This window comes from Imhoffiella purpurea, assembly GCF_000585215.1.
Taxonomy (GTDB): domain Bacteria; phylum Pseudomonadota; class Gammaproteobacteria; order Chromatiales; family Chromatiaceae; genus Imhoffiella; species Imhoffiella purpurea.
Window position 1 is genome coordinate 57,672 of record NZ_AONC01000040.1, and the last position, 115,343, is coordinate 173,014.

91 protein-coding genes, 2 tRNA genes, 3 pseudogenes, 1 CRISPR repeat array and 1 riboswitch (2 of these 98 cut by a window edge) are annotated in these 115,343 nt (G+C 65.1%); of the genes and pseudogenes, 54 read left to right on the forward strand and 42 right to left on the reverse strand.

The genetic code is table 11. The features are described 5' to 3' along the window. Positions 1 to 298, reverse strand: the 5' portion of a protein-coding gene (locus D779_RS13340) for a CopZ family metallochaperone (RefSeq protein WP_081763506.1). 2,525 nt of this gene lie to the left of the window's left edge; 298 of the gene's 2,823 nt are visible here — the first part of the coding sequence; the start codon lies at positions 296 to 298; its stop codon lies beyond the left edge, outside the window. After that, positions 295 to 705 carry a heavy metal-responsive transcriptional regulator gene (locus D779_RS13345; RefSeq protein ID WP_043754810.1) on the reverse strand — a complete coding sequence of 137 codons (411 nt, stop codon included), beginning with the start codon at positions 703 to 705 and terminating at the stop codon, positions 295 to 297. Before D779_RS13345 ends, D779_RS13340 begins: the two co-directional genes overlap by 4 nt. Positions 706 to 1,003: 298 nt before the next feature. Between D779_RS13345 and D779_RS13350 the strand changes: the two genes are divergently transcribed. Continuing rightward, entirely contained in the window at positions 1,004 to 3,397 is a 2,394-nt protein-coding gene (locus tag D779_RS13350) for a cache domain-containing protein (RefSeq protein WP_043754811.1), read from the forward strand. On the opposite strand, the gene D779_RS13355 is transcribed toward D779_RS13350, so the two are convergent. The 3 genes from D779_RS13355 to D779_RS13365 form a co-directional block, all read right to left on the reverse strand. Continuing rightward, positions 3,366 to 4,046 carry a S1 family peptidase gene (locus tag D779_RS13355; RefSeq protein WP_043754813.1) on the reverse strand — a complete coding sequence of 227 codons (681 nt, stop codon included), beginning with the start codon at positions 4,044 to 4,046 and terminating at the stop codon, positions 3,366 to 3,368. The two genes, D779_RS13350 and D779_RS13355, sit on opposite strands and share 32 nt — an antisense overlap. A gap of 70 nt (positions 4,047 to 4,116) precedes the next feature. Continuing rightward, positions 4,117 to 5,025, reverse strand: a complete 909-nt coding sequence (locus D779_RS13360; RefSeq protein ID WP_081763508.1) for a glycine betaine ABC transporter substrate-binding protein — start codon at positions 5,023 to 5,025, stop codon at positions 4,117 to 4,119. Further along, positions 5,025 to 6,695 carry a BCCT family transporter gene (locus D779_RS13365; protein WP_052348126.1) on the reverse strand — a complete coding sequence of 557 codons (1,671 nt, stop codon included), beginning with the start codon at positions 6,693 to 6,695 and terminating at the stop codon, positions 5,025 to 5,027. The genes D779_RS13360 and D779_RS13365 overlap by 1 nt, the downstream gene beginning before the upstream one ends. 458 nt (positions 6,696 to 7,153) lie before the next feature. Here D779_RS13365 and dhaK point away from each other — a divergent pair, with 458 nt between their 5' ends. Genes dhaK through ptsP form a run of 3 tightly spaced genes read left to right on the forward strand, consistent with a single transcriptional unit; the run spans position 7,154 to position 11,375 of the window. After that, a complete protein-coding gene (gene dhaK, locus D779_RS13370; protein ID WP_043755043.1) occupies positions 7,154 to 8,227 on the forward strand; it encodes a dihydroxyacetone kinase subunit DhaK in 1,074 nt (357 codons plus the stop codon). Continuing rightward, positions 8,221 to 8,871: a dihydroxyacetone kinase subunit DhaL gene (dhaL, locus tag D779_RS13375; RefSeq protein WP_198295718.1), complete on the forward strand. Its 651-nt coding sequence runs from the start codon at positions 8,221 to 8,223 to the stop codon at positions 8,869 to 8,871. The genes dhaK and dhaL overlap by 7 nt, the downstream gene beginning before the upstream one ends. After that, a complete protein-coding gene (gene ptsP / locus D779_RS13380; RefSeq protein ID WP_043754814.1) occupies positions 8,868 to 11,375 on the forward strand; it encodes a phosphoenolpyruvate--protein phosphotransferase in 2,508 nt (835 codons plus the stop codon). Before dhaL ends, ptsP begins: the two co-directional genes overlap by 4 nt. Before the next feature lie 13 nt (positions 11,376 to 11,388). On the opposite strand, the gene nifN is transcribed toward ptsP, so the two are convergent. After that, on the reverse strand, positions 11,389 to 12,717 hold the full coding sequence (gene nifN / locus D779_RS13385; RefSeq protein WP_043754816.1) for a nitrogenase iron-molybdenum cofactor biosynthesis protein NifN: 1,329 nt from the start codon (positions 12,715 to 12,717) through the stop codon (positions 11,389 to 11,391). Next, positions 12,705 to 14,057: a nitrogenase iron-molybdenum cofactor biosynthesis protein NifE gene (nifE, locus tag D779_RS13390; protein ID WP_081763524.1), complete on the reverse strand. Its 1,353-nt coding sequence runs from the start codon at positions 14,055 to 14,057 to the stop codon at positions 12,705 to 12,707. The genes nifN and nifE overlap by 13 nt, the downstream gene beginning before the upstream one ends. Before the next feature lie 764 nt (positions 14,058 to 14,821). On the opposite strand from nifE, the gene D779_RS13395 reads away from it, so the two are divergent. Together D779_RS13395 and D779_RS13400 are read left to right on the forward strand one after the other, a co-directional pair. Continuing rightward, on the forward strand, positions 14,822 to 16,117 hold the full coding sequence (locus tag D779_RS13395; RefSeq protein ID WP_043754820.1) for an AAA family ATPase: 1,296 nt from the start codon (positions 14,822 to 14,824) through the stop codon (positions 16,115 to 16,117). Between the two features lie 6 nt (positions 16,118 to 16,123). Further along, the gene (locus D779_RS13400; RefSeq protein ID WP_269747389.1) at positions 16,124 to 16,864 is read left to right on the forward strand and encodes a retron system putative HNH endonuclease; all 741 of its coding nucleotides are present in this window, start codon (positions 16,124 to 16,126) and stop codon (positions 16,862 to 16,864) included. Between the two features lie 69 nt (positions 16,865 to 16,933). Here the strand turns inward: D779_RS13400 and D779_RS13405 are convergent, their stop codons facing one another. From D779_RS13405 to D779_RS13415, 3 genes are all read right to left on the reverse strand, one after another. Further along, positions 16,934 to 20,290: an ABC-2 transporter permease gene (locus D779_RS13405; protein WP_043754823.1), complete on the reverse strand. Its 3,357-nt coding sequence runs from the start codon at positions 20,288 to 20,290 to the stop codon at positions 16,934 to 16,936. Beyond that, positions 20,287 to 21,174 (reverse strand): ATP-binding cassette domain-containing protein, encoded by an 888-nt coding sequence (locus D779_RS13410; RefSeq protein WP_043754826.1) that lies wholly within the window; start codon positions 21,172 to 21,174, stop codon positions 20,287 to 20,289. The genes D779_RS13405 and D779_RS13410 overlap by 4 nt, the downstream gene beginning before the upstream one ends. Positions 21,175 to 21,433: 259 nt before the next feature. Beyond that, positions 21,434 to 21,877, reverse strand: a complete 444-nt coding sequence (locus D779_RS13415) for a hypothetical protein (RefSeq protein WP_198295719.1) — start codon at positions 21,875 to 21,877, stop codon at positions 21,434 to 21,436. Between the two features lie 136 nt (positions 21,878 to 22,013). Here D779_RS13415 and D779_RS13420 point away from each other — a divergent pair, with 136 nt between their 5' ends. Both D779_RS13420 and D779_RS23145 read left to right on the forward strand, forming a co-directional pair. Beyond that, positions 22,014 to 22,427, forward strand: coding sequence for a reverse transcriptase family protein (locus D779_RS13420; RefSeq protein WP_043754828.1), 414 nt, complete (start codon positions 22,014 to 22,016; stop codon positions 22,425 to 22,427). Beyond that, a pseudogene (locus tag D779_RS23145) lies at positions 22,390 to 22,821 on the forward strand (tyrosine-type recombinase/integrase); the annotation flags it as partial. The gene D779_RS13420 and the pseudogene D779_RS23145, both read left to right, overlap by 38 nt. Before the next feature lie 247 nt (positions 22,822 to 23,068). On the opposite strand, the gene D779_RS13435 reads toward D779_RS23145, so the two are convergent. Beyond that, positions 23,069 to 25,120 (reverse strand): TonB-dependent receptor plug domain-containing protein, encoded by a 2,052-nt coding sequence (locus D779_RS13435; RefSeq protein ID WP_232424182.1) that lies wholly within the window; start codon positions 25,118 to 25,120, stop codon positions 23,069 to 23,071. Positions 25,121 to 25,360: 240 nt separating this feature from the next. Between D779_RS13435 and D779_RS21740 the strand changes: the two are divergent. Beyond that, positions 25,361 to 25,510: pseudogene (locus tag D779_RS21740) on the forward strand (Txe/YoeB family addiction module toxin); the annotation flags it as partial. A 163-nt stretch (positions 25,511 to 25,673) separates the two neighbouring features. Here the strand turns inward: D779_RS21740 and D779_RS21745 are convergent. Next, positions 25,674 to 27,089, reverse strand: a complete 1,416-nt coding sequence (locus D779_RS21745; protein ID WP_157726402.1) for a flavodoxin — start codon at positions 27,087 to 27,089, stop codon at positions 25,674 to 25,676. A gap of 4 nt (positions 27,090 to 27,093) precedes the next feature. Beyond that, positions 27,094 to 27,453: an ATP-binding protein gene (locus D779_RS13445; protein WP_269747390.1), complete on the reverse strand. Its 360-nt coding sequence runs from the start codon at positions 27,451 to 27,453 to the stop codon at positions 27,094 to 27,096. A gap of 196 nt (positions 27,454 to 27,649) precedes the next feature. Here D779_RS13445 and D779_RS21750 point away from each other — a divergent pair. Next, a pseudogene (locus tag D779_RS21750) lies at positions 27,650 to 27,830 on the forward strand (TraG/VirB4 family ATPase); the annotation flags it as partial. Here the strand turns inward: D779_RS21750 and lpxD are convergent. From lpxD to D779_RS13490, 8 genes are all read right to left on the reverse strand, one after another. After that, positions 27,779 to 28,918, reverse strand: a complete 1,140-nt coding sequence (gene lpxD, locus D779_RS13450) for a UDP-3-O-(3-hydroxymyristoyl)glucosamine N-acyltransferase (RefSeq protein ID WP_043754832.1) — start codon at positions 28,916 to 28,918, stop codon at positions 27,779 to 27,781. The pseudogene D779_RS21750 and the gene lpxD sit on opposite strands and share 52 nt — an antisense overlap. Positions 28,919 to 29,089: 171 nt before the next feature. After that, positions 29,090 to 30,925 carry a precorrin-3B C(17)-methyltransferase gene (cobJ, locus tag D779_RS21755; protein WP_081763512.1) on the reverse strand — a complete coding sequence of 612 codons (1,836 nt, stop codon included), beginning with the start codon at positions 30,923 to 30,925 and terminating at the stop codon, positions 29,090 to 29,092. A gap of 243 nt (positions 30,926 to 31,168) precedes the next feature. Next, the gene (gene cobI, locus D779_RS13460; protein WP_043754834.1) at positions 31,169 to 31,969 is read right to left on the reverse strand and encodes a precorrin-2 C(20)-methyltransferase; all 801 of its coding nucleotides are present in this window, start codon (positions 31,967 to 31,969) and stop codon (positions 31,169 to 31,171) included. Then, positions 31,966 to 32,640: a precorrin-8X methylmutase gene (locus D779_RS13465; RefSeq protein WP_043754836.1), complete on the reverse strand. Its 675-nt coding sequence runs from the start codon at positions 32,638 to 32,640 to the stop codon at positions 31,966 to 31,968. The genes cobI and D779_RS13465 overlap by 4 nt, the downstream gene beginning before the upstream one ends. Before the next feature lie 72 nt (positions 32,641 to 32,712). Next, positions 32,713 to 33,597 carry a sirohydrochlorin chelatase gene (locus D779_RS13470; RefSeq protein WP_043754838.1) on the reverse strand — a complete coding sequence of 295 codons (885 nt, stop codon included), beginning with the start codon at positions 33,595 to 33,597 and terminating at the stop codon, positions 32,713 to 32,715. A 278-nt stretch (positions 33,598 to 33,875) separates the two neighbouring features. Beyond that, positions 33,876 to 34,118, reverse strand: a riboswitch (cobalamin riboswitch). A gap of 62 nt (positions 34,119 to 34,180) precedes the next feature. Then, positions 34,181 to 34,978: a precorrin-4 C(11)-methyltransferase gene (cobM, locus tag D779_RS13475; protein ID WP_081763513.1), complete on the reverse strand. Its 798-nt coding sequence runs from the start codon at positions 34,976 to 34,978 to the stop codon at positions 34,181 to 34,183. A gap of 1,077 nt (positions 34,979 to 36,055) precedes the next feature. Then, positions 36,056 to 36,132 (reverse strand) — tRNA-Met (locus tag D779_RS13485). Between the two features lie 117 nt (positions 36,133 to 36,249). After that, positions 36,250 to 36,326 (reverse strand) — tRNA-Pro (locus D779_RS13490). Between the two features lie 139 nt (positions 36,327 to 36,465). Between D779_RS13490 and D779_RS13495 the strand changes: the two genes are divergently transcribed. Together D779_RS13495 and nikB are read left to right on the forward strand one after the other, a co-directional pair. Next, positions 36,466 to 36,987, forward strand: a complete 522-nt coding sequence (locus D779_RS13495; protein ID WP_052348129.1) for a L,D-transpeptidase — start codon at positions 36,466 to 36,468, stop codon at positions 36,985 to 36,987. Continuing rightward, positions 36,984 to 37,952: a nickel ABC transporter permease gene (gene nikB / locus D779_RS13500; RefSeq protein WP_408606014.1), complete on the forward strand. Its 969-nt coding sequence runs from the start codon at positions 36,984 to 36,986 to the stop codon at positions 37,950 to 37,952. The genes D779_RS13495 and nikB overlap by 4 nt, the downstream gene beginning before the upstream one ends. A 6-nt stretch (positions 37,953 to 37,958) precedes the next feature. Here nikB and D779_RS13505 read toward each other — a convergent pair whose 3' ends face one another. Then, a complete protein-coding gene (locus tag D779_RS13505) occupies positions 37,959 to 39,218 on the reverse strand; it encodes a glucose-1-phosphate adenylyltransferase (RefSeq protein WP_043754847.1) in 1,260 nt (419 codons plus the stop codon). A gap of 295 nt (positions 39,219 to 39,513) precedes the next feature. Here D779_RS13505 and gpmI point away from each other — a divergent pair, with 295 nt between their 5' ends. The 6 genes from gpmI to D779_RS13535 all read left to right on the forward strand — a co-directional run bounded on the left by gpmI (position 39,514) and on the right by D779_RS13535 (position 50,106). Continuing rightward, positions 39,514 to 41,061: a 2,3-bisphosphoglycerate-independent phosphoglycerate mutase gene (gene gpmI / locus D779_RS13510; RefSeq protein ID WP_043754850.1), complete on the forward strand. Its 1,548-nt coding sequence runs from the start codon at positions 39,514 to 39,516 to the stop codon at positions 41,059 to 41,061. A gap of 3 nt (positions 41,062 to 41,064) precedes the next feature. Then, entirely contained in the window at positions 41,065 to 41,904 is an 840-nt protein-coding gene (locus tag D779_RS13515) for a thymidylate synthase (RefSeq protein ID WP_043754853.1), read from the forward strand. A gap of 15 nt (positions 41,905 to 41,919) precedes the next feature. Next, the gene (gene sohB / locus D779_RS13520) at positions 41,920 to 42,927 is read left to right on the forward strand and encodes a protease SohB (RefSeq protein WP_043754856.1); all 1,008 of its coding nucleotides are present in this window, start codon (positions 41,920 to 41,922) and stop codon (positions 42,925 to 42,927) included. A gap of 133 nt (positions 42,928 to 43,060) precedes the next feature. Continuing rightward, positions 43,061 to 45,238, forward strand: coding sequence for an alpha-amylase family glycosyl hydrolase (locus tag D779_RS13525; RefSeq protein WP_043754859.1), 2,178 nt, complete (start codon positions 43,061 to 43,063; stop codon positions 45,236 to 45,238). Between the two features lie 27 nt (positions 45,239 to 45,265). Then, positions 45,266 to 49,126: a DUF1631 family protein gene (locus tag D779_RS13530; RefSeq protein WP_043754862.1), complete on the forward strand. Its 3,861-nt coding sequence runs from the start codon at positions 45,266 to 45,268 to the stop codon at positions 49,124 to 49,126. A 107-nt stretch (positions 49,127 to 49,233) separates the two neighbouring features. Then, complete coding sequence (locus D779_RS13535; protein WP_043754865.1) at positions 49,234 to 50,106, forward strand: alpha/beta fold hydrolase; 873 nt, start codon at positions 49,234 to 49,236, stop codon at positions 50,104 to 50,106. A 13-nt stretch (positions 50,107 to 50,119) separates the two neighbouring features. Here D779_RS13535 and D779_RS13540 read toward each other — a convergent pair whose 3' ends face one another. Continuing rightward, a complete protein-coding gene (locus D779_RS13540) occupies positions 50,120 to 50,779 on the reverse strand; it encodes a thiopurine S-methyltransferase (protein ID WP_043755059.1) in 660 nt (219 codons plus the stop codon). 213 nt (positions 50,780 to 50,992) lie between these two features. Here D779_RS13540 and D779_RS13545 point away from each other — a divergent pair, with 213 nt between their 5' ends. The 3 genes from D779_RS13545 (at position 50,993) to lysS (ending at position 54,711) form a co-directional block, all read left to right on the forward strand. Further along, entirely contained in the window at positions 50,993 to 51,886 is an 894-nt protein-coding gene (locus D779_RS13545; RefSeq protein ID WP_043755062.1) for an HDOD domain-containing protein, read from the forward strand. A gap of 162 nt (positions 51,887 to 52,048) precedes the next feature. Beyond that, positions 52,049 to 53,147, forward strand: a protein-coding gene (gene prfB, locus D779_RS13550) for a peptide chain release factor 2 (RefSeq protein WP_157726403.1) whose coding sequence is annotated in 2 segments (ribosomal slippage) — positions 52,049 to 52,123 and positions 52,125 to 53,147 — 1,098 coding nt in all. Because the reading frame shifts where the segments join, the coding sequence is not laid out codon by codon here. A 22-nt stretch (positions 53,148 to 53,169) separates the two neighbouring features. After that, the gene (gene lysS / locus D779_RS13555) at positions 53,170 to 54,711 is read left to right on the forward strand and encodes a lysine--tRNA ligase (RefSeq protein WP_043754871.1); all 1,542 of its coding nucleotides are present in this window, start codon (positions 53,170 to 53,172) and stop codon (positions 54,709 to 54,711) included. Between the two features lie 51 nt (positions 54,712 to 54,762). Here lysS and ygfZ read toward each other — a convergent pair whose 3' ends face one another. Beyond that, on the reverse strand, positions 54,763 to 55,761 hold the full coding sequence (gene ygfZ / locus D779_RS13560; RefSeq protein WP_043754875.1) for a CAF17-like 4Fe-4S cluster assembly/insertion protein YgfZ: 999 nt from the start codon (positions 55,759 to 55,761) through the stop codon (positions 54,763 to 54,765). A 140-nt stretch (positions 55,762 to 55,901) separates the two neighbouring features. Here ygfZ and D779_RS13565 point away from each other — a divergent pair, with 140 nt between their 5' ends. Then, on the forward strand, positions 55,902 to 57,731 hold the full coding sequence (locus D779_RS13565) for an RNB domain-containing ribonuclease (protein ID WP_043755066.1): 1,830 nt from the start codon (positions 55,902 to 55,904) through the stop codon (positions 57,729 to 57,731). A gap of 200 nt (positions 57,732 to 57,931) precedes the next feature. Here the strand turns inward: D779_RS13565 and D779_RS13570 are convergent, their stop codons facing one another. Beyond that, entirely contained in the window at positions 57,932 to 58,459 is a 528-nt protein-coding gene (locus D779_RS13570; protein ID WP_043754877.1) for a YcbK family protein, read from the reverse strand. A 346-nt stretch (positions 58,460 to 58,805) separates the two neighbouring features. On the opposite strand from D779_RS13570, the gene D779_RS13575 reads away from it, so the two are divergent. Next, positions 58,806 to 59,459: a lytic transglycosylase domain-containing protein gene (locus tag D779_RS13575; protein ID WP_232424183.1), complete on the forward strand. Its 654-nt coding sequence runs from the start codon at positions 58,806 to 58,808 to the stop codon at positions 59,457 to 59,459. Position 59,460: 1 nt separating this feature from the next. On the opposite strand, the gene D779_RS13580 is transcribed toward D779_RS13575, so the two are convergent. Continuing rightward, positions 59,461 to 59,679, reverse strand: coding sequence for a hypothetical protein (locus D779_RS13580; RefSeq protein ID WP_043754883.1), 219 nt, complete (start codon positions 59,677 to 59,679; stop codon positions 59,461 to 59,463). A 332-nt stretch (positions 59,680 to 60,011) separates the two neighbouring features. On the opposite strand from D779_RS13580, the gene sat reads away from it, so the two are divergent. Then, the gene (sat, locus tag D779_RS13585) at positions 60,012 to 61,199 is read left to right on the forward strand and encodes a sulfate adenylyltransferase (protein ID WP_043754886.1); all 1,188 of its coding nucleotides are present in this window, start codon (positions 60,012 to 60,014) and stop codon (positions 61,197 to 61,199) included. 67 nt (positions 61,200 to 61,266) lie between these two features. On the opposite strand, the gene D779_RS13590 is transcribed toward sat, so the two are convergent. Continuing rightward, positions 61,267 to 62,121, reverse strand: coding sequence for a pentapeptide repeat-containing protein (locus D779_RS13590; protein ID WP_043754889.1), 855 nt, complete (start codon positions 62,119 to 62,121; stop codon positions 61,267 to 61,269). A 203-nt stretch (positions 62,122 to 62,324) separates the two neighbouring features. Between D779_RS13590 and D779_RS13595 the strand changes: the two genes are divergently transcribed. Next, the gene (locus D779_RS13595) at positions 62,325 to 63,602 is read left to right on the forward strand and encodes a bifunctional O-acetylhomoserine aminocarboxypropyltransferase/cysteine synthase (protein WP_043755070.1); all 1,278 of its coding nucleotides are present in this window, start codon (positions 62,325 to 62,327) and stop codon (positions 63,600 to 63,602) included. Positions 63,603 to 63,622: 20 nt separating this feature from the next. Continuing rightward, a complete protein-coding gene (locus D779_RS13600; protein WP_043754890.1) occupies positions 63,623 to 64,531 on the forward strand; it encodes a bile acid:sodium symporter family protein in 909 nt (302 codons plus the stop codon). Positions 64,532 to 64,780: 249 nt separating this feature from the next. Here the strand turns inward: D779_RS13600 and D779_RS13605 are convergent, their stop codons facing one another. After that, on the reverse strand, positions 64,781 to 65,083 hold the full coding sequence (locus D779_RS13605) for a YebG family protein (RefSeq protein ID WP_043754893.1): 303 nt from the start codon (positions 65,081 to 65,083) through the stop codon (positions 64,781 to 64,783). Positions 65,084 to 65,422: 339 nt separating this feature from the next. On the opposite strand from D779_RS13605, the gene D779_RS21200 reads away from it, so the two are divergent. The 8 genes from D779_RS21200 (at position 65,423) to D779_RS13645 (ending at position 74,846) form a co-directional block, all read left to right on the forward strand. After that, positions 65,423 to 66,166: a response regulator gene (locus tag D779_RS21200; protein ID WP_232424184.1), complete on the forward strand. Its 744-nt coding sequence runs from the start codon at positions 65,423 to 65,425 to the stop codon at positions 66,164 to 66,166. 85 nt (positions 66,167 to 66,251) lie between these two features. Beyond that, entirely contained in the window at positions 66,252 to 66,614 is a 363-nt protein-coding gene (locus tag D779_RS13615) for a response regulator (protein WP_043754896.1), read from the forward strand. A gap of 7 nt (positions 66,615 to 66,621) precedes the next feature. Beyond that, the gene (locus D779_RS13620) at positions 66,622 to 67,218 is read left to right on the forward strand and encodes a chemotaxis protein CheW (protein WP_043754899.1); all 597 of its coding nucleotides are present in this window, start codon (positions 66,622 to 66,624) and stop codon (positions 67,216 to 67,218) included. 66 nt (positions 67,219 to 67,284) lie between these two features. Continuing rightward, positions 67,285 to 69,525, forward strand: a complete 2,241-nt coding sequence (locus D779_RS21205; RefSeq protein ID WP_052348132.1) for a methyl-accepting chemotaxis protein — start codon at positions 67,285 to 67,287, stop codon at positions 69,523 to 69,525. Positions 69,526 to 69,608: 83 nt separating this feature from the next. Continuing rightward, positions 69,609 to 73,172 carry a hybrid sensor histidine kinase/response regulator gene (locus D779_RS13630; RefSeq protein WP_043754901.1) on the forward strand — a complete coding sequence of 1,188 codons (3,564 nt, stop codon included), beginning with the start codon at positions 69,609 to 69,611 and terminating at the stop codon, positions 73,170 to 73,172. Then, positions 73,169 to 73,675, forward strand: coding sequence for a hypothetical protein (locus D779_RS13635; protein ID WP_043754903.1), 507 nt, complete (start codon positions 73,169 to 73,171; stop codon positions 73,673 to 73,675). Before D779_RS13630 ends, D779_RS13635 begins: the two co-directional genes overlap by 4 nt. Continuing rightward, complete coding sequence (locus tag D779_RS13640; protein ID WP_043754905.1) at positions 73,672 to 74,127, forward strand: hypothetical protein; 456 nt, start codon at positions 73,672 to 73,674, stop codon at positions 74,125 to 74,127. Before D779_RS13635 ends, D779_RS13640 begins: the two co-directional genes overlap by 4 nt. A gap of 293 nt (positions 74,128 to 74,420) precedes the next feature. Next, on the forward strand, positions 74,421 to 74,846 hold the full coding sequence (locus D779_RS13645) for a DUF1523 family protein (RefSeq protein WP_232424185.1): 426 nt from the start codon (positions 74,421 to 74,423) through the stop codon (positions 74,844 to 74,846). 106 nt (positions 74,847 to 74,952) lie between these two features. Here D779_RS13645 and D779_RS13650 read toward each other — a convergent pair whose 3' ends face one another. Next, positions 74,953 to 76,173 carry a glycosyltransferase gene (locus tag D779_RS13650; RefSeq protein WP_043754908.1) on the reverse strand — a complete coding sequence of 407 codons (1,221 nt, stop codon included), beginning with the start codon at positions 76,171 to 76,173 and terminating at the stop codon, positions 74,953 to 74,955. 12 nt (positions 76,174 to 76,185) lie between these two features. Further along, positions 76,186 to 77,799 (reverse strand): amylo-alpha-1,6-glucosidase, encoded by a 1,614-nt coding sequence (locus tag D779_RS13655; RefSeq protein ID WP_157726404.1) that lies wholly within the window; start codon positions 77,797 to 77,799, stop codon positions 76,186 to 76,188. Between the two features lie 42 nt (positions 77,800 to 77,841). Between D779_RS13655 and D779_RS13660 the strand changes: the two genes are divergently transcribed. The 9 genes from D779_RS13660 (at position 77,842) to cas2e (ending at position 87,339) form a co-directional block, all read left to right on the forward strand. Next, on the forward strand, positions 77,842 to 78,558 hold the full coding sequence (locus D779_RS13660; protein WP_157726405.1) for a TVP38/TMEM64 family protein: 717 nt from the start codon (positions 77,842 to 77,844) through the stop codon (positions 78,556 to 78,558). Positions 78,559 to 78,741: 183 nt separating this feature from the next. Next, positions 78,742 to 81,360 (forward strand): CRISPR-associated helicase/endonuclease Cas3, encoded by a 2,619-nt coding sequence (locus D779_RS13665; protein ID WP_043754916.1) that lies wholly within the window; start codon positions 78,742 to 78,744, stop codon positions 81,358 to 81,360. A gap of 19 nt (positions 81,361 to 81,379) precedes the next feature. Continuing rightward, the gene (locus D779_RS13670) at positions 81,380 to 82,969 is read left to right on the forward strand and encodes a CRISPR-associated protein Cse1 (RefSeq protein ID WP_043754920.1); all 1,590 of its coding nucleotides are present in this window, start codon (positions 81,380 to 81,382) and stop codon (positions 82,967 to 82,969) included. After that, a complete protein-coding gene (gene casB, locus D779_RS13675) occupies positions 82,956 to 83,528 on the forward strand; it encodes a type I-E CRISPR-associated protein Cse2/CasB (protein ID WP_043754921.1) in 573 nt (190 codons plus the stop codon). Before D779_RS13670 ends, casB begins: the two co-directional genes overlap by 14 nt. Before the next feature lie 25 nt (positions 83,529 to 83,553). After that, positions 83,554 to 84,753 carry a type I-E CRISPR-associated protein Cas7/Cse4/CasC gene (cas7e, locus tag D779_RS13680; RefSeq protein WP_043754924.1) on the forward strand — a complete coding sequence of 400 codons (1,200 nt, stop codon included), beginning with the start codon at positions 83,554 to 83,556 and terminating at the stop codon, positions 84,751 to 84,753. A 1-nt stretch (position 84,754) separates the two neighbouring features. Then, a complete protein-coding gene (gene cas5e / locus D779_RS13685; protein ID WP_043754926.1) occupies positions 84,755 to 85,471 on the forward strand; it encodes a type I-E CRISPR-associated protein Cas5/CasD in 717 nt (238 codons plus the stop codon). Next, positions 85,468 to 86,187 (forward strand): type I-E CRISPR-associated protein Cas6/Cse3/CasE, encoded by a 720-nt coding sequence (cas6e, locus tag D779_RS13690; protein WP_043754928.1) that lies wholly within the window; start codon positions 85,468 to 85,470, stop codon positions 86,185 to 86,187. The genes cas5e and cas6e overlap by 4 nt, the downstream gene beginning before the upstream one ends. 29 nt (positions 86,188 to 86,216) lie before the next feature. Then, the gene (gene cas1e, locus D779_RS13695) at positions 86,217 to 87,071 is read left to right on the forward strand and encodes a type I-E CRISPR-associated endonuclease Cas1e (protein ID WP_269747391.1); all 855 of its coding nucleotides are present in this window, start codon (positions 86,217 to 86,219) and stop codon (positions 87,069 to 87,071) included. Further along, positions 87,055 to 87,339: a type I-E CRISPR-associated endoribonuclease Cas2e gene (cas2e, locus tag D779_RS13700; RefSeq protein ID WP_232424187.1), complete on the forward strand. Its 285-nt coding sequence runs from the start codon at positions 87,055 to 87,057 to the stop codon at positions 87,337 to 87,339. Before cas1e ends, cas2e begins: the two co-directional genes overlap by 17 nt. 67 nt (positions 87,340 to 87,406) lie before the next feature. Beyond that, positions 87,407 to 90,424: a CRISPR direct-repeat array (repeat unit 29 nt; unit sequence GGTTCCCCCGCGCTCGCGGGGATAGGCCC). 113 nt (positions 90,425 to 90,537) lie between these two features. On the opposite strand, the gene D779_RS13705 is transcribed toward cas2e, so the two are convergent. Continuing rightward, complete coding sequence (locus tag D779_RS13705; RefSeq protein ID WP_043754933.1) at positions 90,538 to 91,329, reverse strand: SDR family NAD(P)-dependent oxidoreductase; 792 nt, start codon at positions 91,327 to 91,329, stop codon at positions 90,538 to 90,540. A gap of 201 nt (positions 91,330 to 91,530) precedes the next feature. Here D779_RS13705 and D779_RS13710 point away from each other — a divergent pair, with 201 nt between their 5' ends. Beyond that, positions 91,531 to 91,803: an antitoxin gene (locus D779_RS13710; RefSeq protein WP_052348133.1), complete on the forward strand. Its 273-nt coding sequence runs from the start codon at positions 91,531 to 91,533 to the stop codon at positions 91,801 to 91,803. A 230-nt stretch (positions 91,804 to 92,033) separates the two neighbouring features. Next, complete coding sequence (locus tag D779_RS13715; protein ID WP_157726406.1) at positions 92,034 to 92,657, forward strand: hypothetical protein; 624 nt, start codon at positions 92,034 to 92,036, stop codon at positions 92,655 to 92,657. Positions 92,658 to 92,713: 56 nt separating this feature from the next. Here the strand turns inward: D779_RS13715 and D779_RS13720 are convergent, their stop codons facing one another. The 3 genes from D779_RS13720 to D779_RS13730 all read right to left on the reverse strand — a co-directional run bounded on the left by D779_RS13720 (position 92,714) and on the right by D779_RS13730 (position 97,145). Then, positions 92,714 to 93,550, reverse strand: a complete 837-nt coding sequence (locus tag D779_RS13720) for an SWIM zinc finger family protein (protein WP_043754938.1) — start codon at positions 93,548 to 93,550, stop codon at positions 92,714 to 92,716. Between the two features lie 3 nt (positions 93,551 to 93,553). Further along, a complete protein-coding gene (locus D779_RS13725; protein WP_043754940.1) occupies positions 93,554 to 96,673 on the reverse strand; it encodes a DEAD/DEAH box helicase in 3,120 nt (1,039 codons plus the stop codon). 64 nt (positions 96,674 to 96,737) lie between these two features. Next, positions 96,738 to 97,145, reverse strand: a complete 408-nt coding sequence (locus D779_RS13730; protein ID WP_043754944.1) for an acyl-CoA thioesterase — start codon at positions 97,143 to 97,145, stop codon at positions 96,738 to 96,740. A gap of 434 nt (positions 97,146 to 97,579) precedes the next feature. Here D779_RS13730 and D779_RS13735 point away from each other — a divergent pair, with 434 nt between their 5' ends. Next, the gene (locus D779_RS13735; protein WP_043754948.1) at positions 97,580 to 98,254 is read left to right on the forward strand and encodes a DUF3334 family protein; all 675 of its coding nucleotides are present in this window, start codon (positions 97,580 to 97,582) and stop codon (positions 98,252 to 98,254) included. A 121-nt stretch (positions 98,255 to 98,375) separates the two neighbouring features. On the opposite strand, the gene D779_RS22905 is transcribed toward D779_RS13735, so the two are convergent. After that, positions 98,376 to 98,825 carry a DUF2934 domain-containing protein gene (locus tag D779_RS22905; protein WP_081763517.1) on the reverse strand — a complete coding sequence of 150 codons (450 nt, stop codon included), beginning with the start codon at positions 98,823 to 98,825 and terminating at the stop codon, positions 98,376 to 98,378. Between the two features lie 435 nt (positions 98,826 to 99,260). Here D779_RS22905 and D779_RS13745 point away from each other — a divergent pair, with 435 nt between their 5' ends. The 3 genes from D779_RS13745 (at position 99,261) to D779_RS13755 (ending at position 103,379) form a co-directional block, all read left to right on the forward strand. Next, complete coding sequence (locus tag D779_RS13745; protein ID WP_043754951.1) at positions 99,261 to 100,604, forward strand: polysaccharide deacetylase family protein; 1,344 nt, start codon at positions 99,261 to 99,263, stop codon at positions 100,602 to 100,604. A gap of 54 nt (positions 100,605 to 100,658) precedes the next feature. Further along, positions 100,659 to 102,125, forward strand: a complete 1,467-nt coding sequence (locus D779_RS13750) for a glycosyl hydrolase family 57 (protein WP_043755087.1) — start codon at positions 100,659 to 100,661, stop codon at positions 102,123 to 102,125. Positions 102,126 to 102,305: 180 nt separating this feature from the next. Further along, positions 102,306 to 103,379, forward strand: a complete 1,074-nt coding sequence (locus D779_RS13755; RefSeq protein WP_043754953.1) for a DUF2333 family protein — start codon at positions 102,306 to 102,308, stop codon at positions 103,377 to 103,379. A gap of 70 nt (positions 103,380 to 103,449) precedes the next feature. Here the strand turns inward: D779_RS13755 and cysC are convergent, their stop codons facing one another. After that, complete coding sequence (gene cysC / locus D779_RS13760) at positions 103,450 to 104,106, reverse strand: adenylyl-sulfate kinase (protein WP_043754956.1); 657 nt, start codon at positions 104,104 to 104,106, stop codon at positions 103,450 to 103,452. A gap of 126 nt (positions 104,107 to 104,232) precedes the next feature. Here cysC and D779_RS13765 point away from each other — a divergent pair, with 126 nt between their 5' ends. From D779_RS13765 to D779_RS13785, 5 genes are all read left to right on the forward strand, one after another. Next, complete coding sequence (locus D779_RS13765; RefSeq protein ID WP_043754958.1) at positions 104,233 to 104,952, forward strand: ABC transporter ATP-binding protein; 720 nt, start codon at positions 104,233 to 104,235, stop codon at positions 104,950 to 104,952. Beyond that, entirely contained in the window at positions 104,949 to 107,312 is a 2,364-nt protein-coding gene (locus tag D779_RS13770) for an ABC transporter permease (RefSeq protein ID WP_043754960.1), read from the forward strand. Before D779_RS13765 ends, D779_RS13770 begins: the two co-directional genes overlap by 4 nt. After that, a complete protein-coding gene (locus D779_RS13775; RefSeq protein WP_232424188.1) occupies positions 107,309 to 108,520 on the forward strand; it encodes an efflux RND transporter periplasmic adaptor subunit in 1,212 nt (403 codons plus the stop codon). The genes D779_RS13770 and D779_RS13775 overlap by 4 nt, the downstream gene beginning before the upstream one ends. A gap of 203 nt (positions 108,521 to 108,723) precedes the next feature. Further along, complete coding sequence (locus D779_RS13780; RefSeq protein WP_043754965.1) at positions 108,724 to 110,181, forward strand: GAF domain-containing sensor histidine kinase; 1,458 nt, start codon at positions 108,724 to 108,726, stop codon at positions 110,179 to 110,181. Next, positions 110,178 to 110,804, forward strand: a complete 627-nt coding sequence (locus tag D779_RS13785; protein WP_043754967.1) for a LuxR C-terminal-related transcriptional regulator — start codon at positions 110,178 to 110,180, stop codon at positions 110,802 to 110,804. Before D779_RS13780 ends, D779_RS13785 begins: the two co-directional genes overlap by 4 nt. Before the next feature lie 50 nt (positions 110,805 to 110,854). Here D779_RS13785 and D779_RS13790 read toward each other — a convergent pair whose 3' ends face one another. The 6 genes from D779_RS13790 to D779_RS13815 form a co-directional block, all read right to left on the reverse strand. Then, positions 110,855 to 111,457, reverse strand: coding sequence for a tail fiber protein (locus D779_RS13790; RefSeq protein WP_081763518.1), 603 nt, complete (start codon positions 111,455 to 111,457; stop codon positions 110,855 to 110,857). A gap of 69 nt (positions 111,458 to 111,526) precedes the next feature. Continuing rightward, positions 111,527 to 112,225 (reverse strand): hypothetical protein, encoded by a 699-nt coding sequence (locus D779_RS13795; RefSeq protein WP_043754969.1) that lies wholly within the window; start codon positions 112,223 to 112,225, stop codon positions 111,527 to 111,529. A gap of 76 nt (positions 112,226 to 112,301) precedes the next feature. Continuing rightward, positions 112,302 to 112,742, reverse strand: coding sequence for a hypothetical protein (locus D779_RS13800; protein WP_052348134.1), 441 nt, complete (start codon positions 112,740 to 112,742; stop codon positions 112,302 to 112,304). Between the two features lie 83 nt (positions 112,743 to 112,825). Continuing rightward, positions 112,826 to 113,524 (reverse strand): hypothetical protein, encoded by a 699-nt coding sequence (locus tag D779_RS13805; RefSeq protein ID WP_052348135.1) that lies wholly within the window; start codon positions 113,522 to 113,524, stop codon positions 112,826 to 112,828. Positions 113,525 to 113,948: 424 nt separating this feature from the next. Then, the gene (locus tag D779_RS13810; RefSeq protein ID WP_043754972.1) at positions 113,949 to 115,181 is read right to left on the reverse strand and encodes an FHA domain-containing protein; all 1,233 of its coding nucleotides are present in this window, start codon (positions 115,179 to 115,181) and stop codon (positions 113,949 to 113,951) included. A gap of 97 nt (positions 115,182 to 115,278) precedes the next feature. Continuing rightward, positions 115,279 to 115,343, reverse strand: the end of a protein-coding gene (locus tag D779_RS13815; protein WP_232424189.1) for a sensor domain-containing diguanylate cyclase. It continues 1,051 nt past the right edge of the window; 65 of the gene's 1,116 nt are visible here — the last part of the coding sequence; its start codon lies beyond the right edge, outside the window; the stop codon is at positions 115,279 to 115,281.

Sequence of the window (115,343 nt, forward strand, 5' to 3'; positions counted from 1 at the left end):
TCATGCCGCCGACACCGACCTCATGCTCCTCGACGACGGGTGTGTAGCCGCTCTCGGCGATGCTGTCGAGGATCGCCTCGGGCTGGAGGGCCGCCGGATCGAAGCGCAGGCTTGCGCGCTCGGTCGCCAGGTTCACGCTGGCTTTGGCCACGCCTGGCAGCGCCGCCAGTTCCCGTTCGACGCGCGCCGAGCAGGAGGCGCAGGTCATGCCCTGCACCCCGAGGTCGAGCTGTTCCAGGCGGACCTGGTCGAAGTCCTGGGTGCCGATCCCGGTCGGCGATTCGGTGTTCCGCGTCATTGATCCTCTCCGTTCAGTGCGCCGAGGATCGGGCAGTCGACCGTCGTCGCCCGGTGGCCCGGACACTGCTCGGCGAGTCCGTCCAGGGCCTGGCGCATGCGTTCCAGGTCGCGGATGCGCCGCTCGATGTCGGCGATCTTGGCCTGCGTCAGCGCCTTGACCTCGCCAGCGCTGGCGGCCGGATTGCCGCTCAGCGCCAACAGTTCTGCGATCTCCTCGAGCGAGAAGCCGAGCGCCTGGGCGCGGCGGATGAAGCGCAGCCGCCGGATGACATCCGGTCGATACAGGCGATAGCCGGCCTCGCTGCGCTGCTGTGGCGCGATGAGCCCGAGCCGCTCGTAATAGCGCAGCGTCTCCACGCTCAGATCGGCCTGCTTGGCGAGCTTACCGATGGTCAGTGGGTTCATCCTCGATGTCTCCGGGTGTCGCTGGCTCGACTCCATGGTGGTCGGGTTCTCGGAGGCAAGCCTAAACCCTGTAGTCGACTACAGAGTCAAGGGTCTGTCGGCGGGGCCTCGATCATGATGCCGATCGACCTCTGTTCCGGGAATGTCGAAGCGGTTCGCTTGAAGCCGATCCCGAGTCGGCTAGACTCCAGGCATCCAGCTGCTTAGGGGCGCCGCATGTCTTTGTCTCTAGAGCATTTCGTCAGCCCGCGGGCACGCCCGTTCGGCGACTGTTCCCTGGCCTGAGTAGGGAGAGACGATGGCCGCCTTCTACACCCGAGTCTTCTGGAAAGCCTTTCTCTCGCTTTTTTGCGCCTTGACGATCGTGGCGGTTCTCTTCTACTGGACGACCGTGCCCATGATCGATCGCCTGGCCTTCGAGAGCGAATCCCAGGCCGTGCTCAACCTGTTGGAGACCCTGGTCGAGATCGTCGAGCAATCCCACGACGATATCGAGACCTGGCGCGCATCCGCCTTGGATGCGCGCAAGTCGCAGCTGCGGGATCTGATCGCACTGGCCGCATCCTGGGCCGACGTCCTGGAGCGCGAGGTCGAGCAGGGGCGTTTGACCCAGGAGGCGGCTCGCGAGCGCTATCTGGACTGGCTGCGTGCGGCGAGATACGGCAAGGACGACTATATCTGGGCGATCGACATGAATGTCTTCATCGTGGCACACCCGGATCCGCGTCTCGACCGGACCGACGGCTCGATTCCCCGCGATCCGGACGGCGCTCAGATCGGTGGCCGGATCGTCGAGCGGGCGCGCGAGTCGGGCCAGGGCTTTATCCGTTATCGGTGGCATCGTCTGGATAGGGGCGATCTGGTCGAGAAACTGACCTATTTCCGCCGCTTGCCCCAGTGGGATTTCGTCATCGCCACCGGCGTGTACGTCGACGACATCGATGCCGAGGCCGAGCGGATGCGAGATTTGCTGCTCGAGTCCTTGCGCGTCCATCTGGGGCGTATCCGTCTGGCCCGATCGGGCTATGCCTTCGTGATGGACGAGGATCGCCGGCTGATCGTACATCCGGACCGGCGGCTCGAAGGCCAGCCGCTCTCCGCGCTGCCCCTGTCGCCCAACGGCCAGTCTCTGGATGTCATCTTCGCGCGGGCCATGCAGCATCCCGGGACGCCCGTTCCCTACCGCTGGCGCGGCCTGGACGAGAGGCTGGGATTCGAGCATCGGAAGATCGCCTGGCTGCGCTATCTGCCCGATGAGGGCTGGTATCTGGGGGCGACGGTCTTCGAGGAGGAATTGAAACGCACGGGTTCCCGCCTGACCCAGCGGCTGATCGGGGTCGCTCTGGTCGGGTTCGTCCTGCTCAGTCTGTTCGCCTTCTTTTTCCTGCGCGATCTGACGCGGCCCATTCAGCGCCTGGCCGTCGTGGCGCATCGGCATGTCGCCGGCGATCTGTCGGCGCTCAGCGACGTGCGCCGCAACGACGAGATCGGGGAACTGGCCGATGCCTTCAACCAGATGGTCCGGCGCCTGCGGGAGCAGATCGCGCGCCTCGAGGAGCGCACCCATGAGTTGCACGCCTCGGAGGCGAAGTTCCGCGGCTTGGTCGAGCAGTCCCTGGCGGGTATCTTCGTCACCCAGGAAGGCCGGTTCCGCTATCTGAATGCGGGATTCGCCAGGCTGCACGGCTACGATGATGCCGAGGACATGCGCGAGCGGCTGTCGATCTCGGATCTGCTGCCGGACGAGGAGACGCGCGACAGGCTGGCGGATCTCGATCGGCGTCTGATCGCGGGAGAGATCCCGGGTGCGGAAGTGGGTTTCGCCAGTCGGCGCCGCGATGGCGAGCGCCTCGACCTGGAGGCCAGTCTGCGCCGTTTCGACTATGAAGGGCGGCCCGCGGTCATCGGCGTGGCCATCGACGTCACCGAAAGCCGTCGCGCGGCTCATGCCCGTGAAGAGGCGCTGGCGGCCGCCGAGCAGCTGGCCCGTCTGAAGAGCGACCTCATCTCCAACATGAGCCATGAACTGCGCACACCCTTGCACGGCATCGTCGCCATGGCCCAGATCGCCCTGGAGGCCGAGACTCAGGAGAAGGCGCGCAAGGCCATGTCGCGCGTGCGCGAATCGGGCGAGCGTCTCTACGCGCTGCTGACGCATCTGCTCGACTTCTCGCGTCTCAAGACGGGCAAGCTCGATCTGGAACCGCGCTCCGTCGATCTGCGCGATTGCATCGACGAATCGGTCGCGGAGATACGCCAGCAGGCGGCGGCCAAGGGGCTGACGTTCGCCTGCACGCTCGACCCGGACCTCCCGATCCGCTACCTCGGGGATTCCGCCCGGCTCGAGCAGATCCTCCAAGTCCTGCTCGACAATGCGCTCAAATTCACCGATCAGGGGCGCATCGATCTCAGGGTGCGGCGGGAGGAGCCGAACCTGATCTTCGAGGTCGCGGATACCGGGATCGGCATGGCCAAGGAGCAGCTGTCCGGGCTGTTCCGCCCCTTCGAGCAGATGGATGCCAGCTCCACCCGACGCTACAGCGGCGTCGGGCTCGGTCTGGCGCTCGCACAGCGATTGGCGGCATTGATGGGCGGGACGCTCGGTGTGGAGAGCGCGCCGGGCCAGGGTTCGGTCTTCCGGCTGTGCATCCCCGAGTCCGCTAGTTCGTCAGCAGCCCCTCCTGGCGCATGAGCGCCAGTCCGTATTCGATGGCCACGGCGAACGAGATGTTGGTGTCGCGCGGTGGGACGCGGTCCCAGTCCTTGCTGCCGCGCACCACCTCGGCGGGCTCGAAGCGTCCGCTGACGATGCCGATGATGTGACCGTCGGCGACATGGATGAGCGGTCCGCCGCGGTTGCCGTCGTGGGCCATGCTGTCGAAGAGGATGAGGCGGCTCTCGTTGGGCGAGCGGATCATGGCGCTGACGACGGCATTCGAGGCGAGGATGACATGCATCCGCTCGTGTCCGAAGGCGTAGCCGAGATTGAGCACGCTGGCACCGGTTCGCACGTTCTCGGTTGAGCCGAGGAAGTCGTCCGGGACCGCGATCTCCACCTCCTGCTCGATCTTCAGCAGGGCCACGTCGTGCTGGGGATCGATCTGCACGACGCTGACCGGCATGGCGGCGACTCGGTCGATGGTCATCTTGGAGAAGCGGTCGTCCGAGGCGGTCGGGACGACGCGCAGCGCCGAAGGGTCCTCGACGATGTGCGAGGCGGTGAGCAGATAGCCGCCGTGGTGCACGATGAAGGCCGATCCGAGAAAGGACACCTGATCCTCCTGGTCGCGAACCAGCATCATGCAGCCGCTGCTGAATTTGTGGGTGACTGCTTGCAACATGCCTTGGATTACCTCCTGGGTGTTTGGGCGGCGGTCGAAGCCGGACGCCGGCTCGGGCGTCCGGCGCGGCTCAGTCGAGCCAGCGTTCCACCAGGGTCGGATGCGTCTTGATCCAGCGGACGGCCTGCGCATAGGGGTCGGAAGCGGGGTCCTGCTCGATCCAGACCATCAGGGTGCTCATGTCCTCCGGTGTCCAGTGGAAGCGGTCGAGCAGGGCATGGACCTGAGGATGATCCGACTCGAGTCCGAGGCGTGCCATGGTGTGGATGTTTCCGCGCCCGCCATAGACGCCCTTGGGATCCTCGAGGAAGCGCAGCGACCAGCGTCCGAACATCCAGTGCGGCGTCCAGCCGGCGACCAGGATCGGCTCCTGGCGTTGGATGGCGCGTTCCAGCGCGCGGGTCATGCTCGACTCGCTGCCGTCGATCAGCCTGAATCCGCGCAGATCGTAGACCTCCAGTGCCCGCTCGGTCGCCTCCATGATGCCGGCCTCGGGGTCGATTCCGACGATGCGTCCGCCGAGCTCTTGCTCGAAGCGCGGGAGGTCCGCGATCGATTCGGCATCCAGATAGGATCTGGTGCGCATCCCCAGTCCACCCGTCTGTCGGCCCGCGCGGACCTCGGGCACCACCAGCCCGGTGCGGGTGCCCTCGAGATTGGGTCCAAGGTCCTCGACCCGTTCGCCGAAGCGTGCCAGATAGCTGGCATGGGTGTCAGGGAGCCAGGCCGAGAGCATGGCGTCGGCCTCGCCCTCGGCGACCTGGCGCCACATGCGCTCGGCATCGACCAGGACCGGCTTGCACGGCGTTCCGAGCCGCTCGCGGATGAGGGCGCACATCAGATGGGTGCTGGCGGTCGACGAGGACCAGTCGGCATACGCCAGGCGTATCCTCTTGCCGTCGCCGGCCATGCCGGGGGCGCAGAAGAGGGCGAGGGCGGAGGCCAGGATCGCGGTCAGGATTCGGATATGGCGTCGCATCAGCTCCTCCGTTCCTTCTTGAGGTCGATGGGTTTGCGGACCCAGATCTGCCGGCGTCCGAAGGTGGGCATCCGGCGTGTCGCGCGGGTGCGGAATTCGGGGCCGTCGTAGTCGTCCATCGAGAGTTTGAACGTCTGGCCGCTACGGTATTCGTGCAGCCCCTTGCGCAGTGAATAGCACATGCCCAGCAGCACGATGGCGAAAGGCAGTCCGGTCGCGATGGCGGCCGTCTGCAGGGCGACCAGCCCGCCGCCGAGCAGCAGGGCGGCGGCGACCACGCCCTCGGTCACGGCCCAGAAGATGCGCTGGATTTTGGGCGGATCGGTGTTGCCGCCCGAGGTGATGATGTCGATGACCAGCGAGCCCGAGTCCGAGGAGGTGACGAAGAAGGTGACCACCACCACGATGGCGATCGCGGCCGACACCTGGCTCAATGGGAATTTCTCCAGGAGCACGAAGAGCGAGACCGGGATGTTCTCCTGGACCGCCTTGGCGATGCCGCCGTCGCCGAACATCTCGATATGCAGCGCGCTGTCCCCGAAGGTGGTGACCCAGACGAAGGTGACCAGGGTCGGCACGAAGAGCACGCCCTTGACGAACTCGCGGATGGTGCGCCCGTAGGAGACGCGGGCGATGAACATGCCGACGAAGGGCGACCAGGCGATCCACCAACCCCAGTAGAAGACCGTCCAGCCGTTCTGCCATTCGGTGTTCTCGTAGGTCTCGTTCCAGGTGCTGAGCTGGGCGAATTTCTGCAGGTAGTAGCCGATGTTCTCGACCAGCGCGTTGAAGATGAAGAGTGTGGGACCGGCCAGCAGCACGAAGAACATGAGGATGGCGGCGATGATGACGTTCAGCTCGCTCAGACGTTTGATGCCCGCGTCGAGCCCCTTGACGACGGACCAGGTGGCGATGGCCGTGATCCCGGCGATCAGGAGCAGCTGGACCGTGGTGGTCTGAGGCGTCCCGAACAGGTGGTCGAGCCCGGCGTTGACCTGCTGCACGCCGAGTCCCAGCGAGGTGGCGACGCCGAACATGGTGGCCACGGTGGCCATGATGTCGATCAGGTTGCCGATGGGGCCATAGATGCCCTCGCCGAGGATGGGATAGAAGACCGAGCGGATGGAGAGCGGCAGTCCCTTGTTGAAGGCGAAGAAGCCGAGCGAGAGTCCGACCAGGGCGTAGATGGACCAGGGATGCAGACCCCAGTGCAGGAAGGTGAAGTCCATCGCCACCCGCGCCGCGTCGGGCGTGCCGGGCTCGGCGAGCGGCGAGGCGACGAAGTGGAACATGGGTTCGGCGACCCCGAAGAAGAGCAGCCCGATGCCCATGCCGGCGCTGAACAGCATGGCGAACCAGGCGGCGGTCGAGAACTCGGGACGCGCGCCCTCGCCGCCGAGCCGCACGTCGCCGAAGCGTCCGATCAGCAGCGAGATGACGAAGATGAGCACGATGTTCATGGTCGCGACGAAGAACCAGCCCGCGTAGTGCGAGATCAGGCCCTGGAGCCGCCCGAAGAGATTGTCGACGTGCTGCTCGAACAGCAGCGTCAGCACCACGAAGAGCAGGATGGTGCCCGCCGAGATGAAGAATACGTAGGGGTGGATATCGAGATGCAGCCAGGCTGGACGCTCTGGCGATTCCGGGGTTGGGCTGGAATCGTTCGACATGATGTCTCCTCAATGACGGATGCGGATCTGGCAGTGTCCGCAGGTGATCTTGGAGCCTTGGAATGACCGGCCTCGGCATCGCTGGGGATGCCGATCGTCGGGTCCGGAGCCGACATCGAGGGCATGCGGTGTCGGACGATCATGGCGCAACGGTCGAAACGCGTGACAGGCTCGCGAAGGAATCTGACCCCAATGATAGAGGTCGGGTGGATCTATCTCCAGCCGAACACCTTGCCAGAAAACGCGCGAGATTCAAAATGCCTGAGGTGTCCGACATTGCGCCGCGACCGGTGCGAACGGGTCGATGATTTTCCACCCAACCCCGGGTCTGCTAGATTTCCCACTACGACGCCGGCCATATGGCCGTACCCTGTCCATCGTCCATTCCACCGTTCGACGCGGCGCCGGGCGCCTGTCCCGATCCCACCCCGATGCCGCCCGTCGAGGGAGAACGCCCCGTGAAGAAACTGATCAACGATCCGGAGGATGTGACCCGCGAGCAGCTCGAGGGTCTGGCGCTCGCGCATCCGGACCTCCTCGAGGTGCATTTCGATCCCACCTTCGTCAAGGCGCGCCAGGCGCCCGAGGCGGGCAAGGTCGCCATCCTCTCCGGCGGCGGCAGCGGACACGAGCCCATGCATGCCGGCTATGTCGGGCGCGGCATGCTGGACGCGGCCTGTCCCGGCCAGGTCTTCACCTCGCCGACCCCCGACCAGATGCTCGAGGCGGGCAAGGCCGTTGCGGGCGGCCGGGGCATCCTGCAGATCGTCAAGAACTACACCGGCGACGTCATGAACTTCCAGATGGCGGCCGACCTGCTGCGCGAGGAGGGGATCGCGGTGCGCAACATCGTCATCGACGACGACGTCGCGGTGAAGGATTCCACCTATACCGCCGGCCGGCGCGGCACCGGGACCACGGTGATCGCCGAGAAGATCTGCGGCGCCGCGGCGGTCGCCGGCTACGATCTGGACCGTCTGGCGCAGCTCTGCAGGCGCGTCAACCTTCGGGGCAAGTCCATGGGCATGGCCCTGACCTCCTGCATCGTCCCGCAGAACGGCAGGCCGACCTTCGAGATCGGCGAGGACGAGATCGAGATCGGCATCGGCATCCACGGCGAGCCGGGCGTCGAGCGCATCGGCATCGAGACCGCCGACGCGATCACCGAGATCCTCGCCGGTCATATCCTCGACGACGGCCCCTACGCCCGGACGCTCACCGAGTGGGATCCGGACCGGGACGACTGGGTCGAGGTCGAGGTGGTCGACGAGACACTCGTCAAGGGCGACCGCCTGATCGCCCTGGTCAACGGCATGGGCGGCACCCCATTGTCCGAGCTCTACACGGTCTACGCCAGGCTGCACGCGCTGGTCGAGGCCAGCGGCATGTCCATCGTCCGCCGTCTGATCGGCCCCTACATGACCTCGCTGGAGATGCAGGGCATCTCCATCACCCTGGTCAAGGCCGACGACGAGTTGCTGCGTCTCTTCGACGCGCCGGTCCACACGGCCGGCTTGAGGTGGGGGTGCTGACCGTGCTCACGCATCGGCAGGTCATCGTCTGGATCGAGCGTACGGCCGAGGTGATGAAGGCGAACCGCGACACCCTGACCGAGCTGGACGCGGCCATCGGCGACGCCGACCATGGCAACAACATGGATCGCGGCTATCAGGCCGCCGTCGCCAAGCTGCCCGGGGACGAGACGGACGTCGGCGCCATCCTGCGGTCGCTCTCCATGGCCCTCATCTCCAAGGTCGGCGGCGCGGCCGGGCCGCTCTACGGCACCTTCTTCCTCCAGGCGTCCAACGCGCTCAAGGGCAGGACCGAGCTCACGGAGGCGGACGTCGAGCGCCTGCTCGAGACCGGGATCGACGGGGTCATGATGCGCGGCAAGGCGCAGGCGGGCGAGAAGACCATGCTGGACGCCTTGATCCCGGCCCGGGATGCCTTCGCCACGGCGCGCGGCCGGGGCGCGAGCCTGACCGACTGCCTGGAGGCGGCCACCGAGGCGGCCGGGCAGGGCATGCGGGCGACCATCCCCATGATCGCGACCAAGGGTCGGGCCAGCTATCTCGGCGAGCGCAGCCGCGGTCATCAGGATCCGGGCGCGACCTCCAGCTACCTCATCCTCAAGACACTGACCGAGATCGCCCAAGAGGGCCGGACGGCGTCGTGATCGCATTGGTGATCGTCTCCCACAGCCGCCAGCTCGCCGAGGGGCTCAAGCGCTTGGCCGGGTCCATGTGCCGGGAGTCTGTCCCCATCCTCGCGGCCGGGGGCATGGACGAGCCGGACGATCCGCTCGGCACCGACGCGCTGCGCATCCAGCAGGCGATCCTCGAGGCACTGGATGCCGAGGACCCGCCGGAGGCCGTCCTACTCTTCGCCGATCTCGGGTCTGCTCGGTTGAACGCCGAGATGGCGATCGATCTGCTCGACGAGGACCAGCGGGGCAGGGTGCATTTCTGCGAGGCGCCGCTGGTCGAAGGTGTGCTCGCCGCGGCCGTCCAGTCCGCCGCCGGCGCCTCGCTCGAGGCGGTGACGACCGAGGCCCGAAACGCCTATCGCCCGCCTGGGGCCGCCAATGGGGAGATGGCGCGCGGCTCGTCCCATGGTTCCCAGGCCGTGGTGCGCGAGTACATGGTCGCCAACCCGCTGGGATTGCACGCGCGCCCTGCGGCCATGCTCGTCACCGCCCTGAACCGGCATCGCTCCGACGTGCGCATCCGCAACGCCAGCCGCGACAGCGGTTTCGTCGATGGCAAGAGCATCAACCAGGTGGTGACGCTGGAGATCCTGCAGGGCGAACGGATGTGCGTCTCGGCGGAGGGGCCGGACGCGGATGCGGTGCAGTCCGCCGTCGCCGAGCTGGTCGCGGAAGGCTTGGGCGAAGGGACGCCCGGTACCGCCGTGCCGGCCGGATCCTCCGGGCCCGAGGTACGACCCGAACCGGTCGAGTCGGGTCCGCGCCTGACCGGCATCCCCGTTGCCCCCGGCCTGGCCGTCGGCGAGGCGCTGCGGTTCCGAACCCAGCTGCCGCCGGCCGAGACGCACCGGGTCGCCGACCCGGAGTCCGAGATCCGCCGGCTCGATTCGGCGCTCGAGCGGGTCGGACGGACGCTGGATCGGCTGGCCTCGGACAGTCGCGCCTCGGCCGGTGAAGGCGCGGCACGCATGTTCGAGGCGCAGCGGCTCCATCTTGAGGATCCGGCGATCCTCGACGCGGTGCGGAGGCTGATCCTCGAGCGCGCGGTCGATGCCGACTCCGCCTGGTCCGAGACCGTCGACGCCATGGCCGAGCGCTACCGGCGGCTGCGGGATCCACTGCTGCGGGCGCGCGGCGAGGACCTGATCGACGTCGGCGAGCGGGTGCGCCTCGCGCTCGCCGGCGCCGAGAGCGGGCCGCCGAGCCCCGAGCGTCCGGCGATCCTCTGTCTCGACCGGCTGCGCCCGTCCGACATCCCGGCCCTGGATCCAAACAAGGTTCTGGGGCTCTGCGTCCAGACCGGCAGCAGGACCTCGCACGCGGGCATCCTGGCCGGCGGGCTCGGTATTCCGGTGGTCTTCGGGCTCGGCGCAGGTTTGGGCAAGGTGGCGGACGGGCGGGAGATTCTGGTCGACGGGGATTCGGGCGCGGTCGATCTGGCGCCGGACGCCGAGACGATCGCGGCCGCGCGCGAGCGTCGCACATTCCGCCTGGAGCGGGCCGCCCAGGCCGCCGCCATCCGGCACCGGCCGGCGGTCACCCGGGACGGTCAGCGCCGCTGCGTCGCCGCCAACATGCAGGGGCTGCAGGATCTGGACGCCATCCTCGACAGCGGCGCCGAGGAGGTGGGTCTGTTCCGGACCGAATTCCTCTTCATGAACCGCGCCGAGCCGCCGGACGAGGCCGAGCAGTTCGCCCTCTACCGCCAGGCCGTCGAGCGGCTTGACGGCCGATCCCTGACCATCCGTACCCTGGACGTCGGGGCCGACAAGCCGGTTCCCTATCTCGGCCGCCCTGCGGAGACCAACCCGAGCCTGGGCTGGCGCGGTCTGCGCTACTGCCTGGACAGCCCGGACCTGTTCCAGACTCAGCTGCGCGCCGTTCTGCGGGCGAGCGCACTGGGTCCGGTACGTCTCATGTTCCCCATGGTCAGCACCCTGGATGAGATGCTCGCGGCCCGGAAGGCGCTCGACGCGGCCCGTCGAGGGCTCGATGAGGCCGGGATCGCCTACGACCCGAAGCTCCCGGTCGGTCTCATGATCGAAGTCCCCTCGGCGGTGGAGATCGCCGAGCATCTGGCACGGCACGCGGACTTCTTCAGCATCGGCACCAACGATCTGACTCAGTACCTGCTGGCCTGCGATCGCGATAACCCCAGGGTGCAGCACCTGCTGGATCCGCTGCACCCCGCCGTCCTGCGCGCCATCGATCGCACGGTCGGGGCGGCGAGAAGGGCCGGGATTCGGGTCGCCGTCTGCGGCGGCATGGCCGGCGATCCCAGGGCGCTCCCCGTCCTGATCGGACTCGGCGTCGAGGAGCTGAGTCTGAGCCCGTCGCGGATCCCCGAGCTCAAGCTCGATCTCGCCCAGTTCGATACCGGACGCTGCGAGAATCTGGCTCAGGGGCTGCTCTCGCTCGCCACATCGGCAGAGGTCCGGAAAGAGATCGAGGCGTTTCTCGCCGCCCGGTCCTGACCTCGGATCCGCGTCAGGCGGCCCCTTGCAGCTTGATCCGCTCGCGCTCGTGGTGGACCAGCTCTTCTCTCATGCGTTCGGCGGCATTGGCGATCTCGAAGAGAAAATAGGCGCCGCCCTCGTAGAGCAGGTCGTTCTTCAGAGCGATCCCGACCTCTTCGTAATTGGGAAAGCCGCGCATGACCGCCTTTTTCGCCACGCGATGGGCCAGGGCCTCGGTGTGGAAGTTGCCGATGATCAGATCGTAGGCGTCGCGCATCTTCTCGGCATCCTCGAGGTCTCCGACGATCACCTGGTCCGCCTCGATGTCGCCGAGGATGGGCGAGTCGACCGTCGAGATCGCCAGGGCGACCTTGCCGCCCACCTCGCGCAGGGAGGCGGCCATGGACGCCAGATGATCCGGCTCGGCGACCAGCAGGAAACGGGTCTGCCCGATGGAGAAATGGCTGTCGAGCATGGCGTCCTGCAGCCGCTTGCGCCAGCGTTCCACCACCGGCGGAGGCGTGTCCCGGCCGCTCGTCTCGAGCAGCCAGGCGACCAGCGCGTCGGTTCCCTGCAGACCGTTCACATGATCGAAGTGTCGGTGCTGGATGGCCGGATTCTTCTTCTGCAAGGTCGCGCCGACGGGCTTGACGGAGGCCCCGAGGGTGACGACGAAGGCCGCATCCGCGAGCTGCTTGAGCTCGGCGACCGTGACACCGCCGCTGCTCAGGGACGCCTGCTTCTCGCCCAGATGATTGTCGAGTGAGGAGGAAAGATCCGGGACGGCGACGACCTTGAAGCCGAATGACTCGATGAAGTCGCGGAGCTTCTCCACCTCGATCGGCTGCAGGCTGACATGGGGGACCAGCACGATCTTCTGGGCATCGACCCGGTCGCAGGGCTCGGTGAGCTGATCGATCAGCGCCTGGGTCGTCAGGGTCCAGCCGCTCTCCAGACCGCCCTGATAGTCCGGGGTGTTGACGTAGACCAGAGGCACGTCGATCTTGCTGGCGACGCCGCGGAGATCGTCCCCCTTGGTCTCGGTCAGTCCGGTGGTATGGACGCCGATCAGCTCGGGGGCGACCTTGTCGTGGATGTTCTTGATCGACTCGAGGATGCTGTAGTCGCCGCCGTCCAGCACGGCGATCACGTCGTTCACCGCGGTCGTCTGCAGGGCGATGGGCTCGCAGAAATGACGGGTGAACATCACCTTGGTGAAGCTGGCGCAGCCCTGGCCGCCGTGCATCAGGGGCATGCAGCGGTCGACGCCCAGGAACGCCAGGGTCGCCCCCATCGGTTGCGAGAGTTTGTGCGGGTTCACCTGCAGCGGCTTGCCCGATTTGCGTCTTACTGTTGCCATGGTGCCTTCCTGTCGACCAGTTCGAAGACCGGATTCTGCAGCGAGTTCTTGAGATCCTCGGCGAGGACCAGCAGCCCGTCGTAGCCGCCGTAGCTCTTCTTCTTCTCCTGATTGACGTCGGTGAAGGCGATCCGCTTCTTGATCGCGGTGTAGAGCGAGCGCCCGCCGGCCAGGAGCAGATGGGCCCCCGTGTCGTCGATCACCTTCGCCTGCTGGGTCGCCGGACTGGTCATGAGGATGGCGTTCTCGCCGAGATATTCGCGCGCCTTGGCCTTGTCCGCCTCGGTCGACTTGCGCACCGATGTCGCTACCACCTCGATCCCCAGATCCTGCAGCGCCGAGGCGATGGACCAGGCCTTGTTGCCGCCGGTGTTGAGCACCGCCTTCTTGCCGGCGAAGATCTCGCGGTACGGGATCAACTTCTCTTCCAGCCGGGCCTCCTCGCGGGCGATCAGGGCGCGGGTGCGTTCGATCAGATCGGCATCGCCCAGGGCCTCGGCGATGGCCAGGATGCTCTTGGAGGTATCGGTCTTGCCGTAGAAGGAACAGGAGATCCAGGGGATGCCGTATTGTTCCTGCATCTTGCGGGTCATGGACACCAGGGACTTGGCGCAGACGATCACATTGAGTTTGGCCCGGTGGGCGGTGCGGATGCTGGCGATGCGGCCGTCGCCGCTGAAGGTCGAGAGCACGCGGATGCCGAGCTCTTCGAGCAGATGGCGATAGCGCCAGAGCTCGCCGGTGTTGTTGTGCTCGCCGATCAGGTTGATGTCGAAGGGGGTCGTCTCCTCCGGCTCCTTGGTCCCGATCAGGTGTTTCAGCACCGCTTCTCCGGCGATGCGGCTGCCGAGGTTCTTGGCGCCGACGAACCCCGGGGCATGCACGGGCACGCAGGGGGTGCCGTGCTGTTCGCTCTTCTGCTTGCAGACGGCGTCGATATCGTCACCGGTCATGGCGGGGACGCAGGTCGAATAGACGAACACGGCTTCGGGCGCATAATTCGCAACGATATGGTCGATGGCTGCTGCCAGCTTCTTCTCGCCGCTGAAGACGACATCGTTGTTATTGATGTCGGTGGCGAAACCGGTCTGGGTCAGATCGCGCCCGGACCAGCTGGTCGGCGTCAGGCGCGTCTCCCAGGCCCCGCCGACGCAGGACATGGGTCCATGGATCAGATGGGCGGCATCGGCAAAGGGAAAGAGGGCGATCTGCGCCCCGTCGAGGGCGCAGCCGCCTGTGGTCGCCCCCGGCGTGGGGGCGTTGCAGGATCCCTTTTTGCTCTTGTTGTGTTCGCAGGCGCTTTCGACCAGCAGTTCTTTGATCTTTGGTTTGGACGACACGAGGCTTTCCGTCAAGTTCTGAAAATGGAGCCGAATACTCGGGATTATTCCAGAGGTTGGGGCATGGCTCCATTCTCCAACCGAGCGAGCCTCGATCTCAAGCGTGCGATTTCGCGGCTGAGCGAACTGGCCAGGTTAGGGGCATCGGATCCGCGTTGTCTGAATCCGGCTTCACCGGCGGCTCGTCCAGGCTGGCCACCGCCGCGTCCCGCGCGACCGCGACCGCCGCCACCACAGGGGCCGCGTCCGCGACCCTGTCCCTGACCTTGACCACGTCCTGCGCCGCTTGGTCCGGTTCCGTCTTTCATCGGCATCTGACATTCCTCTTCGATCGTGGACGTCTGTTGCCTGAGTCGGCTCTTGCGTCCACTGGCCTGAATCATCGTCTTGGCGTTCGACAGAGGTCGGAACCCCAAGACTCCAGTGCAGCGCCTCGGGCGCTGAACACGGCTGCAGTATCGACCCAATCCCGACGTAAATACCCTGATATTTCGCAATCAGAAACGCACATATGTGCATTTTAAAAAATGCCGTTGGCACTCTGAATCTAAACCCATTGGTCAGTCAAAAAGCCCTGCGAGCCTTGCTCATTTCCACCGCCAATCGCTGGGGAGATGCGGAACATTGATTTGCACCACCCGTCGGCTCATGTGGTCAAATAGCGGTCGGAGAAAAAAGCACTGGCAGCAATCTTCGTCGTTTCCGACGCTGATCGCGTTCCGGACGAATTTCGCCATGTCGCGTCAACGAGCGACCCTAGTCTCATGTACATCACCCGTATCTTCCTCAGAAATATCCGCGGATTCGCGGAGCTCGATTTCGATCTGACGCGCCCGGACGGCTCCTATGCCGGCTGGACTGTCTTTACCGGCGACAACGGTTCCGGAAAAAGCACACTGCTCAGGGCCGTCGCGATCGGTCTTACGGGTGCGGAGACGGCGCGAGCGCTACAGCCAAGTTTCAGTGGCTGGATCAAGGATGGCTCGGAAAAGGATTGGGCTTCGATACAGCTGACGATAACCGGCAATCCAGACGATGACGGGATGACGGGAGAAGGGCGCCGGCGTGGCGGTGCCTTCCCAGCGGAGCTCAGACTGGAGCAAGGAAGTCAAGATGTCGCTGTTCGCTCGATCAAGCCCGATGGAACGCCAAAGACCTATTCGACACCGGCTCGCACGATTTGGTCGGAAAAGGCGACCGGCTGGTTCAGTTGCGGCTATGGTCCGTTCAGGCGGGTCTTCGGCGCATCGCCAGAGGCGACGAGGGCGATGGTCTCGCCGGCCTCCGAGCGCTTCGTGACGATGTTTCAGGAAGCCGCGTCGCTCGCCGAGGTGGATGTCTGGCTGCGGACACTGAGCCACAAGAAACTCGAAGGAAACAGAGACGCAGAGGAGCAGCTGGATCTGCTGCTGAGCATCCTGTCGGATGACTTGCTACCCAATCAGATCGTTATCGATGGTGTCGATTCCGATGGATTGTGGTTGCGCGACCGGAACGGAACTCGGCTGTCGTGGGAAGAGATGAGCGACGGCTATCGTGCCGCACTCGCCTTGCTGACCGATATCGTGCGTCATCTGATCAAGATTTACGGCCTCCAAGGCTTGACCGAGACCCGAGACGGCAAGACGGTGATCGCCCGCAGCGGAGTCGTCCTAATCGATGAAATCGATGCCCATCTGCATCCTGAGTGGCAGCGTGAGATCGGCTTCTGGCTCAAGCGTCACTTCCCCAGGATGCAATTTCTCGTATCCACGCACAGCCCGCTGGTTTGCCAAGCGGCAGATCCGAATGGGCTCTTCGTTCTGCCAGAGCCTGGCGCACCGGAACGGCCGCAGGCGCTCGGCGAGGAGGACTACCGGAAGGTCGTTGCCGGGCGACCGGATACCATCCTGCTCACACCGGCTTTTGGCTTGCGCAACACGCGCTCGCCTCGTGCGGTGGAAGCCCGCGCGACGCGCGCGAGGCTACGCGCGAAACAACGCACCGGGGCGGAATGGACCGATGCTGAGGCCGCAACCTTTCGGCAGCTCGATATGTTTGAAATCGAGGAAGACCTGTAGGGCTCGATGCGGAGAATAGGACGCCTACCGCTGCCACCGGGAGCGGCATTTGCGTTACTGCGAAGGCAAGCCAAGGCAAACAGGCTGCGCGCGGAGCCAAATTTCGTACCGAGACGGTTTTGGGACAATGCTCGAAGATCGGGAGCCGTTCGAGCCGCCGAGGAGACGCTCAGGGAAATGGCCGGTGACACAGAGCGCTGCATGTACTGCGAGGATTCTCACGGCAGCGACATCGAGCATTTCTGGCCGAAGAGCCACTACCCCGAGCAGATGTTCGTTTGGCGAAATCTACTGCTCTGCTGTACTGAGTGCGGGCGGCTCAAGGGGACTCGATTCCCTTTGGACGAAACAGATGATCCGTTGCTGCTCGATCCTACGAGCGAGGATCCTTGGCAACACCTGGATTTCGATCCCGAGACCGGGAATATCGTCCCTCGCTTCGATATCGAGCAGAATGCCTTCTCCCGCAAGGGCGACTCAACCGTTGCCATTCTCGAACTCGATCGCCGCGAAGCCCTGGCGCGAGTCTATCTGCGTACCTATCGACGTCTCGTCCAGATCACGGCGGACGCAATCGATGACGCCAACCCGAATCTCGATTACCTGGTCGAGCGACTGCGAGCGGCCGACGATCACGGTTTGATCGCCTGGTGCCTTCATGGCGCAGGGAAGACGATGGATCCATTCTGCGTGCTTCGCGAGAAGCATCCCGATGTTTGGAGCATCTGTTGCGAATGTCTTCCCTGACGAATGTTGCTGCCGTCAGGTAGTTGGCCCAACCCCTGACCGGCATGGTGGCGATCTGGTCCATGCGGTTCAACGAATCGGCCCCAACTCCAGATTGTCCTCCGGCGCGCGCTCGTATCCGGCCCAGGCATCGAGGACGAGGAACGGCCTCTCATCCACGCCTGAACCCTCGCGCGTCCCGTCTCCCGGCTCCAGCGTCAGTCCCGAGGATGCGATCCGGTAGCGCCAGGCCTCGGCGTCCGTGTCGTCGGGCCGCCAGCCGCCGTCCAGCCAGCTCCAGCGTTCGCCCGTGCCGTCCGCGACATGCACGTCGGACGTATTGGGCACGCCCAGCAGGAGCGTACCGGCTGCCTCTCCGAGATGGGCGGCGATCGTGTCTCCGAGATCCTGGCTTCCACGTATCTCGGCGAGCAGCCCGGCGAGCTGTTCCGGCGTCTGGCGCGCGGTCCAGTCGAGCGCGGCGAGCGGGGCATAGTCGCCCGCCCAGCCGTCCGAGGTGGCCGCCCACAGCGGGCCGACCGGATCCGAGCTGCCGGCGAGCGCCTGGGTGGTGGCGTCGGCGCCGCGCGCGAGCAGTGCCGTCAGCGCCTCGACGTCGTCGATCTCGGCGACGCAGAGCAGTCCGACCGCGCCCGGGACGCCCTCGGCGAGCCAGGGCGATCCCGGACCCTGGCGCAGATCGGCGTCATCGCGGATCTGACGGCGGGCGAGCTCGGTCGCGATGGCGGCGCGGCGCTTCCAGCGTCCGACGCCCTGGTCGGCGACGTCCCAGTGCGGATCCTCGGCGAGGATCAGACTGTCGCCCGCGAGGCTCGAGTCCCCGAGCCCGCGCGGCCATTGCATCACCCGCCGCACCTCGGGCGCGGCGCCGAGGCGTCGTGCGACGCAGGTGCGCATCTCGGTCAGGTCCTCGGCGATGGTGACGGTCGCGTCGGCTCGGCTCGGATCCTGGGTATAGACGACGCCGTTCAGCTCGGTGCGCCCTGCCTCGGGTGCCCAGACGGCGGCGAAATCCAGCGGTCCGTCGAGCGTCCCTCCCTGTTCGGAGACATCCTTCCGGCCAGCGATCCGAAGGCTCCAGCGCCAGTCGCCGGCCGGCGCCGCGGCCCCGCTCGACAGGGTGGCGAGATACTCGGGCAGCTCGGCATCGGGCCAGAGCCCGAGCGCGGCCCGTTCGGCGGGGACGCGCAGCACCCGGTCCGGATCCAGTCCGAGCCTGGGCAGCACCTCGGCGGCGTGCAGCCAGAAGCCATTGGGCAGCAGCCAGGCGGGACGATCCTCGTCGTTCCAGCCGCGCACCGCTTGCGACCAAAGCAGTGCGACACGACATCCGGACGGGCCGCAATAGGGGAGACGCACGGCGAGATGATCCTCCTCGACGATGGTCGCCGCCGGTCGTCCCTCGACCGTGGCGTTCTCCAACTGGAATCCATCCGGCAGCTCGGCATGCAGGATGCCCTCGTCGGTCCGCACCCCATCGAGCGTCCACTGGCCCCGCAGCATGCGCGCGTCCGGATCGAGCGTCAGATCGACCGACCCTCCCGCGACCGAGAAGGGCGCCGCCGAGGACAGCCAATGCGCCTCCCAGCGGGCGTCCTTGGCCTGGGTCTGGGCGAGCGTCTCGTAGCTGCCCTCGACCCGGTAGCGCTGATGGAGCAGCAGGGCGAGTCCGATCAGGGCGATCAGCGCTACGCCCGCCACCTGGCCGGCCGGTCCGCTGAGACGGGTGCGGAAGGCGCGCCAGCGGACGTTCCGGCCCGCGTCGGTTCCGCGCGGGGCTAGGCTCGCGGCCAGAGCCAGCAGCAGGATGACGAGCGTCAGCTTGAAGCCGCCCGATACCAGAATCTGCTCCATCCAGGGGGCGAATCCGGTGAGCCCGGAGAGTGCGATGCCGACCGGGATGCCGATCTGCAGGGGCGGATAGGACACGAGCTCGGACTCGAAGTTGACCACCATCACGAAGGCCGCGAGCACCGAGGCGGCATAGGCCGGACCGGGACGTCGGATCGCCGCGTGCAGCAGGACGGTGACGGCGGCGAGCTCGAGCAGGGCGGGGAACAGGACCAGGACCTGGTGGCCCAGGGGCAGGGCGAGATCCAGATTGCGCGGATCCGTCAACACAGCCGTAATCAGGGTGCCGGCACCCGGAACCAGCGCCAGGATCAGGGTCAGAGCCCCGACCGCGACGAGCCGTCCGACCAGACGCACGCCCTCCGGGGCCGGGGCTGCGTCCAGCATCTCGCCGAGACCGATCTGGTCGTCGCGCCGCATCGTGGTGCCGACCAGTCCGGCGACGACGAAGGCGATGATGAGAAAGAAGAGCTCCGTCAGCAGCGGTGCGACCAGCTCGGGACGCGGCACCAAGGGGCCGTCGGCGTGCTGGACGACATGGAAGAAGGCGCCGACCACGGCGAGCAGAGTCAGGAAGACCAGCGCGCCCCAGAGCCCGCGCCGCCTCAGCAGTTGCCCGAGCTGCCAGAGCGATTCGGCGATCAACGCGCGCCACCAGGAGGGTCCGGTCACTGGACCGGGCAGGGACATGGGCGCCGATCCGGTCCGCGTCGCACGGTTCGTCCTCGCGGTGGCCCTTCGTGGTGCCTGCTCCAGGATCAGCGACTCCCGCGTCGCGCGTCGGATCCCGATCCAGAGCAGGGCGAGCGGCACCAGGCACCAGAGCAGGCGGCTGAGGATCAGCGCCGGGGTCGGCGCCAGCAGGGCCGTGGATTTCTCGAGGGGCGTCCAGTGCTCGACCTGATGCTCGGCCTCGGCGAAGCCGGAGGGATCGAGCAGCGTGGCGAGGAAGGGACTGGCGTCCGCGCCCTTGAGCACGATCATGGAGACCATCCAGAAGGTCATGAGCGCGGCGGCGACGGCGAAGGGGCCGGCCAGCCCCCGGGTGCGGATCGCCGCCAGGTAATAGAGGGAGCCGGCGCCGAGCGCCAGGGGCAGGGTGAAGACCAGCCAGGCCCAGGCGAACGCCGCCCAGGGCGCGGGCGCGACCGAGCCGGGCGGCACGGCGCCGATCCATTCCAGCAGGGGCGCGGCCAGGAAGCCGACGATCTGCGAGCTGCCGACCAGCAGCGCGACCCCGAGCGCCCCGATGAAGCGGGCCGTCAGCCAGCCGGACAGCGGCATGGGCGCGGTCAGCACCAGCTCGTTCAGACGCGCCGAGCGGTCGCGCAGGATCGGCTGGGCGAAGACCCAGGCCCAGGCGAAGAAGAGGAAGAAGGCGTCGCCCGAGGTCATGAGATAGACCAGGCTCGGCGCGTTGCGCGGGATGTCGACCGCGCCCATGTCGCGCAGATAGCCCGAATTGGCGAGCACCATCAGCAGATAGCCGACGAGCACCAGAAAGATGAGCGCGACGACCCCGCTGCGCAGCCCGGCCCTCAGCTCGTCGAGCGCCTCGTGCCAGAAGGGGCTCATGCCGCGGCCTCCAGGACGCCGGCACCGGCGAGCGCCACATGGTAGGCGTCCTCCAGCCGCGGCCGATGGGCATCGAAGCGCTCGTCCGGCGCCCGGTCCGACTCCAGGATGGCCAGGGTGCCGCCTGGGACGGCCGAGAGATGCACGGCCGGGGGCGGCGTCTCGCCGCGCGGCACGACCCGCGACCAGAGCCGGTCCGCGAGCCGTCCGGTGAGCTCGGCGGGCGTGCCCTCGGCGACGATGCGCCCCTCGGCGAGGATGGCGACCCGCGAGCAGAGGTTCTCGACATCCTCGACGATATGGGTCGAGAGCAGTACCACCGCTTCGGCGGCCACGTCCGCCAGCACGCGATGGAAGCGGTTGCGCTCGGCCGGGTCGAGCCCGGCGGTCGGCTCGTCGACGATCAGCAGCCGGGGCGCTCCGATCAGGGCGAGGGCGATGCCGAAACGGCGCAGCATGCCACCCGAATAGGTCGCGACCGCCCGGTCGGCGGCCTCGGCGAGGTTGACCCGCTCGAGCAGGGTCGCGATCTCGGCGCGTCGTTCGCGGCGCTCGGTGCGGCCCTTGAGCCAGGCGAAGCGGGTCAGCAGCTCGCGTCCGGTGACGCCCGGATAGGCCCCGATCTGCTGCGGCAGATAGCCGAGACGGCCGCGCACCCGGTCGGGCTCGGCGAGCAGGTCGATCCCGTCGAGACGGATCTCGCCGCGATCGGGCGTCTGCAGCGTCGCCAGGGTGCGCATCAGGGTGCTCTTGCCGGCACCGTTCGGGCCGAGCAGCCCGTAGAGTCCGGGCGCCACCTCGAGATCGATGCCGCGCAGGGCCGCGATACCGTTGGGATAGGTCTTGGCGAGACCACGAATGGAGAGTCCTTCGGTCGGAGACATGGTGGGTTCCGTTCGGTCGTGAGTCGGTCGGGCGCTGGGGGCCGGGGGCCGGGGGCCGGCGCCGCGAGCCTCATGAGTGAGAATGCATCTGAGACATATTCACTTTTCGGGCGGAGGGCGGCCTACTCGAAACAGGAAGAATCCTGTTCCGAACGGGAAGATCTTTGGCGGGTGTTGGGGGGAGGCGCGGAGGAGAGCCGAGATAGCACAACGCCGCCATGCCCTGCGCGATGACCAGTGCGAGCGCATCAAAGATCGGTCATGGGCTGCCTTGTTCGTTTTCTTGAGCGATGCGCCGCCAGCGCTCCCAGACGATGTCGGCACGGCCAGGATCGGTGATGTTTCCGGCGATGGCGTAGTCGAAGTCTGGATGCCGCAGCAGGCGGGCGAATTCTTGGGCGATGTAGGTACTGACGTCCCGGTCGGCCGAGGCGATCTCGTCACCGAGCGCCTTGCGTCCATCCACCAGTGTGAGGATGTCTTCCAGGTCGTGACTGCGCAGGAGATCCTCGTTGCCCCGTCCCTTGAATGCCTCCAGCTTGGTGGCGACGAAGTAGACGGGGTCGAGCAGGTTGATGCAAAGATCGTGGTCCAGCCGGTAGGTCTGCGAGGTCTTCAATGCCCGGCCGTACCAGCGATTGGTGAACCCCAGGATGCTGGCATCGGTGGGCATGAAGTCGACGATGAGCTCGCCGAGCCGCATCCGGCAAATGACGTCGTCCTCACCGTGACCCGGACAGCGCGACGGGCGGGACTTTCCCGAGTTTGCACGTTCGAGCCTGCCGGCGATCCGCCAAGCCCTGCGCGAGGGCACCTATCGGCCACAGCCGGTCAGACGGGTGACGATTCTCAAGCCGAACGGTGGCGAGCGTCTGCTCGGCATCCTGACGATGATGGATCGCGTTATCCAACAAGCCATCGCGCAAGTTCTGGGGCCGATCTTCGATCCAGAGTTCTCGGATGCGAGCTTCAGCTTTTCGCGCACCATCTATGACACGCGCCCTTTGAGGACGCCTGCGGTGGCTCAAAATCGCTCCCGGCGATTTGGTCGACCAGGGCGCTCCGCCCATGGAGCACTGAGGCAGGTACAAGACCATATCGGCGACGGTTTCCGCATCGCGGTCGACCTGGACCTGGCGAAATTCTTCGACACGGTCCGGCACAACGTCCTGATGGCCCGCGTGGGTCGGAAGGTGCGCAACAAGCGGCTGCTGGCGCTCCCATTTGCGCTCCGTCCGCACCCTGCACGATGAGGATCTCGCGGCCGGTGTCGGTGAGGGGTTCCTGCCCGATGCGCTGGCACTCAAGTCTCCGCATGCGCCGAGCGAATGGATCGGGCAGTACGTCTCTCCCAGCCCCAAGCTGGCCACGGATCCCAAGGGCGGCAAAGTCCGCCGACATCATCTGGACGAGTCCGGGATGCCGCGTGCTGTCAAGCAGGCGGCCCAGTCCGCCGGGATCGCGAAACGGGTCAACTGTCATGCGCTGCGTCACAGCTTCGCGAGCCATCTGCTCGAAGACGGCTATGACATTCGCTCGGTCAAGGAACTGCTCGGCCATGCGGACGTCTCGACTACCATGATCTATACGCATGTCATGAACCGGCCTGGGGTCCTGCCGGTGAAGAGCCCCGTCGACGGACTTTGATGCGTTCCGCGAGGGTATGGATCCCGGCCAGGGACACCAGCGCGATGGCGAGGACGAGAAGGACGTCGCCTGCCAGCTCGGCCTGGCTCAGCAATCCGGTCAGGGTCGCCGGGATGTGGAGCAGGCCGAAGATGTCGAGCGACCGGCCGTCGACGGTCGAGATCGGATAGCCGCTCGCGATCACCAGGAACGGCAGCCGTTAGAGCAGGGCACGCATCAGGCGCGCGATGCGCTCAAGATGCCGAGGCTAGCCGCCGAAGGGCACGTTCAGACTCAGACGGATGTCGCGGCCGGGACTCAGGGTATAGCCCTTATAGGTATCCAGGAAGTCTCGGTATTCGGTATCGAACAGGTTGCTGACCGTCAGATCGAGTCGTGCGAGACGGTTGCCGAATGCCCGCAGCGCGATGCCGGCCTCCAGATCCATCAGGGTGTAGGCATCGGTGGAGGCGGTACCGAACGGCATGTCGTCGAACTGGGCGAAGGGCTCGCCGGGTGCGGCATCCTTGGAGGCGTTGTGCCGGACCTTCAGGGTCAGGTAGGGCTCGCGGATCGGACCACGGTCGTCGAAGCGGTAGGTGGCGGCGAGACGCAGCGAATCCGCCGGCAATAGGGGCAGATCCTCGTCGGTGCGGTCGTTGGTGCCGCGCACCAGTTCCAGTGCCCCGGACAGTTCCAGGCGATCGGTCAGATCCCAGTGCGCCTCGAGTTCGAGGCCCGTCAGCAGGGCGTCGTCCTGCTGGTAGACGAAGACGGGAAGGTTGCCGCGCGCTTCGCCCGTGTCCTGCAGATAGATGTAGTCCGAGATGCTGTTGCGATACAGGGTCGCGCTCGCCCGCAAGCGGGGCGACTGCCAGCGCAGCCCGAGATCCAGGTTCAAGGACTTCTCCGCGTCCAGGTCCGGGTTGCCCTGCTGAATGGCGGCGACGCCGCCGTGCACGCCGTCGGCATAGAGCTCGAACAGGCTCGGCGCGCGAAAGCCTCGGGCGAGATTGCCCGCCAGGGCCAGACGGTCCGTCAGCCTGTAGACGGCTCCCAGGGATCCGCTGAGCACGCTGTAATCGTGCGTGACCCGGCCCGGGAAGCCCAGATCGCCGCTGGTCTTGCTCGCGTCGGCCGTCACGCTGTGCCAGTCATGACGCAGTCCTGTCTGCAGGGTCAGGGGACCCATGTCCTTGCTCTCGAAAAGGAAGAAGGCAAGATTGCTGACCTCTCCACCCGGTGCCAGTACCGTGGTGCCGCGCGAGTATTGCGTCTTGTGCGCGTACTCCATCCCGAGGGTGCCGCCATCGAAGGGGCCTAGGGCGTCGTGCATGGCCTCGAGGCGTGCCTGATAGAGATCGAATTCCAGATGGACGGTGCCGTCATAGCCCTGCTCTCGCGTGCGTCCCTCGGAGTTGGCGCGACGCAGATTGTTCTGCCATGAGAGGGTGGGGTTGAGCGTCCAGCCGGAGGCGAGCGGCAGATCGCCGGACACCTGCACCTCGTCGTTGCGCAGCCAGAGCCCGATGCCTTTTCCGGTCGGCAGGAGATAATTGTTCTCGTCGTTCCACTGGCTGATGCGAACGTCGAATTCGCCGATGCCGGTCATGAGTCCCATGCCGAACTGGGCATTGGCCTGGTCGAAATCCGTGTGCGGCAGGCGGCCGGTGAATTTGGGATCGGTGGGGTCGCCCGAGCCTGGTGCGGTCGCCGCATCCGGGGTGTCGAGATCGCCGGCCGAGCGGCGGATGAGACCGGTATAGAGACTCAGGATGTCGTTGTTGGCGCGTGCCTTCAGGCCCGCATCCCATTGATCGTTATTGCTGTGATACACGAGCAGGGTGTCGGCGCTGGTTTGCAGGGTACCGTCGCCGCTGAAGTCGAAGGCCGGCCCTTGAACGTCGATGGCACCGCCGAGCGCGCCCGATCCGTATAGCAGACTGGAGGCACCGCGCACCACCTCGATCCGCTCGGCCAGGAAGGGATCGATGTTCGGCGGGTGGCGCGCGCCGTATTGCTGGTAGTCGACACTCATACCATTCGACAGCACCTGGACCTGATAGCCGCTCAAGCCGCGGATCACCGGCTTGCCCACCTGATTGCCCGCGGTGATCGAGTCGACGCCGGGCAGTTCCTGCAGCGTTTCGCCCAGGGTAGAGCGCTCGCGGCGCCGCAGTTCCTCGCCCGTGAGGACCGAGATATTGGCTGCCTGCAGACGCGGGTCGCCCGGCGTGGGAACGCCTGCGGTGACCTCGATGACATCCAGTTCGGTGTACTCGGCGAACCCGGTTTCGGCGCTGGCGCGCGGTACCGCCATGATCGCCGGACCCACGCTGCCGATGAGTGCAATGGTTGCGACCGATGGCCAATTTCTGTTGGGACTGCAGCACAGAGTCATAGGGGCCTCACTAATCTATCGGCTCGGATCGAGCCTATCTGATCGAATCAAAATGTAATGATATAACGTAGTTTGAGTGAGCCCAAGGCCCCTATGCGGCACGAGTCCGCGGGGTGCGGGCCATCGGTGCCAGGTGGTGCGCTGTCATCTTCGTTGTAGCGTTCACCGCATGAAGGGATTGGCAAACCGGAACCCTTGAAACATGCGCTGTCCGGCTACTGGTCGAGGCGAATCAACGACGAACACCGTTGCGTGTATAAAGTGGAAGGCGAGTCGGTTTTTCTAGCCCAACTTCGATTTCACTACTGATGCTATTCCCGCGTAATGCTGCGGAGGGGCGGGGGTGGTCTCGGACGACCGGGAGGGCGATGGCGCCTCCGATGGCGTTCCGCCTCCCCAGTCGAACTGCGGGGCGGCGCGCCGATGTGGGTGCGAATCCGCTCGAAGTCTGTCGAGGGTTCTATGCGGCTCGCTACGCGGCCTCGGTCTGGGCCTCGGATGAAGGGAGGTGTGCGCGGATGGCCTCGATCCAGGTGTCGAGCCGTCCCTGGGTCTTGCCGCTTTCGTTGACGTCGTCGAAGGCCAAACCCACCAACTTGCCGTCGCGCTCGGCGAAGGAATTCTTGTAGGTGTAGCCGTCGGTGGGAATCGCGCCCACCAGGGTCGCACCGTATCTGGTGAAGTCGTCGTACAGGATCCCCAGCGCACTGACGAAATGCTCGCCGTGATCCACGCAGTCCCCGGCACCGAACAGGGCGATGGTCTTGCCGGAAAAATCGGGCTTGTCGACGGACATCTCGAACAGCGGATCGCGCCAGTCGGATTGCACATCTCCAGCCCCCCAGGTCGAGCAGCCGAAGAGCAAAAAGTCGTACTTCAGCATGTCGTCGACGTCATCGAAATCTTCCTCCATGTTGTAGAGGTCGCAGATGTCTTCGCCGAGACGCGTGCGGATTTTCATCGCCACCGATTGGGTGACGCCGGAGGCGCTGCCGTAAAAAATGCCGATCTTGCTCATTGAAAATCTCTCGAAGTGCGTTGTTGGAGGTGCTCTCGCACCGGTACAGGAAACTGTCGAGCCACCCGTCGCAGAAGCACGTCGAGACTCGGGTCGGCCCAGAGCGCACCGAGCCGGGCGGTAAGCCAGCACGTGCTGCGGGGACCGCGAGACCCATTGGTGGAACGCGTTCGAATCGCTGGGTGCGATCTCGTCGGTGGCCAGCCGCGCGAACCAGTTCAGCGCCTCATGATGGACGACGCGGCGGCGGCCCTTCATCGCATGGGCGAATAGCCGCGGTAGGCCATGGGGCTCGCCGTGCCCGTCGGCCGCCAAGCGCAGATCGTCGCTGGCGCAGAACAGGAGGTGCTTGACGCGATTGGCGACTGCGGTCTCGCCGAGATGATGTCTTTTGCCGATGTCCGCGTAGCTCAAGCCGTCCAGCCGCATCCACGCCCAAACCTGTTGATCGAGCGGAGGCAAGTACTCCAGGGTTTGGCGCAACACCCGAAAATGCTGTAGCGACATCGCATCGCCCTGGTCCCGGCCCAGGTCGGCACCGGCCAGGTCCATCAGGCGATAGAAGGCGAAGTTGTGGAGCGGATGCACCATCGCCGTCGGCACACTGGCCCGGCACTCATCGACCCAGACCTCAGCCTGATCCATCGGGGCGAAGTGACGCGCGGTGTCGAGGAGCACGGGGCGATGTGCGGCAAAGAACGAGGCGATTGGCTGTGGCATGAAGGCCTCATCTGGATGCGAATGTAGGGATATGTTAAAGATCTCATGCCGTAAACACAAATGAGATGATTTCTCATTAGTGTTTTTGCTGCCGAACGACAGGAGGCGCCGCTGCAGACTGAGCAGGGCGGCAAGTCGCGGATCAAGCACGCTGTTACATTCCAAATTCTGAATGCTGAGGGAAGCGGTTGTAGAGCCCCTGGCGGTTCATCGGCAGGTAGCCGAGCTCGTCGATGATGAGCAAATCGAACTTGAGCAGGCTGGCGATCTTCTTCTTCAGATCGCCTTTCATCTCGGCGAGCTCCAGGGTTTCGACCAAGACCAGTGCAGTGAAGAAGAGCACCTTGTAGCCGGCATGAAGGGCCTTGAGGCCGATGCCGATGGCCAGATGGGTCTTGCCGACGCCGGGCGGTCCGATGAAGACCAGATTGGTGCGCTCCTCGAGGAAGCGGAAGGCCCGCAACGACAACTGCGCGCCCCATCTCAGGCGCAGGATTTCATGGATCTTTCGCATGGATAACCGTTCTCTTGGCATGAGCCTTCCTCGTTGCAGTCGCAAAAGGTCGGCAGCTTACTTGGGTTATCCCGCATCGCGATACGTGTGCGAACGGCTGTCCGGATTCAAGTCGGATCAGTGCTGTCAATGGCCACGGGAACTGATCCATTTTTGGCCATCAAAATGACCCACTCAGACGCGTGGTGACACGTCCGTTCAGCTGATCTATCAGATCCAGCAGGCCATGTATCTAGACGAGCGCGAGCAGTCCAAGCTCGTCATCATCGACGAGGCCTGGGACCTGCTGACCCAGGGCGACGTTGTCCGCTTTATCGAGCGCCGGCTACCGGCGCTTTCGCAAATACCGCGGCGCGGCGGTTACCGTCACCCAGTCGCCGGAACGGATGACGGGCGCGGACTGCGGACTATCCCGTCGACCGGCTCGCTGCTCCAGGGCAGCCAAGCGCCGTGTCAGGTCTTCGATCTGGCGCTCCTGTTGCCTGATACGCTTGAGCAATGCGGGCAGCCTGGCAAGCGCCGCTAGCTCCCGAAGGGTATCCGCAAGCGGCCGCGCCGGGGTCCCGAATACCTCGGCACCGGCCGGAATGTCTTTGGTGACGCCGGACTGGCCGCCGATCCGCGCGCCGTTGCCTACGCTGACATGATCGGAGATCGCCACCTGTCCGGCGATCACTGCCCCGGTCCCCACCCGGCTGCTGCCGGCTATCCCGGACTGCGCGACGAGGATGACGTGCTCGCCAATGTCCGTGTTGTGTGCGATCTGAACCAGATTGTCGATCTTGGTGCCGCGGCGGATGCGGGTCTCACCAAGCGTCGCCCGGTCGACACAGCAGTTGCAGCCGATCTCAACGTCCGATTCGATCCTGACCCGTCCGAGCTGGGGCACCTTGCGGTGAGCGCCGCCATCCCAGACGTAGCCGAACCCGTCCGAGCCGATGACGGATCCCGAGTGCACGATGGTGCGGTCACCGAGCATGCTATCCCGATGAATCGTCACGTTGGCCTCGATCAGGCAGTCTGTGCCCAGGGTCGCCTCGGGGCCGAGATAGACGCCAGCGCCGAGGATGGAGCGCGCACCCACACGCGCCCCCGAGGCGACCACCGCGCAGGCGCCGACGGCCACGTCCTTGCCCAATTCGGCCTGCGGATCGATGAGCGCGCTCGGATGGATACCGCATCCCTCCGGCGTGGAAACGAAGAGCTCCGCGATCGCGAAAAAGCCTGTGCGGGGGCTGGATACCCGCAGCAGAATCGGCCCCGGAAGCTCGGGAAAATCGGGAGGCACCAGCACCGCCGAGGCGTGACTGGCACCCACGGCGATCGCCTGGTCGGATCGCTCGGCAAAAGACAGATCTGTCTCACGGGCCAGCTCCAGCGTGTTGACGCCACCGATGGTCAATTGGGGCGGCGCGATGGGGTTGATGCCGAGCCGGGTACAGATCTCGGATAGATCGACTGTCATGGTGGGACCTCGGTCATGCCCCCACGTTGGAGGCTCCAATAAGACACCCTTGTCTACGCGTGTGCTGGGATTCGTTATCGTCCATAGATACCTTAGCCATCACCCGACAGGGTTGCGCTCAATCCCGAGCAGGCCTAGGAGACTACTGTCCGAGCTTGCAGTCTCCTGGGCCTAAGTCGGATAGCCTCCTATGGTAGCCCGCACCGCGGCGATATACTCGACCGGCAAGCCGAAGCGCCGGGCCAGCTCGGCATCGCTCTCGGCACTCGATCGGGTCTCGACGAGCCAGGTCTCCAGACCGCCACCCAACGAGCGACCGCCGCGCTCGCCAGGCCGGGCGCGGCCATCTTCCAGGTCGTACTTGTCTCCGTATCCGCGTGGCGTCACCAGGAATCCGCCGCAAGCCCGGGTCCGGCTGTTGCCGATCATGACCGTGGTCTGCATGTCGATCTCGCAGGCATCAAACGCTCCCAGCGTGGAGATCAGGACGCGCTGCTCCGGACGATAGGCGGACCGCACCAGGGCAACCGGGGTATCGGGGCGGCGTAGCGCGAGCAGCAGACGTCGGGTCTCCTCGATCTGTGCGGTCCGGCGGTGACTGCGGGGGTTGTAGAGGGCGATGACGAAGTCGGCGGCCGCGGCGGCCGCGAGCCGACGGGCGATCAGCGGCCAGGGGGTCAGGAGGTCGGAGAGCGAGATGGCGCAGAAATCATGGCCGAGGGGAGCCCCTACCAGTGCCGCGCAGGCGATCATGGCCGTGGTGCCGGGAACGACCTCGACCGAGACATCGGCGCCAGCGGTCCACTCGGCCTCGCTCAGCACCTCGAAGGCGGCGCCGGCCATGCCGTAGACGCCACTGTCGCCAGAGGAGACCAGGGCGACCCGATGCCCCGCACGAGCCATCTCCAGAGCCTGACGCACGCGGGCGAGCTCCTCGGTCATACCGCTCGGAATGATGCGCTTGCCTGCACTGAGCCCCGAGATCAGGCGCAGATAGGTGGTCAGGCCAATCAGGGTATCGGACTCGGCGATCGCCTCGCGGGCGCGCACCGTCATGTGTTCGACCGCCCCGGGACCCAGACCGACCAGGAAGAGCTTACCGGCGCTCGAGCGGCCGGCGGAGCCCCCCGGCGGCGCCAGACCGCTGGAGGCCGCCGTCTCGTCGGCCATCTCGCCGATCGCTCCGGCGTTGCCTGGGGGCGGACGATAGCGGACGACCGGACCGGCGAATCCCGCGACGCACGGGAGCCTTGGGTGATGGCTGGCGAACCACAGCAGGGCGCGATGCCGCTTCGGGTCCAGAGCGCTCGGCGCCTCGAGTCGCTCCAGATTCGGTGGCAGGGGACCCTTCCGACCTCCGGCGTGGCCTTGCCACCAGTCGGCACGGCCGGCTTCCTGCACCAGTGCGACCGGTTCGCCGTTGACCATCGCGGCGCTCGCCCTGAGCAGATCGTCATGACTGGCGTCGAGCTGCCAGCCCAATTCCTTCCCGAGCAGATCGACGGCCAGGGTACCCAGCACATCCGATGCGGTGGTGACGACGGGCCAGGCCCCCAGGAGACAACCGATCCGGCGCGCCAGCGCATTGGCGCCCCCCAGGTGGCCCCCAGCGATCGGCACCGCGAAACGACCGGTCTCATCGACCGCCACCACCGCTGGATCCGTCCGCTTGTCGCGCAGATAGGGGGCGACGAGTCGCACGGTCGCCCCCACCGAGAGGATCGCGACCAGGGCGTGCGCCCCCTGCATCAGTCCCGGGATGAGCTCCCGGACCGGTCCAGCAAAGCCGATGCAGTGCTCCGGCAACGCGGTCGTCCGAGATCCATGCTCGGCCAGGCGCGCGGCCGGGCCATGGAGCACCGCCCCCGGCAGCGCTTCCGTCAATCGCATCCCCAGCGCGATTCCGCCACGGGTCAGGGCGAGGACCGCGATCGATCCGGGCGGAGGCGCGACGGGACCGTCATCGCCCGTTTCGGGCCCAGCGTGGACATGTTGTTGCGTGCTCATTGGCGATCGATTCCTCTAGATGCCGCACCGCTCATGATCTCGAGTGCGATCCGCCGCCAGTCTCGAGCTCGCGGCCCGCCAGACGCTCCAGCAGGGCGACCACCTCGACCCGGCCGCGCGGCTCGCACCAGGGCGGCATCGGCGAACAGCTGGTCCTCCGGGTTCTGCATCACGAGGCCGACTAGAGACAGATGCCGATGCGCGCTAGGCGGGGCCCTTATTGGGACAATCCCCCGCGGGGCACTAGCTCCCCCGCAGATCCGTGGTCCGTTCGGCCACCTTGGCGCACCCCCGATGCTGCGGCCCGCGCACGCGCCCGGGGTTGCGGACCAGGAGCAGAGAGAGATAGGGCACCCGCTCCCCGCGCAGTGTCTCGACCAGTTCCACCACCCGCTCCTCGGGCGTGCCGACCCGCTCGACGAAGCGCGCCTCGCCGAGGAGTCCGCGGTGTTCCAACAGGGTCAGGATCTGGTCCAGGAGCGGATTGACCTTGAGCAGCACCAGGGTGTCGAAGGCGTCGATCATGCGATCGATGACCTCGACGCCGTAGGCCGCGGGAATCACGGCCAGCGTGCCGCCTTCCTCCACGAGCGGGGCACCGAGGCGGGCGGCGGCCGCGGTGTAGGACGGCACGCCCGGAATGGTCTCGACTGCAACGTCCGGCACCTGGGCGCGCACCGCTCGGACCAGGTGCCCGAAGGTGGAATAGGTCGAGGCATCGCCCTCCACCAGGAACAGCAGATCCCGCCCATCGACGAGAAGCTCCGCGCAGCGCCGCCCGGTCCGTTCCCACGCCAGGCTCAGGGCCTCCGGGTCGCTGGTCATCGGGAAATGAAGCGGCTCGGCGTCGCTCGGAATCGGCAGGCCGGCACGTGCCACGATGTCCAACGCGAAGGAGATCGCTCCGCGCCCCTTCACCGGATAGGCCCAGCGGGCGCCCGAGGTCAGGGCGCTCCAGGCGCGGCGAGTGATCAGCTCGGGATCGCCCGGGCCGAGCGAGACGCCGAACAGGCACCCGGCGGGTGAGCGAATGGCGGCGGTCATGGGGCTTCGGCCTGTTCGGAGGCCAAGGCGAACAGGGCATGCAAGGCGGCGACCGCGAGCGTCGAGCCGCCCTTGCGGCCTCGGACCAGGATCCAGGGGACGTCCTCGATCTCGGCCAGCCTGGCCTTGGAGTCGGCCGCCGCGACGAACCCCACCGGCATGCCGAGCACCAGGGCCGGACGGGCGCCCTCGCGCTCGATCAGCCGCACCAGCTCGATCAAGGCGGTCGGGGCGTTGCCGATGGCAACGAGGGCGCCCTCGAGGAGCCCGCGCCGCCAGGCCGCGCGCATCGCCTGCGCGGCGCGGGTCGTACCATCGGCACGGGCGGCCGCGGCAACCTCCGGGTCGTCGATGAGCTGCAGCGGCCGCAGTCCGAAGTGCGCCAGCCGCCTTTCGGACAGTCCGGCCAAGATCATCGCCACGTCCGCGAGCAAGGCTTGCCCGCCGGTTCGTAGGGCGGCGAGGGCTGCGGGCATGGCCCGCGGATGAAAGGCCGTCAGGCCGTTGAGGTCGAAATCGGCGCTCGCATGGATCATGCGGCGGACGACCGACCACTGCTCCGAATCATAGGTGTGCGGCCCCGCCTCGGCATCAATGGTCGCGAAGGACTCACGCTCGATGGCCTGACCGGCGGAGGTGTCCTGGGCGCTTGGCAACAGAACCCTGTTCATTGTCCGCACTCCATGGGTCCGCGAGCGAGAGCGAGAGAGGCGGTTCGCACGATCATGTTCCTCGCGGAGCGATCAGCGCACATGGGGGGCATGTCCGTGCTCATGTTGGGCACCGGGCGCATGCGTGTGCGAATGGTCGTGCAGATGCTCGGCCTGCGCCGCCGTCCGGTATTTGCAGCCGTCGCATTCGAGCAAGCTTGCCGCGGGCAGGTCCGCGTCCAGCACCCGCGATTCCAGGAGCGCGAAGATCTTCTCGTCGAAGCCGAAGTGTTCGGCCAAGGCGAAGGCGATGCCCGGATACTGGGTCTCGAGTCGCGCGACCTGAACGGCGATGCGTTCGGTCAATCGCCCGGCGAACAGATAGACCGGCAGGATCGCGATCTGGGTCATGCCGAGTCGGACCTGACGCTGCACCGCGGTCTCCAGGCGCGGCCAGGTGATGCCGGTGAAGGCCAGGTCCACCAGGTCGTGGTCCGTCTCCTCGAAGACGAAACGCGCCATGCGTGCCAGCTCACCGTTGGCTCCGGCGTCCGAGGAGCCGCGTCCGAGCAGGATCACGCCCGTCGTGCGGGGATCCGGCATCGCCAGATCCGCCATCAGGCCGTCCAGTTGCTCGGCCAGGACGCGCTTGATCTCAGGCCCCATGCCCAGATGCCTGAGCACCGCGAAGCTCACCCCCGGATGTCGTCTCCTGGCGGCCTCGACGGCGGCAGGGATCTCCATCTTCACATGACCTGCGGCATTGAGGATGAAGGGCAGTACCAGCACGCGCCGGGCGGTCGCCGCAGTCTGATCCAGGCCCGCGTCCAGTAGCCTATCGGCCCACTCGATATAGCAGGTCTCGATATGCCAGTCCGGTCGCTGTGTCCGCCACTGCTCGGCAAAACGCTCGGTTTCGGCATTGCCACCGTGGAACCGGGTGCCATGCCCCACGAGCAGAATCGTCGTCTCGGTCATGACAGACGGTACCAGGGGCGCGTCCTGGCATCAGCCAAAAAGATGGCGGAGAGATGGGGGATCTCGATCGGCACGACAGCGGCCCTCGGCGTTGATGATGGTCAACACGAGGTGCAGTCCTGGGGCGGCGCCAGCCCGTCTCACCCCGACCGGTCTGGGACCGATGGGGCCGTGCGTCAGGCCGTGCTGTCTACGCGCTGAACGGGTCGCGCCCCTATCCGCGCACGGCGTCAAGGCTCAGCGACCTGATCGGCATCGAACCCGCACCCCGGGGCTCACACCAGCTCGCGTCTTGGGCCGGTCTTCTGGCTCGCCGTCATCCAGGTCTACCGCCTTCCCGCTCTCCAATACCGAACGAGCGGCAAAGGAGTGCAGTGGCACATTGGCAAACCCGTCAGGCTTACAGCAGCGGGGGCTGCGCCGGAGTGGCCGAGCGCGCAAGCGCTAAGGCGTCACCGGACTTCCCGTTTCATCCCGAGGCAGCGACTGCGCCACGGGGCACCCAAGACGAGGAATGAGAGTATGCCAGGCGGAGGGCGATGACAAGTTCGGCTTGCGCCCCATGATCCCAGGGCGGCCGTGCTCAAGGGTCGTTCTCCGTCCCAGGCTCGACTCCACGTCGGAATTCATGCGTGAAGCTCGCATCGTAGAGCTTCGAGCGCGCGAGGTCCGGCCAGCCCCGTGCCCCGAGGGTCGGGCCGATGAGGATCATCGCCTGGCTGGCGATCCCGGCCGCTCGGCAGCGGTCCTGGATGTCGGCCAGTGTGCCGCGCAGGATGCGCTCCTCGTCCGGCCAGCTGGCCTTGTGCACGACAAGAACCTGGGCTTCGTCGGGCCAGCCGGCGACCTGGAGCGCCGCGCGGATGTCATCGAGCAGGGTGATCGAGAGGAACAGACAGAGGGTGCAGCGGTGCCGCGCGAGCTCGACGAGCGACTCGCCGGGCGGCATCGGGGTGCGCCCGGCGACGCGCGTCAGGATGACCGTTTGGGTCACCTCCGGAAGGGTCAGAGTCTCGACGGCCGTCGCTGCCGAGGCCATCGCCGAGGACACGCCGGGTATGACCCCGACCTCGATGCCGGCGGCGTCGAGCGGCTGGACCATCTCGATCAGGGCTCCGTAGAGCGACGGATCGCCGGTCTGCAGGCGCACGACGGTGGCATGCCGCTGCGCCTGCGTCTTGAGCCAGTCGCCGATCTGCGCAAGCGACATCGACTTGGAGTCGGCGATGTCGCAGCCTGCGGGCGCCCACCGCATCGCGGCCTGCGAGACCAGTGAGCCGGCGTAGAGGATGGCGCCGGCCGTGGCGATGAGATCGCGGCCCTTGACCGTGATCAGGTCCGGGTCGCCGGGGCCGGCGCCGATGAACCAGATCTTGCCCATCAGTCGCCCGCCATGTGCCGAAGCGCCCGCGTATCGATCGCCCCCATTGGCGGCGCGCTCGGCTCGCGGCACCCTGTTATGTGAACATTCACATAACCGCGTCTTGGAGCGAATGGATGTGACTCAATGCAGTGAGTCCTCATGCAGCTATGGCTTGTCGCTGATGCCCTGGAGGCCGCAGTCGAGCAACCGAAGTTGCTCCGGCGCAGGGGTCCACTCGGGAAAGGACGAGTACCACTCGATTTCGTGCTGAGCCCAGAGCATTTGGAGCAGCTCCAAAGGATCGCCGAGGAAAACGGCCGATCAGTGGACGAGCAAGTCGAGGAGTTCCTTCTGGAGCGAGTGAGGGAGCACAGGAAGCCGAGGGCCGTGACCTGATTCAGGTCCACCACGCCAAGGATGGCACCTACCGAGACCCGCCTGCGTGGCGGGTTTTTCATGCCTGTCAGTCCTCTCCGGTAGCCGGCACACCAGCGGGGCAGCCCTACGCCAACTATATTTAGCATTTCGTGTATTATCTTGGATGGATATTTTTCGTGTGCGCTGTCTTCAAAGAGGACCGAGGGGAAAATGGCCTGTGTTTTCAATCTGCGTTAGAGAATTGAGGTAGTTAGAAGCGATGTAATCCGGAAAATATATAGGTGGATTATGAATATAGCTGCGCCGATTGGGCTTGTTATTGTTGTGTCGATCAGTGTCTCAGTTCATGCTGGATCGCCACGAAAATGCATATCAGACGATGGGCATGTGAGCTACAGCTTCAACAGAACCTGCGAAAATGGCAGTCATGACCGCATTGATGGAGGTACATCTTCTGTCGTTCCGTTGACATCTGGCTGCAATATGGAGTTCGGGTGTTTCTGGGGGATTCCTTCCTTCCAGAAGGATCTTGTGTCGCAGCGAATTTCTACCGCACAAGGAATTTCTTCTCCCGGGGGTCGGGTTAAGTCATCAGGAGTACCTGAGTTCCTTGTTTTCTAAGGTGCGCGTTAGGTCGCTCAAATTGAGGGGGCCTGGACTCTTGGGTGAGTCCGGAGCGGATACGAAAAAACCGGCGCGAAGCCGGTTTTTCGTATGTGGTAGCGGGGGCAGGATTTGAACCTACGACCTTCGGGTTATGAGCCCGACGAGCTGCCTGACTGCTCCACCCCGCATCTGATTGTTGGCGCTTAGTGCTCTTTCCGCAGTCAGCCGAAATCGGCGCTCAACTGGGGCAAAACTGTGGCACAAAGAAGAACAGCTCAGGGCCGAGATCCTAAGCTGTTGATTTTTGGTCGGGGCGAGAGGATTTGAACCTCCGACCACCTGAACCCCATTCAGGTGCGCTACCAGGCTGCGCTACGCCCCGTAAAGACTGCAAATTATAGGGATGAGATTTCGAGGCGTCAACTGGCATCGGCTTTCCATCTTCGAATGCCGATCTCCGGCCTTCTGCAGGACTTGGTAGGGAGCCGGACAGCTGTGGCATTGCGGGCATCGTTGGGGATATGTTCAGCTCTGATTTTCGATCGCGAGGAGGCAGCCAGGTGTCGAAACGGATTCAGGTGGATATCGCGGGTCAGACTCTGACCCTGTTCGATGATGATCGCGTGCTGGCGGACTATCGCGTCTCGACCGGGCTCAATGGGGTCGGCGAGGAGAACGGGAGCGGCTGCACGCCGCGCGGTCTGCATCGGGTGCGCCTGCGGATCGGTGACGGCTGTCCGGTCGGCACCGTCTTTCGCGGACGGCGCCCGACCGGCGAGGTTTGCGATGCGTCCCTGGTGGCGGCCAATCCTGGGCGCGACTGGATTCTGACGCGCATTCTCTGGCTGACCGGCTGCGAATCGGGCCGGAATCGCGGCGGTCGTGTCGACACGCTGAGAAGATATATCTATATCCACGGCACACCGGATTCCGAACCCATGGGCGTGCCTCGCTCGCATGGCTGTATCCGCATGCGCAATCTGGATCTGATCGACCTCTTCGATCGCATACCTCGTGGCACCCGGGTGGAGATCCTGGGGTGACCGGGACGGCGCGCATCCGGGGTGGAGGTGCTCCGGGCAGCTCTCGGATCGGTTTTCTGGCCTCGCGGATCGGATCGGCGCTCACGATGCTGCTCGGCGTCTGCACCCTGGTCTTTCTGCTGATCCATCTGGTCCCGGGCGATCCGGTCGAGGTGATGCTGGGGGAGGGCGCTCGGCCGGCCGATCAGGCGGCGCTGCGTCATGCCCTGGGGCTCGACCGGCCGGTCTGGGCCCAGTATCTGGACTATCTGGCTCGTTTGAGCCGGCTGGACCTGGGGCAATCGCTGCATGCCCAGCGGCCCGTGTCGGATCTGCTCGCCGAGCGAGTCGGGCCGACCGCGATCCTGGCCGTGTCCTCGCTGTCGCTGGCGATTCTGCTGGCCATTCCGCTCGGCGTGCTCGCCGCCCAGTATCGGGGGCGTGTCGTCGATCGGGCGGCCATGACCTTCTCCATGCTCGGGGCCGCGGTACCCAATTTCTGGCTCGGCCCGCTGCTGATCCTGGTCTTCTCGCTCTGGCTGGGCTGGACGCCGGTCAGCGGCCGGGAGGGCGCCCTGAGCCTGATCTTGCCGACGGTGACGCTGGGGACTGGGATGGCGGCCGTGCTGGCGCGGATGGTGAGAAGCAGCGTGCTGGAGGTGTTGGGCGAGGACTATGTGCGGACCGCGCGCGCCAAGGGGCTCGGTCCCGCGGCCGTGCTGTGGCGGCATGCGCTGCGCAATGCCTGGCTGCCCGTCCTGACCCTCATCGGTCTGCAGTTCGGCGCGCTCCTGGGCGGCGCGGTCATCACCGAGACCGTCTTCTCCTGGCCGGGTCTGGGCAGTCTCCTGGTCGAGGCGATCCAGACCCGCGACTACCCCCTGGTGCAGGGCGCGGTTCTGCTGATCGCCTTGACCTATCTCGCGGTCAATACCACGACGGATCTGCTCTATGCCGCCATGGATCCGCGCATCCGGGCCGTTTGAGCCACTCTATTCCGAATAACCGCCGCGACCCGAGCCGCGCGTGTTGCGCGCGAAATAGCTGACTCGGCCCATGGGGATCACGGTGATGCCGCCTGGGCTGACATGGAATCGCTGGCTGTCGGTCTCGCGATCGAACCCGATGCGGTCGCCCGGCTCGATGATGTTGTGACGGTCGACGATGACGTTGCGCAGCTTGGCCCCGCGACCGATACGGACGTAGTCCATGACGATGCAGTTGTCGAGTTCCACGTCCTCCTCGATCACGGCCTCGCGGCGGATGATGGAGTTGCTGATGCGCGCGCCTTCGTGGGTCATGGTCGCGGCGCCCAGCAGGGTGTTGCTGAGCTGTCCGCCGATGATGCGGGCCACGGGTCCCTGATAGCCGCTCGAGAAGATGGGCCAGTCCGGATTGAACATGTCGAACTTGGGCTCGGCGCCGAGGACGTCGCGGTGGGCGTCGAAATAGGCGTCGATGGTGCCGACGTCACGCCAGTAGACCTGGGTCTCGTAGGGCAGGATGCCGGGCACGCGGTTGGTGGCGAAGTCGTAGGCGAAGAGCCTGTGGGTGCGCAGCAGACGCGGCAGCACGTGCTGGCCGAAGTCGGTCTCGCCCGCCTCCTGGGTCTCGCGCAGGGCCTTGATCAGCACCTCGGTGTCGAAGATGTAGTTTCCCATGGAGGCGAAGGCATGGGTGGGATCCGAGGCGAGCGGGGTCGGGTTGGCAGGCTTCTCCTCGAACGCCTGGATGCGGCCTTCCTCGTCGGCGGCGATGACGCCGAAGCTGGAGGCGTCCTTCAGCGGGACGGGCAGGGCGGCGATGGTGACGTCCGAGCGGCGCTCCTTGTGGAATTCCACCATCTGGCGGATGTCCATGCGATAGATGTGGTCGGCGCCGAACACCGCGACCAGGTCGGGACGATGCTCCTCGATCAGGTTGATGTTTTGGTTGACGGCGTCCGCCGTGCCCTGGAACCAATGTTCGCCCGACATCATCTGGGGCGGCACCACGGTGACGAACTGGCTCTGCAGCAGGGGCGAGATGGTCCAGGCCTTGCGCACGTGCTCGATCAGGGACTGCGACTTGTACTGGACCAGCAGGTAGATGGTCTGGATCTGGGAGTTGACCAGATTGCTGAGGACGAAATCGACGATGCGGTAGCGGGCGCCGAACGGCACCGAGGGTTTGGAGCGTCCTGTGGTCAGAGGTTGGAGTCTGGATCCCTGGCCGCCGGCCATGACGAAGGCGATGATACGTTCGGTCTGCATATGTCCTCCGCGAGCGCCTGGTAGAGGCGGGCACTGTTGTCAAAACGGTCGATTCTAGCGTTTCGATATGTCGAAACCTTGTCCTGCGGCATGTTGTATGTGTCCGTGGCGGCCCTCAATGATAAACCTCCTGGTAGCGGCTTTCCCGAGAATCGCCGTCCCTGGAGCCACTCTTTGAATCTGGCTCAACCGATCGACGCGTTCGGCCACAGACCTTCGGCATCGGGCTACAATGGTCGACTTATCGCGGGGCGAGCCTGCTGTTCGGTCCGTTGGAATATCGAGGAATGTTGCGATGAGCGACCCAATGAAGAAGGTTCCCCGCCGCCCTGTCATCCTGGTCATCCTGGATGGATTCGGCGTCAATCCGTCCAAGGCCAACAATGCCGTGGCGATCGCGAATACGCCGAATCTCGACCGCTATTTCTCCACCTGTCCCCATACGACCATCCAGGCGTCGGGTCTCTCGGTCGGTCTGCCGGACGGTCAGATGGGCAACTCGGAGGTGGGGCACATGACCATCGGGTCGGGCTGCGTGGTCCGGCAGGATCTGGTCCTGATCGATGAGGCGATCTCGGATCACAGCTTCTACGAGAACCGCGCACTGGTCGCCGCGGCCAAGGCGGCGGCCGAGCAGGGGCGGCCCATCCATCTGATGGGACTGGTCTCGGACGGCGGCGTGCACAGCCACGTGCGCCATCTGGTCGCGCTCATCAAGCTCTGCAAGTATCAGGGTGCGCGCCCCATGGTCCATATGTTCACCGACGGACGCGACACGGCGCCGCGCTCGGCGCTCAACTATCTGAACTGCATCCAGGAGGCGCTGGAGGTCGCAGGCGGCCGGATCGCGAGCGTCTCCGGGCGCTACTATGCGATGGACCGCGACAACCGCTGGGAGCGGACCGAGCTGGCCTGGCGCGCCATGGTCGACGGCGAGGGCCGGCGCGCGCCGAGCGCGCGGGCGGCGATCGAGGCGGCCTACGAGGCCGGCGAGGACGACGAGTTCATCAAGCCCACCCTGGTCGAGGGCGGCGAATGTATCCGCGACGGCGATCAGGTGGTGCATTTCAACTTCCGCAAGGACCGTCCGCGCCAGATGGTCTCGGCCTTCTTCAAGCCGGACTTCGACCAGTTCGACCGCCGTGGCGTCACCGGGGTCAAGGTGACCTGCATGATGGAGTACGACCAGTGGTTCGGTCTGCCCTTCGCCTTCGATCACGACATGCCCAAGACCACCCTGGGCCAGATCCTGAGCGACGACGGTCTGCCCCAGTTCCACTGCGCCGAGACCGAGAAGTACGCCCATGTCACCTTCTTCTTCAACGGCGGGCGCGACGACCCCTTCCCGGGCGAGGAGCGCGCCCTCATTCCGTCCCCGAAGGTCGCGACCTACGACCTCCAGCCCGAGATGAGCGCGCCCGAGGTGGCGGACGCGGCGATCGAGGCCCTGCAGCGCCGGACCTTCCCCTTCATCGTGGTCAATTTCGCCAACGGCGACATGGTCGGTCACACGGCGGTGCGCGAGGCGGTGATCGCCGCGGTCGAGACGCTCGACCGCGAGGCCGGCCGCCTGATGGACGTGGCGCGCGACTGCGGCTACTCGATCATCCTCACCGCCGACCACGGCAACTGCGACGAGCTGGTGGATCCGGTCACGGGCGATCCCCATACCCAGCACAGCATCTATCCGGTGCCCTGTCTGATCGTCGACGAGGTGCCCTGGCGCCTCACGGTAGGCGGGGGGATCAAGGACATCGCCCCGACCGTGCTCACACTCATGGGGATCCCGGTCCCCGACGTCATGGACGGACGCTCGCTGCTGCTCGGTCCGGCGACGGTCTGAGGCATGCGGGTCTATCTGGATCTGGTCCGCGACGTCGTCGACAACGGCCTGGACAAGGGGGATCGGACCGGCGTCGGGACGCGCTCGGTGTTCGGACGCCAGGTCCGCTTCGATCTGGGCGCCGGCTTTCCGCTGCTCACGACCAAACGGATCCATCTCAAGAGCGTGATCCAGGAACTGCTGTGGTTCCTGTCCGGCTCGACCGACAACCGGGATCTGCGCGAGCGGGGCGTCACCATCTGGGACGAATGGGCCACCGAGGACGGCGACCTGGGGCCGATCTATGGGGCCCAGTGGCGCAGCTGGCGCTGTCCGGACGGACGTGTGATCGACCAGCTCGCCGAGCTGGTCGAGACCATCCGCGCGCGGCCCGATTCGCGCCGTTTGGTCGTCTCGGCCTGGAACCCGGCCGACCTGCCGGACGAGTCGCGCTCGCCGCAGGACAACGTCCGCGCCGGGCGCATGGCGCTGGCACCCTGTCACTGTCTGTTCCAGTTCTATGTCGCCGAGGGGCGTCTGTCCTGCCAGCTCTATCAGCGCAGCGCCGATCTCTTTCTCGGGGTGCCCTTCAACATCGCCAGCTACGCGCTCCTGACCCATCTGATCGCCGATCAGTGCGATCTCGGGGTGGGCGAGTTCGTCCACACCTTCGGCGACCTGCACCTCTACCGCAACCATCTGACCCCGGAGATCGTCTTCGCCCAGCTCGAGCGCGAGCCCAGGCCGCTCCCGCGCCTGGTCCTCCGGCGCCGCCCGGAGACGCTCTTCGACTATCGCTTCGAGGACATCGAAATCCTCGACTACGACCCCCATCCGCTCATTCGTGCACCCATCGCGGTCTGAAGGAAGGCTGAACCCATGGATCTCCTGTTCTCGTCGCTCGTCGACTATCTACTCTTTCTCGCCAAGACCCTGACCCTGCTGCTCGGCGTCGTCGTCCTCTTCGTCGTGGTCGCGCGTTTGCGTCAGGGCAGCGGCCGCAGCGAACAGCTCGAGGTCACGGATCTCAACGAGCGTCACCGCGACCTGACCCAGGCGCTCAAGGAATTCTCGCTCTCGCGCAAGGACTACAAGGCCTTCGTCAAGGCCGAGCGCAAGCGCGAGAAGGAACGCGAGAAGGCCGAGACGGATCCGCGCAACCGGCTCTTCGTGCTCGACTTCAACGGCGACATCCGTGCCAGCGAGGTCGGCGCCCTGCGGGTGCTGGTGACGGCCCTGCTGCTGGAGGCGCGCGAGGGCGACGCGGTGCTGGTGCGGCTCGACAATGCCGGCGGCATGGTGAGCGAGCACGGCCTGGCGGCCTCGCAGCTCGCCCGCATCCGCGCCAAGGGGATCCCGCTCACGGTGGCGGTCGACAAGGTCGCGGCGAGCGGCGGCTATCTCATGGCCTGCGTCGCCGATCGGATCATCGCCGCGCCCTTCGCGGTGCTGGGCTCGATCGGGGTGCTGGCCGAGCTGCCCAACTTCCACCGCCTGCTGGACCGTTATGGCGTGGATTTCGAGCTGCACACGGCCGGCGCCCACAAGCGGACCCTGACCCTCTTCGGCGAGAACACGGACGAGGGGCGCGCCAAACTGCGCGAGCAGCTGGAGGAGACCCACCAGCTGTTCAAGACCTTCGTCGCCGAATACCGTCCCGCGCTGGATCTGGACCGTGTGGCGACCGGCGAATACTGGCACGGGCGCCGCGCGGTCGAGCTGGGACTGGTCGACGAGATCCAGACCAGCGACGATTTCCTCATGGCCGCGAGTCAGGATCGAGATCTCCTCAAGCTCAAGTACAAGGCGCAGAAGAAACCCATCGAGCGTCTGCTCTCGGCGATTCAGGGCGCCTTCGATCGCGCCTTCGTCACCTGGCGCGCCTGACCGGCGAGCGGACCAGTATCCGGAGACGGATGATCCTGGCGGCGATCGGTTGCGGTCCGTCAGTGCCAAAAATGGCCCGAGCTGATGAGATGCCAGGAGGGCATTGACTCGGCATCTTCCTAGCGGAGCGAGCATGGCCGATATCCTGTTGCATCTCGAGCGCCCGGCCGATTGGGCCGAGTCCATCCATGTCCACGTCTGGGACGGCGAGCCGGGCGGATTCGCCACCCAGTGGCCGGGCCTGCCGATGGAGCCGGCCGAGGGCCGCTGGTATCGCATCCGGCTGCGGGGGCTGAGTTCGGTGCGGCTGGTCTTCAACGACGGCCGCGGGCGCCAGACGCCGGATTACCATCGCGATCGCGACGGCTGGCTGAGCGCCCATGGAGCATGGAGCTCGTCTGAGCCGCAGGGTGCGACCGAGGTCGAGCGCTCTGTCGGCAGTGCAACCCCCTCGCCGAAACCGGTTCAGGCCCCAAGCGGCCTCGGCGAGTTGCGGCCGATCGAGGAGCGCCACGACTTTCGCGAGGAGACCATCTATTTCCTCCTGACCGCCCGCTTCTACGAGGGGGATCCGTCCAACAGTTTCTTCTGCCGCGACCGTATCCAGTTCGATTCGGGCGGCAATCCGGTCGATCCCCATTGGCGCGGCGACTTCAAGGGGCTGATCGCGCGGCTGGACTACATCCGCGATCTCGGCTTCAGCGCCATCTGGATCACGCCCCCGGTGGAGAACCGCTCCGGGCTCGACTATCACGGCTATCACGCCTACGACTGGACCCGCATCGACCCGCGTCTGGAGTCGCCCGACGCCACCTATCAGGACCTGATCGACGCCGCGCACGCCAAGGGCATCAAGATCATCCAGGACGTGGTCGTCAATCACTCCTGTCAGTACGGGATCCGCGGCAAGGTCCATATCGACCACCTGCCGATCAAATACTATGTCCCCGCCGGGAGCGAGCCCGGGCGCGTGGATCACGGCCCCTACCAGGGCAGTCTCGGCAACTATGCCTGGCCGAACCGCGACGACATCGACAACCCGGTCGCGCCCGACTGGTACCGCGAGCGTCACGCCCGCGATCCGGACGGCCTCGAGCCGCTGGTGGACCCCAAGACCGGCGAGACCCTGCCCAAGCCCGGCTACGACCCGGGACGCTTCTTCGGGATCGATCCCGGCAGTCTGGATCCGGACTGGTATCACCAGGAGGGCTTCATCTGCGGCGGCGACTGGGAGAGCGCCTATCCCCTGCAGCACAAGCACATCGCCGGCGACTGCATCGATCTGGCCGTCGAGCGCCAGAACGTCAAGGACTACATCATCGGCGCCGTGTCGCGCTATCTGGACATGGGCGTGGACGCATTGCGCATCGACACCGTCAAGCACATCGAGCGCGACACCCTGCTCGAATACGTCGATGCCTGGAAGGCCCACAAGCCCGGGCTCTTCGTGTTCGGCGAGAATCTGGTCAAGGGCTACGGCTGGGGCGACCTGGGCGGCGGGGACAACGGTCCCTCCGAGATCCGACCCTGGTGGTACACGCGGCTCGGCCATGACCCGCGCGATCCGAACGCCGGAGGCGACTCCGGATTCGCTCAGCTGGACTTCGGGCTCTTCTCGACCTTCCGCGACACGGTCAGCAAGGGCACCTATGCCGGCACCGGCCAGATCCTGGGCATGGACTGGATCTACGGCGACGTCACCCGGCTGGTCACCTTCCTGCAGAACCACGACGTGGGCCCCGACAACGACTTCAAGTACCGTTTCAAGGGCGATCAGTGGATGGCCGCGGCGGCCTACAACCTCATCTGGACCCTGCGCGGCATTCCCTGTCTCTACTTCGGCGAGGAGATCGAGTTCATGAAGGGCGCGCCACAGGACGTGGAGGGCGAGCGCGACACATTGCATCAGACCGGGCGGGCCTATTTCGGCGATCACCTCACCGAGGATCGCATCGCCGAGACCCAGTCCCATCCGCTCTATCGGCACATCCAGCGTCTCAATCTCATCCGCCGAGCGATCCCCGCGCTCCAGAAGGCCCCCGTGACCAGGCTCGCGGAATGGGGGAGCGGCATGTCGTTCGTTCGGGATCTCTCTGCCGAGGGCTCCTATGCCGTCGTGGGTCTGGCGATCGGAGGCGATCAGCAGATCGAGGTCGAGGGCGTCCGCCCGGGCCGCTATCGGGACGCGGTGAGCGGTTGCGAGATCGCGAGCGACGGGCGCTTGACCTTCTCGGTCGCGGCGAATTCGGCGGGTGTCTATGTGCTCGATGGACCCGGGAAGATCGGCGAGGCCGGCCCCTATTTGCATTGATGCCGGAAGCTGGTTTCCGCGGGCCGAATGTGTATTATCACGCGCATGAGCGAGCACCATCCAAATCCACGGGAACGACGCATCCAGACCCGTTATCCGGTGGATCTCTACGCCAAGGTTCGTGGCCGCAATCAGCTTCCGGCGATCTGCCGCGTCAAGAATATCTGCAACGGCGGTGTTCTGCTCGCTCCCAATACGTCCGAGCCGGAACTTCCCTTCCAGCCCGGCGAGCATGTCGATCTCCATTTCGATCTTCCCGATGCGCAGAGCATGGACCCCGTCCAGGCCGTGATCGAAGTGGTACATCGTGTGGACCGCGGGTTCGGGGCGCGTTTCACGCGACTGCTCGGTGACGGGCGGTCGCGTCTGGCGCGCTTCATCCGCGAAAGGGTCGCCCAGCAGCAGCGGACGATCGATCCCGACTCGAATCCGACCCGTGCCCGCGCACGCGAGGTCTTGGAGGAGGTCGGCGAGCAGCGTCTCGGGGGCATGGTCGATTCCTTGCTGGAGACGCTCGTCGACGAGCTATGGCAATACAACGAGCGGGCGAGCAGCGATGCCGAACGGGCACTGATCTCCAGCGAGATCGGTCTGCTTGCCAAGGCCGTTCAGGACGAGAGCGTTTCCCGGCGGCTGATGCGCGAATTGCTCGATTCGCTCCGAGGCATGGGGACGGCCTCCGCGGACAAGGGCAAGTCTCAGTCCAATTCCCCGGGCGACTCCGCGGAGGCTGGTCTGCAATTGGTCGATCAGGACGAATTCGAGGTCTGGCTGGCCAAGTCCGAATTGGCCAATCGGCTCGAGGAGGAATTGCACGAGCCCCTCGATATGCTGCGCACACAAATCGGCGGCCTTTTCCACGGCGATGCGCTGCTCATGGATCCCATGGCATTGGCCGGGGTCATCGAGCGCGTTCTGAGCGAGATCGGCGTGGGGGCGCAGCTTCAGCGCCTGGCCTTGCAGGTTGCCACCAGCCATTTGTCACGCAATCTGGGATCCTTTTACCGCGAGCTGCTGCATGCCTGGACGGCGGCGGGTCTGCCGGAGCTGTCCGGTACCCTGGATTCGGCGGCGAGTGGCGCTTCGAATCCGCAGGCCGCGGCGGATGCCGCTGCGTCGATTTCGGAGAGCGTCCCAGGCTCCGGCGATCCCGGCGCGGGTGTAGAGCCAACACCCTCCGCCGGCCCTCAGGTCGAAACGGACGCATCCCGCTCCAAGGCGGCCGCGGCGGGCCTTGTCGCCGGCCTGCTCGGCAACTACCAGTCTCCGTTTTCCTATTCCGGCCGGAATCGGCATAACCGCTTCTATACCAGGGGGCGGAGAATCGCCGATCTCCTGGCCAATCTGCCGTCCGGCTTTCAGATGCCGGATCCGGATCCGAACCGTCCGCTGCGCGAACTGGTGACCCAGTGGCTGCGCGCATCCGAGTCCAAGAAGCCGGATGCGCCCGCGGATCGCGAGCCCGTCATGTCGCCGCAGGTCGAGGAACGGGTCGACGTGACCGATCGGCTCCTCTCGCACATGCTCGCCGACCCGACGACCCCGAACCAGCTGAAATCGCTGATCAAGCCGCTCTCCACGCGTTTCCTGTCGATGGCCGTGACATCGCCGAAGGGCCTCGCGGACACCAATCAGCCCTTGGTCAAGCTGATCAATCAGCTCGAGCATCTGGCGATGTACCTGCTGAACGACGATGGATCCAACGAGAACCTGAAACGCGAGTACGAAGAGGTGGTCAAGAAGCTGGTCGAGTCCGACGGGCGCGATCCCAAGGCCATCGACGAGTTGTCCGGCCGCCTGAACGCGCTGGAGAAGCGAACCGGCAGCGAATATCAGGGCAACATCTCCAATTGGGTCGGCATCTGCGAATCGCGCGAGCGTTCCCGGGTCGCCCGCGAAGAGGTGCGGGGCGAGCTCAATGCGGCCTTCGCCGGTCGGCGCATGCACAAGGTCGTCAACGAACTGCTCGACCTCGGCTGGCGCAATCTGCTCGACATGGTCTCCGCCAATCTCGGCTCTGGGTCTCAGCGGTGGCGCCGCTACTGGGAGCTCCTGTGGACGGTCCACGTCATGACCGGAGGCGAGGGCGAGTCTTCCGTCAGAGTGCTGGAACTGGGCACGCTGGTGGACGGGCTGCGCGAGGCACTCGCCTACATCGGAACGGACCCGATCCTGGTCAACGACGTTCTGGGGCGTATCGAGACCGCCGTGCGTCGGTCGCGGGCCTCGCTCGATAGAGAGGACGATTACCTGCGTTTCTCGCTCATTCCTCCCGACCCGGAGAACGAGCCGGAGCGGATGCCGGCAAAGGTATCCCCGTCCGACTGGCAGGCGAGTCTCGCCGAGGTCGAGGGATTGCCGCTCGGCACGCTCGTCTGGATGCGCGGCAAGGAGGGAAGCAAGGCGCTGCGCCTCATCTGGCGCAACGAGGACGGTTCGCGCCTGGCCGTGACCGACACCATGGGCAAGAAGGTGAAGGTCCTGAGGCGCGCCCGGCTGGCCGAGACATTTCTGCGCGGTCAGGCGCGTGCCCAGGCGCCCACCGACAAGCGTATCGTCACCCGTGCCGCGGATGCGGCGCTTTCGGAGATGCAGGAGCGTCTGCAATACCACGAGACGCACGATCCGCTCACGGGCCTGTCGAATCAGCGCCGCCTGGTCGGCTCCTTGACCCAGCTGCTCCTGAGCCATGCCGGGGCGAGCGATGGTCATGCGCTCGGGTTCCTCGAGCTCGACCGCTACGACACCTTGACCGGGACCTTCGGCTATTCGGTCGGCGAGCGCATGCTGACCGCCGTCGCTCGGTTGCTGGAGGGCGTGCTTTCCGAGGCGGTGTGTCTCGCCTACATGGGCGGCAGCCGCTTCGGTCTCCTGACGCCGGTGATGGACCGCGAGCATGCCATGGAGATCGGCGAATCCATCCGCGCCGGCCTGACCGTGATGCCTTTCGACCTCCAGGGCAAGCCGTTCCGCATCTCCGGGAGCCTGGGGATCGCGATGCTGGTCGGCGACAACAGCAGCCCGGAGAAGCTGATCTCGGCCGCGAGCGTGGCCTGTCTCGCCGCCCAGCGCGAGGGTGGCGACCGGGTCATCCTGTTCCGCGAGGACAACGAGCTCATCTCGCGTCAGCTCGATCACATGCGCGGCTGGGCGCAGGCGGAGGACGTGATCAAGGCGGGTCGGCGCAAGCTGCGCTATCAGCGGATCGTGCCGATCGATCCCGACGGCGAGCTCAGTCCACATTGCGAGATCCTGCTCAGCGTCTACGACGACCAGGGGATGCCGCTTCCGCTGCAGTCGTTCATCGCCGCCGCCGAGGCGTTCAACATGATGCGCGAGGTCGATCGGCAGGTGATCGACGAGGCCCTCAAATGGGTCAGCACCCATCCGGGCAAGGTGCGGGAGATCGGTGGCGTGGCCATCAATCTGTCGGGGCAGTCGTTGAGCGACCCCGGGCTCCTGAAATACATCCGTGGCGGTCTCGAGCGCTTCCGGGTTCCGGTCGAGATGGTCAGTTTCGAGGTCACCGAGACGGCGGCCATCGTCAATCTGGATCAGGCGGCCATCATCCTCGAGGACATCAAGTCGCTCGGCTGCAGTATCGCGCTCGACGATTTCGGCGCCGGCATGTCCTCCTACAGCTATCTGAAACGGCTGCCGGTCGATTACGTCAAGATCGACGGATCCTTCGTCAAGGATATCCTGGTCAGCCCGCACGATCGCGAGATCGTCAAGTCGTTCAACGAAATCGCCCATTTCATGGGCAAGCGAACCATCGCCGAATACGTGGAGAACCAGGAGATCCTGGAGCTCCTGCGGGATATCGGGGTGGATTACGCCCAGGGATATGCCATCGAGAAGCCGCAGTTCATCGAGGATCTGCCCTGATCCGCCACTCTCGAGATCGGCCCGGGCGGAGCCTTGCGGATCCTGCGGGTCTCATTTCCCATTCAACCTGTCGTCGCGAGCCGAGGCTCGCGAGCGAGGAGAGTTTCGTGATACTTCCAGATGCCTTGACGGCGCCAAGGGCCAGTCATCAGAGCGCTTCCGGTGAGCGCGTCGCCTATTATCATGATTCGGCCGGTTCGGGTCGCCCTTTGGTGCTGATTCACAGCATCAATGCCGCCTGCAGCAGCTTCGAGGTCAAGCCGCTTTTCGATCGCTATCGCGGCCGGCGCCCGGTCTATAGCCTGGATCTGCCCGGATTCGGTCATTCCGCTCGTCCAGCGACCGGTTATTCGCCCGAATTCTACGGGACCGCGATCGCGGATTTCGTACGCTCGGTCGTCGGCCGGCCGGCGGATGTGCTCGCGCTCTCGCTCAGCGCCGAGTTCGCCGCCCGCGCGGCCCGGCTGGCGCCCGAGCATATCGCCTCGCTGGTCATGGTTTCGCCGACCGGATTCGGCCGGCAGTCCATGCCGGGGACGCGCAGCGCGCGCGCGATTCATGCCTTGCTACGGCTGCCGCTGCTCGGCGAGGGGCTGTTTCGTCTGGTCTCCTCGCGTCCGAGCATCCGCTATTTTCTCGGCCGTTCGCTGCCCGACGGCGTCCCGCCCGAGATGATCGACTATGCCCATGCGACCTCGCATCAGCCCGGCGCCCGCCATGCACCCTTCGCTTTCCTGTCGACCGCTTTGTTCACCGCCAGCGCGGTCGAGCGGCTCTATGCGCCGCTGAAGGATCTTCCGGTCATGGTGATCGCCGACCGCGATCCCTACGTCACCTTCGAGCACTTGCCTGGTCTGGTGGCGGAGAAGCCTAACTGGCATTCGGTGTCCCTGGCGCCGCATCTGGGGCTTCCGCACTGGGAGCGGCCGGACGCCGTGGTGGAGTCACTCGACGCCTTCTGGGGCGGCGCCGATCGCTGATCACCCTATCGGTTCAGACCCTGGGGCTGAGCCGATAGGCCTGCTCGTGCAGGCTGGTCAGGCCGCGTTTGAGGTTGTTCGGCGACTCGGCGAGTACGTCCAGCCTGGCCAGCGGCTCGATCCGATAGCGGTCGCCGAACAGGGTCTCGACTTCGTCGCGATGGACGGCGAAGGGCGGGCCGGGACGCGTCTTTTGGTCGTATTCGAGACTGACCAGCAGCGTGGGAACTGGGCTCGGCATCAGCGAGGCCATCTTGTCGGCATATCGGCGGCGCATCTCGGGCGGGAGCGCGATCAGGGATGCGCGGTCGAAGACGGCATCGACCTGGTTCAGGTGCTCCGGCTTCAGATCGAAGAAATCGCCGCAGAGGATGACGAGTTCGTCCAGCTGGTAGCGGCGGAACGGTCCCATCTCGGTGACGGTCGGTGTGAGCCCCTGCTCGGCGAAGATCTCCCGGACGGCGACCTCGGCGAGCTCGACGCCGATGACACGGTGCCCCTGGCCGACGAGCCAGATCAGATCGAGTGTCTTGCCGCACAGAGGGACGAAGACGCATGCGTTGCGGTCCAGCGCGAGGCTCGGCCAGAATTCCTGCAGGTGTGCGTTGATCTCGTTCCGATGCCAGCCGATCTCTCGGCGATGCCAGCGCTCCAACCAGAATTCGACGTCCATCGTGACCAGTGACCTCTGTCTCTCGTTCTTCGGATAGTGATCAGTCGGGCCGATCATAAGGCCCGATGCGTGTCGGCGTCAGCCGCCGGCTTACCTTGGGATCGGCGATATCGCACACCAGTTCCCCGTATCGTCGTGCGCCAGCGGTTGGTTTTGGCTGGAGAATGAACGACACTCTCGTATCGACTTGCGGCATTCATGAATGGGTCGACCATGTCTGAGACAACACGCGACGATTCGATCGTCTCCGATTCGAACCGATATCCCCCCAAGGCCGACCTTGAGCTCGCCTTCCAAACGATCCGCAAGGCCAGGATCCCGCAGATGCCGGACGTGGTGTTCGGGCTTCGCGACGAGCTGGGCAAGCCCGATCCGGATTTCCGGGTGGCGGCCGATCTCATCTCTCACGACGTCGCCTTGACCGGTCAGGTGCTGAAGGCGGTCAATTCGCCGCTCTTCCGCTGCCGGACCAAGATCACCAACGTCCAGCAGGCCGTGACCATGATGGGGGTCAGCCGCCTGACCAATCTGGTGACCGCCGAGGCCATCCAGCGGATGCTGGGCGTCGCCCAGGGACCGGCTCTGGTGGTCTGGGATTCGATGATGAAGCATGCCCAGGCGATGCTGGCGATCGCCGAATCGGCCCCCGGCATGGCGCTCGACGAGGTCTATCTGTTCGGGATCATGCAGGACGTGGGCGCCCTCATCTTCGCCGACATGATCCCCGAATATGGCTCGGTATGGGTGCTGCGCAGCGAGGCCGACCCCAAGGGGCTGATGGAGTTCGAGCGCAAGCGCGTGGGTGTCGATCACGTGACCGTGGGCTTCCTGGTGGCCGGAAACTGGCGGCTGCCGGAGCACATCGCCCTGGCGATCTACCGGCATCGCGATCCAGACTGCTCCGATCTCCTGGGTACCGACGTCGGGGTCTTCGTCTCCCTGTCCAGACTGGCTCAATATCTGGTCGCCGTGAGTCACGGCAGCCACGAGCTGTTCGGCACCCTGTCCCAACTGGACTCGGATCTCGCCCATCTGTCGATCGAGGAGGACGAATGGGCGGCCCTGTGCGAGCGTGCCACGAACGGCGAATGGGCCGCTCCCGCCTGATTCGGATCGCGGACCTGGAGTCGGATCTCCAGCGGTATGCCTTGGGTCTGGGGCCGGCCGCGCCTGTTACCGCGTCTTCGACTCTGTGTTCCGGCGATCTCCGATTGGCATCGGGTGACGGATGGCGTCTATACTTAGCCGTTTTACTCGCCGGAGCCAAGCATGATCGACATCAATCCGATCGTTCATCAAATCAACGACCTGAAGGGGCGCATCGAGTCCCTCAGGGGGTATCTTTGACTACGCTGAGCGTCAAGATCGCCTGACCGAGGTTTTGCGGGAGCTTGAGGATCCCGGGGTCTGGAACGATCCGGGGCGCGCCCAGGCACTCGGTCGCGAGCGCGCGGCCCTGGAGGCCGTGGTCCTGACCATCGACGAGATGAGTTCGGCGCTCACCGATGCCGACGAGTTGCTGGAGCTGGCCGCCGAGGAGGCGGACGAGGCGACCCTTTCGTCGCTGGTCGCGGATCTCGAGACCTACGAGTCGCGTGTCGGCGAGCTCGAGTTCCGCCGCATGTTCTCCGGCGAGATGGACCCCAACAACGCCTTCGTCGACATCCAGGCAGGTTCCGGCGGAACCGAGGCCCAGGACTGGGCCGAGATGCTGCTGCGCATGTATCTGCGCTGGGGCGAGCGCCGCGGCTTCAAGACCGAGCTGATGGAGGCATCTCCCGGCGAGGTCGCCGGCATCAAGTCCGCGACCGTCAAGTTCGAGGGCGAGTATGCCTTCGGCTGGCTCCGCACCGAGACCGGCGTGCACCGCCTGGTGCGCAAGTCGCCGTTCGACTCGGGCAACCGGCGCCATACCTCCTTCTCTTCGGTATTCGTCTCGCCCGAGGTCGACGACAGCGTCGAGATCGAGATCAATCCGGCCGACCTGCGCATCGACGTCTACCGTGCCAGCGGCGCCGGCGGTCAGCACGTCAACCGGACCGAGTCGGCGGTGCGTATCACCCATTTGCCGACGAACATCGTGACCCAGTGTCAGAACGACCGCTCGCAGCACAAGAACAAAGACCAGGCCATGAAACAGCTCAAGGCCAAGCTCTACGAACTGGAGATGCAGAAGCGCCAGGCGACCCAGCAGGCCCTGGAGGACACCAAGTCCGACATCGGCTGGGGCAGTCAGATCCGCTCCTACGTGCTGGACCAGTCACGCATCAAGGATCTGCGCACCGGCGTGGAGATCGCGAATACCCAGGGCGTGCTGGACGGCAATCTCGATCCATTCATCGAGGCCAGCCTCAAGAGCGGGCTCTGAATCCCCTGGAGAATCGATGCCCATGAATCAAGAGGCACAAGACACGGTGAACTCGGCTGCGGATCGATCCGCGGCCGATGCGCAGGACGACAACAAGCTGATCGCGCAACGGCGCGAGAAGCTCGCCCAGCTGCGCGAGCTGGGCGTGGCCTTCCCGAACGACTTCCGTCGCGACGCGGTCGCCGGCGAGCTGCACGCCGACTATGGCGAGACGGACGCAGAGGCGCTGGAGAGCCAGGGGCTGAGGGTCCGAATCGCCGGGCGTCTCATGACGCGCCGGGTAATGGGCAAGGCGAGCTTCGCCCACATCCAGGACATGTCGGGGCGTATCCAGCTCTTCGTCCAGCGCGATCAGATCGGCCAGGATGCCTATGCCTCCTTCAAGCGCGATCTGGATCTCGGCGACATCGTCGGCGCCGAGGGCGTGCTCTTCAAGACCAAGACGGGCGAGCTGTCCGTCCGCTGCGACGCCATCCGGCTGCTGACCAAGGCGCTGCGTCCGCTGCCGGAGAAGTTCCACGGGCTCACCGACATGGAGAGCCGCTACCGCCAGCGCTATCTGGATCTCATCATGAACGCCGGCACGCGCGAGACCTTCCGTGTGCGCACGTCCATCGTTCAGTTCATCCGCGACTATCTGAACGGCCGCGGCTATCTGGAGGTCGAGACTCCCATGATGCAGGTGATCCCGGGAGGCGCCGTGGCGCGTCCCTTCGTCACCCATCACAATGCGCTGGACATGGAGCTGTTCCTGCGCATCGCCCCGGAGCTCTTCCTCAAGCGTCTGGTGGTCGGCGGGTTCGAGCGGGTCTACGAGATCAACCGCAACTTCCGCAACGAGGGGCTGTCGACGCGCCACAACCCCGAATTCACCATGCTGGAGTTCTACGAGGCCTATGCGGACTATCGCGATCTCATGGACCTGACCGAGGACATGCTGCGACGCATGGCCCAGCGGATCCTGGGCCGCACGGAGATCCAGTATCAGGGCGAGACCTACGACTTCGGCAAGCCCTTCGCCCGCATGAGCGTGCGCGACTCCATCCTGCACTTCAATCCGGATCTGACGGCCGACGACGTCGACGATCTGGAGCGGGCCAGGCAGGCGGCCGAGCGTCTCGGCATCAAGCTCAAGCCGAGCTGGGGCCTGGGCAAGGTCCAGATCGAGATCTTCGAGCTGACCGTCGAGGGCCGCCTCATGGATCCGACCTTCATCACCCAGTATCCGACCGAGGTCTCACCTTTGGCGCGGCGCAACGACGAAAATCCCTTCGTCACCGACCGCTTCGAGTTCTTCGTCGGCGGGCGCGAGATCGCCAACGGATTCTCCGAGCTCAACGACGCCGAGGATCAGGCCGAGCGCTTCCGTCAGCAGGTGGCCGAGAAGGAGGCCGGGGATCAGGAGGCCATGTATTTCGACGCCGACTATATCCGCGCCCTGGAACACGGCATGCCGCCGACGGCGGGCGAGGGCATCGGCATCGATCGGCTGGTAATGCTCTTCACCGATTCGGCCTCGATCCGCGACGTTCTCCTGTTCCCGCACATGCGGCCCGAGGTCTAGGGGAGCCTGGACGCAGGTGCGGCTTCGGCCGCACCTTTCCGTGGGCGGGGTCTAGTCCGCGAAACCGTAGGGCGGGGGCTGCAGATCCAGGGTGGGTCCCTCCTCGCCGAGCCGCACCGCGCCGCCCTCGGCGGCGGCGATCTCGGCGACCGCTAGAATGGCGAAACGCCCCTCGGACAGGGGCGCGGCATCCACGATCCAGCCGCTGCTCTGCTGCGAGGTGCTGTCCGAGCTGAAGAGATGCTCGCCCGGAGCGGGCCTGGTCTCCAGATCCGCCTCGGCCAGATACATGCGGCGCTTGAGTTTGCCGAGGAACTGCATGCGGGCGACGACCTCCTGGCCCGTATAGCAGCCTTTGTTGAAGCTGACGCCGTCGATGAGATGCAGATTGAGCATCTGGGGAACGAAGGTCTCGGTCGACTGGGCGTAGACGCTGGGCAGGCCGGCCTGGATGTCGAGCAGTCGCCAGCGGTCCGCGTCGGCGACCCCGGCATGCGCAGTCAGGCGCTCCCAGAGCGGCCGCAGCCGGTCGAACGCGCCCAGGATCTCGAATCTGGGGATGGGGCCGGGGAGGCGGATAAGGGTCAGGCCGTCGGCGCTCGCGACCTCGTCGTTCCGCTCGGGGACGGTCATGCCCAGATCGGAGAGCCGTCGGGGCGCCTCCTCGCCGGCGAGACCCATGCGCAGGCATTCGTCACCGACGTCGGCGAGGGTCACCTTGCTGCGCAGGACGTACATCCCGAGGCGCTTGAGGATTTCGGCGACACGGTCGGCGGCGGTCTGCAGATAGATGCCGTCCTCGCGCCGGATCAGCCTGAAGACAGCCATGACGCGGCCCTTGTGGCTGCAATGCGCGCTCAGCTGGCTGCGGGTCGGCGACAGCTCGCGGACATCGTTGGTGAGCTGGCCTTGAAGAAAGGTGTCGGCATCGGCTCCCCGGGCGGAGATCAGCCCGAGGTGCGACAGGTCGAACAGCTGGCAGTCGCTAGCGGGCCGCTGTTCGGCCTCTCTGGTCTGCTCGGCGAGAAAGGCTTGCCATTGATTCATCATGTGGATGGGACCTCGATACGGATATGGCCGGAGAACGGCTCGGGGGATGGCCCTGAAACGGGATGATACGCAATCTATTGGTCCTCGCATTCGGGGCGATCGCATTCGTGCCCGGCTGCCAACACGGAGATAACAGCACCTTGGCGATACATCAAGCCAATCCACCGGTCGACAGCCTGGTTTTGTACAAAAGCCGGCCGGCCCGCGTCACCAGTGTCGGCGACAAGATCGAGATCGAGCTCGACGCCGGTCAGAGCAAGCGGGTACGCACCAAGGATGTCGAGCTGCTGCATCCGGGGCCGCTGCGCAGCCTTGGGGATCTGGTGCCGCAGGAGGGCGAGCTGACCGATGCCTGGGAGCTGCTCGAGGGCAGCGAGACGACGCTTCGCGATCTGGCCGAGCTGGCCTTCGACGATTTCACGCCCTCGACGGCCTGGGCGGTCTGGCAGCGCGTCGCCGAGGGGCTGGCCTTCGTCGGCACGCCCTCGTCGATCCAGGTGCGCTCGCGCGAGGTGGTGGAGCGGGAGCAGGCCGAGCGCGCCGCCAAACAGGCGTCCGAGGCCGACTGGAAGGCATTTCTCGAACGCATGGAGGCGGCCAGGCCGGCTGACGAGGACGCCAAACGCTTGCAGGAGGTGGAGCGGCTGGCGCTGGGGCAGATCGAGCACAGCCGGATCCTGGAGGCGCTGGGGCATCAGTCCAGCCCGGAGAACGCCCATCGCGCGCTGGTTCGGGTCGGCTACTGGACGCGAAATCACAATCCGCATCCGCTGCGCTGCGGCGCCCTGCTCGAGGGGCTGGAACTCCCGGTCGCGGATCTGGAGGACGAGGTCGAGCGGGTCGATCTGACCCATCTCCAGTCCTATGCCATCGACGACGAGGGCAACCAGGATCCGGACGATGCCCTGAGCCTCGACGGCGATCGGCTCTGGGTGCATGTCGCCGACGTCGCGGCCCTGGTGGAGCCGCACGGCGATCTGGAGCGCGAGGCGCGCGCGCGCGGTGCCAATCTCTATCTTCCCGAGCGCGTCGTCAACATGCTGCCGGGCGCCGTCACCGAACGGCTGGGCCTGGGGCTGCAACCGGTCTCTCCGGCCTTGTCGTTCGGTTTGCGCTGCGACGATCGGGGCGAGCTCCTGGAGTTCGAGGTCGTGCCCTCCTGGGTGCGGGTCGAGCGTCTGAGCTACGACGCGGTCGATGGCATGCTCGATCGCTCTCCCTTCGCCGAGATGCTGGCGCTGACCGACCGCTTTCGCGCGCGTCGAACGGCCAATGGCGCGAGCGGTCTGGCGCTGCCCGAGGTCAGCGTCCGCGTCCTGGATGGCGAGGTCGTGATCCGGCCGTTGCCGCGCCTGCGCAGCCGCGAGCTGGTGACCGACGCCATGCTGATGGCGGGGGAGGCGGCAGCGCGCTATTGCATGGCGCGCGACATCTCCATTCCGTTCGCGACCCAGGCCCCGCCGGACGGAACGGGCGAGGCCGAGGATCTGGCGAGCATGTTTGCGCGACGTCGTTGCTTCAAGCCCTCGCGCCTCCTCCTGGAACCCGAGCCGCATTCGGGGTTGGGGCTGCCGGTCTATACCCGTGCCACCAGTCCCCTGCGGCGCTATTCGGATCTCCTGGTCCATCAGCAGATCCGGGCGACGCTTGCCGGGCGGGATCCGCTCGATGCGGCACAGGTGCTGGAGCGGGTGGCCGAGGCGGATGCGGCCTCGGTCGTGGTGCGGCGCGGCGAGCGGCTCTCCAACCAGCATTGGAAGCTGGTCTATCTGCGCGACAATCCCGGCTGGAAGGGCGAGGGCGTGGTGGTCGGAATCGAGGACCGGAAGGCGGTATTGCTGATCCCTCGACTGGCGCTGGAAACGCGGGTCCGATTCCGAGATCCTGTCGCGCTGAATCAGCGCCTGCGCATCGCCCTGAACGAGGTGGACCTGCCCGACCTGACAGCAAGCTTCCGCGTGGTCGGCTGATGCTGCCAGGCGTCCGTCTTCCTTGACTCAGATCAGTTGAGGGCTTGGCTGGATCCGCTTAACCTACCGGACGGCGGATCCTCGTCCGCCCTGGCTCATCTGGCCGTTACGGGAAAATGCGCCGACTGACACTCGCGGTTCCGTTCGTCCCCGATCGGTGACACAGGTTCGAGACCGGACGCGAGAGGTCGAGTTGGATCCTAGGCCCGCCACTGGCGGACCGCGCCGGTGTCCACATGCACGAAGTTGGAGCGCGGATAGTAACCGACGCCGCCGCGGCTGAGTTCGATCGCGGTATCGCGGAGGTAGCGCGTGGACAGGTCCGGAAAGCGGATGTCCATGGCCTTGCCCTTGAGGTGAAGGCTGTTCTTGGCGACCCCGCGCGATCTGCGGCGCAGCATGGTATTGGTTTCGGGAGAGCGGTAGGCGCTCAGTACGTGATACCGGGCGTCCGGATCGCCGAGCGCGACCTTGAGGTCGTAGAGCAGATCGAGCAGACGCGGATCCATGCCGATCACGTCGCCGGTGCGGAAGTCGCGGAAGAAATAGTTCAGTCGTTGCAGGGCCGATTTTTGATAGCGGTCGCCGATGCGGTAGATGACGTCGATACGGTCATCGGTGTGCAAATGATAGAAAGACAGCACCCGCGGCCTCTCGATGGCCGTCCGTGCGAGCGTTGGGGCCGATGCCGCGGATAGGACTGCGCCAAGGAAATAACGTCGGTTCATGTTCCCCCCGGTACATTCTGGACGTTAAACGATTTCAAGGCTGAAATTATAAAGATCGGGAGAGAGAAATCAATTGAAATCGAACCTGATCTCATTTCTCAATAAAACTTAAAGTGTTACATGAAGTAGCAATCATAAGTCATCTTTCGGTAACGGTTAGCCTCATGATGTGGATAGATTACGTAATGCGGCGCGAAGTGTCTTGATAATTGTGATTTTTGTCGGATTTTTCGTCCGTGATTGCTTGCGTCGGGTTGGGCTTCATGCGGACGCGGAATAGACTATGATGGTCACATTCGCTGATCACGGGGGTTGAGCGATGCGTGGGGCGATAGGAGCGATATTGATGGTCGGGGCTGCGGTTGCCTTACCGCCGGGCCTTGCGGCGGCCGACGTCTTCAAATACGTGGACGGCTCGGGCAATGTCTATTTCACGGACACGCCCCTGAAAGGCAACCGATACAAGCTCGAGTGGCACCGGGAAGCCAAGAAACTGGTTCGCGAGAGCAAGCGGAAATACGCGAATCTGAGTCGCGGCGGATATTCTCGGGGAAAGGCGTATACCAGCAAGTCGATGCAGAAGCGTCGCAAGAACGTCGAGCACCTGGTTCAGGCGAACGCGCGTCGCTACCGTCTGCCGCCGGCGCTTCTGCATGCCGTCATCCGTGCCGAATCGGCCTACAACTCATCGGCCGTCTCCTCTGCGGGCGCTCAGGGGATCATGCAGCTGATGCCGGCCACCGCCGCGCGCTACGGGGTTTCCGACAGCTTCGATCCGGTCGAGAACATACGCGGTGGGGCCGCCTATCTGCGCTATCTACTGGATCTCTTCGACCACGATCTGCAGTTGGCGGTCGCGGGCTACAACGCCGGCGAGGGCGCGGTCATGAAGTACGGCCGTAAGATTCCTCCCTATGCAGAGACGCAGAGCTACGTCCGCAAGGTGCTCCAGTACTATCGCGCCGAGCAGCCCGCCAGCATCGTCATGACCGTGCGCTGAGTCAGTCCTCTCCGATCACCCGCTCGTCGCGCGGGATGGAGAGGAGACGCTCGGCCTCTCCCTGCTGCTTGGCGAAGATCAGTCTGTATTCGATTCCGCTCTCTCGTGGCTCGTTCTGACGCCGGCCGCGCACGATCTCGCGTGCGTCCTGATAACGCTCCTTGGTGTCCAGATGTTCGAGCTGACGTGGGGGGGAGATCTTGTAGACGAAATAGGGCATGGCTTGGATATTTTCGCTTTGAGATTCTGATGGTTGCGTCAGGCTTCTCAGGTGGCGCGACATCGATTCGGAGCAGGGTGGCTCCGTGCCGCGCAACTCGGCCGGACCCAAGTCTAACCCATCCTGGCGCGCTTGCATTCACGCGCCGGCCTCGATCATTAGACCTCGATAATACTATTGGATACATAAGGACAAACTTGGGGAGCGGAAACCACTGCCGTGATAAGGTCTATCCGATACATGGCTGCCGGGGGCCAAGGGGCCGCTCTCCGGCATGGTTAGAAATCGCTCGTATGACCATTACTCGCATGGCCCTTGAGGAGAGACAAGCGATGATCAATCCAGTGGGCTCCGATGTCCTGAAACCCCTGTTCGTCTACGACCCGGATCAGCACCATGCCCTCACGCGCGAGGCCGAGGGTCTGCCGCAGGTCACGATCAGTTCCCAGGCGGCCGGCAACGCGGTCATGATGGCCGGCGGCTATTTCAGTCCGCTGTCCGGATTCATGAATCTGGCGGATGCCCTGAGCGTCGCCGAGGGCATGCGGACCACGGACGGTCGTTTCTTTCCGGTTCCGATTCTCTGTCTGCTCGAGGATGTCGAGTCCATCCGCGGCGCCGGCAGGATCGCCTTGCACGACCCCAATATGGAAGGGAATCCGGTGCTTGCCGTCATGGACGTCGAGGCGATCGAGGAGATCGGCGACGACCAGATGGCCCTGATGACCGAGAAGGTCTATCGCACACTCGATCCTGAGCATCCGGGCGTCGCGACCTTCAACGCGCAGGGCCGCTACGCCGTTTCCGGACCCATCCAGGTTTTGCACTTCTCCTATTTCCAAAGCGACTTTCCGGATACCTTCCGCACGGCGGTCGAGATCCGCAACGAGATCGCCGAGCGCGGCTGGAAGCGGATCGTCGCCTTTCAGACCCGCAATCCCATGCACCTCGCGCACGAGGAGCTCTGCCACATGGCCATGGACCGTCTCGACTGCGACGGCCTGGTCATCCACATGCTGCTGGGCAAGCTCAAGCCGGGCGATATCCCGGCACCGGTGCGCGACGCGGCCATCCGCAAGATGGTCGAGCTCTATTTCCCGCCCAACAGCGCCATGGTGACCGGCTACGGCTTCGACATGCTCTACGCCGGTCCGCGCGAGGCGGTCCTGCACGCCTATTTCCGCCAGAACATGGGTGCGACCCATTTCATCATCGGCCGCGACCATGCCGGTGTGGGCGACTACTATGGCGCCTTCGACGCCCAGACCATCTTCGAGGAAGAGGTGCCGGAAGGCGCGCTGCAGATCGAGATCTTCCGCGCCGATCACACGGCCTATTCCAAGAAGCTCGACCGTGTCGTCATGATGTGCGAGGCGCCGGACCACACCAAGGAGGACTTCGTCCTCCTGTCCGGGACCCGGGTGCGCGAGATGCTGGGGCAGGGCATCGCCCCGCCGCCCGAGTTCTCCCGTCCCGAGGTCGCCCAGATCCTCATCGACTACTACCAGTCGCTCGACTGACTGGTCTGATGTGGGCGTCTCGACCCGCTTCGGATCGGAAGCGGGTCTTCCCGCCGGCTCGGCGCGGTCAGCGCAGATTCTGCTTGTAGGAAGGAACGACCGCGTTCCGGGCCTTGGAGATGTTGGCGAATTCCAGCGTGACGCTCGCCAGCTCGACCCCGGAGAAATCCGCGTTGGTGACGTCGGCGCGATGCAGAATGGCGCCGCCGAGGATGGCATCGGTCAGATCCACATCGGTCAGATCGGCATGACGGAAGTTGGTGTCCTGGGCCGAGATGCTCCGCATCCTGGCGCCGCGCAGATCGGCCCCTTCCAGGTTGGCCAGATTGATGACGGTGAAGCCGTCCTTCGTCAGACTTGTCAGATCGGCCTCGTGCATGCTGGCCCGGAACAGGTTGGCGTCGTTCAGATGAGCCTCGCGCAGATCGGCGCAGCAGAGGTTCGATTCGCGCAGGTTGGCCCGGATGAGCAGCGCCTTGATGGCGACCACGTGCGAGAGATCGCTGCCGTGGAAGTCGGTCCCGCGCATGTCCGCGTGGCTCAGGTTGGCCGACGTCAGCTTGGCATAGCGGATCTCGGCGCCGCGCAGGTCGGCGCCGTCGAGCCGGGCATCGGAGAGATCCGCGCCGTTGAGCATGGCCGCTCGCGACGGCTGATCCGATCCGAGCCGGGCGTGCGTCAGATCGGCCGAGCGCAGATCAGCGTCCGCGAGATTCGCCCCGACCAGATTGGCGTCGGCGAGACACGCCTCGGCCAGGCAGGCGCCGACCAGATCGCTCGAGCCGAGATTGGCTCCGCTCAGATCCCGTCCGCTCAGATCCGCTCCGTTCAGACGCATGTCGCGCAGATCTGCCCCGGCGAGCGTCGCCGCTTCGATGGATTCCAGTATCTCTCCCGTTTCACGATGCCTGATCTCGATCATGACTCGAATCCTCCGGATGGCGATGGGCCTTCATTGGTGTGGGTCCTGACACCCTTAAGAATAGTCCGGGGCTCGACCGGGCCTGATCGACAGTCGGGGTGTCACTGGCTAAGATCCGGCGATTCGCTGGCGATGGGCCTGGGTTCAGGCTGACGCACGCGATGGGGCACGACGACGAACGACCACCGAAGAGGAGCACGACCATGAAACTCGAAACCCTGGCCATCCATGCCGGATTCGCCCCGGATCCGACCACCAGGGCGGCGGCGACGCCGATCTTCCAGACCACCAGCTATACCTTCGACGACACCCAGCACGGTGCCGACCTCTTCGACCTCAAGGTTCCGGGCAATATCTACACCCGCATCATGAATCCGACCACCGACGTGCTCGAACAGCGCGTCGCCGCATTGGAGGGCGGCGTGGGTGCCCTGGCCGTGGCGTCCGGCATGTCCGCCATCACCTATGCCGTCTTCACCCTGGCTCAGGCCGGCGACAACATCGTGGCGGTCTCCACGCTCTACGGCGGAAGCTACAACCTTTTCGCCCACACCCTGCCTCGGCTCGGCATCCAGGTGCGCTTCGCCGCGCCCAACGACATCGCCGGTATGGAGTCTCAGATCGACGCCAAGACCAAGGCGGTCTTCTGCGAGTCGATCGGCAATCCGGCCGGCAACGTGGCGGACATCCAGGCGATCGCCGACATGGCCCACGCCCACGGCGTGCCCGTCATCGTCGACAATACGGTTCCCAGTCCCTATCTGTGTCGTCCGTTCGAGCACGGCGGCGATATCGTGGTGCATGCCCTGACCAAATATCTGGCCGGACACGGCACCACCATCGGCGGCATGCTGGTCGATTCCGGCAAGTTCCCCTGGGCCGAGCATGCCGACCGCTTCCCCATGCTCAACGAGCCGGACGTTTCCTATCACGGGGTGGTCTACACCGAGGCGCTGGGTCCGGCGGCCTTCATCGGGCGCGCCCGGGTCGTGCCGCTGCGCAACATGGGCGCGGCCATCTCGCCCTTCAACAGCTTCCTGATCTTGCAGGGCATCGAGACGCTGCATGTGCGCATGGACCGCCACTGCGAGAATGCGCTCGCCGTCGCCAACTTCCTCGATGCGCATCCGGGCGTGGAATGGGTGCGTTACGCTGGTCTTCCGAGCAACCCGGACTATCCGCTGATCCAGAAATACATGGACGGCGGCAAGGCGAGCTCCATCCTGTCCTTCGGCATCAAGGGTGGGCGCGAGGCCGGGGCCAAGTTCATCGACGCGCTGCAGCTCACCCTGCGTCTGGTCAACATCGGCGACGCCAAGACGCTCGCCTGCCATCCGGCGACCACGACCCACCGTCAGCTGTCGCCGGAGGAACTCGCACGGGCCGGCGTCTCGGAGGATCTGATCCGTCTCTCCATCGGCATCGAGCACGTGGACGACATCATCGCCGACCTGGATCAGGCATTGGCCGCCGCGGCATGATCCGCTAGCCGAACCCGATCATGAGCCGCATCACCGGCCTCTTTCCGCTCTGGGCGCTGCTCGGCGTGGCCTGCGCCTATCTGTTCCCCGAGTGGCTCGCCGGGGCGAAGCCGGCCATCGTGCCGCTGCTGGGGCTGGTGATGTTCGGCATGGGCGTGACCCTGGATCCGCGGGATTTCGTCCGGGTCGCGCGCCAGCCCAGCACCATCCTGCTGGGGCTGGCGCTGCAGTACGGCATCATGCCCTTGGCGGGGCTGGGGATCGGGCTCGCATTCGGTTTCCCGCCCGCCCTGCTGGTCGGTTTCGTGCTGCTCGGGGCCAGCCCGGGCGGGACGGCTTCGAACGTCATCTGCTATCTCGCCCGCGGCGACGTCGCGCTCTCGATCGCCCTCACCACCGTTTCGACCCTGGCGGCCGTGCTCCTGACGCCCATGCTGACCTGGCTCTATGTCGGGGAACGGGTGCCCGTTCCGGCCTTGGACATGCTCTGGTCGATCGCCGAGATCATCCTGCTCCCGGTCGCGGCGGGCCTGCTGGTGCGCCGCTGGATCGGATCCCGCATCGCGCCGGTCGAACGGCTCTTTCCCATGATCTCCATGTGGGCCATCGTCCTGATCGTCGCCATCATCGTGGCGCTCAACCGCCAGAATCTGGCCGAAGTCGGATTGGCCGTCGCGCTCGCCGTCGTCCTGCACAATGCGGTCGGTCTCACGGCCGGCTACGGTCTGGCGCGTCTGATCTGGCGCGACGAGCAGCGTGCCCGGACCATCGCCATCGAGGTCGGGATGCAGAACTCGGGATTGGCGGTCGCGCTGGCCATCAAGTACTTCTCCGCCGCCTCGGCCCTGCCGGGCGCCATCTTCTCCATCTGGCACAACCTGTCCGGATCCCTGCTGGCGAGCTGGTGGTCGCGCCAAAGGTCGACGTGAGCGGCCCGCTTTCGGTCGAGATGGGGTGCGCCGACGGAACCGGCTCGAGGGCTTCAGGCTGGTCGATTATCGACCGATCGAAGACTCGACCATGCTTGACAGTCGGTTGCGGTCGACCGACACAGCTTATCCACAGATGAGTTCACGCCTATTGTGGAAAAGTTGCATGGGTCCGCCATGTGCCATATCGGCCCCCACCCAAGCCTCGCGCGGGTTTCCAGGTATGGCGCGATCTTCCGGGATCCTCGCTCATCCGGTCGTCTTGATCGGGGTCACCTTGTCACTCTCCCCGGTCGAGCCAGAGGTCTCGCGTTCCACCGGTTTGCCCTTGAGAATGCGTTCGATATCACGCGCGTTCCGCGCGAGATAGATGGTGAGTTCCTCCAGGTCGGTTTCCGGAAGAGTCGGCAGCACCTGATCCGAGCGCAGCAGTTCCGCCAGCCGTTCGGCGTTGTCCAGAATGCGGTCGTAGGCGTCCGCCTCCTTCTTCTCGGTCGTGCGCAAGCGCTCCACTCCCTTGCTGTCTTTGACGATGTATTCGATCTCGATCATGTCGGGCTCCCAGGTTTGGTGTCCAGCATGCTGGGCGGATGCGCAGTATAGCCGTCGGGCAGCAGTTCTACCCTCGGCGCCTGGATCGATTGACGCAGCCGCCATCCTCTGTTCCAGGGCACATGGATCGGGACGGCAGACATGCTCTGTGGATAACGGATTGCTCGATCTGTGATCTGTTAGGCGTTTCGCTCCGTAGCGATCCTGTAATGTCCGCACGGCTGTCAGTCAAATAATGGAATGTCGCGAGGATCGTTCATGCAGCATAAGAACGGAGCATTTTCAATCGCCCTGCTCGGCCTGACAGCCTCAGAGCGCCGTGTCGTCGGAAGTCTGTGCGTGCTCTCCAGAAACCGTCCCAGGGCCTATGTCCTCGAAGACGGGCACGCCGTGCACGCGGATCTGTGGATCGTCGACGGTACGGACGAGCAATCCATGGCCGCCCTCAGCCAGGCACGCGCCAGGAGACCGGTCCCGGCCCTCATCGTTTCGCCGAGGGATACGAGTGGATCGGAGGAGGGCCGGATCGGCCGCCCGATCATCGCTTCGCGCCTGCTCAATGCACTGGACCTGCTGGTCACCAAGGATCTGGCCTATTTCCCCGAACTCGTGATCGGCGAATCGGCTACCGATTCGGCGAATCCGGGCAGCGAGCGATTCCTCGCGGCGATCGACAGCGCCGAGCATCGCAGCAGCTATTCCGCCCTCATCGTCGACGACAGTCCGACCATTCGCAAGCAGATCGAGCTGTCGCTCAAGATTCACGGAATCGAGACGGCGACCGCCGAAACGGGCGAGATCGCCATGGCGCTCATCGGGCGCCGTCGCTTCGACCTGATCTTTCTCGACGTCGTTCTGCCCGGAGATGTGGATGGCTACCAGATCTGCCGTGCGATCAAGAAGGATGCCACGCACCGCGACGTGCCCGTAATCATGCTGACGAGCAAGTCCTCCGCGTTCGACCGCGTTCGGGGATCCCTGGCCGGTTGCGACACCTATCTCACCAAACCGGTCGAGAATCAGAAGTTCAATACCGTCTTGAGGAAATACCTGCAGTATGACGTAGCCAGCGCAGATTCATGATCCGATCCGTCGAGGGCACCCCGATGCTCCCCGAATCCTTTCCCACCGATACTCATCCCACATCACTCTTCGAGGCACTCTTGTCATGGTTACCAAAGCACTGGTCGTCGACGATTCAGCTACCGATCTCATCAACATCAAGGGCATTCTGAGCGATGCGGGCTGCATCGTGCTGACCGCGTCGGACGGCAAGGAGGCGATCGAGAAGGCGAAGGCGGAGAAGCCTTCCATCATCTTTCTCGACATCATCATGCCCGGCATGGACGGTTACGAGGCCTGCCGGCTCCTGTCCGAGGATCCGCTGACCAAGGGCATTCCGGTCGTGTTCGTGACCAGCAAGGGGCAGAAGGTCGACAAGGTCTGGGGACAGATGCAGGGTGCCAAGGGACATGTCGTCAAGCCCATCGATCCGGAGCAGGTGATCGATCAGCTCAAGGCCCACGTTTGAGCCTGACATGACGACCCAGGAGCTCTCCGTCTCCGGGGAGATGGCGGCGTCCTCGTCCGCGCCCGATCCGGCGCGGGTCACCGATTGGATGCCGCCCTCGGAGGCATTGAATCGCTTCCAGCCGCTCGGCAATGTCCTGCTCGCGAGGGCCGATGCACAGCAGGCGGACGATCGCTACGGCTTTCGTATCAGCTCTCTGGGGCTCATGGTTCAGCCCCGGACCCTGACCGAGCTGATCCCCATGACGCCCATCGTCGCCATTCCGAATGGGCCCTCGTGGCTGTGCGGGATGATCAATGTGCGCAGCCAGCTGGTGCCGGTCTTCGATCTGTCCATGATGTGCGGCTTGCCGAGTCCCGAGGACCAGCCGGGGGGCTGGATCCTGGTATTGGATGCGGGAGAACGTGCCGTGGGTCTGGTCGTCGCCGAGTATCCCAAACGGCTGCGCGATCTCAGGCCCGTGACCCAGCTTCCCTCCCTGCCGGATCCGCTGCAGCGAGCCGTGTCCGCCGGATATCTGGAGGGCGACACGCTCTGGCTGGAACTCGACCACCGGGCATTCTTTTCCTCCTTCACCGATCCCGGCATGGACGCATCACCCTAAGAGTGCGTTCAAGACCGTCCTTTTCCACAACCCGGTGCCTCTTTCCCGTATCTGGAGCCGACCGACATGAATCGCCAAGAGTCCGACAAGCGCGGATTTCGGTTTTCGGACCAAAAACTCGCCTTCCAAATCACCCTCATCGCAACCCTGCTGGCGTTGGTCATCCTCGCCACACTGGTCGTATTCGCCGGCCGCTATACCAGTGACGCCATGACCACCGCGGCCGAACGCGACTTCAAGGCCGAGGTGAACGGTCTGCTCCGAACGCTCGACATCACCTACGAGCTGTCCAAAGAGACCTCCGTGAGCTACTCGGCGATCCTGGAAAAGGATATCGGCGAGCAGCTGGTCATCGATTCGCAGCAGACCATGCGGGTGGGAGAAGTGAGCGCTCCAATCGTCAGGGTCGGTGACACGATCGCCAACGGCAACCTCGAGGTGGTCGACCAGTTCTCGGATCTGACCGATGCGCTCGCGACCATCTTCGCCCGCAGCGGCGACGACCTGGTGCGCGTCACGACCTCGGTTCGCGGTGTGGACGGCCAGCGCCCGATCGGTACCCTGCTGGACAAGGACAGCCCTGCCTATATCAATCTGATGAACGGCAAGCCCTTCACCGGCCGCAACACGCTGTTCGGCACCAACGTCATGGGTACCTATACCCCGGTCCTCGGGGCCGACGGTCAGGTAGCGGGCGCGCTCTTCGCGGGCGTGGATCTGACCAAAACTATGGAGACGCTGTTCGAAACCGTCGCAAACACCCGGTTCGGCGAGAACGGCTACGCCTACGTGGTGGACGACTCCTCGGCGGAGGGCCGCGGAACCATGGTCGTTCACCCCGAACTGCAGGGGCAGAAGATCCAGGACATCAAGGACGGTCTCGGTCAGACCGGAACCCTGATGCCGCTGATCGAGAAGCGCTCCGGCCTCTACTCCTATACCTGGTACGACAGTGAGGGTCGGCCCGACGACAAGTTCGTGGCCTTCGAGCGCTCCGCTCCCTGGGGCTGGGTCGTCGCCGGCGGTACCACGCGCTCCGAGATCACCGCGGTCGGCGATCAGCTGCAGCGGTTTCTGATCGTCGCCGGCATCGTCGCCGCCGTTTTGCTGGGCGCGCTGCTCTGGTTGGCGATCACCAGCCGCCTGAAGCCGCTCGAGCATCTGCGTGGGGTCGTGCGGGCCCTTTCCGAAGGCGACGACGAGGCGCGTGCCCGTCTGACCACCAAAGACGAGGTCGGCGTTCTGGCCACGGCATTCGACCGCATGATGGACGAGCGCGTGGCGACCCAGGCCGCCATCCAGCGCGAGAACGATCAGCTGAACGCCTCGGTGCTCGCCCTGCTGCAAGCGGTGGCGCAGCTCTCGCAGAGAGACCTCACCGTCAAGGTGCCGGTCACGGAGGACGTCACGGGCGCTCTGGCCGACGCGCTGAACGCCCTGACCAACGAGACCGGCAAGGTGCTGACCGATGTCTCCGACATCTCGGCCGACGTGACGGCCGCCTCGCTCAAGGTCAAGGAGCAGGCGGACACCCTCATGAGCGTGGCTCAGGTCGAGCGCCAAGAGGTCGAGCACACCGCCGACTCGCTGGCGACCGCGGCCTCCACCATGAACCAGATCGCCGAACTGGCCAATGTCTGCAACGCGGCGGCCGACAAGGCGATCAACACGACCCGCCAGGCGCTCGACGCGGTGACGGACACGGTGGGCGGTATCAACAGTACCCGCGACATCATTCGCGAGACGGAAAAGCGGATCAAACGTCTGGGCGAGCGCTCGCAGGAGATCAGCGGCGTCGTCAATCTGATCAACACCATCGCCGAGCGTACCCACATCCTGGCGCTGAACGCCTCCATGCACGCCGCCTCCGCCGGCGAGGCGGGGCGCGGCTTCGCGGTGGTCGCCGACGAGGTGCAGCGGCTGGCCGAGAGTGCCCGCCAGGCCACGGCCCAGATCGCGACCCTGGTCAACAGTATTCAGGTCGAGACCGCGGATACCGTCAACAGTATGAGCTCGGCTATCGCCCAGGTCGTCGCCGGCAGCCGGATGGCAGAGCAGGCCGGTGAGCAGATGCAGACGACTCAGAGCAGTACGGCCGAGCTCGTGAGGCTGGTTCAGCAGATCGCGACCTCCTCTCAGGAGCAGGCCAAGGTCAGCAACCTGCTGCTGGAACGTGCCTCCGAGATCCGCAAGAGCACGGAGCAGACCAGCCGCCGGCTGGAGGAGCAAACGGAGTACACCGACAACCTGGTGGACTACGCCAGGAATCTGCTCGCGACGGTCCGCGTGTTCAAGCTGCCCGCTTGAGCGGCTGACGGTGGCCGCGGTCGGATGACCGCAGCCGCCGCCGTCTCGATACATCGGTATCCATCACCGCAGCGGGAATAGACATGGGTGCTCAGCACGAAGCGACCGCCGAGCATCGGCGGCCGAAGGCTTACGAACAGGATCCCGACTCCGAATCCATCGCCGATACGACCGGCGAGGTGGAGCCGGGCGCAGGAGATGCGGACATGGATGCGGCTTCCACACCGGAGGAATCGCTCCAGCTCCAGGCCCTCGAGTGCGCCGACGCCTTGATTCAGGTGCTTGCCGCCGAAGACGCGACCGTTGCGGAACGCACGCAGGGCTTCATGGATGGGCTCGGGGCCGTACTGGATGTCGCGGCCGCGATGGAGGCGACCGGCCTCATCGACGTCTGCGCGATACTGATCGACCGGCTCTCGCAGATCGAAGGACAGGAGGCGGACGAGGAGACGACGGCGAATCTTCTGGCCCAGTTCCCTCTGCTGCTGATGGATTATCTGTCCGCGCCCGGCGAGGGAGCCGAGTCCCTGGTCCAATATCTGAGACATCCGCATTGGCGGGTCGGCCTGGCGGACGAGGAACTGGCCCTGCTGCGTGCCTCGCTCTGCCCGCCGGCATCCGTCGCCACCGAGACGGAAGCGGAGCCGGGCGAAGAGACCGTCTCCGTTCGGCCCGAAGACGTCTCTCCTGTCCCGGCAGCGGATACCCACGCCGCCGCGGCGGAATCCGGTGTCGATGGTCCGGATGCGGAGATCCTGGCCGCATTCCCGCCGCAGAGCACCTCGCCCGAGATGCTGGCCTTCGCCGCGACCGAGTTGGAGAGCAACTATGCCGCCGTGGAAGAGGCGCTCGCGGCCCTCGCCGCCGCGGACGGCGACGCCGACAGGCAGCAGGCGTCCTGGACCGGGCTGCAGGACGAGCTGTCACACCTCGCGGCCGGAGCCGAGGCCATCGGTCTGACGGGACTGACCCGGCTGCTGAACTGGATCCAGGAGCAGGGCGGGCGGCTTGTGCGGTCCGGGACCCTGACCATGGAGCATCTGGCGACGCTCGCCGCGCTACCCGAGTCGCTGCGGGGCTATTTCGCCGATCCCCAGGCGCCCGAGCGGGCGGTCGGACTGACCGACATCCTCTACGATCTCGGCGGCGACGCCTCCGCCTATCCCGGGCTCGGCTCCATGGCCGATTATCTGAACGGGGTGGAGGTGGCCGCCACCGTGCCGGACCCGGACGATGCCCGCCCCGTGGTGGCCGAGTCGGATGCGGTCTCCCTGGTGTTGCCCGACGACTTGAACCCCGAGCTCCTCGAGGGGCTGCTGACCGAGCTTCCCATCCAGACCGCGACCTTCACCGAGTCGGTGCAGCGGATCGTCGCCGGCCAGGGCGGGGCGTCCGACATCGACACCGCCAAGCGCGCGGCGCATACGCTCAAGGGTGCCGCCAACACGGTGGGCGTCAAGGGAATCGCCAATCTGGCGCATCATCTCGAGGATCTGCTCATCGCCCTCGGCGAGGCGGATCTGCTGCCGAACATGGGACTGGCTCAGACCCTCGGCTATGCGGCCGACTGCCTGGAGGCCATGAGCGAGGTCCTGGTCGAGGGCGGAGAGCCCCCGGCGGATGCCGTCGACGTCCTTCAGGACGTGCTCAACTGGGCCAATCGCATCGATTTGCAAGGGGTCGGGGTGGCCGGCGTGGCCTCGGCCGACGCGGCCGAGGCACCGCCGCATCAGGCGCTGGTCGGTCGTCACGAGACACTGGACTCCGCGTCGGATCACCATGCGGCACGCCCGGATGGGGCGGTCCATATGCTGCGGGTTCCGACCAGCCTGGTGGACGAGCAGCTGAGGCTGGTCGGCGAGACCATGACCTCGACCGCCCAGATCCAGAACCGGCTGCGTCTGGCGACCCAGCAGGTGATCGAGGTCGGCCAGCAGAATCAATTGCTCCGACAGCTGATCGACGATCTGGTCGATCTGGTCGATCTGCGCGGTGTCGATCTGCCGCGCACGCAGGAGGCGGTCGACACCGGATTCGATGCCCTCGAACTCGACCAGTACGGCGAACTGCACACCGTGACCCGGCGTCTGGTCGAGGTCGTCACCGATTCGAGCGAGATGGGGCAGGGCACGCAAGAGCATCTCACCGTCCTCAAGGGGCTGGTGGAGATACAGTCGCGTCTGCAGATCGAGAGTCAGAACGCGGTCATGCGCGCGCGCATGGTGCCGGTGACCACGGTGGTCTCGCGCCTGCAACGCGCGGTGCGTCAGGCCTGCCGCCTGCTCGACAAGGAGGTGCATCTGGCCCTGCAGGGTGCCGACACCCTGGTCGACGGCAACATCCTCAACGAACTGGTCGACGGGCTCATGCATCTGCTGCGCAATGCCGTCGACCACGGCATCGAGCCGCCGGAGGAGCGCACTGCCGTCGGCAAGGAGCCCTTCGGTCTCATCCAGGTCGCCTTCAAGCGCGAGGGCGACTCCATCATCATGACCTGCCGCGACGACGGCCGTGGTCTCGACCTGGACCAGATCCGCCAGGCCGCGCTGCGCAAGGGACTGATCAAGGCCAGCGACGCGCTGCAGCAGGATCAGCTCATCCGGCTGGCCCTCACGTCTGGATTCTCGACGCGGGACGAGGCGACGCACGTTTCGGGCCGGGGAATCGGGCTGGACGCGGTCGACGCCATGGTCCAGCAGCTCAAGGGGTCCATGAATCTGCGCACCGAGCAGGGCCGGGGGCTGACGGTCGAGATCCGTCTGCCGACGACGCTGCTCTCGGCCCAGGTCCTGCTCGCCAGGGTTCGGGGCAAGAGCGTCGCACTGGCCACGCGCGGCGTGGAGGAGATCCATTTCATCACGCTCGATCAGCTGCGCCGGGTCGGCGGCGGTCTCGCCTTCCAGTACGACGATCGGCTGCAGGACGTCGTGCGTCTGGAGGATCTTCTCGATCTCGAGGGCGTGGAGAGCAATGTCGAACGGGGCGGATATCCGCTGCTCCGGGTGCGCATGTTCAATGGCGCCCACACCTCGGTTCTGGTCGACGAGGTGCTGGAGAGCCGCAATCTGGTGGTGAAGAAACTGGGCGTCTATGTCGGCAAGATCGACGGCGTGATCGGTGCGACCATCCTGGGTGACGGCAGCGTCGCCCCGGTCGTCGACCTTCCCGATCTGCTGAGGGTCTCGGCCGGCCAGCAGGCTCGGGGCGGAGACAGGTCCGCGCGGCGGGCCGAAGGGGCTGGGACGGGGTCTCCCCAGATCAGGGTCCCGAAGGCGCTGCCCAAGGTCCTCGTCGTCGACGATTCGATCTCGGCGCGCCGCACCACGGCGCAGCTCTTCAAGGACGTGGGGTACGAGGTGCATGCGGCGATCGACGGTCTCGAGGCATCCTCCATGCTCGAGGCGCTGACCCCGGACATCGTCATCACCGACCTGGAGATGCCGCGCATGAACGGTCTGGAGTTCGCCGCCCATATCCGGGCCAATTCCGGGTTCGAGCATCTGCCCATCGTCATGATCACCTCCAGGTCGACCGATCGCCATCGACAGCAGGCGCTGGCGAAGGGGGTCGATCTCTATATGGTCAAACCCTTCAAACCGGAGCAGCTGATCGAACAGGTCGACACGCTGATCGGCAGGCGGGCATGAGCGGTTCCATCTATACCGCCCGGATGGCCACGGACGCCGTCGAGGCCCAGGGCCTGATGCGCGTCTCCGGCACGCGTCTCGTGGCGCCATCGCGGGATCTGAAGAGCGTCGAGTCGGCCGGGGATCTGGTCGAGGATCGGCCTCCGGAACGAGGCGTCGGCTGGATTCGGGCGTTCGACGATCTCTGGCCCGCCTTCGCGCTCTCGGGCGACCTGCGGCTCGTCGCCGAGCCCCCCAGGTCTCCTCGGATGATCGCGGTGATGGGCGGGCCGGATGGACTCTTCGGTCTCTTGTGCGAAGAAATCAGCATGATGGATGAGCGCGAGCTCGATCTCATTCCTCTTCCGGACTGCATGCGATACCCGGATTCGCCGATCGGATCGGTCGCGCTCTCCAGAGACGCGCTCTACTGCTATACCGACGCCATGGCCTTGGCCCGTCATATTCAGGCATTGGGAGGTCTCTCGCCGGACGCATCCCGCACAGAGAGGGGAGCGCCATGAGCCGAGCCAGCGGGTGGCAGCTCGAAATCGACGCGGGAGTGCGGGCCGTCATCGGCCAGGGCAATCTGATCCAGCTCATGCATGCCCCCGATATGCACGAGGTTCCATTCTGTCCGGACTATTGCCGGCATATCCTGGCCTGGGAGCACGGACTCCTGCCGCTCTTCGATCTCTCGGTCTGGCTTCGGGGTCAGCCTCGACAGCGCCCCTTGTCCTGCGTCGGGGTCGTCGCCTTTCGGGGCGAGGATCCGGCGCCTCGATTCGGCGCCCTGGCGCTGGCGGCTCCGCCCAAGCGGATCGATGTCGACGATGCCTGGGCCTGCGACCTTCCCGAGTCGGAGATGCGCTGGCAGCCGGTCTGCTGTTCCTGCTTCGAGACGGGGGGCGAGCCATTTCCGATCCTGGATCTGCGGCGTTTCTTCGACCTGAGGCCGGAACCGGTCGGGCCATGAGTCGCTGACCGCCCCTACGTCCGCCGATGGGCTCCGCCGTCGAGGCACCGGGGATTGGGGTATTGCGACCACAGCCGTCTCCGGCGAGCGGGTCATATGCCCCGGTCCTCGATCGGCGTCCTTGCGTCTGTCGGCCCGGTTAATCTTATTTAATACAATGCGATAGATCTGATTTGGTGGGTTGGCCCGTGTATTGCTCAATCCATTTCGACTGAAGCGCTGCGGCGATTGCGATTCGAGACGAGCCTCGCCGCAGACCATATGACTTCAATCGATTCAGGAGTGACCAACCCATGAATACCGGAACCATGAAGAAACAAGTGACCTATGGTGTCGCAGCCGTTGCTGCCGTCATTCTCGTCTTCCTCTGGCTGCGCTGGGGGCCCGATTCCTGGGACGTTCAGATCACGGGCGTGACCGGAGACGGCCGAGACGTGCAATACCGGATCGAGACCGTCTATACCGACTCGACGGATACGCTGATCTTCCGTAACGAGGATGCCGGATTTCTGCCGCCCTATTTCAAGTTCGACTCGGCCGACCTCCAGTCCGTGGCGAGCCGCGTGACGCGCGACTGTCCGCAGACGCCGGTCACGGTGAACGGATACGGGTTCCGTATCAGCTGGCTGGATATGTTCCCGAACGCCACCTCGATCGATGCGCCGGAGGAGTGTCTCGATGCCCCGTCCAAGGATACGGCGATGGTGCGAGGGAATTGATCTCACGTCGACCGGTCGCGACCGATTCCGTTCGAGCGAAAGGGATAGACTCGCGAACGGCTGAAGAGGGCGCCAAGGGCATGCAGATGCCCTTGGCGTTTTGCGGTCAGCTGCGCGCCTTCTCCAGCGCCGACGCATAGATGGCGAAGAGTTTGCCGAAACTGCCGTCCCAGCCGTAGTCCGCGTCGAACACGTGCTGGCGTGCCGCCGCGCCCATGGTCTCGCGACGCGGGGCGATCTCCAGGATGTTCTCCGCCATGGCCGAGGCGTCTCCGACCGGACCGAGCCGGCCCCATTCGGGCCGGATGCGCTCGCGCAGCGCTCCTGCGTCGACTCCCACCACCGGAAGCCCGGAGGCCTCGGCCTCGACCACGGAGAGACCGAAGGTCTCGTGAGGTCCAGCCGTGACATAGATGTCCGCCGAGGCCAGGGCCGAGGCGTAGGCATCCTTGTCCTTTTCGTAGGGTAGGACGCTACAGCGTTCGAGACTGGCGGCGCGATGTTCCAGCTCAGGCCGCAGCGGACCCTCGCCCATCATCGCCAGATGGAAGCGCGGTTCCTGCGGGAGCCGCTCGAAGGCGTCGACGAGCAGGGTGACGGACTTCTCGGTATCCAGGCGGCCGGAGTAGACGAGCAGGATCTCGTCCTCGCCGACCCCTAGCCGCTCGCGGAAGGCGGGCGAGCGGCGCTCGGGCGAGAAGCGGCTCAGATCCACGCCGAGCGGGACGATCTCGGTGCCCGTGACGCCGTATTCGGCGATTCTCGCCGCCTGGGCCTCGGTCGCGGCCAGTGTCAGGTCGCATTTGCGGAACATATGACCGAATGCCGATTCGGCGCCGTCTTCCAGGATCTCGCTCAGGGTGTGACCCCAAGAGGCGAGGGTCTCGCTGACGCCCTCAATGCCCTCGCCGAGGAATTTGCGCGCGGGGGCGCCGACATAGGCGTGCGCCACGTCGGTGTGGAAATAGGCCGAGACGAGACAGGCGCCCCCCGCGTCACGTCGCTCGTCGCGATAGCGGAAGGCCGCCAAGGGCGAGAGGAAATAGCTCCCGAGCTCGATCACGTCCGGGGCCGTCTCTTCGAGGATCCGCCGAATCCGGTCCGGCCGCCAGAAGAAGCGGTAGGGCTCGCAGCCCGGAATGAGCGGACTCTCGATCTCGATCTTGGTGAGACGCCTGTCCCGAGTCGTGCGGTCCTCCTCGCCGGGGACGATGAGGATGTGCTCGTCCTCTCGATGGTCGGCGATGTAGCGGCGCTTCTGGTCGATGTAGGTCTTGATGCCACCGCTGGTTTCGGTGTAGGCCAGTGTGAGGTCGCAATAGCGCATGGTCCTGGACTCCTAGCTCCCCAAATGGATGCGTTCGGCGAAGTTGGTGCGGAAGGGGATCGATCCTGCCGGGCCGTCCCACGAACCCGAGAATCCATCTCCAGGCTCGCAGTCCAGACTCAGACGTCCGCCGCCCCACGGAAGCTCGACGGAGAAACGCATGCCGGCGCATTCGGGCGGCAGGCGAGGGCAGATGGACGGACCCGAAGGGGTCGGAGCCAGCCCCAGTAGCAATTCGAGGAAGAGCGTGTTCACCAGCCCGGACCAGCCGACGAAATCGCGCTGCGGCCCGCGTCCGAGCGTGAATGCCTTCCACCAGTTCCCCCGCTTGCGGCGCAGATCGCGGGTGTGGAAGCTGTCCGGATCGTAGAATTCGTAGATCTGCCGCTCCTCGCGGAAGACCTGATAGACCCCACGGCACAGACGGTAGCTCAACTCGCCGGCCTCGCGGTCGTGCCCGTAGCGCAACAGCCCCTGGACGACCCCGTAGGCGGTGTTGATCCAGACCGGGCCGCGCCACATATCCTTCTCGAAGGCGTGCGCGGAGCGGTCGACCGACGGCAGTGGCATGGGCGTTCCGTAGTGAGCCGGGTCCATGATGCGGGCCACCATGCGTCGGGCCCGATTCGGGTCGGGAACGCCGGCCCAGAGCGGAAGCAGCGAGGCGATGGTCGACACCGGGACATGCACCCCGGCGCCGTCCAGGTCGTAGTAGAGCCCGTCGCGCTCGCTCCAGAGCAGCGCGTTCATGCGCTCGCGGAGCGTCTCGGCCGAAATGGCGAAGTCCTCCGCCTCGGCCGGACGATCGAGCCGACGCGCCATCTCGCTCAAGGCGTCGAGCTGGAGGATCACATAGCTGCAGAGGTCGGGGGCCGCCATCGCGCGCGTATTGCGCAGCACGCTCTCGTCGGTGTTGCTGAAGCGTGGCGCGTTCTCGACCCCGGACTCGTAGGGGTGGGCCCAGAAATAGAGGCCGTTGTCGAGACGGCGGTGGGCGTCGAGCCAGCGCTGGTAGGCCGCGAGCGGTCCGTAGATCTCGTCGATGAAGGCGCGGGCGTCGGCCCGGTCGAGCGTCCGGGCGACCTCCATGGCGGACCAGGCCACGAGCGGCGGCTGGGTATAGCGCGATTGCGAGAACTCGGTGACGACATGCTGCAGCCGGTCGCCGTCCCTCAGCTCGATCACGGACAGCAGCAGCTCGCGGGCGGCCTGCGGATCCCAGCACTTCCAGATCTGGGCGATGAAGGCGGAGTCCCAGAGATAGACGCCGCGAAAGGCCGGACCCGGGATCGCGTGCCGATAGGAGGACAGTAGATCCTCCGACTGCAGATTCGCAAAGAGGATCGCATAGACTTCCGCGAAGCCGCGCGAGAAGGTGTCAGCATCCGCGGATCCGGCGACCTCGAGATGCGGCGGTCTGGCGGTCACGCCCTTGTGCCGGAGCACCTCCAGCGGCAGCTCGACCGGGAGCAGGCCGACCCGGCCCGCCGAGATCCGGGACCAGACGAGCAGGTTCCAGAGATAGCTCAGGCCACGGTAGTACCGGCCCGCGAAGGCGGCGACCCGCCCGGTTCTCACCCGTGCGGATCCGAGCCAGCGGCGCAATTCGGTCTTCAGGACTCGCATCGAGGACATCGTCAGCTCGCACTTTCATTGGGTACGGAATCGATGGATCTTCAGAACGACTTCTCGAACATCGACGGCCGGACGAGGCCGCCCGGATACCGGCTCCCGGTGCTGGCGGCGGCGCTCCTCATCGGGCTTGTGCTGGCCGGGCAGGGTCTCGGATTGATCCCTCCCGTCGGCGAATGGCAGGGACTGATCCTCGCCGGGCTCCGCCAGGTGCCGCTCTGGGCCTTCATGCTCGCCTTCGCGATCCTACCCGCTTTGGGCTTTCCGATCCTTGCCTTCTATATGACGATCGGTGGCCTCGTCGACGGTCTCGGCCCCGCCTTGCTCGTCTCCTGGTGTTGCATGGCCGCCAACATGGCCCTGTCCTATCTGGTCGCACAGGGATTCTCCAAACCCCTGTGCGTCCTGGCGCGGCGTCGCGGCTATCGCATCCCGCGCATCGAACCGGTCGACGAATGGAAGGTCGTGGTCATGATGCGCGCCTCTCCGCTGCCCTGGCTGATGCAGAGCTTCCTGCTGATCCTCGGCGGGGCGCGGTTCCTTCCCTACATGCTGTTCGGTCTGCCGGTGCAGGCGCTGGTCGGCCTGGGCGTCATCGTATTGGGCAGCTCGCTCTTCTCGGGAAACGGCCTCTGGGCGCTCATCGGCGTCTGTCTGCTCATGGCGGCCTGTCTGGCGCTTTCGATCATCCGCCGCCGCAGCGGTCGGCTGGCGCGGAGCGCGACCGAGGAGGTTTCGCTGGAGTCGGTATGATCCTCGTGAGATGTCGAGCAGGATTGGGTTTGATCCCATTGTAGGTCGGTTGGTGTTTAAAGTCTGATGGTCGCATCCGCCACAGATTGAACGGCACATGGTTACCTGGAGGAATTATTCTGCTACAAAGCGTGAACGAAAAAGTGGCGATATTTTCGACATGCGCCCAAAGGAAGGGGATTGATGAAGCGGCTCGGTCAACTAAACGCATTTGGCAAACTGGAGCACGACGCCGATCGTAACCTAACCGCATGGCACGCATTGACCGACCATCTGGTGGATGTGGCGGCCTGCTTCTGTCGCTTGACTCGATGCGGTTCGATCCGAAGGGCTCTGGAACGGGCTGCCGGACGGTCGCTGACGGAAAGGGATCTGGCACGTCTTGCGGCATTGGTCTTTCTCCACGATCTCGGCAAGGCGAACAGCGGATTCCAGGCCAAGCGATGGGATAAGGGTGCCATCCCGAGCGGTTGGCCCGCCCATGCCGGGCATGGGCTCGAAGCGACCAAGCTCTTCGCCGAGGACGCCTTTCTGCAGGAGTTGGTCGCCCTCTTGCCGATCGAGGCACTCTGCACCTGGGGCGAGGCGGTCGAGCCACTCCTCAAGGCCAGCATCAGTCACCATGGCCGCCCGATCATCGAGAGCGTCGGCGATTGGACGCGCGCGATCTGGAAACCCGTGGTCGCGATGGACGGGGAAGTTCTCTACGACCCGGCTCCTGTACTCGCCGAGATCGGCCGAGGGGTCGTCGAGCTCTATCCGGATGCCTTCGCATCGGGTGGCGATCCGCTTCCCGAGACCCCGGCCTTCAGCCACCTGTTCGCCGGACTGGTCCAGTTGGCCGACTGGCTCGGATCGGATACCGCCTTCTTTCCACTGTCCAATGGTGAAGGGGACCGCGCCCGTGAGGTTTCTGCCTTCGCCGATCAAGCCATCGACGCACTGGGCTTGGATGCGGCACCTTGGCAATCCCGACTCGCGATCGAACCGCCCGGATTCGAATCGGTTTTCGATGGGCATCCGCCCTATCCGATCCAGGCGGCCATGGCGGATCCTGCGCTCGGCCCACTGCTGGTCCTGGAGTCGGAAACCGGTAGCGGCAAGACCGAGGCGGCGCTGTGGCGCTTCGTCCACCTCTTCCAGCGCGGCGAGGTCGACAGTCTCTATTTCGCCTTGCCGACCAGAGTCTCGGCGAGCCAGGTGTATGAGCGCGTTCTGAAGGCCGTCAATCGTCTGTGGCCGAACGAGCCTCCTGTTGCGGTGCGCGCCTTGCCGGGCTACGCGAGCGCGGACGGCCAAGAACCGAAGGCATTGCCCGATTTTCAGGTGCTATGGCTCGACGACCCGAGCGACGCGGAGGCGCATCGCCGCTGGGCCGCAGAGTCGCCCAAGCGTTTCTTGGCTGCACCGATCGCCGTCGGGACCATCGATCAGGCCCTTCTGGGTGCTCTCCAGGTCCGTCACGCCCATCTGCGCCATGCGCTGCTGGCCCGCAGCCTGCTGGTGGTCGACGAGGTCCACGCCTCCGATCCCTACATGACCCTGCTGCTGGAACGCCTGCTCCAGGCGCATCTCGCGTGCGGCGGCCATGCCTTGCTGCTGTCGGCGACCTTGGGGGCCAGCGCGAGAACCCGATATCTGGCGATCGGCAGTCAGGGGCGGCCTTCGATTCCAGGCTTCGAGGTTGCCTGCAAGGCTCCCTACCCAGCACTGTCCGACCGTGGCGGTCTGTGCGCGATCGCTTCGACGACGCGTCCGAAAGCGGTTGCCTGGTCCCTCCATGACCTCATGGATGCGCCCGACGCGATCGCACTCCTGGCGATCGAGGCGGCGGCGACTGGAGCCAAGGTGCTGATCGTGAGGAACACGGTGCCCGCCGCACTGGCCGTCTTCCGCGCGCTGGAGGCACACCCCCAGGCATCGGATTGGTTGTTTGCTGTCGGCGAGACCAAGACCCTGCATCACAGCCGCTTCAGCCGGGAGGACCGGCCGTTGCTGGACGCGGCAATCCAGGCCCAACTCGGCAAGCGCCGTCCACCTGGCCCCCGTATCGTCGTCGGCACCCAGACGCTCGAACAGAGTCTGGACCTGGACGCCGACCTCCTCATCACCGATCTCTGTCCGATGGACGTGCTCCTGCAGCGTATCGGGCGATTGCATCGCCATCCGCGCCCAGACGAGGAGCGCCCTCCAGGCTATGGAACCGCCCATGCGATCGTTCTGACTCCACCGAGCCACGACCTTTCACCGATGCTCACGACCTCCCAGCATGGCCTGGGGCCCTTTCATGATGGCGACGGTATCTATCCGGATCTGCGCACGGTTGAGGCTACCCGCCGCCTCATCCTTGAGCGGCCGGCGGTCGTCATCCCCGAGGACAACCGTCACTTGGTCGAGGCCGCGACCCATCCCGACCAGCTCCTCGAGATGGAATCTCTCGGCGAAGGATGGCGTCTACTGGGCAATAAGGTCGAGGGAAGGGGTGGGGCGGAACGGACCATCGCCCGGCTCCATGGTCTGGAGATCGACAAGCCCTTCGACCAACAGCAGGGTTTCCCAACCGATCTCGACATCGCCACCCGTCTGGGGGTGCGCGATCGTCTCTTGACCTTCGATCCGGCGCCGGCCGGACCATTCGGCCAGCCGTTGAGACAGCTGCCGGTTCGCCATTTCCTCGTCAAGGGCATCGATGCCGATTCAACGCCGTCCAAGGTCGAACGCCGAGATGAAGCGGTCCATTTCAATCTGGGACATGTCCAGTTCCGTTACGGCCGTCTGGGTTTGGAGAAGCTCGACGGCTGATCCGACAAGGGAGTTCGTGATGACGCTGCGCTATTCACTGCTCGAAGAAACATTGATCGGAGCCCGCTTGGCCGACGGCACAAGAATTCGGCTCACCTTGCCTGATCTTTTCGTCCTCTTGGCCGAGGACCGTATTCGCGACTTTCCGGCCTTGCGGCCGCATCAGCGTCACCCCTGGCATGCCTTTCTGGTCCAACTCGCGGCGATGGCCCTGCATGAGGCTGGCCAGACCGAGCCCTTGGCCGATGAGGCGGCCTGGAAGGCTGCGCTCTTGGCCCTGACGCCGGATGATCCGGATGGGGCGGCTTGGTGTCTGATCGCGCCTCCCGAGCGCCCGGCGCTGATGCAAGCGCCTGTCCCCGAGAAGACCTTGACGGCGTGGAAGAACCGACTCCTCGCCCCGGATGAGTTGGACATGCTGGTCACATCGAAGAACCACGACCTCAAGGCAGCTCGCATGCGGCATTGTGAGCCCGAGGATTGGCTGTTTGCCTTGATCAGCCTGCAAACCCAGGAAGGATTTCTTGGTGCCGGAAACTACGGAATCTCGAGGATGAACGGTGGATTTGCGAGTCGCCCTGCGTTGGGCGTGGTTCCCTTGGGCGGCTGGGGTCGACGCTGGGCACGGGATGTCCGTCGTCTGCTCGATTGTCGCGCCGAAATCGTGCAAGACATGGAGCTCTGCGAGCAAGGCGGGATTGGCCTGGTTTGGTTGCGGCCCTGGAATGGAACCGACAGCCTTGCCTTTGCCGCACTCGATCCTTTCTACATCGAGATCTGCCGCCGAATTCGTCTCCTGGAATCTACCGATGGAGTGTCGGCACTGGCAACCGGCAGCAAGGCGCCGCGTATCGACGCCAAGAGCCGCAATGGCGTCACGGGCGACCCCTGGATGCCTGTCGAGATGGCGGCGGGCAAGGCGCTCACCATCACCGGTAAAGGGTTCGATTACAAACTCTCATCCGAGCTGCTGTTCGGGCAGAAATTCTTATCGCCGATCGCGCAGGCATTGATCGAGGAGGATGGTCAGCAGGGAATCCTCATCTTGGCGCGCGGGGTCACCCGTGGACAGGGAAAGACCGAGGGCTACCACGAACGGGGAATACCCATCTCGCCGAAGGTTCGCGGTTTTATGATCCAGAAGAAGACCGATGGGCTCGCCAAGATTGCCGAGGAGCGGGTATCCGATATCGGCAAGATGCGTGGCCTGTTGTGGACGGCCTTGGCAACCCTCTTCGAGAACGGTGCGCCGAAAGATACATTCGGTGACAGCGCCAAGGACAAGGCCAATCTATTCTCCAAGCCGTTTGAGCAGTACGAAGACGCGCGTTTCTTCGGCGGTCCGCTCGGACTGAACGAGGAAATCGAATCGGAGCAGCCGGGGAACATGCGCTTGCGCTGGTATCTGGACATGGCCGAGCGTGCCCAGTCGATTCTCACCGATGCCTTCGACTCGGGACCGCGCAGCGGCGAGCAACGCTATCGCGCCCGCGCCGCCGCCATGAGCCGCCTGCATGGCGGATTGCGCAGCGACAAGACCCTGCCGACCCTGGCCCATTACTACAAGACGCAAAAGGACTCCAAGGAGACGCCCTATGTCCAGCTCTGACACTGAGCGCCAAGCGCCAAGCAGCGCGGAACGCGAAGGCTCGCCGATCGCCAAGCTGGCCCAACTCATGGGCCAGGCGGCTCGCTTCGATGGCGACCTTCATGGTCTGGGTAAGGGCGAGAAAGCGGCCTTGGCCCGCTTGGATCCCGATGGCGATATCCGCCCGCATCAGGTCGCGGCCCTGGCACGGGCGCTCATCCATGCCGGCCTCGATCCCGAGGACTGGCACCCTGAAACCTGGCGCCGGTGGGCATTGATCGCCCATGGCATGGCGCTGGCGGGTCATGCCAGCGGTGCGTTCGGGAATCAGCTCTGCGAAGCCGGGGTATCGGAGTCGCGGGTGACCAAGCTCCTGACCTCGCGTGGGGATGCCTTTCGCCAACTCCTGCCACGCCTGCTGCGTCTGCTCGCATCCAAGGAGGTCGCTCCGAACTGGCACGAGCTGGGTTGGTTGATCTTGTCCGAAGGTCGAGAGGAGGAGCGGGCCGAGGCCATCCGAATGCAAATCGCTGGACGCTATTTCTCCGCCGTCGCCCGGTCCAACAAACAAGCCGCTTGAATGCATCACAAGGAACCGTAACGCCATGACGACTCAACCCCGTTTCATCCAGATCCACAGCCTGCACACCTATCCCGCCGCGCTGATCAATCGTGACGACGCCGGACTCGCCAAGCGACTGCCGTTGGGGAACGCCATGCGGACGCGGATCTCGTCGCAATGCCTGAAGCGTCACTGGCGCATCGCGGACGACCGGTTTGCCTTGTCCGAGCTGGCGGTTCCAATGGCGATCCGCTCGCGCGGAACGCTGGAGCTGATCCGCAAGCGGATCATCGAGGGCGGGGTTTCCGAGGCCCTGGCTCAAGCGGCGGTGGAGGCCTTGCGCAATGGCGGCTTGGTCGACAAGGCGGGCAAGGAAATGAAGGGTGAGGAGGCGCTGAACACCGGGCAGGCCGTGTTGATGGGGAAGGCCGAGATCGACTATCTGGTGCGGCGCTGCATCGAGTCGGTCGAGGCGGGCACCGACGACAAGACAGTTCGCGCCAATGTGACCAAGATGCTCAAGGATGAGAAGAAGAACATCGCGGCACTCAAGCATGGCTCCGGCCTGGAGTCTGCCTTGTTCGGCCGAATGGTCACCTCCGACGTCCTCGCCAGCCGGGATGCGGCGGTCTACGTGGCCCATGCGTTCAGCGTGCATGAAGCTCAGGTCGAGAACGACTATTTCACGGTGGTCGACGACCTGAACGTCGAAAGCGGCGAGCTCGGCTCGGCGGGCATCTTCGATACCGAGCTGGCCTCTGGGCTCTATTACGGCTACGTCGTGGTCGATGTCCGTCAACTGGTCGAGAACCTGGAGGGCATCCCGGCCAAGGACTGCTTCGCCGATACGACTCCACCGGAGAAACGCGAGTTGGCCGGCAAGGTCGTCGAGCACCTCTTGCACCTGATCGCGACCGTCAGCCCGGGTGCCAAGCGTGGATCGACCGCGCCCTTCGACTGGGCGAAGCTCATGCTGGTCGAGATGGGCGACTGGCAGCCACGCAGCCTGGCGGGTGCCTTCCATGACGCCCTGCCGTTGTCGGCGAGGGACGACAGACCCATACGTGAGCGGGCCGTCGCACGTCTCGGTAGCGAGATCACCAAGATGGACGCGGCTTACGGCGCCTCGCTGGTTCGTCGTGTCATGGCCCTGGATCCGGTCGAGATTCCCGATGCCGAAGGCTGCAACCTGAACGATCTCGCCACCCGAACAGCCGCGGCCATCGTGCAAGGGGCGTGCTGACATGAGTCGCCATCTGCTTCTGCGGTTGGAAGCGCCGCTGATGGCGTTCGGCGGGGAGACCATCGACAACTTCGGCATCATCCGCGACTTCCCGGCGCTGTCGATGGTGACTGGCTTGCTGGCCAACGCTTTGGGCTGGCGGCGCGAGGAAACAGGCAACCATGGTCGATTGCAGGAACGGCTCGTTTTGGGGGCACGCATGGAGCAGTCTGGAACCCGTCTGCAAGACAACCAGAATGCGCGATTGTCGAAAGACGACAAAGGCTGGACCACATGGGGCACACCCGAAGAGCGGGCCGGTGGGGCTGGTACCTACCAGAGTCCTCATCGCCGCTTTCGCGACTACCACGCCGATCTCTCGATGCTTGTCGTCCTGCGTCTCGAACCGTCCGACGAGCCGCCGACACTCGATGACCTTGCGGCGGCCCTCGATCATCCGGCTCGCCCACTCTTCATCGGGCGTAAGCCGTGTCTCCCGAGCCGCCGGCTATTCGCCGGTTGGCACGAGGGCGAAACCGTCCTGGACGTGCTGCGCTCCGTGCCCTTGCCGACTCATCTGCCAGAAGGAGCGCGGCTGCAATGGCCGGACGGCGAGGGGACATTGCCGGGCGACCGCCTGGTCGAGCTGTGTGACGAGCGCAACTGGACCAGTGGCGTGCACGGCGGCTGGCGGCCGATTCGGGAAGGTCGGATCAAGGACCAGGAGAGTCCGGCATGAGCCTCTATTTGCTGCACTGCGCGCCGGATCCCCAAGCCCTGGCGATCTGGGCTACCCGCCATCGTCTGCTGTCGCCCGACGGTGATGATGGATATGCCTTGCATGCACTGCTGACGGCGGCCTTTGGCGAGCAAGCCCCGAAACCTTTTCGTCACCTTGGCGGGCGGCAAGGACTCTTGGCCTACTCGGGCCAATCCCCGGAAGCACTCCGCGACGATGCCGCACTGGCGACTCCCGACGTGGCGCAGGCGCTGGGCTTGGACGGCCTCGCCGTGCGAGCCTTTCCAACCTCCTGGACCAGGGGGCAGCCCCTGGGGTTCGAGGTTCGGGTACGTCCCGTGCTTCGGTCGAAAGAGGGGCGCGAGCGAGATGTCTTCCTGCATGCCGTCGAAGCAGAACCCTCGGCTGAACAGCCGATCGGCCGCGAAACGATCTACGCGGAGTGGCTGCGCAAGCAGTTTGCCGAACAGGATGCGGCACAGTTGCTAACAGTCGGCATGGATGCCTTTCGGCTGAGTCGTGTGATCCGGCGTGGCCGAGTCGATGAGGCGGGGCAGCGCAAAGCGCGGCCACTTGCTGGCCCGGATGCGGTGTTCAAAGGCCTATTGCGCGTTGGCGACAGCGATGCCTTTACCCGGCTGTTACGGCGCGGGATTGGCCGCCACCGCGCCTTCGGCTTTGGGATGCTGTTGCTGAAGCCGGCCCGCTCATGCTGAAGGGGCGATTGGGTCTCGAAACGGCGCGGATGCCGCATGCCGATCGGCATGGGCTGATCTGGTTCGAGCGTGGCGAGCTGTGCGTGATCGACGGCTGTCTGCATTTCTTCCAGGGTAAGGACTCGCTGAAGCCATACTCGGTGCAGATTCCGCATCAAACGGTCTCGATGATCCTGCTCGGACCCGGCAGCACCGTCACCCATGATGCACTGCGTCTGTTGGCTCGACATGGCACCCTGATGGCTGCGGTCGGCGAGGATGGCGTGCGCTGCTACACCGCGCCGCCCTTGATGCCGGACCGTTCGGACATCGCACGCCGCCAAGCCGAGCTGTGGGGAAATCCGCGTCGCCGGATCAGCGTCGCCCGACATATGTACGCCCTACGTCTCGGCGAGGTGCTGCCCCATCGAGATCTGGACACCTTGAGAGGTATCGAGGGTTCCCGCGTCAAGGCTACCTATCAGCTGATGGCGCAGCGTTACGGTATCGAGTGGAAAGGTCGTCATTACGACCGTGCCAACCCGAATGCGGCAGACATTCCGAATCAGGCGATCAATCATGCCGCGACCGCGGTTCAAGCTGCGGCGGCCATCGCGGTTCAGGCCGTCGCGGCCATTCCGCAGCTCGGATTCATCCATGAGGACTCGGGACAGTCGTTCGTCCTCGACATCGCCGACTTGTTCCGCGACACCATCACCCTCCAGATTGCCTTCACGGTTGCCAAGAAGGCGGAGACCGATTCCCAAACCGTGGATCGGCTCGTCAGGCGGGAAGCGGCTAACGTGTTCCGCAAGCAGGACGTGATTCCTACGATGATCGACCGGATCAAGCAAGTCATCCGCATGGAGGAAACCGGTGCCACTGGTCATGATCGTGACGCGTGACGTTACCGATCGATATCGGGGATTTCTTGGGTCGCTGATGCTCGAAGTCGCTCCGACGGTCTACATCTCGCCACGGATGAATCCAGGTGTCCGCTCCCGAACCTGGAAGGTACTCTCCGATTGGCACAAAGCTGAACCGCAAGGAAGCATCGTGATGGTTTGGCGCGATGTGAAGGCGACCGGAGGTATCGGGATAGCCACGCTCGGAACGCCACCGAAGGAGTTGGTTGATGTAGATGGGCTGTGGTTGGTGCGAAAGTCGTTGTGAATTCGTTCTTTGGCAATTTAGTCTATTTGTCTGTTTTCTCTTGCAGTGCATGGGTTTAACTGTAAGAGGTTCCCCCGCGCTCGCGGGGATAGGCCCTCCATCTAGGCTGGTCGTGCCAGGAAGCTGAAGGTTCCCCCGCGCTCGCGGGGATAGGCCCTGAAATATTTGACGCTGGTATCAGGTACGTTCGGTTCCCCCGCGCTCGCGGGGATAGGCCCGCCCTGGGGTCCGGCTGGCGAATGGCATGACGGGTTCCCCCGCGCTCGCGGGGATAGGCCCGCGGCCATTGCCGATTCTCTCCCTCTGGAGCCGGTTCCCCCGCGCTCGCGGGGATAGGCCCTGGTTAGTGGATGGATTAGTGTCGCCGCGCAAGGTTCCCCCGCGCTCGCGGGGATAGGCCCGCCGTTCCGAGTTCGACGGCATGGAGCATGAGGGTTCCCCCGCGCTCGCGGGGATAGGCCCAGAAAACGATCGCGCCGAGAAAGACATGCCAAGGTTCCCCCGCGCTCGCGGGGATAGGCCCGGCCTATGACCCGAATCTGCTCAGCGGCACGAGGTTCCCCCGCGCTCGCGGGGATAGGCCGCGCGGACGACCGCCGCGCTCTGGTAAACGGGGGGTTCCCCCGCGCTCGCGGGGATAGGCCCATTCCGGCGTCCGATCTCGTGGAGGCGCTCCAGGTTCCCCCGCGCTCGCGGGGATAGGCCCCCCTTCATCGACCGCTTCACCTCGGGCGTCGGGGTTCCCCCGCGCTCGCGGGGATAGGCCCGCACTGACCGGGCTGCCCTATTTCCGCATCGAGGTTCCCCCGCGCTCGCGGGGATAGGCCCTGATGAAGCTGGCGGTTTCGCTGGCCCAAGAAGGTTCCCCCGCGCTCGCGGGGATAGGCCCCAGCAATGGACCAGATCCACCCAGGATGTCGGGGTTCCCCCGCGCTCGCGGGGATAGGCCCCCGCTCTTCAGATCGCGAGGAGTTCAACGAGGGGTTCCCCCGCGCTCGCGGGGATAGGCCCTGCTCGCCGAGGCGGATACCGAATCGGAGGATGGTTCCCCCGCGCTCGCGGGGATAGGCCCGGGGCATGGATCGGCGGGACCGTCGCCGGAGTGGTTCCCCCGCGCTCGCGGGGATAGGCCCAGCCGCCGCGGCGCCCTCGGCCTTGGGCGCCGGGTTCCCCCGCGCTCGCGGGGATAGGCCCGACGGGAACCGCCGGGGATCTGCAGGCCGACAGGTTCCCCCGCGCTCGCGGGGATAGGCCCTAAGAAGAGAAAGAGTCATGAGCAACGTCACTGGTTCCCCCGCGCTCGCGGGGATAGGCCCTGCCCACCGCGTCCGGCGGAACCGCGTCCGTGGGTTCCCCCGCGCTCGCGGGGATAGGCCGGTCACGCCAAGCGCGCGAAAAGCCGATTGAACGGTTCCCCCGCGCTCGCGGGGATAGGCCCCGACGATCGCTGACCTCGGCATGATCCGCGACGGTTCCCCCGCGCTCGCGGGGATAGGCCCATCGAGGCGGACAGCAGGATGCCGCTGTCCTCGGTTCCCCCGCGCTCGCGGGGATAGGCCCGCGGACGCCCGTATGGTGTGGCTGTTGCAGCGGGTTCCCCCGCGCTCGCGGGGATAGGCCCTGGTGGTCAAGGACGAGGCGGCCGCCGTGCTCGGTTCCCCCGCGCTCGCGGGGATAGGCCCTGGCGTAGTCAGCACGGGTCACGGGTTCTCGAGGTTCCCCCGCGCTCGCGGGGATAGGCCCGTGGTCAATCTGGCGGGGCTGCTGGTCCTGTGGGTTCCCCCGCGCTCGCGGGGATAGGCCCGCATTCGAACTGACAGCGCAGACGATCCTGATGGTTCCCCCGCGCTCGCGGGGATAGGCCCCGCGACATCCGTCCCGTCGACGACGATCTCGGGGTTCCCCCGCGCTCGCGGGGATAGGCCCCGGCTGAGTAAGGAGCCGATATGAGGAATTCTGGTTCCCCCGCGCTCGCGGGGATAGGCCCCGAGGGTGCCGGGGGCGACCCAGGCCGCCCATGGTTCCCCCGCGCTCGCGGGGATAGGCCCCCGTCGCCGCCCCGGTCCCGACCCAGCCGGCCGGTTCCCCCGCGCTCGCGGGGATAGGCCCAAGGTCGTGATTCAGGGTCGCATCCTCAAGGTGGTTCCCCCGCGCTCGCGGGGATAGGCCGTAGTCCCAGAGGATGTGGTAGTGCGGGGCCTGGGTTCCCCCGCGCTCGCGGGGATAGGCCCCCGTTCGCGCGCGGCCAGATGCCGGACCACCTGGTTCCCCCGCGCTCGCGGGGATAGGCCCTCGCGCAGAACGGCGGTCACGCTGGCCCATTCGGTTCCCCCGCGCTCGCGGGGATAGGCCCCCCGTCATGGCTGACGGCTACGCACTGTTCAGGGTTCCCCCGCGCTCGCGGGGATAGGCCCGAAGCGGATACCAAGGCCCTCGACGCCTTTACGGTTCCCCCGCGCTCGCGGGGATAGGCCCACGAATACGGATTAATCGCGGGAGTTGAATCTGGTTCCCCCGCGCTCGCGGGGATAGGCCCCTGTAGCCGAAGTCAGTGCCGGATCTACTGGTGGTTCCCCCGCGCTCGCGGGGATAGGCCGTTCTGGCTGATCGACAACGAGAAGTTCGGCAGGGTTCCCCCGCGCTCGCGGGGATAGGCCCGAATGGCTCTTCGATCTCATCACCCTGCCGCGGGTTCCCCCGCGCTCGCGGGGATAGGCCCGCACCTCAATGAGACTCGAAAGCCTTCAGCGCGGTTCCCCCGCGCTCGCGGGGATAGGCCCCGATTCGGCTGCGGATCGACTCGATTCAGAGAGGTTCCCCCGCGCTCGCGGGGATAGGCCCCGTTCGCCCCGTCGAATACCCGTGCCCAGGTCGGTTCCCCCGCGCTCGCGGGGATAGGCCCATCGAATGCGATATTCTCGCCGCTCAATTGAAGGTTCCCCCGCGCTCGCGGGGATAGGCCCCCGTTGATCAGGCAGGCATCCAGCACCCCGACGGTTCCCCCGCGCTCGCGGGGATAGGCCCCAGCGAGATTCCGCTGGCCTTCTTCTCGATCAGGTTCCCCCGCGCTCGCGGGGATAGGCCCTCTCGCTGCTCAAGCCGGAAGCGCTGTCGATCGGTTCCCCTGCGTTCGCGGGCGATAACTGAGCCCAGTTTCGGTCGTCTCGGTATATAACTCCCGCTGGGATGGCGACCGGTTCAGACCAGACTGTCGACGACGCCTCCATCCACGCGCAATGCCGCGCCCGAGGTCGCCGAGGAGAGCGTCGAACAGACGTAGACGACCATATTGGCCACCTCTGTGACACTCGCCGCCCGCTGGATGATCGACGAGGGCCGGTTGGCCATGACGAACTCGGCCGCCGCCTCCTCGATCGACTGACTAGGTTTGGTCGCGTCCTTCAGCATCTCGACAAGCCCGTCCGAGAGCGTGGGGCCGGGCAGCACCGAGTTGACCGTGACCCCGGTTCCGGCGACCCGCTTGGAGAGCCCCCGGGCGATCGACAGCTGAGCGGTTTTGCTGAATCCGTAATGGATCATGTCCGAGGGGATGTTGAGCGCCGACTCCGAGGCGATGAAGACGACCCGACCCCAGCCCTTCTCGATCATCCCCGGCAGATAGGCGCGCGAGAGCCGCACGCCGGACATGACGTTCGTCTCGAAGAAACGGTTCCAGTCGCTGTCGGGCGTCTCGAAGAAGTCCTGCGGACCGTAGATGCCCAGATTGTTGACCAGGATGTCGACGCTCGGATGCGCCGCGACCAGCGCCTCGCAGCCTTCCGCATTCCCGAGATCGCCGACGAATCCCGTGACGTTCGCGTCTGCCACCGAGTCTCTCACCTCCGTCAGTGCCCTTGCCACGGTCGCCTCCTTGCGGCCGTTGAGGATCACCTCGGCGCCCGTCGCCGCCAGCCCCTTCACGATCGCCAGTCCGATGCCGGCCGTCGATCCCGTGACCAGTGCCGTCTTGCCGTTCAAGTCGATCTTCACGAGTACCCCTTCGATGGTTTCGTATCACGAATACCGGAGTAGGTATCGATCCGATTCGAAAAAGGAAGGGGCGGGCGGGAAAGAGGCCGTTCGATCGGGTCGGGCGAAGGGGGCAGCTTGTTCGTTATCGCGAATGCTGGTTGACCTGCATCCTTCTGAAATCCAAGCTGATGTCCACGACAGCTGCTCAGGGCGAATAGCATGGCCAACAATCAGTCGAATGCATCCGATCCTGCCTCCCCAAGCTTCGTGAAGACTGACCGCAATGGCGGCGGCAATCAGGTCGAACACGTGCCTGTCGACCTCGAGATCGAAGCCGGTGAAGTGCAGATTCGACGCGAGGGGGACAGCATCCTTCATAAGCCCAGGCCGCGTGTCTGGGATGACTATTTCGCCAAAGGGCGTCGGCTGGCGGAGGATATTCCCGCATCGATAGAGGATTGTCCGCCCCAGAAGAGAGACGACTTCGGATAGCGAAACACTCAGAGGGGTTCTTGCGGGTGAGGGGGCTCGAGATCGGCAACTGGGTCTGACTTCATGCGCGTCCGTTCGAGCGGAGGCGGATCCACCTGACTCAGGGCTTCTGGCCGATCCGGGCACGCGAACATCGCTCAACCCGCTTATTCAGCGGGTTTTTTCGGTTGAAACCCTCTGCTCTGGAGTCAACATCGTTAACGGCCATGTACACATAAAAAGAGGCATCTATGCATCACGTACAGCAGGCCGCAAGTCGATTGACCTTCTTTCTCCTCCTGGCGTTACTCGCTGTCGGTTCCTCGCATGTCATCGCGGACTCGAACTCGCTCACGGGCCGCAACGTCGCCTTCGTCCAGTTCCAGAACGGGAGTATCGCCCAGACAGGCGGAAGCACCTGGACCGAATACGACAATAGCGGCAACGCCAGATTCAGCTTTCAGGAGACGCAACGGGACGACTGGTCCGTCTATCTGAACGATGCCTCTCGCAATGTGCAGATGCAGCTGGACTTGCATCGCAAATGGATCAGCTACGGCGAGGACGGTGGTCCCAAGCGCGATCTATATAAGATCACGGACGCCAAGGCCGTCACGGGTCGGAACGTGTCCCAGGTGCAGGTGCCGAACGGAAAGTACGTCAAGACCGGCGCCAATGTCTGGTCCGAGTATGACGCGAGTGGGAAGCCTACCTACAAATTCCGTGAAACGAACCGGGATGCCTGGTCCGTCTATCTGAACGATCCCTCCCGTAATGTCCAGCTGCAGCTGGATCTGCATCGCAAGTGGGTCAGCTATGGCGAGGATGGTGGTCCCAAGAGAGATCTTTACAGGATCACGTCGGCGAAGGGATAGCCTCGGGCTGCCGAGCGGGGCGGGCACTCGAACAGAGCCCGCCCATGATTGGATACCTACAAGATGCCTTTGCTTTTCGTCCTCACCCTGCCGTAGAACTCCTCCATCACCTCCACGAACGAATTTTCCCGGTCCCAGAATCCCGGAAAATCTCCGGCCTTCCGCACCAGGATTCCCGGTACGACCGGCGGTGTCGCCGGCTCGATCTCGGTGGGCAGGCGTTTTCGGCCGTTCCAGAAGTCCCGGTAGTCCGGCGCCGACTCGGCGGGCTGCGGCCGGGTGAAGAATGACTCGGCGGGTTCGATCGTCTCCTCGCGTTCGTCCATGACCGAGACCAGCGCCCGGCCCAGTGGGGTGTCGCTCAGGGACTGGTGCAGCCGCTCGCGCGACAGGCCCCTCAGTTCGAAGAGCAGGAATGGATCGCCGTCCAGCATTCCGGCCAGACGGTAGTAGACCCCGGCGATGTGTTTGCAGGGGTTGGCATAGTCGGGGCAGGAGCATTGGGTCAGGGCGAAGTCGTCGCGGCTGCGGGGCAGCAGGTGCAGGCGCATGCCGGCGAACACCTGGTCGATGCGGTCCGGCATCTGGCCCATGAGCAGCTGCGAGACCAGGGCGGCATTGGCACCGATCTTGGCGATGGCCTTGTCCCAGTCCTGGTCCGGGATGGGTGTCAGGCGGATCTGGGTCTTGTAGTGGGGCTCCTTGTAGACGCCGAAATAGGGATTGACGTTGCCCCGCACCGTCGCGCTCACCAATGCCTTGTCGATGCCGAAGTCGAGGATGCGGCTGTCGCCGCTGTAGCTGCGTCCGCGCTGCAGACGCCCGGGGTCCATGCAGCCCTCCAGGGCCGAGATGAACCGCTGTCCCCACCAGGTCTTGCCGTGTGTCGCCATTGGTCAGTCCACCACCGCGTCGCGATTGAGCTGGATGAGCGCCTTGAAGCGCTCGTTGTCGAGCTGGGCGAGCCAGGACTCGTCGTTGCCGACGATGGCGCCGGCGAGCGCCTGCTTGGCGCGGATCATCTCGTCGATCCGTTCCTCCAGGGTGCCGAGGGTGACCATCTTGTGCACGAAGACGCGCTTCTCCTGGCCGATACGGTAGGCGCGGTCGCTCGCCTGGTCCTCCACCGCCGGGTTCCACCAGCGGTCGAAATGGAAGACGTGGTTGGCCTTGGTCAGGGTGATGCCGACGCCGCCGGCCTTGAGCGAGAGCACGAATATGGAGGGCTCGGTCGCCGGATCCTGGAAGGCGGCGATCATCTCCTCGCGGCGCTTGCGCGAGGTGCCGCCGTGCAGATAGAAGCCGTTGTGGCGCCATTCCTGGCGCACCAGACGCTCGAGCGCGGCGCCGACCTCGGTGAACTGGGTGAAGATGAGCACGCTGTCGCCCTCGGCCATGACTTCCTCGAGCATCTCCTGGAGCCGCTGCAGCTTGTGCGAGCGCTCGGGGCTGAATGGGCTGCCGTCCTGGAGGAACTGGGCCGGGTGGTTGCAGATCTGCTTGAGCCGCATGAGGGTGGAGAGCATGAGTCCCTGGCGTTCGATGCCCTCCTTCTCCTCCAGGTCGCGCTCGACCTCGCGCACCACGCCCTCGTAGAGCGCGGCCTGCTCGCGTCCCAGATTGCAGTACTGGATCGCCTCGACCTTGTCCGGCAGGTCGCGGATGATGGATTTGTCGGTCTTGAGCCGGCGCAGGATGAAGGGCTCGACCAGACGCTTGAGCGTCGCGGTCTGGACCGGATCCTGGTCGCGCTGCACCGGCAGCTCGAAGCGCTTGCGGAAGCGCGCCTGGGTGTCGAGATACCCAGGATTGAGGAAGTTGAAGATGGACCAGAGATCCATCAGCCGGTTCTCGACCGGGGTGCCGGTGAGCGCCAGCCGGTGGGTGGCGTTGAGCTTGCCGATGGCCTTGGTCTGGGCCGCCTTGGGGTTCTTGATGTTCTGGGCCTCGTCGAGCGCCACCCGGTGCCAGTCGACCGCGGCGAGGATGGGCTGATCGCGGCGCGCCAGGGCGTAGGAGGTGACGACCAGCGCCTTGTCCGCCGCCGCCTGTTCGAAGGTCTTGGCGTCGCTGGCCCGGCCGGGGCCGTGGTGGATCAGCACCGGCAGCTGGGGCGCGAAGCGTTCCACCTCCTTGCGCCAGTTGCCGATGACCGAGGTCGGGGCGATCAGCAGGGTCGGGGAGGGCGGCTCGCCCGCTTCGCGCTCCTGCACCAGCCGGGCGATGACCTGGATCGTCTTGCCGAGACCCATGTCGTCGGCCAGACAGCCGTTGAGGCCGAGGCGCTCCAGGAAGGCGAGCCAGGCGACGCCGCGCCGCTGATAATCGCGCAGCTCGGCGTTCAGGCCGGGGAGGTCGGGGATCGGTTCCAGCCGGCCGCGGTCGCGCAGACCCTCGAGCATCTCGGCCAGGGCGTCGTCACGGTCGACCTCGAAGAGATCGTCCCCGGCGGTGCGCTGGAGCAGCGACTGGAGATCCATCTCGGCCTGTTCCTGGCCGTGCTCGCGCCAGAAGGCGAGCATCTCCTGCATCTGGTTGCGATCGAGTTCGACCCACTGGCCGCGGAAGCGGACCAATGGGGTCTTGGCGGCGACCAGCTGCTCCCATTCGGCCTCGCTCACCGTCTCGTCGCCGATGGCGAGCTGATAGCGATACTGGATGAGGTTGTCGAGATTGAGGATGCCGGTCCCGGCCGCGTTGCCCGAGGCCTTCTCGCGCGGCGCGCCGGTGCGTAGCCGGATGCGCATCCGGCGTCGTCCCTTGGGCGTCCACCAGGCGGGGACGACGACCTTGAAGCCGGCGTCCTCCAGGATCCAGGCATCCTCCTTGAGGAAGCGGAAGGCGGCATCCAGGTCGAGCGTCACGGACTGGGGCGTCGCGGTGTCCAATCCCTCCCAGAGGTTGGGCAGCATGCGCGCGGCGAGCCCCAGATCGAGCAGTGCCTGGGTCTCGAAATCGGCGCCGAGCTGGCGGCGGGCCTGCTCGCGCTCCTTAGCCGGAAGCGACCAATAGTCCGCGAGCGGAAGGCGCTGTGAGGGATCCTCCCCGGGGATGGCCACGAACTCCAGCGACCAGTCGTCCTCCGATGCGTCCGGCGGCTCGATCAGCCGGAAGCCGAGCGTGAAGGAGGCGTCGCGGCCGCTGCCCCGAATGCGTTGGCGCCACCGGTGCCAGTGACGGTAGTGGTCCAGTCCGGTGCCCGGTGCCGGCCAGGGAGCCGGTTTCGCGGAGGGCGTGAGACAGGCGTCGAGCAGGGTGCGCTCGATCCTCTTGCGGAAGGTGGCTGGCAAGGTCAGCCGACGCAGCAGGCGGTCGAGCAGCACCTCGCTGACATGGCGCAGCAATGACTCCGGGTCGGCCAGTCCCTCCATGCCCGCCGCGCAGGCGGCCGGCATGCGCTCGGCGGCGTCGGCGATGAGCCGGTCGTACTCGTCCGAACTCCATTCCCAGGCGCTGTGGATCTCGAAGGGGGGCGCCTTGCGTTTGCCCTTGGGCGTCGGCGGCTGGTGGTAGACGAGTGCCGGCAGATACTGGTCGCGGATCAGCAGGCGCTTGAGGTTCTGGGTCAGCCAGTACCAGAAGAGGAAGTCGCTGCCCGGCTCCAGCCCCTCCGCCTTGTAGAAGGCGAGGAAATGGATGTCCGCCAGCTGTTTGATGGGGGTGTCGAGCCGGAAGCAGTCCACATCCCAGGGTTTGATGGCGGAGGGTTCGGTCTCGATCGATTCGGGCCAGGATTTGGCCAGCTGGTGCGATGGCAGCGGTGCCTTCTCCGTGCTCGGCAGCCAGAGCGGGCGCGATTCCAGGAGCGGCATGATGCGTCCGGATGGAGGCATCATGCCCAGGGTGTCCAGGAGCTCGGCCCAGCCGTTGGAGTCCAGCTGGAAGGGGTGCCAGGTTCCGGCCTGGGTGCGTCCGGAGCGGCGGCCTGGCAGAGTCTCCGTCCACAGCCAGAGATTGCCTCTTTGAACGAAGGTCGCGTCCTGATCGGGTTGCCAGAAGGCGTGTAGGATCTTCATAAGGGACTGTCTATCATGGAATCCATCGATCGGAAAAGCACTCGGATGGGTGAGGTTGGAATCCCTACCGCATGAACCCCGAGAATCGCCGGCGCCATGCCTCGTCGATGCGGATGGGCCGCATGTCGTCCACCGATACCATGACGCCCTTGAGCCGGATCCGGATCCGTTCTTCCGTGCCGTTCCAGGCACTGATCGCGAGCTGAAGCGAGCTGTTTCCGATCTCCTCGACGCTCAGGGTGAACTCCAATCTATCCCCATAGACGCTCGGGACCAGGAAGTCGACCTCGAGCCTCACCGTGGGGATGGCGAGCCGATGCTCTTCGAGAAGGTCGCGAAAGCCGATGCCGATCCCATCGCGGAACCAGTCCTCGACGACCTCGTTGCAGAGCTCGACATAACGCGGATAGAAGCCGATCCCGGCCGGATCGCAATGCGAGAAACGGATGTTCTTGGTGACGCTGAAGACCATGATATTTATCTGGGTATTGGCGGTGAGTATGCGGGGGCACGGCCCTGTGGATTCGATCACATCGCCGGGGGCGGAGATCGGGTACAAGACGTGGATCGCGCGGGAGGTGTCCGTGGATGAGCTGCGGAAAGATGGGAGGATCCCGTCTCCGGCTTGAGAAGCGTAAAGATAGTATCCACTTGAGGAGGCTGGAGTCGATTCTCCCCTCGCGGCGAAGCGATTCGGCAGGTGCGCGCGATCCAGGCGCTTTCGATCGATCCCCCAACCGGGGATCCGTCGCAAGGGCGAGCTGGAAAAGATCTATTATGAGTTGGCGCATTCGTGCGGCATCCGAACGGGATGCCCGGACGAATGCCCCAGGTATCCGCCAGCCTCGTGCGCGAGCCGATGCTTCTGGCGGCAATCAAGATTCGATTCTGCAGAGAAGGATACAGGTGGCAAAATCCAACACGCTCTCGACGGACGACATCCTGGTGATGTTGTGCGACTCCGTCAAAAAGGTTCTGACCACTGCCACGGGGACTCAGATCAGTTATTCGCCGATGGTGCAGAAGATCACCCGCACCTGTCTGCGGCCCGATATCGGGTGCTTCGTGCTCTTCGACGGTGGTTTCTCCGGCCTGGTCATCATGAACTTCTCCTCGCTGTCGGCGATGGAGATCTATCGGGCCTACATGATGAACATGGGCATGCCGGAGTCGGAGCTGGCGACCAAGCATACCTCGGACGAGGTCGGCAACATGCTGGGCGAACTGATGAATCAGATCGTCGGCGACTTCACCGGCAACGTGGGGCACAAGCTTCTGGTCTCCATCAACCAGAACCAGCCGAAGATGCTCACCATCAACAAGGAGGTGCTGGTCAGCATCGATACCAATCTGGACCGCGCTCAGGCGCGCCGCGTGGCCTTCACCACCGAGCGCCGTAACGTCTTCTACATGGAGTTGGCGATGGACAAGACCGACTTCATCAAGCTGCACGAGTTCGAGCAGGTCGAGGTTGATCCGGATCGAATCGTGGAAGAACAGCGAGGCGGTCAGGCAGCCACGGTCGCTCCAACGACGACGTCCGCCATCGAACAGGATCTGCTGGACGAATTGGGCCTGTAACGCTTCTTCTGGCGGCTTGTCCTGCGCTGGCGCCCAAAGCCGAGACGTGCCGCTTGGATTCACCACGTCTCGGCCGGCCAGAGGTGGCTCGCCGAGCCGAGAACCTCTGCCTCTCAGGCTCTCAGGAGCCTGTCATCGCCCTGGCGCGCGCGATGAGTTCGTCGATATCGCGTTCCGCCTCGGCCCAATCCGCCGCCTCGTGTCCGGGCGCGAAATTCCGCTTCTCGGCCTTGTAGTAGGCCGCCTCCTGGATCATCGCCATGCGTTTCTGCTGGGATGCGTTGGCGAGCAGCTTCAGCGTGCCCTGACTGTCGTCCGCAACGGACATCGCCTTGGGCGCAGACGCCGCCTTGGGGGGGGCGGCAGCGGCCGTCTTCTTGGTCACGGTCTTCTTGGCTGGGGTGGCGGTGGTCTTCTTCCTGGGCTCCGCCGGCTTGGTTGCGGCAGGCTTGTTCGCTACGGCCTTCGTCTTGGTCGTCGCCGCGGCAGCACCCGATTGGCGGGCGGTCGTCTTCTTGGCTGCCGGCTTTTTCGCCGCCGTCTTCTTGGTTACGATTTTGTCGTCGGCCATGTCAATCGCTTGCCTCTTGATCTTTGGTTTTCATCCTCGGTGCCGTTCGCTCGTGCCCCTGTGATTGCAACGGCCGCGACGCACGTGTCAACAGGTCTCGTCCTGGATGGTACGGGGTATCGCAATCTTCACGCATCCTCGCGTGCCCTGCGATTATTGGTCAATGCGTCGCTCAATTCCACTGCGGCATGATAGTGCCGAATGCGCTCGGGCGCAGTGCCCTCGGTGCGATCGATCGTCCATGCCTCTTCCGAGGGAATCCGGAACCCAATCCCCGACACCATTGATCCTTGTCTGCGGTGAGGAGACCGAAAACGGACCGTCGCGTGTTCCGCCGAGTCGAGGAACGAAGTCAGGGTCATGCCGCTGTAGTGGGTCTCTCGTGCCGGCTTTGATATTCTCTTCGACAAAGGTCACCGACGGGGTTTCATCAAGATGACGGTTCATCACGCACTCGTGCTCAATCTCCATCAGCCCTCTGGCAACCTCCAGGAGCTGCTCGCGAATCAGTCCTGGGAGGCGAAGGAGATCCTGTTCGCACTGGATCGCATCCCCAGGTCGCTATGGGGTCACGAGGACCGGGCCCGGGTCCATCTGTCCCTGTCCGGCACCCTGCTCGAGACGCTTTCGGATCCGGTTTTCCAGCAGCAGGTCTACGGGATCGTCGATTGCGGCTCGCTGCTCTGGCACCTGCAGAACCAGTCGCTGTTCGAGGTGATCGGTACCGGTTACTATCACCCCGTTCTGCCCCTGATTCCCGAAGCGGATCGCAAGGAGCATCTGCGCCGCTGGCTGGGGATCGCGCATCATCTGTTGTGGCGCCCCAGGTTCCAGGGCTTCTGGCCCCCCGAGATGGGCTTCTCCATGGAGCTGATCCCCTTGCTGCGCTCCTTCGGCTTCCGCTATGTCATGGTCGACAGCGAGCATGTCGAGCCGGTGACCGAGATGAGCTGGCAGGAGCTGCGCTATCGGCCGCACATCGCCCGCTACGGGGACGACGAGATCGTCGTGGTGGTCCGCGATCGCGAGCTGTCGGACGCGCAGGAATCCGGCATGGAGCTCGACTGGTTCCTCAACGAGGTCGCCGAACGCACCAAATGGTGCGATTTCCCGCCGCTGGTCGCTACCTGCACGGACGGCGAGAACGGCGGCTGGTTCCGCAACGTGACCGAAGGGGCCAATTTCTGGAGCGTCTTCTATCTGCCGCTGCTCGAACGTTTGGCGGCGGGCGAGTCGGACGTGACGCCGACATTCATCAGCGACTATCTCGACACCCATGGCGCGCACGGCGAGGTGCGGGTGCGCACCGGTGCCTGGAACACCGGCTGGCATCATGGCCGCGACTTCACCCAGTGGACGGGCTCGGAGCCTCAGCGTCATGCGGTGGCCGATTTCGAGCGTCTCAGCCGCGCGATCCACGACGCACGCTGGTTCGCGGGCGAGCGGGGTATCCACGAAGGCCCCCATGCGGAGGCCATCGAAGAGGCCATGTTCTATCTGTTGAGGGCCGAGACCAGCTGCAACATCTACTGGGGCGAGGCATGGGTGCCGCGTGCCGAGGCCGATCTTGCGTCCAGCCGCGCGGCCATGGCCCGGATCGGGATCGAGGTTCCGGCGGACGAGGCCCCGACCGAGTCCGCCGATGCGGATACGGCCGCCGTCGAGCCTGGGGCGGCGGATGTCTCGGACTCCATCGAGATGGAGTCTTCCGAAACCGCGTCCCAAGCGCTGCGGCAGGTCCAGGCGGACGAGACGCCTTCGGACGATCGCCCGGTCTGATGCCGGGCCTGCATCCAAGATCGACCACATTCATTGAATCTACAGGAGCTGACCGTGAACCAATTGTCCGAATATGTCGGTGATGTCCCCAATGTCTCCGGTCACGAAGCCGAGGTGGCGACGGTCGTCGAGGGCGGACGCGCGCGCGCCCTCTTCGCCGAGCGCGGTGGTGTCGATTTCGGATCCATCCGCGCGGCCTGCGCGATCGCGCTGCACCAGCATCAGCCGCTGATCCCGGCTGGGGGCGAGGACCTGCGCACCGCGGCGCTGATCAGCAATCTGCAGTACATGATGCACAACCAGCACATCGGGGATAACTACAACGCCCCGGCCTTCGTCTGGTGCTACAAGCGCATGGGCGAATTCATCCCACAGCTGGTCGGGGAGGGCAAGTCGCCGCGCTGCATGCTGGAATATTCGGGTACCCTGCTCCACGGACTGCGCAAGATGGGCGAGGATCATGTCATCGACGCCCTCAAGACCATCACCTGCAATCCGGATTACAATTGGGCGGTCGAGTGGCTCGGCATGCCCTGGGGGCACGCGGTCGCGCCCTCGACGCCGGTGCAGGACTACCGGCTGCACGTGCGCGCCTTCCAGCAGCATTTCGCCGCCCTCTTCGGCTGGGAGGCGTTGGAGCGCGTCAGAGGCTTCTCGCCCTCCGAAATGGCCCTGCCCAACCATCCGGACGTGGCTTACGAATACGTCAAGACGCTGGTCGACTGCGGCTATCAATGGGTTCTGGTTCAGGAACACACGGTCCAGCAGATCGACAATGGGCGCCATCCGGAGCGTCCGCATCTTCCGCATCGTCTGGTCTGCACCAATTCGCACGGCGAGAGCGTCAGCATCATCGCCATCGTCAAGACCCAGGGCTCGGATACCAAGCTGGTCGCCCAGATGCAGCCCTGGTACGAGGCGCAGGGTCTGGAGCGGCTCGAGCTCGCCGGCAAGTCCGTGCCGCCGCTGGTGACTCAGATCGCCGACGGCGAGAACGGTGGGGTCATGATGAACGAGTTCCCGGGCAAGTTCATGGAGGTGGCCGCCGCCGCGAGTCATTCGGCCACTCCGCTGATGAACGTCAGCGAATACCTGGAACACCTGTTCGCCTTGGGGGTCGAAGTGTCGGATCTGCCCGAGGTCCAGCCGCTCTTCCAGGATCGCATCTGGTCGCGCATTCAGCCCGGCGACGGTCCGGAGAAACTGGCCCGGACGATCGAGGATCTCAAGCAGGAGGACGGTCGTTTCCACATGGATGGCGGCAGCTGGACCAGCGATCTCTCCTGGGTCGAGGGCTACGATAACGTGCTGGGGCCGATGGAAGAGGCCAGCGCGCTCTTCAGCGAAAAGGTCCTGACTCCGGGGACGGCGACCGGCGACGAGCGCTACCGCAATGCGCTCTTCCATCTGATGGCATCCCAGACCAGCTGCTATCGCTATTGGGGGCAGGGGTTGTGGACGGATTACGGTCGGGAGATCTGCCGGAGGGTGGTCGACATCATCCAGCACGATTTCGCCTGAGGATTCACGACAGGGTATGCCGATGCCGAGCGGTCAGGCGATCGCTCGGAGATTCGCCGAGGGTGGCAATTGGTGGTTTAGCCCCAACACTACCTAGTGAAGCATATGGTTATTCTGGCCGAGGCTCCGGGTCATTCGGGTTGCGGATATCCTAAGGTTTTTATATATGAGGAGTTTTCTATGAGTCCAAACCTCTCTTTGGAAAGACCGGATTTGAAGACACGGGTCAAGCGCCTCATCGCGCTCTACGATCCCCGCATCTGGAAGGAGAAGGGCATCTGGTGGACGGGGGGGCTGTTCCTCGTCACCTATTTCGTGGTGGTGATCATCCTTGGGATCATCTGGTCGCGCTCGCCGGCGACCTTCGACGTCCACCAGAACGCCCTCGAGATGCTCGGCGGCGACGAGAGCAAGCTGGTGACGGGCACCTACACGGCGGCGACCGCCATTCGGATCGGCGACACCCTGCTGAACAAGCCGGGCGGCTATCTGACCAACGACATGACCCCGCCCGGCGTCTACCTGGACAACATCCCCAACTGGGAATTCGGCGTCCTGACCGAGCTGCGCGATCTCGCGGATTCGTTGCGCAACGACTTCAGCCGGGCGCAGTCGCAGTCAATCGAGGACAAGGACCTGCAGGTGGCCCAGCCCCAGTTCAACTACAACTCGAATTCCTGGATCCTGCCTTCGAGCGAGTCCGAGTACAAGAAGGGTCTGGTCGCGCTGACCCGCTATCTGAATCGTCTCGCCGACGACAAGGCCACCGACGGTCAGTTCTTCGCCCGCGCCGACAACCTCACCGCCTACTTGCAGCTGGTCGAGAAGCGTCTCGGCAACCTGTCCCAGCGGCTGTCCTACGCGGTCGGAGAGGCCAATCTGAACACCGATCTGGCCGGCGATCCCAGCGCGCGTCAGTCGACCCCGGTGCCGGTGCAGACCGTCCAGAAGACGCCCTGGCTCCAGATCGACGACATCTTCTTCGAGGCGCGCGGATACACCTGGGCCCTGATCCATACGCTCCAGGCGATGGAAATGGACTTCAAGAGCGTCCTCGAGGACAAGAATGCGCTGGTGTCGCTCCAGCAGATCATTCGCAAGCTGCAGGACACCCAGGATTCGATCTGGAGTCCGCTGATCCTCAACGGCACCGGATTCGGCCCCATGGCCAACCACTCGCTGGTGATGGCCTCCTACATCTCGCGGGCCAACGCCGCCGTCATCGATCTGCGCAAGCTGCTGGAACAGGGGTAGGTTAGCTACCAGCTACCAGCTACCAGCTACCAGCTACCAGCCGCCAGTGCCACTGGCGGCTGTTTTTTCCTCAAAGGGAGATGATGTCTCGCTCCAGGAGATACTTCATCACCTCGTCGATCAGTTCGCCGGGCGATTTCTGGCCCGCATGAAGGGTCAGCTCAGGTGAGAGCGGCGGCTCGTAGGGGTCGTCGATTCCGGTGAATCCCTTGATCTCTCCTGCCCGGGCCTTCTTGTAGAGCCCCTTGGGATCGCGCTGCTCGCAGATCTCGATCGGCGTATCCACGAAGACCTCGATGAACTCGTCCGGCCCCATGGTGGCACGCACCCGGTCGCGGTCGCGCCGGTAGGGACTGATGAAGGCCGTCAGGGCGATGATGCCGGCCTGCGAGAAGAGCTGGGCCACGGCCCCGATGCGGCGGATGTTCTCTTCGCGGTCGATGGCCGAGAAGCCCAGTCCGAAACGCTCGGCGAATTCGTCGCCGTGGGTGGCGCACAGCATCTTGGGCCCGGCGTTGAGCGCATGGCGGACATTGTCCCCATCGAGCACGGCGCTATGGATGCGGTGGCCGTGCAGCCGATGGTCGAGGGTGTTTGCCAGCGTGCTCTTCCCCGAGCCGCTGAGTCCGGTGAACCAGACGACACAACCCTTGTGGCCCTTCATGGCCTCGCGGTCGGAACGTGAGACCTGATGCTCGTGCCAGGTCACATTGGTGTCATTCGCCATCGCTTGATCTCGATCTCATCCGTTGTGAAATGATGCGGTGCTAGTATGCCCGTTGACTGGGTGCCTCGCTATCGCGCGGGACTGCCCGGATCATAACATCCACGAATCCTGCGAAATCCTCTTCCGATGCCGAGCGAATCCGCCTCTTCGGTCTTCGTCGTGCGCGGCCTGGCCAAGACCTATGTCATGGGCGAGGTGAGTGTCCCCGCGCTGCAGGACGTGGATCTGGATCTCTATTCCGGCGAGCTGGTGGTGCTGCTCGGTCCCTCGGGCAGCGGCAAGTCGACCCTGCTGAACATCCTGGGCGGGCTCGATCGGGCGAGCGCGGGCGAGGTGGTCTGCGACGGCTGGAACCTCACCCGGGCGGGCGATCGCGAGCTGACCGCCTTTCGCCGCGAGGTCGTCGGCTTCGTCTTCCAGTTCTACAACCTGATCCCGAGCCTGACCGCGCGCGAGAACGTGGCCATCGTCACCGAGATCGCCGCCGATCCCATGGCGCCGCACGAGGCCCTGGACCTGGTCGGTCTGGGCGGCCGGCTCGACCATTTTCCCGCTCAGCTCTCGGGCGGCGAGCAGCAGCGGGTGGCCATCGCCCGAGCGATCGCCAAGCGGCCCAGGGTCCTGCTCTGCGACGAGCCGACCGGCGCACTCGACTCCAGCACCGGGGTGATCGTGCTGCAGGTCCTGGAGCGCATCAATCGCGAGCTGGGTACCACGACCGCGGTGATCACGCACAATGCGGGCATCGCCGCCATGGCCGACCGGGTGGTGCAGATGAGCGACGGACGCATCCAGTCGATCCGCGAGAACGGGAGCCGGCTGGCACCCTCGGAGCTCAGCTGGTGAGCGCCCTGAGCCGCAAGCTGCTGCGCGAGACCTGGCGCATGCGCGGCCAGGCGCTGGCCATCGGCGTGGTCATCGCCGGCGGGGTCTCGACCCTCATCATGGCGCTCGCGTCGCTCGACTCGCTGACGCTCACCCGCGACGCCTTCTACCGCGACTACCGCTTCGCCGCCGTCTTCGCCTCGCTGAAGCGGGCACCCGAACCCCTGCGCGAGTCGGTCGAGCGCATCCCCGGCGTCCAGCGGGTCGAGACCCGGGTGGTGGCGGGCGTCAACCTGGACATTCCGGACTTCGAGGACCCGGCCACGGGCGTGCTCGTCTCGCTTCCCGACGGGCGCAATGCCGAGCTCAACCGGCTCTTCCTGCGCGAGGGGCGACTGCCCGAGCCAGGCAGGGACCAGGAGGTGGTCGCGAGCCAGTCCTTCGCGGACGCCCATGGGTTCCATCCCGGAGACGGTCTCGCGGCCATCATCCACGGCCGCCGTCAGCGGCTCGAGATCGTGGGCGTCGCCCTCTCGCCCGAATACATCTATCAAATCAAGCCGGGCGATATCTTCCCCGACTATGCGCGTCACGGCATCTTCTGGATGAACCGCACCCAACTGGCGAACGCCTACGACATGGACGGCGCCTTCAACGACCTGGTGCTGTCCCTGACCCGGGATGCCCGCACCCAGGATGTGATCGAGCGCCTGGATCTGCTCCTCGAACCCTACGGCGGCCTGGGCGCGCTGGCGCGCGAGGATCAGCTCTCCGACCGCTATCTCAGCGCCGAGCTGGAGCAGCTCCAGGGCATGGCCAAGCTGCTGCCCGGGATCTTCCTCGGCGTCGCCGCCTTTCTGCTCAACGTGGTCCTGACCCGTCTGATCGGCACCCAGAGGGACCAGATCGCCATCCTCAAGGCGTTCGGCTATACCAATCTCCAGGTCGGCTGGCACTATGTCCAATGGGTCCTGCTCATCGTCCTGCTCGGGCTCCTTCTGGGGACCGCGGCCGGGATCTGGCTGGCCCAGCAGATGGCGGAACTCTATCGGGACTTCTTCCATTTCCCCTATCTCGAATTCCGGATCGCGTCCCGCGTGGTCGGCATCGCGGTGCTGGTCACGCTGGCGGCCGGGCTCCTGGGGACTCTGACGGCGCTCTGGCGGGCGGTTCGGCTGCCGCCGGCCGAGGCCATGCGGCCCGAGCCGCCGGCCCTCTATCGGCCCATCCTGATCGAACGCCTGGGTCTGGAGCGCTTCTTCAGCCAGCCGGTGCGCATGATCCTGCGCAACCTGGAGCGCCAGCCGCTGCGCGCCGGGCTCTCGATCCTGGGCATCGCCATGGGCTGCGGCATCCTCATGGTGGGCCGCTTCCAGGAAGGGGCGCTGGACTATCTCATCCAGGTGCAATACGGTCTGGCCCAGCGCGACGATCTGAGTCTGACCTTCGTCGAGCCGACCTCCCGTCGCGCGGTCCAGGAGCTCGCCGCGCTGCCCGGCGTCGACTGGGTCGAGCCGACGCGCAGCATCGCGGTCCGGCTGCGGCACGCGCACGCCAGCTACCGCACGGCCATCCAGGGCCTGCCGCCGGACGGCCGGCTGCGCCGTGTGCTCGACGATCGGCTGCGGGTGCTGGAGATACCGCCGGAGGGTCTGTTGATCAGCGAGTATCTGGCCGAGATCCTGCGGGTGCGCCCGGGCGACCGGCTTGAGGTCGACTTCCTCGAGGGATGCCGCGACAGGCGCGAGATCGCCGTGGTCGGCGTCGTCAGCGAATGGACAGGGGTGTCGGCCTATATGGATCTGGAGGCGCTCGACCGGCTCGCCGGCGAGGGCGAGGCCATCTCGGGCGCGCTGATCGATCTGGCCCCGGGCGCCCGCGAGGCGGTGGTGGCGCGTCTCAAGGAGGCGCCCAGGGTCGCCGGGGTGACGGACCGCCTGCGCGCCATCCAGAGCTTCACCGACTCCATGGTCGAGATCGTTCTGAGCTTCGCCTTCGTCGCCAGCCTGCTCGCCGGCAGCATCGCCTTCGGCGTGGTCTACAACAACGCCCGCATCGCCCTGACCGAGCGTGCGCGCGATCTGGCCACGCTGCGCGTGCTCGGATTCGGACTCGGCGAGATCGCCTTCATCCTGCTCGGCGAGATCCTGGTGCTGACGCTCCTGGCCATCCCCGTCGGATTCGCGATCGGTACACTGCTGATCGTTGCCATCGTCGAGGGCGTCTCCTCCGACCTCTACCGCTTTCCGCTCGTCATCGAGCCATCGGTCTACGCCTTCTCGGCGCTGGTGATCCTGGTCTCCACCGCCCTGTCGGGGGTCATGGTCGCCCGCCGTCTGACGCGACTCGATCTGGTCGCCGTGCTCAAGACCCGCGAATGATGAAACGACAGCCCTCCGGATTCCGCCGTCTGTTCTACGTCCTGCTCGGCGGCTTGCTGCTGGTCCTCCTGCTCGTCTGGGGCATGCGCCCGACGCCGCGTCTGGTCGATGTGGAGCCCGTGACCCGCGGGCACCTGGAGGTCGCCTTCGAGGCCGAGGGACGGACCCGGGTGATCGAGCCCTATGCGATCTCGGCCCCGATCGCCGCCCAGGCGCGGCGTCTCCGGCTGGACGTGGGGGATGCGGTCGCCGCCGGCGAGGTAGTCGCCACCCTGGATCCCTTGGCCGCCCCCGCCCTGAACAAGCGGGACGACCGGCAGGCCAAGGCGCGGGTCGAGGCCGCCGCATCCGATCTGGAGGCGTGGCTGGAGACGGCCAGGGCCGCCGAGGCCGCCGCCGATCTCGCCGCCAAGGAGCGCTCGCGTATGCGGCGATTGGCCGACCGGGACATGGTCTCGCGCACCCAGGTCGATCAGGCCGATGCCGAGGCGCGCCGCACTCGGGCCGAGCTGGCCGCGGCGCGCCACCGGGTGAGTGCGGCACGGCAGGAACTGGTCTCGGCCGGGGCCGAGCTGGGCTACGCGGGGGAGCGGGAATCCTCAGAAACCGGCGTCCTGCAGCTGCGCTCGCCCGTCTCCGGCCGGATCCTGTCGCGCGCCTTCGAGAGCGAGCGCGTGGTCCAGCCCGGCGACCCCATCCTCGAGATCGGCGATCCGGGAGAGCTGGAGATCGAGGTCGACGTGCTCTCGTCCGATGCCGTGCGTCTCGCCCCCGGGATGCGGGTCCTCCTCGAACGCTGGGGCCAGCCCGAGCCCTTGGAGGCCCAGGTCGGCCGCATCGAGCCGACCGGCTTCACCAAGATCTCGGCGTTGGGCGTCGAGGAACAGCGGGTCTGGGTGATCGCCGACTTCGTCTCGCCGCGCGCGCGCTGGGAACGCCTGGGACACGGATACCGCGTCAACGCCCGCTTCGTTCTCTGGGAGTCGGAGGATGTGCTCCAGGTCCCGACCAGCAGCCTCTTCCGGTCGGGGGATGAATGGGCCGTCTTTCGCCTGGAGGATGGCCGCGCCCGTCTCGTCACCGTTCGCATCGGACGCCGAGGGGCGTTGCGGACCCAGCTGATCGCCGGATTGGATGTCGGTCAGGAGGTCATCGTCCATCCGGATCGAGAGATCGACGACGGCGTGCGAGTCGAGGCGCGTCGCTGATATCGGTCCGGATCGCCGCCCTGATGCCATCGCTCCAATCAGTTGGATCAGAGGCCGCTCCGGTTATGGATAGGCGTTATCTCCCTAGTTGAGCTACCCCGCTTGCTCTAAGATAGATCCATCCGCCACAGGGCGGATGGAACCAGCAGTCAAGTGGTTCGTCTACAAGACGTGTAGAAAAGCCAATCTCAGGAAAAATCGTTATGGATAGCGACAATGCCCATGGTTCCGAAGATTTCATCTCGTTGTATTTTCATGGTATTGATGCCAATGCCTGCGGTCGGGGACGCGACCTCTCGCGCTTGTTTCCTGTGGTCGCGCGCCATGGCTGGCAGCTGAGCGATTCCGTCGACGCCGCTGCGCCTCGGGAAGAGAGCTCCCGCAGAGAGGTGCAGGCCGCGCTCGAACGGACTCTGGTCGGTACCCCGGACGCGTATAGGATCCGTTCATCGACTGACGAACGGGCGGAGGCGCGTCTGAAAGCCACTCAAGCGGTCGTTTATCGCTGCAACCGTCTTTTCGTTCACGCCTCGGACGAGCGAACCCTACTCCATGCCGTTTGCGAGACCCTGGTCGATCGCACCGATTACGCCTTTGCCTGCATCGGCTATCGAGACAGTCGGGCGCGTCCCCGGCTGCGATGGGTCGCTCGAGCCGGTCGGGGCGGGAGAGACCTCGGCCGGGATCTGCGGAATTCCCTCGCCGTCCCCGAGCACGACCGTCTCTTTCGGTTGGTCCGCGCTTCAAGCCAGGCGATCGTCGTTCCCGACCTCGCTTCAGATGCCGCCAGCGCCGTTCCTTGGGGCGTGTCTGCCGTCCGTCTCGGGCATCGCTCGGCGATCCTGCTGCCCCTGCGCGTCGGCGAGACATCCTCGGGCGTCCTCGGGATCTTTGCGAGCATGCCAGGCGCATTCGAGGCACAGGAATCCTCGCTGCTCACCGATCTCGTCGAGGACTTCTCCTCGTGCATTCATGGACTGCGCGAGCGTGCCGCGGCGGCTCGATTGTCCCTGCGTCTGCGCGAAGAGGCCGAGCGTGAGATCAGGAGTCGGTTGGCCGCGGCCTTGCACGATGGCGTCAGTCAGACCTTGCTCGCCCTGAATGTGGAACTCGCACAAGCTCGATCGATGCTGCGGCGCGGGGCCCCGCTGGACTCGGGCACTCTCGACAGGCTGGTGGTCGGCTCGAGAAACGCACTGGATCAGCTGCGCGATGTGAACGTCGAGCTGCGTCCCGCTCCCTTGACGCTGCACTCATTCACGGCGGCGGTCTTCGATCAGTGCAACGAGAGTGCCGAATTGGCCGGTCTCCCGGTCATCTTTCACGCCGACGAGACGCCTCTGGTCTTGGCGGAATCGGTCAAGCTCCAGTGCTTCCTGGCGTTCCGCGAGGCGCTGTGCAACGCGGTCCATCACGCGCACGCGAGCCGGATCGATGTCTATCTTCGCGCCCGCCCCAAGGGATGCTTGACGCTCGCGATCGTCGACGATGGAATCGGTCTCGCCCCGCGTTCCTCCAGCGAGCGCCGGTCCGGAATGGGGCTGAGTATCCTGCGCGAGCGGATCGACGCGGTGCGAGGTCGGGTCGATTTGCGCAGCCGCCATGGTCGGGGGACCCTGGTGCGCATTCGCATCCCGCTGGCACCGACCGCGATGCCATGAGTATGCGAGTCGTTCTGGCCGATGACCATGCCATTGTCCGTCAAGGGTTGGCATCGCTGCTTCGCGCCGAGCCGGACATCGAACTGGTCGGGGAGGTCGGTGACGGGGAGGATGCGTGGCAGGCGATCGGTGACTCTAAGCCCGACATTGCCGTCCTGGATCTCGCCATGCCGGGAGCGACCGGCATCGAGATCGCCAGACGGGTCGAATCCGCGGGGCTGGCAACGCGGATCCTGCTGCTCACCATGTACGAAGACCCGGCCACCGCGCTCGACGCCGAGCGGGCTGGCGTCGCCGGTTATGTCCTCAAGGCCAGCCTCTTCGACGAGCTGATCCTGGGCGTGCGTCTCGTTGCCGCCGGCGGGACCTTCATGTCCCCCGCCATCGCCGGGAAGCTGCGTCCACTCCGGTGCGATCGGCATCCGACCGTCACGCTCTCACCCAGGGAGCGGGAGGTGGTTCGCCTCTTGTCCCAGGGGCTGCACAGCAAGGAGATCGCCCGAATCCTCTCCATCAGCCCAGGCACCGTGGACACCTATCGCAAGCGCTTGATGCAGAAGCTGGATGTGCACAGCGTGGCCGAGGTGGTGCGTTGGGCCGCGGAAAGCGGCGGTACTCTCTGAGCGTGCGTCGCCTGGACGGCGTGGGCGACGCGATACGCTTCTTGATCCTTTCAACGGAATTTGATGATGTAGTTGACCGCGATGTTTCGCGGCCTTGTCTCCCCGCTCGAGACCCGTGCTGCCGGTGTGTTGGGAGAGGTGGTCGGTTTGGAGGTGATCGTCACCCCCGCGGCTTGTCCGGATTGAGAGACAGCGGAAGCATTGGTGACATCGTAATTGTGGGTGTGATCCTGAAGCGCGTCGCATTGGAACGAGCCCACCTGATTCGCGGTGCTCGAGCCGTTTGCCGCAAGCCGCTGGGCGGCATCCGGGTCCATTCCGGAGCCCGCATCGAAGCCTCTCAGGAACAGCCCGCGGTAGTCGGGAATCCTGAATCGGGCAGTTCCGCCATCGCTCTTTGATCCATAGAGGTCACCGAGTGCCGCATAGAGCTCCGCAAAGGCATCGCAGGCGAGCCAACGCCCGTCGCACAGCATCCAGCCCTGGGCCTCCAGGTTGTTCGCCGGTGCGTCCGGGGCCGGTTGCGGGGAAACGGGGCGGCCCGCTGGGCAGGCGCTGCCCGCCCATGTGGAATTCGGTGTGCTGGTGGTTCCACGAGGATCGATCTGACCGGCGAAAGGACAGACGGTGCCGACGGGGAGGGAACTGATCATGGCGTTGTTCTCTTTGAAGTGACGATAGGTGCCGTGTGCGCTCGCGCAGGCGAAGGCGCCGTTCCAATCTCACACGAGTCCTCTCCCCGCGACGTAATGCAGCGTCGTGCGGGGTACCTTGACTCCCCCGGTGCTTGCCGTCGTAGCGGACGACTGCGGTGGGCCTGGGGTGATCCGCCAGGTGTTCGCGTCATCGAGTCTTGCGGTCATGATGCGGTTGGTACCGCTGTACTGGATCTTGCCCGAGGGATTGAGGGTGGCGGGGTCGAGCCTGTCGTTCACCTGGACCCTGGAATTGCCGAAGGTGATGAGACATGTGAGCGCGGCCGAGGGGGTAAAAGGCATTCGAGCGTTCGGGCGCAGCTGACCTGCAAAGGTGCCCGCACCGCCCATGCCGATTCCGGCGACCGCGTCGGCATGTGTCGGAATGGTGCCATCGGAGCTGACGACCAGGCGCCCCGCCTCCGCATGCGTTTGGATGGGGCCAAAGGTAAAACCGAAGTCGTTGTACGTGATGTCGATCAAGCTGCCCAGGCTGGTCGCCGGCTTCACCTGCTGTGCCCGCGTTGGGCCGTATTGGACCCACAGGAAGTCGAATTCCGAGCTCCAGGTGAATTCGACCTGGACGCTCGGGTTGGCACCGGTCACCATCCACGCCAGCGTTTCATAGTTCTGTTGGCTGTCCGGCTGCTGGTAGACGCAGACCTCTCCGGCATACCCGGAGTCATTGACGAACCATAGCGTGTAGGTCGAAAAAGCCTCAGTCATCGGGCGATTCCTTCTTCATTCCGAGGTGCTCCGGCCGCTTTTCGGCCGGAGCAGGTATCGGCCCATTGCTAGCGGATTATCGCCATACCGCTCCGCCAAACTGCTGGGTCGCATCCTTTATCGTGACGCCAGACAGCAGGCAATGGTTGGCATCATCGCCTACTGGGGCCTGGATGACGCGACCACTTTTGACACCGCCGGAGACGATCACGCAGTAGGCGTTGAACCGCCCCGGGAGACCGACCAGGACCTGCTGGGTGGTTCCGCCTGGCTTGCAATTGATGGACGCATCCGTGAGACGACCGGCCTGATCGACCTCTTCTTTGGAGAAGTCGCAGGTCCGGCCGGTCGAGGTCCCGGAGGCGCCGGCGGGCCCCTGCAGGGTGATGCCGCGAATCATCGCACCTGTGGTGACCGGATTGGTGCCGACGGCGACCTGCTCGTTACCCTCGGATAGGGCGTCGAAGCTGACCGCGGCGGCAAGAAGCAGTGGCAGGTAAAGGCGGAGTCTGAGCATCTTGAATTCACCTGTTTGATTGGGTTGGAATCGGCAGTGGCTCTCTGTCGGCGGGCGAATGACTCGCCCGCCCGGTGCCCTCGTCACTGACCGGTCGTGTTGTCCCAGGTGTTGCTCTGGTTGAGTGTGTAGGTCTGCTTGTAGACATTCACGGGGAACACGACGTTCGCGGTCTGGGTGATCGTCGTGATGTCGAGGATCTCACCCACCCTCACGTTGTTCCCGGCGGCGATCCAATAGCTCGGAGTGGGCGTAAAGGTGTGGAGCAGGTTCGGCCCGGCGGAGGTGACGAAGGTGCCGGCACCGGACATGCTGATACCGACCGAGAAGGTGTTGTTCGGCACGTTGGAGGCATCTTTGATGACCAGCGAGCCCTGGGGATCGCCTTGCACCGGACTCGTCAGGTGCGGTCCGGGGCTGGTGGTGAACTGGGTCGTGTTGGCGCCGCTCGGGCTGGCTGGCTGCTGGCCCTGGCCATCGAAGGTGACGCCGGGGCGCACGATGCCGGTGGCACCCCAGACGAAGCCGTAATCCACGTCCCACTCGAAGCTGATTTGGTTGTTCGGAACGATCACGAACGGGCTGGCGAACCAGGCTAGGGAGAACACGTTGGCCGACGCCTCTTTCGGCATCTGCTGATAGACGAAGAAGGTCCAGGGGGACGCCGATTGGTTCTTGAGTGTCAGCGAATAGGGCTGCGACGCCGCGATCGCCGCCGAGGCGAGCATCATGGATTCGTGGACTCGGTCGTGGTGCGGTCTGGCATAGCTGATGTTGATCATTGGGCTTACCTGTTCGAGTGCCTTGTCGTTGACCTGATAGGAAATCCAACTCCAATCCACCCGGAGGGAGTCAAGGGCGGGTTTCGAGACCGGACATTGGATAGCGGAGTCGAGCAGAGCCGGGTTCGCCATTCGGCTGTTCCCGATCGGGAAATTCTCGACGATGCCCGTGCCGCTATTGGCCGATCACCCGGATTGCATCCTCGGGATGGACGGTTTTGAGGGTAAGCGACCTGTATCTCCGCTCAAATCCTGCTGCTGCGATACACCCTTGTCCCCGAAACGGGGGACATCGAGCGAGGCGACATCTTTCTTGACAACGACCGCAATTCTCGGGCTGCTCGCGGAACACGGGGGAAATCGCCGCGCGGTCGCCTGTGGGTTGGCGGACGCTCTACCGCAAATTCAAGCGTTGTCGGCTGGGTCAGCCTCGGGTGCCCTGCGGATTCAAAAATCGCATCCGGTGCTCGTCGAGGGCGATGAGATCGCCGTCCTGGAGCAGTCGGACCTTGATGCGCACCCGGTTGACATAGACGCCATTGGTGCTTTCGAGATCCTCGACCGAGATGCCCTGGCGGCTGGTGGTGAGTCTGGCGTGGTGGCGGCTGATGCGCAGATCGCGGATGCAGATGTCGTTGTCGGTCGCACGGCCGATGGTGACCGACTCCTTGTCGAGCGGAAACGGGGTGTTGTCGCGGAATTCGAGGACGAGGCGGGGTTGGTTGTCGGCCGTCGCCGGCTTGGATGCATCCTTGTCCGTCTGGCCGTCGCTGGAGGGCTCCCACTGGAGGGCGTTGAAGGTGGTCTGGACCAGGTCGGGCGTGATGCGCCGGATCCGTCCCATGCTGGCGTTGAAGAGCACGAAGTCGCAGAGGGTGTTGATGAGCCGCATGCTGCCGCCGGTCAGCTGATGGATGCGGAGCATGGCCCGCTCCGAGAGCGGATTCTCCTGGGTGAGCCCGGCCGCGTTCAGCTGATGCTGTATATAGCCCGCCGTGTCGCCCGAATTCAGCTTGGTCAGATAGGTCTGGTAGAGGATCATCTCCTTCAGTTGCCGGCTGCCGTGCATGACCAGCGTATGCTCGAAGGCGTCCTGGCCGATGAGGATGATGAAGAGCGCCGGCCGGTTGTCGTCCTCGGCTCGCAGCAGATGGGGGAGCATGTCCAGCACGCCCGGCTTGAGGTTCTGAGCCTCGTCGATCACCAGGATGACGCGCTTCTTCTGTCTCTCCCGTTTCCTCAGGAAGGTATCGAAGCGCTCCAGGGACTGTTTGGGCGTGAGATTCTCGGAGGGAATATCGAAGGCATGCAGCAGGATCTGCAGGAACTCGTCCTCCGCCAGTAGGGTGCGGTTGATCTTGGCGACCCGGTCTCTGTCCTTGCGCCGGTCGGCGACATGGTTGGCGAGCGTTGTCTTACCCGAGCCCGGTGCCCCGTTCATCACGATGATGCCGCCCTCGCGGCCATTCAGGACGGAATCGAGACGCGACTGGGCGGCGGACAGCTGGCCGTTGAGGAAGAGATCGGCGATGCCGGATGTATTGCGGAAAGGCGGCGTGGCAAGTCCGAAGAAGTCCAGATAGTTGAGCTTGCCGATGGTGGCGATGCGCGCCTGGGTCGATAGCTCGGTCTGAGAGGACGAGGTTGCGGATGCCATCTTTCTCGGATGTGCCTCGGAATCGAATCGGGTGGGGATTGTAACAGCAAGGTGAATAGCAGAGAGACCCGCTGCGTTATGATGCGATGCGCCCATCCTATGGTGGGGGTGCTGCTCGGGTTCGAGTGGATTCCGTCGTTTCGGCCGAGGTTTGCGCCAAAA

What these genes read in the sequence shown, in the direction of transcription:
- D779_RS13530 (WP_043754862.1), top strand. Translation starts at nt 45,266, where the DNA reads ATGTGTATTATCACGCGCATGAGCGAGCACCATCCAAATCCACGGGAA.
- D779_RS13525 (WP_043754859.1), top strand. Translation starts at nt 43,061, where the DNA reads ATGGCCGATATCCTGTTGCATCTCGAGCGCCCGGCCGATTGGGCCGAG.
- D779_RS13635 (WP_043754903.1), top strand. Translation starts at nt 73,169, where the DNA reads ATGAGCGGTTCCATCTATACCGCCCGGATGGCCACGGACGCCGTCGAG.
- D779_RS13505 (WP_043754847.1), bottom strand. Translation starts at nt 39,218, where the DNA reads ATGCAGACCGAACGTATCATCGCCTTCGTCATGGCCGGCGGCCAGGGA.
- nifN (WP_043754816.1), bottom strand. Translation starts at nt 12,717, where the DNA reads ATGGCAACAGTAAGACGCAAATCGGGCAAGCCGCTGCAGGTGAACCCG.
- casB (WP_043754921.1), top strand. Translation starts at nt 82,956, where the DNA reads ATGTCCAGCTCTGACACTGAGCGCCAAGCGCCAAGCAGCGCGGAACGC.
- D779_RS22905 (WP_081763517.1), bottom strand. Translation starts at nt 98,825, where the DNA reads ATGGCCGACGACAAAATCGTAACCAAGAAGACGGCGGCGAAAAAGCCG.
- D779_RS13655 (WP_157726404.1), bottom strand. Translation starts at nt 77,799, where the DNA reads ATGCGAGTCCTGAAGACCGAATTGCGCCGCTGGCTCGGATCCGCACGG.
- D779_RS13720 (WP_043754938.1), bottom strand. Translation starts at nt 93,550, where the DNA reads ATGGCGACACACGGCAAGACCTGGTGGGGACAGCGGTTCATCTCGGCC.
- D779_RS13790 (WP_081763518.1), bottom strand. Translation starts at nt 111,457, where the DNA reads ATGATCAGTTCCCTCCCCGTCGGCACCGTCTGTCCTTTCGCCGGTCAG.
- ygfZ (WP_043754875.1), bottom strand. Translation starts at nt 55,761, where the DNA reads ATGATGAATCAATGGCAAGCCTTTCTCGCCGAGCAGACCAGAGAGGCC.
- cas1e (WP_269747391.1), top strand. Translation starts at nt 86,217, where the DNA reads ATGCCGCATGCCGATCGGCATGGGCTGATCTGGTTCGAGCGTGGCGAG.
- D779_RS13360 (WP_081763508.1), bottom strand. Translation starts at nt 5,025, where the DNA reads ATGCGACGCCATATCCGAATCCTGACCGCGATCCTGGCCTCCGCCCTC.
- D779_RS13795 (WP_043754969.1), bottom strand. Translation starts at nt 112,225, where the DNA reads ATGACTGAGGCTTTTTCGACCTACACGCTATGGTTCGTCAATGACTCC.
- D779_RS13350 (WP_043754811.1), top strand. Translation starts at nt 1,004, where the DNA reads ATGGCCGCCTTCTACACCCGAGTCTTCTGGAAAGCCTTTCTCTCGCTT.
- cobM (WP_081763513.1), bottom strand. Translation starts at nt 34,978, where the DNA reads ATGGGCAAGATCTGGTTCATCGGCGCCGGCCCCGGCGACCCGGACCTG.
- D779_RS13650 (WP_043754908.1), bottom strand. Translation starts at nt 76,173, where the DNA reads ATGCGCTATTGCGACCTCACACTGGCCTACACCGAAACCAGCGGTGGC.
- D779_RS13415 (WP_198295719.1), bottom strand. Translation starts at nt 21,877, where the DNA reads ATGCGGCTCGGCGAGCTCATCGTCGACTTCATGCCCACCGATGCCAGC.
- D779_RS13670 (WP_043754920.1), top strand. Translation starts at nt 81,380, where the DNA reads ATGACGCTGCGCTATTCACTGCTCGAAGAAACATTGATCGGAGCCCGC.
- D779_RS13645 (WP_232424185.1), top strand. Translation starts at nt 74,421, where the DNA reads ATGAATACCGGAACCATGAAGAAACAAGTGACCTATGGTGTCGCAGCC.
- D779_RS13800 (WP_052348134.1), bottom strand. Translation starts at nt 112,742, where the DNA reads ATGCTCAGACTCCGCCTTTACCTGCCACTGCTTCTTGCCGCCGCGGTC.
- sohB (WP_043754856.1), top strand. Translation starts at nt 41,920, where the DNA reads ATGGATCTCCTGTTCTCGTCGCTCGTCGACTATCTACTCTTTCTCGCC.
- D779_RS13395 (WP_043754820.1), top strand. Translation starts at nt 14,822, where the DNA reads ATGTACATCACCCGTATCTTCCTCAGAAATATCCGCGGATTCGCGGAG.
- D779_RS13545 (WP_043755062.1), top strand. Translation starts at nt 50,993, where the DNA reads ATGTCTGAGACAACACGCGACGATTCGATCGTCTCCGATTCGAACCGA.
- D779_RS13435 (WP_232424182.1), bottom strand. Translation starts at nt 25,120, where the DNA reads ATGGCGGTACCGCGCGCCAGCGCCGAAACCGGGTTCGCCGAGTACACC.
- D779_RS13515 (WP_043754853.1), top strand. Translation starts at nt 41,065, where the DNA reads ATGCGGGTCTATCTGGATCTGGTCCGCGACGTCGTCGACAACGGCCTG.
- D779_RS13470 (WP_043754838.1), bottom strand. Translation starts at nt 33,597, where the DNA reads ATGACCGAGACGACGATTCTGCTCGTGGGGCATGGCACCCGGTTCCAC.
- D779_RS13780 (WP_043754965.1), top strand. Translation starts at nt 108,724, where the DNA reads ATGGATAGCGACAATGCCCATGGTTCCGAAGATTTCATCTCGTTGTAT.
- D779_RS13710 (WP_052348133.1), top strand. Translation starts at nt 91,531, where the DNA reads ATGGCCAACAATCAGTCGAATGCATCCGATCCTGCCTCCCCAAGCTTC.
- cas5e (WP_043754926.1), top strand. Translation starts at nt 84,755, where the DNA reads ATGAGTCGCCATCTGCTTCTGCGGTTGGAAGCGCCGCTGATGGCGTTC.
- D779_RS13540 (WP_043755059.1), bottom strand. Translation starts at nt 50,779, where the DNA reads ATGGACGTCGAATTCTGGTTGGAGCGCTGGCATCGCCGAGAGATCGGC.
- lysS (WP_043754871.1), top strand. Translation starts at nt 53,170, where the DNA reads ATGAATCAAGAGGCACAAGACACGGTGAACTCGGCTGCGGATCGATCC.
- D779_RS13405 (WP_043754823.1), bottom strand. Translation starts at nt 20,290, where the DNA reads ATGAGCCCCTTCTGGCACGAGGCGCTCGACGAGCTGAGGGCCGGGCTG.
- D779_RS13630 (WP_043754901.1), top strand. Translation starts at nt 69,609, where the DNA reads ATGGGTGCTCAGCACGAAGCGACCGCCGAGCATCGGCGGCCGAAGGCT.
- cysC (WP_043754956.1), bottom strand. Translation starts at nt 104,106, where the DNA reads ATGGCGAATGACACCAATGTGACCTGGCACGAGCATCAGGTCTCACGT.
- D779_RS13590 (WP_043754889.1), bottom strand. Translation starts at nt 62,121, where the DNA reads ATGATCGAGATCAGGCATCGTGAAACGGGAGAGATACTGGAATCCATC.
- D779_RS13495 (WP_052348129.1), top strand. Translation starts at nt 36,466, where the DNA reads ATGTTCAGCTCTGATTTTCGATCGCGAGGAGGCAGCCAGGTGTCGAAA.
- lpxD (WP_043754832.1), bottom strand. Translation starts at nt 28,918, where the DNA reads ATGACAGTCGATCTATCCGAGATCTGTACCCGGCTCGGCATCAACCCC.
- gpmI (WP_043754850.1), top strand. Translation starts at nt 39,514, where the DNA reads ATGAGCGACCCAATGAAGAAGGTTCCCCGCCGCCCTGTCATCCTGGTC.
- D779_RS13620 (WP_043754899.1), top strand. Translation starts at nt 66,622, where the DNA reads ATGACGACCCAGGAGCTCTCCGTCTCCGGGGAGATGGCGGCGTCCTCG.
- D779_RS13805 (WP_052348135.1), bottom strand. Translation starts at nt 113,524, where the DNA reads ATGATCAACATCAGCTATGCCAGACCGCACCACGACCGAGTCCACGAA.
- D779_RS13810 (WP_043754972.1), bottom strand. Translation starts at nt 115,181, where the DNA reads ATGGCATCCGCAACCTCGTCCTCTCAGACCGAGCTATCGACCCAGGCG.
- D779_RS13355 (WP_043754813.1), bottom strand. Translation starts at nt 4,046, where the DNA reads ATGTTGCAAGCAGTCACCCACAAATTCAGCAGCGGCTGCATGATGCTG.
- D779_RS13715 (WP_157726406.1), top strand. Translation starts at nt 92,034, where the DNA reads ATGCATCACGTACAGCAGGCCGCAAGTCGATTGACCTTCTTTCTCCTC.
- cobJ (WP_081763512.1), bottom strand. Translation starts at nt 30,925, where the DNA reads ATGAGCACGCAACAACATGTCCACGCTGGGCCCGAAACGGGCGATGAC.
- cas2e (WP_232424187.1), top strand. Translation starts at nt 87,055, where the DNA reads ATGATCGTGACGCGTGACGTTACCGATCGATATCGGGGATTTCTTGGG.
- cobI (WP_043754834.1), bottom strand. Translation starts at nt 31,969, where the DNA reads ATGACCGCCGCCATTCGCTCACCCGCCGGGTGCCTGTTCGGCGTCTCG.
- D779_RS13465 (WP_043754836.1), bottom strand. Translation starts at nt 32,640, where the DNA reads ATGAACAGGGTTCTGTTGCCAAGCGCCCAGGACACCTCCGCCGGTCAG.
- D779_RS13345 (WP_043754810.1), bottom strand. Translation starts at nt 705, where the DNA reads ATGAACCCACTGACCATCGGTAAGCTCGCCAAGCAGGCCGATCTGAGC.
- D779_RS21205 (WP_052348132.1), top strand. Translation starts at nt 67,285, where the DNA reads ATGAATCGCCAAGAGTCCGACAAGCGCGGATTTCGGTTTTCGGACCAA.
- D779_RS13400 (WP_269747389.1), top strand. Translation starts at nt 16,124, where the DNA reads ATGCGGAGAATAGGACGCCTACCGCTGCCACCGGGAGCGGCATTTGCG.
- D779_RS13730 (WP_043754944.1), bottom strand. Translation starts at nt 97,145, where the DNA reads ATGGTCTTCAGCGTCACCAAGAACATCCGTTTCTCGCATTGCGATCCG.
- D779_RS13745 (WP_043754951.1), top strand. Translation starts at nt 99,261, where the DNA reads ATGACGGTTCATCACGCACTCGTGCTCAATCTCCATCAGCCCTCTGGC.
- D779_RS13775 (WP_232424188.1), top strand. Translation starts at nt 107,309, where the DNA reads ATGATGAAACGACAGCCCTCCGGATTCCGCCGTCTGTTCTACGTCCTG.
- D779_RS13765 (WP_043754958.1), top strand. Translation starts at nt 104,233, where the DNA reads ATGCCGAGCGAATCCGCCTCTTCGGTCTTCGTCGTGCGCGGCCTGGCC.
- D779_RS13615 (WP_043754896.1), top strand. Translation starts at nt 66,252, where the DNA reads ATGGTTACCAAAGCACTGGTCGTCGACGATTCAGCTACCGATCTCATC.
- D779_RS13570 (WP_043754877.1), bottom strand. Translation starts at nt 58,459, where the DNA reads ATGAACCGACGTTATTTCCTTGGCGCAGTCCTATCCGCGGCATCGGCC.
- D779_RS13640 (WP_043754905.1), top strand. Translation starts at nt 73,672, where the DNA reads ATGAGCCGAGCCAGCGGGTGGCAGCTCGAAATCGACGCGGGAGTGCGG.
- sat (WP_043754886.1), top strand. Translation starts at nt 60,012, where the DNA reads ATGATCAATCCAGTGGGCTCCGATGTCCTGAAACCCCTGTTCGTCTAC.
- D779_RS13725 (WP_043754940.1), bottom strand. Translation starts at nt 96,673, where the DNA reads ATGAAGATCCTACACGCCTTCTGGCAACCCGATCAGGACGCGACCTTC.
- D779_RS13600 (WP_043754890.1), top strand. Translation starts at nt 63,623, where the DNA reads ATGAGCCGCATCACCGGCCTCTTTCCGCTCTGGGCGCTGCTCGGCGTG.
- D779_RS13665 (WP_043754916.1), top strand. Translation starts at nt 78,742, where the DNA reads ATGAAGCGGCTCGGTCAACTAAACGCATTTGGCAAACTGGAGCACGAC.
- D779_RS13605 (WP_043754893.1), bottom strand. Translation starts at nt 65,083, where the DNA reads ATGATCGAGATCGAATACATCGTCAAAGACAGCAAGGGAGTGGAGCGC.
- D779_RS13755 (WP_043754953.1), top strand. Translation starts at nt 102,306, where the DNA reads ATGAGTCCAAACCTCTCTTTGGAAAGACCGGATTTGAAGACACGGGTC.
- D779_RS13410 (WP_043754826.1), bottom strand. Translation starts at nt 21,174, where the DNA reads ATGTCTCCGACCGAAGGACTCTCCATTCGTGGTCTCGCCAAGACCTAT.
- D779_RS13575 (WP_232424183.1), top strand. Translation starts at nt 58,806, where the DNA reads ATGGTCGGGGCTGCGGTTGCCTTACCGCCGGGCCTTGCGGCGGCCGAC.
- D779_RS13580 (WP_043754883.1), bottom strand. Translation starts at nt 59,679, where the DNA reads ATGCCCTATTTCGTCTACAAGATCTCCCCCCCACGTCAGCTCGAACAT.
- D779_RS13445 (WP_269747390.1), bottom strand. Translation starts at nt 27,453, where the DNA reads ATGCGAAAGATCCATGAAATCCTGCGCCTGAGATGGGGCGCGCAGTTG.
- D779_RS13595 (WP_043755070.1), top strand. Translation starts at nt 62,325, where the DNA reads ATGAAACTCGAAACCCTGGCCATCCATGCCGGATTCGCCCCGGATCCG.
- D779_RS13785 (WP_043754967.1), top strand. Translation starts at nt 110,178, where the DNA reads ATGAGTATGCGAGTCGTTCTGGCCGATGACCATGCCATTGTCCGTCAA.
- D779_RS13365 (WP_052348126.1), bottom strand. Translation starts at nt 6,695, where the DNA reads ATGTCGAACGATTCCAGCCCAACCCCGGAATCGCCAGAGCGTCCAGCC.
- cas7e (WP_043754924.1), top strand. Translation starts at nt 83,554, where the DNA reads ATGACGACTCAACCCCGTTTCATCCAGATCCACAGCCTGCACACCTAT.
- cas6e (WP_043754928.1), top strand. Translation starts at nt 85,468, where the DNA reads ATGAGCCTCTATTTGCTGCACTGCGCGCCGGATCCCCAAGCCCTGGCG.
- D779_RS13660 (WP_157726405.1), top strand. Translation starts at nt 77,842, where the DNA reads ATGGATCTTCAGAACGACTTCTCGAACATCGACGGCCGGACGAGGCCG.